This is a genomic window from Streptomyces sp. NPDC127129 (assembly GCF_042671585.1).
GTDB lineage: Bacteria > Actinomycetota > Actinomycetes > Streptomycetales > Streptomycetaceae > Streptomyces.
On record NZ_JBHXTV010000009.1, the window covers coordinates 1 to 109,995 of the forward strand.

At 71.5% G+C, this 109,995-nt stretch carries 109 protein-coding genes and 2 rRNA genes (1 of these 111 only partly in view); 67 read left to right on the forward strand and 44 right to left on the reverse strand.

Annotation, left to right across the window (positions count from 1 at the left end):
- From ACFVGW_RS18315 to ACFVGW_RS18360, 10 genes are all read left to right on the forward strand, one after another.
- Positions 1-94: ribosomal RNA gene (locus ACFVGW_RS18315) — 23S ribosomal RNA — on the forward strand; the annotation flags it as partial.
- An 84-nt stretch (positions 95-178) separates the two neighbouring features.
- Positions 179-295 (forward strand): 5S ribosomal RNA (gene rrf / locus ACFVGW_RS18320).
- Between the two features lie 72 nt (positions 296-367).
- The gene (locus ACFVGW_RS18325) at positions 368-1,015 is read left to right on the forward strand and encodes an HAD family hydrolase (RefSeq protein WP_385852704.1); all 648 of its coding nucleotides are present in this window, start codon (positions 368-370) and stop codon (positions 1,013-1,015) included.
- 43 nt (positions 1,016-1,058) lie between these two features.
- Positions 1,059-2,270, forward strand: coding sequence for an MFS transporter (locus ACFVGW_RS18330; protein WP_385852705.1), 1,212 nt, complete (start codon positions 1,059-1,061; stop codon positions 2,268-2,270).
- Positions 2,239-3,417: an acetoin utilization protein AcuC gene (locus tag ACFVGW_RS18335; RefSeq protein ID WP_385852706.1), complete on the forward strand. Its 1,179-nt coding sequence runs from the start codon at positions 2,239-2,241 to the stop codon at positions 3,415-3,417. The genes ACFVGW_RS18330 and ACFVGW_RS18335 overlap by 32 nt, the downstream gene beginning before the upstream one ends.
- Before the next feature lie 137 nt (positions 3,418-3,554).
- Positions 3,555-4,370: a phosphatase gene (locus tag ACFVGW_RS18340; RefSeq protein ID WP_383222604.1), complete on the forward strand. Its 816-nt coding sequence runs from the start codon at positions 3,555-3,557 to the stop codon at positions 4,368-4,370.
- Between the two features lie 128 nt (positions 4,371-4,498).
- Entirely contained in the window at positions 4,499-4,708 is a 210-nt protein-coding gene (locus ACFVGW_RS18345; protein WP_158988220.1) for a helix-turn-helix domain-containing protein, read from the forward strand.
- Between the two features lie 121 nt (positions 4,709-4,829).
- Positions 4,830-4,928, forward strand: coding sequence for a 30S ribosomal protein bS22 (locus ACFVGW_RS18350; RefSeq protein ID WP_003948845.1), 99 nt, complete (start codon positions 4,830-4,832; stop codon positions 4,926-4,928).
- A gap of 194 nt (positions 4,929-5,122) precedes the next feature.
- On the forward strand, positions 5,123-6,163 hold the full coding sequence (locus ACFVGW_RS18355) for an NAD-dependent epimerase/dehydratase family protein (protein ID WP_383222606.1): 1,041 nt from the start codon (positions 5,123-5,125) through the stop codon (positions 6,161-6,163).
- Between the two features lie 2 nt (positions 6,164-6,165).
- On the forward strand, positions 6,166-7,248 hold the full coding sequence (locus ACFVGW_RS18360; RefSeq protein WP_385852707.1) for a lysophospholipid acyltransferase family protein: 1,083 nt from the start codon (positions 6,166-6,168) through the stop codon (positions 7,246-7,248).
- 63 nt (positions 7,249-7,311) lie between these two features.
- Here the strand turns inward: ACFVGW_RS18360 and ACFVGW_RS18365 are convergent, their stop codons facing one another.
- The 3 genes from ACFVGW_RS18365 to ACFVGW_RS18375 all read right to left on the reverse strand — a co-directional run bounded on the left by ACFVGW_RS18365 (position 7,312) and on the right by ACFVGW_RS18375 (position 11,079).
- Positions 7,312-8,517 carry a DUF5667 domain-containing protein gene (locus tag ACFVGW_RS18365; RefSeq protein ID WP_352187031.1) on the reverse strand — a complete coding sequence of 402 codons (1,206 nt, stop codon included), beginning with the start codon at positions 8,515-8,517 and terminating at the stop codon, positions 7,312-7,314.
- A gap of 334 nt (positions 8,518-8,851) precedes the next feature.
- The gene (locus ACFVGW_RS18370) at positions 8,852-9,643 is read right to left on the reverse strand and encodes an ECF subfamily RNA polymerase sigma factor, BldN family (protein WP_137988687.1); all 792 of its coding nucleotides are present in this window, start codon (positions 9,641-9,643) and stop codon (positions 8,852-8,854) included.
- Positions 9,644-10,128: 485 nt separating this feature from the next.
- Positions 10,129-11,079, reverse strand: coding sequence for an HAD family hydrolase (locus ACFVGW_RS18375; RefSeq protein ID WP_385852708.1), 951 nt, complete (start codon positions 11,077-11,079; stop codon positions 10,129-10,131).
- Positions 11,080-11,214: 135 nt separating this feature from the next.
- Here ACFVGW_RS18375 and ACFVGW_RS18380 point away from each other — a divergent pair, with 135 nt between their 5' ends.
- The 6 genes from ACFVGW_RS18380 to hemB all read left to right on the forward strand — a co-directional run bounded on the left by ACFVGW_RS18380 (position 11,215) and on the right by hemB (position 17,734).
- Positions 11,215-11,505, forward strand: coding sequence for a glutaredoxin family protein (locus ACFVGW_RS18380; protein WP_383222614.1), 291 nt, complete (start codon positions 11,215-11,217; stop codon positions 11,503-11,505).
- 272 nt (positions 11,506-11,777) lie between these two features.
- On the forward strand, positions 11,778-12,569 hold the full coding sequence (locus ACFVGW_RS18385; protein WP_352187034.1) for a redox-sensing transcriptional repressor Rex: 792 nt from the start codon (positions 11,778-11,780) through the stop codon (positions 12,567-12,569).
- Positions 12,566-13,921, forward strand: coding sequence for a glutamyl-tRNA reductase (locus tag ACFVGW_RS18390; protein ID WP_352187035.1), 1,356 nt, complete (start codon positions 12,566-12,568; stop codon positions 13,919-13,921). Before ACFVGW_RS18385 ends, ACFVGW_RS18390 begins: the two co-directional genes overlap by 4 nt.
- Positions 13,918-14,904: a hydroxymethylbilane synthase gene (gene hemC / locus ACFVGW_RS18395; protein WP_385852709.1), complete on the forward strand. Its 987-nt coding sequence runs from the start codon at positions 13,918-13,920 to the stop codon at positions 14,902-14,904. The genes ACFVGW_RS18390 and hemC overlap by 4 nt, the downstream gene beginning before the upstream one ends.
- Positions 14,901-16,571 carry a uroporphyrinogen-III synthase gene (locus tag ACFVGW_RS18400; protein ID WP_352187037.1) on the forward strand — a complete coding sequence of 557 codons (1,671 nt, stop codon included), beginning with the start codon at positions 14,901-14,903 and terminating at the stop codon, positions 16,569-16,571. The genes hemC and ACFVGW_RS18400 overlap by 4 nt, the downstream gene beginning before the upstream one ends.
- 161 nt (positions 16,572-16,732) lie before the next feature.
- Positions 16,733-17,734 carry a porphobilinogen synthase gene (hemB, locus tag ACFVGW_RS18405; RefSeq protein ID WP_383222621.1) on the forward strand — a complete coding sequence of 334 codons (1,002 nt, stop codon included), beginning with the start codon at positions 16,733-16,735 and terminating at the stop codon, positions 17,732-17,734.
- Positions 17,735-17,806: 72 nt separating this feature from the next.
- Here the strand turns inward: hemB and ACFVGW_RS18410 are convergent, their stop codons facing one another.
- The gene (locus tag ACFVGW_RS18410; RefSeq protein ID WP_385852913.1) at positions 17,807-18,355 is read right to left on the reverse strand and encodes a hypothetical protein; all 549 of its coding nucleotides are present in this window, start codon (positions 18,353-18,355) and stop codon (positions 17,807-17,809) included.
- A gap of 40 nt (positions 18,356-18,395) precedes the next feature.
- A complete protein-coding gene (locus tag ACFVGW_RS18415) occupies positions 18,396-19,271 on the reverse strand; it encodes an NAD(P)-dependent oxidoreductase (RefSeq protein ID WP_385852710.1) in 876 nt (291 codons plus the stop codon).
- A 174-nt stretch (positions 19,272-19,445) separates the two neighbouring features.
- On the opposite strand from ACFVGW_RS18415, the gene ACFVGW_RS18420 reads away from it, so the two are divergent.
- Complete coding sequence (locus ACFVGW_RS18420; protein ID WP_352187198.1) at positions 19,446-19,715, forward strand: DUF1876 domain-containing protein; 270 nt, start codon at positions 19,446-19,448, stop codon at positions 19,713-19,715.
- Positions 19,716-19,724: 9 nt separating this feature from the next.
- Here the strand turns inward: ACFVGW_RS18420 and ACFVGW_RS18425 are convergent, their stop codons facing one another.
- A complete protein-coding gene (locus tag ACFVGW_RS18425) occupies positions 19,725-20,453 on the reverse strand; it encodes a DUF4232 domain-containing protein (RefSeq protein WP_385852711.1) in 729 nt (242 codons plus the stop codon).
- A gap of 272 nt (positions 20,454-20,725) precedes the next feature.
- On the opposite strand from ACFVGW_RS18425, the gene ACFVGW_RS18430 reads away from it, so the two are divergent.
- Positions 20,726-22,216: a helix-turn-helix domain-containing protein gene (locus ACFVGW_RS18430; protein WP_385852712.1), complete on the forward strand. Its 1,491-nt coding sequence runs from the start codon at positions 20,726-20,728 to the stop codon at positions 22,214-22,216.
- A 61-nt stretch (positions 22,217-22,277) separates the two neighbouring features.
- Here the strand turns inward: ACFVGW_RS18430 and argS are convergent, their stop codons facing one another.
- A complete protein-coding gene (gene argS, locus ACFVGW_RS18435; RefSeq protein ID WP_385852713.1) occupies positions 22,278-24,038 on the reverse strand; it encodes an arginine--tRNA ligase in 1,761 nt (586 codons plus the stop codon).
- A gap of 196 nt (positions 24,039-24,234) precedes the next feature.
- Here argS and lysS point away from each other — a divergent pair, with 196 nt between their 5' ends.
- The gene (gene lysS, locus ACFVGW_RS18440; RefSeq protein ID WP_385852714.1) at positions 24,235-25,959 is read left to right on the forward strand and encodes a lysine--tRNA ligase; all 1,725 of its coding nucleotides are present in this window, start codon (positions 24,235-24,237) and stop codon (positions 25,957-25,959) included.
- 150 nt (positions 25,960-26,109) lie between these two features.
- Positions 26,110-26,316, forward strand: a complete 207-nt coding sequence (locus ACFVGW_RS18445) for a hypothetical protein (RefSeq protein ID WP_383222629.1) — start codon at positions 26,110-26,112, stop codon at positions 26,314-26,316.
- Between the two features lie 76 nt (positions 26,317-26,392).
- Here ACFVGW_RS18445 and ACFVGW_RS18450 read toward each other — a convergent pair whose 3' ends face one another.
- The 3 genes from ACFVGW_RS18450 to ACFVGW_RS18460 all read right to left on the reverse strand — a co-directional run bounded on the left by ACFVGW_RS18450 (position 26,393) and on the right by ACFVGW_RS18460 (position 29,464).
- Positions 26,393-27,583, reverse strand: coding sequence for a DUF2637 domain-containing protein (locus ACFVGW_RS18450; RefSeq protein WP_385852715.1), 1,191 nt, complete (start codon positions 27,581-27,583; stop codon positions 26,393-26,395).
- 139 nt (positions 27,584-27,722) lie between these two features.
- Positions 27,723-28,448 (reverse strand): DUF3558 domain-containing protein, encoded by a 726-nt coding sequence (locus ACFVGW_RS18455; protein WP_385852716.1) that lies wholly within the window; start codon positions 28,446-28,448, stop codon positions 27,723-27,725.
- Between the two features lie 140 nt (positions 28,449-28,588).
- The gene (locus tag ACFVGW_RS18460; RefSeq protein WP_385852717.1) at positions 28,589-29,464 is read right to left on the reverse strand and encodes a DUF3558 domain-containing protein; all 876 of its coding nucleotides are present in this window, start codon (positions 29,462-29,464) and stop codon (positions 28,589-28,591) included.
- Between the two features lie 162 nt (positions 29,465-29,626).
- Between ACFVGW_RS18460 and ACFVGW_RS18465 the strand changes: the two genes are divergently transcribed.
- On the forward strand, positions 29,627-30,820 hold the full coding sequence (locus ACFVGW_RS18465; protein WP_385852718.1) for an RtcB family protein: 1,194 nt from the start codon (positions 29,627-29,629) through the stop codon (positions 30,818-30,820).
- 93 nt (positions 30,821-30,913) lie between these two features.
- On the opposite strand, the gene ACFVGW_RS18470 is transcribed toward ACFVGW_RS18465, so the two are convergent.
- Together ACFVGW_RS18470 and ACFVGW_RS18475 are read right to left on the reverse strand one after the other, a co-directional pair.
- Positions 30,914-31,678: an SDR family NAD(P)-dependent oxidoreductase gene (locus ACFVGW_RS18470; RefSeq protein ID WP_383223016.1), complete on the reverse strand. Its 765-nt coding sequence runs from the start codon at positions 31,676-31,678 to the stop codon at positions 30,914-30,916.
- Positions 31,679-31,740: 62 nt separating this feature from the next.
- On the reverse strand, positions 31,741-32,076 hold the full coding sequence (locus ACFVGW_RS18475; protein ID WP_352187049.1) for a YnfA family protein: 336 nt from the start codon (positions 32,074-32,076) through the stop codon (positions 31,741-31,743).
- A 75-nt stretch (positions 32,077-32,151) separates the two neighbouring features.
- Between ACFVGW_RS18475 and ACFVGW_RS18480 the strand changes: the two genes are divergently transcribed.
- A complete protein-coding gene (locus ACFVGW_RS18480; RefSeq protein ID WP_385852719.1) occupies positions 32,152-32,628 on the forward strand; it encodes a hypothetical protein in 477 nt (158 codons plus the stop codon).
- Between the two features lie 29 nt (positions 32,629-32,657).
- Here ACFVGW_RS18480 and ACFVGW_RS18485 read toward each other — a convergent pair whose 3' ends face one another.
- Entirely contained in the window at positions 32,658-34,037 is a 1,380-nt protein-coding gene (locus tag ACFVGW_RS18485) for an FAD-dependent monooxygenase (protein ID WP_385852720.1), read from the reverse strand.
- Positions 34,038-34,161: 124 nt separating this feature from the next.
- On the opposite strand from ACFVGW_RS18485, the gene ACFVGW_RS18490 reads away from it, so the two are divergent.
- Both ACFVGW_RS18490 and ACFVGW_RS18495 read left to right on the forward strand, forming a co-directional pair.
- Positions 34,162-34,722 carry a TetR family transcriptional regulator gene (locus ACFVGW_RS18490; protein WP_383222644.1) on the forward strand — a complete coding sequence of 187 codons (561 nt, stop codon included), beginning with the start codon at positions 34,162-34,164 and terminating at the stop codon, positions 34,720-34,722.
- A 24-nt stretch (positions 34,723-34,746) separates the two neighbouring features.
- On the forward strand, positions 34,747-35,232 hold the full coding sequence (locus ACFVGW_RS18495; protein ID WP_352187053.1) for a MarR family winged helix-turn-helix transcriptional regulator: 486 nt from the start codon (positions 34,747-34,749) through the stop codon (positions 35,230-35,232).
- Between the two features lie 47 nt (positions 35,233-35,279).
- Here ACFVGW_RS18495 and ACFVGW_RS18500 read toward each other — a convergent pair whose 3' ends face one another.
- A complete protein-coding gene (locus ACFVGW_RS18500) occupies positions 35,280-36,017 on the reverse strand; it encodes a Mut7-C RNAse domain-containing protein (RefSeq protein ID WP_352187054.1) in 738 nt (245 codons plus the stop codon).
- A gap of 83 nt (positions 36,018-36,100) precedes the next feature.
- Positions 36,101-36,952 (reverse strand): NAD(P)H-binding protein, encoded by an 852-nt coding sequence (locus ACFVGW_RS18505; protein ID WP_385852721.1) that lies wholly within the window; start codon positions 36,950-36,952, stop codon positions 36,101-36,103.
- A gap of 171 nt (positions 36,953-37,123) precedes the next feature.
- On the opposite strand from ACFVGW_RS18505, the gene ACFVGW_RS18510 reads away from it, so the two are divergent.
- Positions 37,124-37,573 carry a GNAT family N-acetyltransferase gene (locus ACFVGW_RS18510; protein ID WP_385852722.1) on the forward strand — a complete coding sequence of 150 codons (450 nt, stop codon included), beginning with the start codon at positions 37,124-37,126 and terminating at the stop codon, positions 37,571-37,573.
- Here ACFVGW_RS18510 and ACFVGW_RS18515 read toward each other — a convergent pair.
- Entirely contained in the window at positions 37,570-38,148 is a 579-nt protein-coding gene (locus tag ACFVGW_RS18515) for a GNAT family N-acetyltransferase (protein WP_385852723.1), read from the reverse strand. The genes ACFVGW_RS18510 and ACFVGW_RS18515 overlap by 4 nt on opposite strands.
- Before the next feature lie 14 nt (positions 38,149-38,162).
- Positions 38,163-39,071 (reverse strand): DUF6597 domain-containing transcriptional factor, encoded by a 909-nt coding sequence (locus tag ACFVGW_RS18520; protein WP_385852724.1) that lies wholly within the window; start codon positions 39,069-39,071, stop codon positions 38,163-38,165.
- Between the two features lie 77 nt (positions 39,072-39,148).
- Here ACFVGW_RS18520 and ACFVGW_RS18525 point away from each other — a divergent pair, with 77 nt between their 5' ends.
- Positions 39,149-39,733 carry a TIGR03086 family metal-binding protein gene (locus ACFVGW_RS18525; RefSeq protein ID WP_385852725.1) on the forward strand — a complete coding sequence of 195 codons (585 nt, stop codon included), beginning with the start codon at positions 39,149-39,151 and terminating at the stop codon, positions 39,731-39,733.
- Between the two features lie 11 nt (positions 39,734-39,744).
- On the opposite strand, the gene ACFVGW_RS18530 is transcribed toward ACFVGW_RS18525, so the two are convergent.
- A complete protein-coding gene (locus ACFVGW_RS18530; protein ID WP_352187060.1) occupies positions 39,745-39,990 on the reverse strand; it encodes a hypothetical protein in 246 nt (81 codons plus the stop codon).
- A gap of 236 nt (positions 39,991-40,226) precedes the next feature.
- On the opposite strand from ACFVGW_RS18530, the gene ACFVGW_RS18535 reads away from it, so the two are divergent.
- Positions 40,227-41,156, forward strand: coding sequence for an ABC transporter substrate-binding protein (locus tag ACFVGW_RS18535; RefSeq protein WP_385852726.1), 930 nt, complete (start codon positions 40,227-40,229; stop codon positions 41,154-41,156).
- 248 nt (positions 41,157-41,404) lie between these two features.
- Here the strand turns inward: ACFVGW_RS18535 and ACFVGW_RS18540 are convergent, their stop codons facing one another.
- Positions 41,405-41,794 carry a MerR family transcriptional regulator gene (locus ACFVGW_RS18540; RefSeq protein WP_385852903.1) on the reverse strand — a complete coding sequence of 130 codons (390 nt, stop codon included), beginning with the start codon at positions 41,792-41,794 and terminating at the stop codon, positions 41,405-41,407.
- A 94-nt stretch (positions 41,795-41,888) separates the two neighbouring features.
- Between ACFVGW_RS18540 and ACFVGW_RS18545 the strand changes: the two genes are divergently transcribed.
- The gene (locus ACFVGW_RS18545; RefSeq protein WP_385852727.1) at positions 41,889-43,853 is read left to right on the forward strand and encodes an APC family permease; all 1,965 of its coding nucleotides are present in this window, start codon (positions 41,889-41,891) and stop codon (positions 43,851-43,853) included.
- Between the two features lie 3 nt (positions 43,854-43,856).
- Here the strand turns inward: ACFVGW_RS18545 and ACFVGW_RS18550 are convergent, their stop codons facing one another.
- Positions 43,857-44,447: a hypothetical protein gene (locus ACFVGW_RS18550; protein WP_352187063.1), complete on the reverse strand. Its 591-nt coding sequence runs from the start codon at positions 44,445-44,447 to the stop codon at positions 43,857-43,859.
- Between the two features lie 257 nt (positions 44,448-44,704).
- Between ACFVGW_RS18550 and hemL the strand changes: the two genes are divergently transcribed.
- From hemL to ACFVGW_RS18590, 8 genes are all read left to right on the forward strand, one after another.
- The gene (gene hemL / locus ACFVGW_RS18555; protein WP_385852728.1) at positions 44,705-46,012 is read left to right on the forward strand and encodes a glutamate-1-semialdehyde 2,1-aminomutase; all 1,308 of its coding nucleotides are present in this window, start codon (positions 44,705-44,707) and stop codon (positions 46,010-46,012) included.
- On the forward strand, positions 46,009-46,689 hold the full coding sequence (locus tag ACFVGW_RS18560; protein WP_352187065.1) for a histidine phosphatase family protein: 681 nt from the start codon (positions 46,009-46,011) through the stop codon (positions 46,687-46,689). The genes hemL and ACFVGW_RS18560 overlap by 4 nt, the downstream gene beginning before the upstream one ends.
- 339 nt (positions 46,690-47,028) lie before the next feature.
- On the forward strand, positions 47,029-48,282 hold the full coding sequence (locus ACFVGW_RS18565; protein WP_385852729.1) for a hypothetical protein: 1,254 nt from the start codon (positions 47,029-47,031) through the stop codon (positions 48,280-48,282).
- A gap of 112 nt (positions 48,283-48,394) precedes the next feature.
- Positions 48,395-48,997 carry a TlpA family protein disulfide reductase gene (locus tag ACFVGW_RS18570; RefSeq protein WP_385852730.1) on the forward strand — a complete coding sequence of 201 codons (603 nt, stop codon included), beginning with the start codon at positions 48,395-48,397 and terminating at the stop codon, positions 48,995-48,997.
- A 4-nt stretch (positions 48,998-49,001) separates the two neighbouring features.
- The gene (locus tag ACFVGW_RS18575) at positions 49,002-49,739 is read left to right on the forward strand and encodes a cytochrome c biogenesis CcdA family protein (protein WP_385852731.1); all 738 of its coding nucleotides are present in this window, start codon (positions 49,002-49,004) and stop codon (positions 49,737-49,739) included.
- 3 nt (positions 49,740-49,742) lie between these two features.
- Positions 49,743-51,524, forward strand: a complete 1,782-nt coding sequence (locus ACFVGW_RS18580; protein ID WP_385852732.1) for a cytochrome c biogenesis protein ResB — start codon at positions 49,743-49,745, stop codon at positions 51,522-51,524.
- 11 nt (positions 51,525-51,535) lie between these two features.
- Complete coding sequence (ccsB, locus tag ACFVGW_RS18585) at positions 51,536-52,621, forward strand: c-type cytochrome biogenesis protein CcsB (protein ID WP_385852904.1); 1,086 nt, start codon at positions 51,536-51,538, stop codon at positions 52,619-52,621.
- Positions 52,622-52,658: 37 nt separating this feature from the next.
- A complete protein-coding gene (locus ACFVGW_RS18590) occupies positions 52,659-53,186 on the forward strand; it encodes an SRPBCC domain-containing protein (RefSeq protein WP_385852733.1) in 528 nt (175 codons plus the stop codon).
- 127 nt (positions 53,187-53,313) lie between these two features.
- Here the strand turns inward: ACFVGW_RS18590 and ACFVGW_RS18595 are convergent, their stop codons facing one another.
- Both ACFVGW_RS18595 and ACFVGW_RS18600 read right to left on the reverse strand, forming a co-directional pair.
- The gene (locus ACFVGW_RS18595) at positions 53,314-53,988 is read right to left on the reverse strand and encodes a response regulator (RefSeq protein WP_385852734.1); all 675 of its coding nucleotides are present in this window, start codon (positions 53,986-53,988) and stop codon (positions 53,314-53,316) included.
- Positions 53,985-55,127 (reverse strand): sensor histidine kinase, encoded by a 1,143-nt coding sequence (locus ACFVGW_RS18600; RefSeq protein WP_385852735.1) that lies wholly within the window; start codon positions 55,125-55,127, stop codon positions 53,985-53,987. The genes ACFVGW_RS18595 and ACFVGW_RS18600 overlap by 4 nt, the downstream gene beginning before the upstream one ends.
- A 123-nt stretch (positions 55,128-55,250) precedes the next feature.
- Between ACFVGW_RS18600 and ACFVGW_RS18605 the strand changes: the two genes are divergently transcribed.
- Entirely contained in the window at positions 55,251-55,829 is a 579-nt protein-coding gene (locus ACFVGW_RS18605) for an RICIN domain-containing protein (RefSeq protein WP_352187073.1), read from the forward strand.
- Positions 55,830-55,923: 94 nt separating this feature from the next.
- On the opposite strand, the gene ACFVGW_RS18610 is transcribed toward ACFVGW_RS18605, so the two are convergent.
- The 4 genes from ACFVGW_RS18610 to ACFVGW_RS18625 form a co-directional block, all read right to left on the reverse strand.
- Positions 55,924-57,462, reverse strand: coding sequence for a hypothetical protein (locus tag ACFVGW_RS18610; RefSeq protein ID WP_385852736.1), 1,539 nt, complete (start codon positions 57,460-57,462; stop codon positions 55,924-55,926).
- A gap of 4 nt (positions 57,463-57,466) precedes the next feature.
- On the reverse strand, positions 57,467-59,524 hold the full coding sequence (locus ACFVGW_RS18615; protein WP_385852737.1) for a hypothetical protein: 2,058 nt from the start codon (positions 59,522-59,524) through the stop codon (positions 57,467-57,469).
- Positions 59,525-59,625: 101 nt separating this feature from the next.
- Positions 59,626-60,534 (reverse strand): isopenicillin N synthase family dioxygenase, encoded by a 909-nt coding sequence (locus tag ACFVGW_RS18620; RefSeq protein ID WP_385852738.1) that lies wholly within the window; start codon positions 60,532-60,534, stop codon positions 59,626-59,628.
- Entirely contained in the window at positions 60,527-60,979 is a 453-nt protein-coding gene (locus ACFVGW_RS18625; RefSeq protein WP_385852739.1) for a nucleoside deaminase, read from the reverse strand. Before ACFVGW_RS18625 ends, ACFVGW_RS18620 begins: the two co-directional genes overlap by 8 nt.
- Before the next feature lie 98 nt (positions 60,980-61,077).
- Here ACFVGW_RS18625 and ACFVGW_RS18630 point away from each other — a divergent pair, with 98 nt between their 5' ends.
- Positions 61,078-61,965, forward strand: a complete 888-nt coding sequence (locus ACFVGW_RS18630) for a 2-dehydropantoate 2-reductase (protein ID WP_385852740.1) — start codon at positions 61,078-61,080, stop codon at positions 61,963-61,965.
- A gap of 116 nt (positions 61,966-62,081) precedes the next feature.
- Positions 62,082-63,011 carry a DMT family transporter gene (locus ACFVGW_RS18635; RefSeq protein ID WP_385852741.1) on the forward strand — a complete coding sequence of 310 codons (930 nt, stop codon included), beginning with the start codon at positions 62,082-62,084 and terminating at the stop codon, positions 63,009-63,011.
- On the opposite strand, the gene ACFVGW_RS18640 is transcribed toward ACFVGW_RS18635, so the two are convergent.
- On the reverse strand, positions 62,914-63,801 hold the full coding sequence (locus ACFVGW_RS18640) for a LysR family transcriptional regulator (RefSeq protein WP_385852742.1): 888 nt from the start codon (positions 63,799-63,801) through the stop codon (positions 62,914-62,916). The genes ACFVGW_RS18635 and ACFVGW_RS18640 overlap by 98 nt on opposite strands.
- Positions 63,801-64,196 (reverse strand): PLD nuclease N-terminal domain-containing protein, encoded by a 396-nt coding sequence (locus tag ACFVGW_RS18645; protein ID WP_383222695.1) that lies wholly within the window; start codon positions 64,194-64,196, stop codon positions 63,801-63,803. Before ACFVGW_RS18645 ends, ACFVGW_RS18640 begins: the two co-directional genes overlap by 1 nt.
- Positions 64,197-64,285: 89 nt before the next feature.
- Between ACFVGW_RS18645 and ACFVGW_RS18650 the strand changes: the two genes are divergently transcribed.
- Both ACFVGW_RS18650 and mqnP read left to right on the forward strand, forming a co-directional pair.
- The gene (locus ACFVGW_RS18650) at positions 64,286-65,737 is read left to right on the forward strand and encodes a menaquinone biosynthesis decarboxylase (RefSeq protein WP_383776470.1); all 1,452 of its coding nucleotides are present in this window, start codon (positions 64,286-64,288) and stop codon (positions 65,735-65,737) included.
- On the forward strand, positions 65,734-66,636 hold the full coding sequence (mqnP, locus tag ACFVGW_RS18655; RefSeq protein WP_385852743.1) for a menaquinone biosynthesis prenyltransferase MqnP: 903 nt from the start codon (positions 65,734-65,736) through the stop codon (positions 66,634-66,636). Before ACFVGW_RS18650 ends, mqnP begins: the two co-directional genes overlap by 4 nt.
- Positions 66,637-66,692: 56 nt before the next feature.
- Here the strand turns inward: mqnP and ACFVGW_RS18660 are convergent, their stop codons facing one another.
- Both ACFVGW_RS18660 and ACFVGW_RS18665 read right to left on the reverse strand, forming a co-directional pair.
- Entirely contained in the window at positions 66,693-67,616 is a 924-nt protein-coding gene (locus tag ACFVGW_RS18660) for a hypothetical protein (protein WP_385852744.1), read from the reverse strand.
- Between the two features lie 202 nt (positions 67,617-67,818).
- Entirely contained in the window at positions 67,819-68,430 is a 612-nt protein-coding gene (locus ACFVGW_RS18665; protein ID WP_385852745.1) for a rhomboid family intramembrane serine protease, read from the reverse strand.
- A 95-nt stretch (positions 68,431-68,525) separates the two neighbouring features.
- Here ACFVGW_RS18665 and ACFVGW_RS18670 point away from each other — a divergent pair, with 95 nt between their 5' ends.
- Positions 68,526-69,209, forward strand: a complete 684-nt coding sequence (locus tag ACFVGW_RS18670; RefSeq protein WP_352187093.1) for a UbiX family flavin prenyltransferase — start codon at positions 68,526-68,528, stop codon at positions 69,207-69,209.
- Here ACFVGW_RS18670 and ACFVGW_RS18675 read toward each other — a convergent pair.
- Positions 69,206-69,331, reverse strand: coding sequence for a hypothetical protein (locus ACFVGW_RS18675; protein WP_383288347.1), 126 nt, complete (start codon positions 69,329-69,331; stop codon positions 69,206-69,208). The two genes, ACFVGW_RS18670 and ACFVGW_RS18675, sit on opposite strands and share 4 nt — an antisense overlap.
- Positions 69,332-69,457: 126 nt before the next feature.
- On the opposite strand from ACFVGW_RS18675, the gene ACFVGW_RS18680 reads away from it, so the two are divergent.
- The 7 genes from ACFVGW_RS18680 (at position 69,458) to ACFVGW_RS18710 (ending at position 75,718) form a co-directional block, all read left to right on the forward strand.
- Complete coding sequence (locus tag ACFVGW_RS18680) at positions 69,458-69,913, forward strand: Lrp/AsnC family transcriptional regulator (RefSeq protein ID WP_318104107.1); 456 nt, start codon at positions 69,458-69,460, stop codon at positions 69,911-69,913.
- A 48-nt stretch (positions 69,914-69,961) separates the two neighbouring features.
- Entirely contained in the window at positions 69,962-71,125 is a 1,164-nt protein-coding gene (mqnE, locus tag ACFVGW_RS18685; RefSeq protein ID WP_352187094.1) for an aminofutalosine synthase MqnE, read from the forward strand.
- A 4-nt stretch (positions 71,126-71,129) separates the two neighbouring features.
- Positions 71,130-71,654: a GNAT family N-acetyltransferase gene (locus tag ACFVGW_RS18690; protein ID WP_385852746.1), complete on the forward strand. Its 525-nt coding sequence runs from the start codon at positions 71,130-71,132 to the stop codon at positions 71,652-71,654.
- 52 nt (positions 71,655-71,706) lie between these two features.
- Positions 71,707-71,997: a DUF4229 domain-containing protein gene (locus ACFVGW_RS18695; RefSeq protein ID WP_385852747.1), complete on the forward strand. Its 291-nt coding sequence runs from the start codon at positions 71,707-71,709 to the stop codon at positions 71,995-71,997.
- A gap of 373 nt (positions 71,998-72,370) precedes the next feature.
- Positions 72,371-73,687: a dicarboxylate/amino acid:cation symporter gene (locus ACFVGW_RS18700; protein ID WP_383288238.1), complete on the forward strand. Its 1,317-nt coding sequence runs from the start codon at positions 72,371-72,373 to the stop codon at positions 73,685-73,687.
- 501 nt (positions 73,688-74,188) lie between these two features.
- The gene (locus tag ACFVGW_RS18705) at positions 74,189-74,992 is read left to right on the forward strand and encodes a hypothetical protein (RefSeq protein ID WP_385852748.1); all 804 of its coding nucleotides are present in this window, start codon (positions 74,189-74,191) and stop codon (positions 74,990-74,992) included.
- Positions 74,993-75,049: 57 nt separating this feature from the next.
- On the forward strand, positions 75,050-75,718 hold the full coding sequence (locus ACFVGW_RS18710; protein ID WP_385852749.1) for a TetR/AcrR family transcriptional regulator: 669 nt from the start codon (positions 75,050-75,052) through the stop codon (positions 75,716-75,718).
- Here the strand turns inward: ACFVGW_RS18710 and ACFVGW_RS18715 are convergent.
- Positions 75,669-76,517 carry a MaoC/PaaZ C-terminal domain-containing protein gene (locus ACFVGW_RS18715; RefSeq protein WP_385852750.1) on the reverse strand — a complete coding sequence of 283 codons (849 nt, stop codon included), beginning with the start codon at positions 76,515-76,517 and terminating at the stop codon, positions 75,669-75,671. The two genes, ACFVGW_RS18710 and ACFVGW_RS18715, sit on opposite strands and share 50 nt — an antisense overlap.
- A 92-nt stretch (positions 76,518-76,609) precedes the next feature.
- On the opposite strand from ACFVGW_RS18715, the gene ACFVGW_RS18720 reads away from it, so the two are divergent.
- Positions 76,610-78,481: an AMP-dependent synthetase/ligase gene (locus ACFVGW_RS18720; protein WP_385852751.1), complete on the forward strand. Its 1,872-nt coding sequence runs from the start codon at positions 76,610-76,612 to the stop codon at positions 78,479-78,481.
- Here the strand turns inward: ACFVGW_RS18720 and ACFVGW_RS18725 are convergent.
- On the reverse strand, positions 78,471-78,719 hold the full coding sequence (locus ACFVGW_RS18725) for an SCO4226 family nickel-binding protein (RefSeq protein WP_383222725.1): 249 nt from the start codon (positions 78,717-78,719) through the stop codon (positions 78,471-78,473). The two genes, ACFVGW_RS18720 and ACFVGW_RS18725, sit on opposite strands and share 11 nt — an antisense overlap.
- Before the next feature lie 43 nt (positions 78,720-78,762).
- Positions 78,763-79,422, reverse strand: a complete 660-nt coding sequence (locus tag ACFVGW_RS18730) for a pyridoxal 5'-phosphate synthase (RefSeq protein ID WP_385852752.1) — start codon at positions 79,420-79,422, stop codon at positions 78,763-78,765.
- 21 nt (positions 79,423-79,443) lie between these two features.
- Between ACFVGW_RS18730 and ACFVGW_RS18735 the strand changes: the two genes are divergently transcribed.
- Complete coding sequence (locus ACFVGW_RS18735) at positions 79,444-80,214, forward strand: methyltransferase domain-containing protein (RefSeq protein WP_383222728.1); 771 nt, start codon at positions 79,444-79,446, stop codon at positions 80,212-80,214.
- Here the strand turns inward: ACFVGW_RS18735 and ACFVGW_RS18740 are convergent.
- Positions 80,192-81,454, reverse strand: a complete 1,263-nt coding sequence (locus tag ACFVGW_RS18740) for an FAD-dependent monooxygenase (protein ID WP_385852753.1) — start codon at positions 81,452-81,454, stop codon at positions 80,192-80,194. The two genes, ACFVGW_RS18735 and ACFVGW_RS18740, sit on opposite strands and share 23 nt — an antisense overlap.
- A gap of 121 nt (positions 81,455-81,575) precedes the next feature.
- Positions 81,576-82,745 (reverse strand): acetyl-CoA acetyltransferase, encoded by a 1,170-nt coding sequence (locus ACFVGW_RS18745; protein WP_385852754.1) that lies wholly within the window; start codon positions 82,743-82,745, stop codon positions 81,576-81,578.
- Between the two features lie 33 nt (positions 82,746-82,778).
- On the opposite strand from ACFVGW_RS18745, the gene ACFVGW_RS18750 reads away from it, so the two are divergent.
- From ACFVGW_RS18750 to ACFVGW_RS18760, 3 genes are all read left to right on the forward strand, one after another.
- Complete coding sequence (locus tag ACFVGW_RS18750; RefSeq protein WP_352187105.1) at positions 82,779-83,150, forward strand: DUF1801 domain-containing protein; 372 nt, start codon at positions 82,779-82,781, stop codon at positions 83,148-83,150.
- A 391-nt stretch (positions 83,151-83,541) separates the two neighbouring features.
- Positions 83,542-84,708, forward strand: a complete 1,167-nt coding sequence (locus ACFVGW_RS18755) for an acyl-CoA dehydrogenase family protein (RefSeq protein WP_385852755.1) — start codon at positions 83,542-83,544, stop codon at positions 84,706-84,708.
- Entirely contained in the window at positions 84,708-85,178 is a 471-nt protein-coding gene (locus tag ACFVGW_RS18760; protein ID WP_385852756.1) for a nitroreductase family deazaflavin-dependent oxidoreductase, read from the forward strand. The genes ACFVGW_RS18755 and ACFVGW_RS18760 overlap by 1 nt, the downstream gene beginning before the upstream one ends.
- A gap of 243 nt (positions 85,179-85,421) precedes the next feature.
- On the opposite strand, the gene ACFVGW_RS18765 is transcribed toward ACFVGW_RS18760, so the two are convergent.
- Positions 85,422-86,069, reverse strand: a complete 648-nt coding sequence (locus tag ACFVGW_RS18765; protein ID WP_352187108.1) for a TetR family transcriptional regulator — start codon at positions 86,067-86,069, stop codon at positions 85,422-85,424.
- A 248-nt stretch (positions 86,070-86,317) separates the two neighbouring features.
- Here ACFVGW_RS18765 and ACFVGW_RS18770 point away from each other — a divergent pair, with 248 nt between their 5' ends.
- Positions 86,318-87,247, forward strand: a complete 930-nt coding sequence (locus ACFVGW_RS18770; protein ID WP_385852757.1) for a VOC family protein — start codon at positions 86,318-86,320, stop codon at positions 87,245-87,247.
- 103 nt (positions 87,248-87,350) lie between these two features.
- Positions 87,351-89,747, forward strand: coding sequence for a serine/threonine-protein kinase (locus tag ACFVGW_RS18775; protein WP_385852758.1), 2,397 nt, complete (start codon positions 87,351-87,353; stop codon positions 89,745-89,747).
- Positions 89,748-90,144: 397 nt separating this feature from the next.
- Here the strand turns inward: ACFVGW_RS18775 and ACFVGW_RS18780 are convergent, their stop codons facing one another.
- Positions 90,145-90,783, reverse strand: a complete 639-nt coding sequence (locus ACFVGW_RS18780; protein ID WP_385852759.1) for a hypothetical protein — start codon at positions 90,781-90,783, stop codon at positions 90,145-90,147.
- A 127-nt stretch (positions 90,784-90,910) separates the two neighbouring features.
- Between ACFVGW_RS18780 and ACFVGW_RS18785 the strand changes: the two genes are divergently transcribed.
- Both ACFVGW_RS18785 and ACFVGW_RS18790 read left to right on the forward strand, forming a co-directional pair.
- Complete coding sequence (locus tag ACFVGW_RS18785) at positions 90,911-91,480, forward strand: hypothetical protein (protein WP_385852760.1); 570 nt, start codon at positions 90,911-90,913, stop codon at positions 91,478-91,480.
- Between the two features lie 70 nt (positions 91,481-91,550).
- Positions 91,551-92,048: a hypothetical protein gene (locus ACFVGW_RS18790; protein ID WP_385852761.1), complete on the forward strand. Its 498-nt coding sequence runs from the start codon at positions 91,551-91,553 to the stop codon at positions 92,046-92,048.
- Between the two features lie 12 nt (positions 92,049-92,060).
- Here the strand turns inward: ACFVGW_RS18790 and ACFVGW_RS18795 are convergent, their stop codons facing one another.
- Genes ACFVGW_RS18795 through ACFVGW_RS18805 form a run of 3 tightly spaced genes read right to left on the reverse strand, consistent with a single transcriptional unit; the run spans position 92,061 to position 94,412 of the window.
- Positions 92,061-92,831: an enoyl-CoA hydratase/isomerase family protein gene (locus tag ACFVGW_RS18795; RefSeq protein ID WP_385852762.1), complete on the reverse strand. Its 771-nt coding sequence runs from the start codon at positions 92,829-92,831 to the stop codon at positions 92,061-92,063.
- Positions 92,828-93,253, reverse strand: coding sequence for a Zn-ribbon domain-containing OB-fold protein (locus ACFVGW_RS18800; RefSeq protein ID WP_383222751.1), 426 nt, complete (start codon positions 93,251-93,253; stop codon positions 92,828-92,830). The genes ACFVGW_RS18795 and ACFVGW_RS18800 overlap by 4 nt, the downstream gene beginning before the upstream one ends.
- Before the next feature lie 16 nt (positions 93,254-93,269).
- Positions 93,270-94,412, reverse strand: coding sequence for a lipid-transfer protein (locus ACFVGW_RS18805; protein ID WP_383288200.1), 1,143 nt, complete (start codon positions 94,410-94,412; stop codon positions 93,270-93,272).
- A 92-nt stretch (positions 94,413-94,504) separates the two neighbouring features.
- Between ACFVGW_RS18805 and ACFVGW_RS18810 the strand changes: the two genes are divergently transcribed.
- Positions 94,505-96,055, forward strand: coding sequence for a FadD3 family acyl-CoA ligase (locus ACFVGW_RS18810; RefSeq protein WP_385852763.1), 1,551 nt, complete (start codon positions 94,505-94,507; stop codon positions 96,053-96,055).
- A gap of 90 nt (positions 96,056-96,145) precedes the next feature.
- The gene (locus ACFVGW_RS18815) at positions 96,146-96,799 is read left to right on the forward strand and encodes a hypothetical protein (RefSeq protein ID WP_385852764.1); all 654 of its coding nucleotides are present in this window, start codon (positions 96,146-96,148) and stop codon (positions 96,797-96,799) included.
- 86 nt (positions 96,800-96,885) lie between these two features.
- On the opposite strand, the gene ACFVGW_RS18820 is transcribed toward ACFVGW_RS18815, so the two are convergent.
- The 3 genes from ACFVGW_RS18820 to ACFVGW_RS18830 all read right to left on the reverse strand — a co-directional run bounded on the left by ACFVGW_RS18820 (position 96,886) and on the right by ACFVGW_RS18830 (position 100,791).
- Positions 96,886-97,104 (reverse strand): hypothetical protein, encoded by a 219-nt coding sequence (locus tag ACFVGW_RS18820; RefSeq protein ID WP_385852765.1) that lies wholly within the window; start codon positions 97,102-97,104, stop codon positions 96,886-96,888.
- A 347-nt stretch (positions 97,105-97,451) separates the two neighbouring features.
- Complete coding sequence (locus ACFVGW_RS18825) at positions 97,452-97,625, reverse strand: hypothetical protein (protein WP_383222766.1); 174 nt, start codon at positions 97,623-97,625, stop codon at positions 97,452-97,454.
- Between the two features lie 202 nt (positions 97,626-97,827).
- Positions 97,828-100,791 carry a BTAD domain-containing putative transcriptional regulator gene (locus ACFVGW_RS18830; RefSeq protein WP_385852766.1) on the reverse strand — a complete coding sequence of 988 codons (2,964 nt, stop codon included), beginning with the start codon at positions 100,789-100,791 and terminating at the stop codon, positions 97,828-97,830.
- 155 nt (positions 100,792-100,946) lie between these two features.
- Here ACFVGW_RS18830 and ACFVGW_RS18835 point away from each other — a divergent pair, with 155 nt between their 5' ends.
- The 7 genes from ACFVGW_RS18835 to ACFVGW_RS18865 all read left to right on the forward strand — a co-directional run.
- Positions 100,947-102,167 carry an amidohydrolase family protein gene (locus tag ACFVGW_RS18835; RefSeq protein WP_383222769.1) on the forward strand — a complete coding sequence of 407 codons (1,221 nt, stop codon included), beginning with the start codon at positions 100,947-100,949 and terminating at the stop codon, positions 102,165-102,167.
- 93 nt (positions 102,168-102,260) lie between these two features.
- The gene (locus ACFVGW_RS18840) at positions 102,261-103,181 is read left to right on the forward strand and encodes an LLM class F420-dependent oxidoreductase (RefSeq protein WP_385852767.1); all 921 of its coding nucleotides are present in this window, start codon (positions 102,261-102,263) and stop codon (positions 103,179-103,181) included.
- A gap of 13 nt (positions 103,182-103,194) precedes the next feature.
- A complete protein-coding gene (locus ACFVGW_RS18845) occupies positions 103,195-103,956 on the forward strand; it encodes an SDR family NAD(P)-dependent oxidoreductase (protein WP_385852768.1) in 762 nt (253 codons plus the stop codon).
- Positions 103,957-104,064: 108 nt separating this feature from the next.
- On the forward strand, positions 104,065-105,189 hold the full coding sequence (locus tag ACFVGW_RS18850) for an LLM class flavin-dependent oxidoreductase (protein WP_385852769.1): 1,125 nt from the start codon (positions 104,065-104,067) through the stop codon (positions 105,187-105,189).
- 163 nt (positions 105,190-105,352) lie between these two features.
- Positions 105,353-107,080, forward strand: a complete 1,728-nt coding sequence (locus ACFVGW_RS18855; protein WP_385852770.1) for an amidohydrolase family protein — start codon at positions 105,353-105,355, stop codon at positions 107,078-107,080.
- Positions 107,077-108,528: an aldehyde dehydrogenase family protein gene (locus tag ACFVGW_RS18860; RefSeq protein WP_385852771.1), complete on the forward strand. Its 1,452-nt coding sequence runs from the start codon at positions 107,077-107,079 to the stop codon at positions 108,526-108,528. The genes ACFVGW_RS18855 and ACFVGW_RS18860 overlap by 4 nt, the downstream gene beginning before the upstream one ends.
- A gap of 249 nt (positions 108,529-108,777) precedes the next feature.
- Positions 108,778-109,995 carry the 5' portion of an APC family permease gene (locus ACFVGW_RS18865; RefSeq protein ID WP_383222782.1) on the forward strand. It continues 354 nt past the right edge of the window, so 1,218 of the gene's 1,572 nt are visible here — the first part of the coding sequence; the start codon lies at positions 108,778-108,780; its stop codon lies beyond the right edge, outside the window.

Here is a 109,995-nt window from a genome sequence, read left to right on the forward strand (position 1 = left end):
AGGCTCCCAGTAGACGACTGGGTTGATAGGCCGGATGTGGAAGCCCAGTAATGGGTGGAGCTGACCGGTACTAATAGGCCGAGGGCTTGTCCTCAGTTGCTCGCGTCCACTGTGTTAGTTCTGAAGTAACGAACACGCCCCCCCCTATGGGTGGTGCGGCGGTTCAACTTCATAGTGTTTCGGTGGTCATAGCGTTAGGGAAACGCCCGGTTACATTCCGAACCCGGAAGCTAAGCCTTTCAGCGCCGATGGTACTGCAGGGGGGACCCTGTGGGAGAGTAGGACGCCGCCGAACAATCATTGTGGGAAAGCCCCGCACCTTATGGTGCGGGGCTTTTCTGCGTTCACCCCCGATTATCGTGTGGGCATGCGCTATGACCTGATCGTCTTCGACAACGACGGTGTCCTCGTCGACAGTGAGCCCCTCGCCAACACCATCCTGGCCGGCTACCTCACCGAGCTCGGGCACCCCACCTCGTACGAGGACTCCCTGCGGGACTACATGGGCTCCGCCGTGCATCGCGTCCACGATCTGATCGGGGAGCGGACCGGCCGACGGCTGCCCCTGGACTTCGACGAGACCTTGCACGCGCGTACGTTCGCCGCCTTCGAGAGGGAGTTGGAGGCCGTTGCCGGGATCACCGAGGTGCTGAAGCAGCTCGTCGACGGCGAGGTTCCGTACTGTCTGGCCTCCTCCGGATCCCATGAGCGGATTCGCGTCGGGCATCGCAAGACCGGGCTCGACGCCTGGTTCCGGGACGAGAACATCTTCAGCGCCGAGGACGTCGGCAGGGGCAAGCCGGAGCCCGACCTGTTCCTTCACGCCGCTGCTCGGATGGGGGTCGCGCCCGAGCTGTGTGTGGTCGTCGAGGACAGCCGGCTCGGGGTCCAGGCGGCGCTGGCCGCCGGGATGGACGTGTACGCGTTCGCTGCGATGACGCCCGAGGAGAAGCTCGCCGGAGCCACCGGGTTCTTCCGGAGCATGGACGAGCTGCCGGCGATTTTGGGTCTGTGATCCATCTACCCATGGGTAGGCCCGGGTCCTACGCTGTGCCGCCATGACGGATGCGCGGTTGCGGCGTGGGCGGGGATCCCTGGCGGTCAGTTTCTTCGTGCAGGGAGTGACGTTCGCGCTCCTTGTGACCCGAATACCGGCCATCCAGGACCGGTACGGCATCTCCGACGGGCTGCTGCCCGTCTTCCTGGCCGCTGTGCCCATCCTCGCCGGTGTGTCCAGTGTGGCCACGGAGAAGGTGGTGGCCCGGGTGGGGCCGGGGGCGGTGCTGCGGTGGGCGCAGCCGGTCGTCCTGCTGGCGCTGCTGGCCGTCGGCGCGGGTACGCGACTGTGGCAGGTCGCCGTCGCCCTCGGGGTCTTCGGGCTCGCGGTCGGTGCGCTGGACGCGTCCATGAACATGCTCGGGGTGAGCCTCCAGCGGGCGTACGGGCGGTCCATCATGCTCGGGTTCCACGCCGCGTACAGCCTCGGCGGGATCGCCGGGGCCTCGCTGGCCTGGGCCGGGGCGCACTGGCATCTGCCGCTGTTCGTGTCCTATCTGCCCGTCGTCGGTGTGCTGCTGCCGGCGGCTCTCGTGGCGAGCCGCTGGTACACGCCGGGGGTGAAGCCGTCCGAGGCCGAGGCCGGGGCCGAGGAGGTCCGGGCGGGTGGGGCCGGGGTCTCCTTCGCGCTCCTGCTGCCGCTCTGTCTCGTGATGACCTTCGCGTACATCGGGGACTCGACGGTCTCCAACTGGAGTGCCAAGTACCTCCAGGACGTGCTCGGCAGTTCGGAGGAGCTGGCGACCGTGCCGTACAACGCCTATATGGTCACCACGCTTCTGGGGCGTGCGGTGGGCGACTTCGGGGTGCGGCGGCTGGGTGCGGCCGCCGTCGTGCGGTGCGGTGCGGTCCTCGCCGCGCTCGGGTTCGCGCTGGTCGCGGTGGCGCCGGGGGCCTGGGCGGGGATGGCCGGGTTCACCGTCCTGGGGCTCGGGCTGAGCGTGGTCGTGCCGCAGACGTTCGCGGCCGCCGGGCGGCTCTTCCCTGGGGCGAGCGACGCGGCGGTCGCGCGGCTGAACGTCTTCAACTACGTCGGGTTCCTGATCGGGTCCCCGTTGGTGGGGGCCCTCGGGGACGCCTGGAGCTATCGGGGGGCGATGCTCGTGCCGATGGTGCTGGTCCTGGTGACGGTGGTGTACGCCACGTCGTTCGGTTCTCGAGCGGCCCGATACGGTGGCGGGCATGAGCGGCCGCGCACTGTTGATGTGGGATGAAGCTGTCACGCAGTACGACTTCGGGTCCGAGCATCCGATGGATCCGGTACGGCTCGCGCTGACCATGGGGTTGGTGCGGGCGTACGAGCTCGACCGTGCCGTGGACGTGGTGGCGGCGAGGCCGGCCGGTGACTCGACGCTGCGTCTGGTGCACCGCGAGGACTATGTGGCGGCCGTGCGGGCGGCTTCGGCCGATCCGCGTCACGCGGACCAGGCGTACGGTCTGGGGACGGTCGACGATCCGGCGTTCGCGGGGATGCATGAGGCGTCGGCGCTGATCGCCGGGCAGTCGGTCGGGGCGGCGGAGGCGGTGTGGCGTGGTGAGGCGGCGCACGCGGTGAACTTCGCGGGCGGGCTGCATCACGCGATGCCGGGTGCGGCGTCGGGGTTCTGCATCTACAACGACGCCTCGCTGGCGATCGCGCGCCTTCTGGAGCTGGGTGCGGAGCGGGTCGCGTACGTGGATGTGGACGTCCACCACGGTGACGGGGTGCAGGCGGCGTTCTGGGAGGATCCGCGGGTTCTGACGATCTCGCTGCACGAGCACCCGCGGACGCTGTTCCCGCAGACGGGGTGGCCGGAGGAGACGGGTGCGTCGGGTTCCGCCGAGGGGTCCGCGGTGAACGTGGCGCTGCCGGCGGGAACCGGGGACGCCGGGTGGCTGCGGGCGTTCCACGCGGTCGTGCCCGAGCTGATCGCGGACTTCCGGCCGCAGGTCCTGGTGACGCAGCACGGTGCCGATACGCATTTCGAGGATCCGCTGGCGCATCTGGCGGTGTCGCTGGACGCGCAGCGGGCCGTGCAGGTGGCCTGCCATGAGCTCGCGCACGCGCACGTGGACGGCGGGAAGTGGGTCGCGCTGGGTGGTGGCGGCTACGCGGTGGTGGATGTCGTGCCGCGGTCGTGGACACATCTGGTGGGGATCGCCGCGCACGCGGAGATCGAGCCCGAGTCGGTGATCCCTTCGTCGTGGCGTGACCTGGTCTACGCACGGACGCGGCAGCCGGGGCCGATCCGGATGACGGACGGGCGGTGGCCGGTGGAGTGGCGGGAGTGGGAGCAGGGGTACGACCCGGCGGACCGGCTCGATCAGGCGGTGCTCGCGACGCGGCGGTCGGCGTTCCCGCTCCGTGGGCTGCTCGCGTAGACGTACTCCCGCGGGCATCCGGAGAGAGCTGAAGGTGCGCTGAAGTTGCGTGGAGACGGGGCGGGTTGTTACGCCGACTGTGCGGTGTCGCCCGGGTTCTGGCCCCTCGTCACCTTCGCTCGGGCAGCATCGAGAGGGTGCTGAGTACCGGGGCGCTGCGGGCGCATCTGTTGGCGGCGGGGTTGGCTGGGACCGTGGCGACCTCGCGTGAGGAGAGTCTGCGGAGTTACCGGCTCTTCGCGGCGCGGGATCCGCGGGTGATGCTGGGCCTCGACCCCGAATGGGGCTGGGGCGAGGGAGACTTGCTGCGGCTGATGGCGGACAAGTGCGGGGTGTCGCGGGATCCGGCGCACCGCTCGGGTCCCGATGTCATCGACCCGGAACGGACGTTGGGCGCGCTGGACGCGTTCGCCCAGCGGCTCGGTGAGGCGGCCGGCCGACGGGCCCCCGTGCTGTTCGGGACCGGTCATCCGCATCGGCTGCTCGGCTTCTACGGAGCGCTCGCAGACGCTTTGTCGGCGGCGGGATGTCTTGTTCTCACACCCGCGCAGGGGCGATGTGTCGACATAACGACCCGGTTCGGTCTACGCACGTACGTCCTCGACTACGCGCGGGGTGTCGCGCTGGTGCGAGAACCGGGTCTGCCGGGAACCGGGCGTGAGACGGGGGCGCACACCCATTCGCCGCTACCGGTCAGGGCCGCTCTGGAGGGGGTCGTGGAGGAGGGCTGGCCACTTCCGGAACTTGTCGTGGGGGACCACGGATGGGTCTGCGGTGCAGGTCAGCTGGGTATCGAGGCCATAGGTCTGGCTGATACGGACGATCCCGCGCTGTTCGTCGGGGAGGCGGAGGGGCAGGTCTCCGTAGCAGTTCCGCTTGATGACGGGGTGCGGTCCGATTACTACCGCCCGCTTACTCGCTATGTACTCAATCGAGCGTGTCTGTCACGGTAAACGGCCGATGGCTGCTCCTCTTCCCCACTCGTACCACACGCCCCTAGTCTGGAGCGTGAGCGCACAGCGACGCAGGGTCACCGGAGGGGAAGCCGGTGGGCGTCGTGTGCGGAAGGTACAGGTGGGTCATGGCTGCTGGCGATCGGCCTCTGAACGAGGTCAAGTTTCTTACCGTGGCGGAAGTCGCCTCGGTGATGCGAGTGTCGAAGATGACCGTGTACCGCTTGGTGCACAGCGGTCATCTGCCGGCGATCCGGGTGGGCAGGTCCTTCCGGGTCCCGGAACAGGCGGTTCACGAGTACCTCAGGGAGTCCTTCGTGGGGGTGGAGACGGCCTAGTCGAGGGTCCCCGTACCCCTCGGATTACAACTGCGGCGCTCTGGCCGGTAGGCTAGGCCGACGTAGGTCGTGTGGGCCCAGACGCCCCGCACCGAGTGAGAAGAAGTGAGCGAGGGTAGTCGTGGGCTCTGTTATCAAGAAGCGGCGCAAGCGGATGGCCAAGAAGAAGCACCGCAAGCTGCTCAAGCGCACCCGCGTTCAGCGTCGCAACAAGAAGTAAGCGACGGCTGTAACGACGGCTGTTTGTGCGTCGAAGCGTGGCCCTTCACCGAAATCGGTGAGGGGCCACGTTTTTTTCGGCCGGTTCCACCCTGTTGCCCACGGCGGTCATCGCAGCGCAACAACGAGGCGCTACGGTGGCGCACAGGGCCCTGCGGGAGAACCCGGGGCCGAGAGCGACGGAAGGCGCTGATCTTGGGCAAGGTCGTGCTCGTCACCGGTGCGGCCCGGCATCTCGGAGGCCGATTCGTACGGCGTCTCCAGCGGGACCCCGAGGTGGACAGAGTGGTCGCCGTGGACGCCGTTCCACCGGCACACGACCTCGGCGGAGCCGATTTCGTACGGGCGGACATCCGCCAGCCCGCCATCGCCAAGGTGCTCGCCGAGCACGAGGTGGACACGGTCGTCCACATGGACGTCACCGGTATCGCGCTGGGCGCCGGCGGCCGTGCGTCCACCAAGGAGACCAACGTCATCGGCACCATGCAGCTGCTGGGTGCCTGCCAGAAGTCTCCGCGGATCCGACGACTCGTGATCAAGTCCAGTACGAGTGTCTACGGCTCCGCGCCCCGCGACCCGGCCGTCTTCACCGAGACGACGCCGCCGAAGTCGCTGCCGAGCGGTGGTTTCGCCAAGGACGCCGTCGAGGTCGAGGGGTACGTACGGGGCTTCGCGCGGCGCCGCCCGGACGTGGCCGTCTGTGTGCTGCGGTTCGCGAACATCCTCGGGCCGCGGGTGGACTCCCCGCTCGCCGAGTATCTGTCCCTGCCGGTCATGCCGACCGTCTTCGGCTACGACCCGAGGCTGCAGTTCGTCCATGAGGACGACGTCGTCGACGTCCTGGAGCTCGCCTCCGGCGAGCCGCGCCGGGCGACGCTGAACAGCGGCACGTTCAATGTGGCGGGTGACGGTGTGCTGCTGCTGTCGCAGTGCGCGCGGCGGCTGGGGCGTCCGACGGTGCCGGTGCTGCTGCCCGCGGTCACCTGGGTGGGCTCGGCGCTGCGCACGGTCGGGGTGACCGACTTCTCGCCCGAGCAGATCCGGCTCCTCACCCATGGCCGGGTGGTCTCCACGGTCCAGATGCGCGAGACCCTCGGCTTCACCCCTCGGTTCACGACGGCGGAGACCTTCGCGGACTTCGTCCGCAGCCGAGGGCCGGGGCTGTTGCCGCCGGAGACGCTCGCGGGGGCCGTGGACCGGGTCGCGGCCCGGCTGGATCAGAAGGAGCCCAGGTAACGATGGCGGACGCCAAGGTCATTCCGTTCGACGACGACCGTTCACGGTCGCGCCGGCGGCCCGGCAGGGCGGCCAGGGACGCCGCCGTACGGGCTCTGCCGACGCAGCAGGGGCCCGAGGAGGCTCCGTGGCCCGCCGTGCCGGTGGAGGCCGCGAAGAGCGCGGAGGCCGTGGAGGCCTCCGGTACCGGCCCGGACGGCGCCGCGGACCGGCCGGACGGCGCTTCGGGTGCCGAGGGGCCTCGGAGCGGGTGGGAGCGGCGGCTCGCGGGTGGGCTGTCGTTCCTACGGCGGCGCGTGACCGGTGAGTACGAGGTCGACGAGTTCGGTTACGACAAGGAGCTCACCGACCAGGTCCTGATGTCGCTGGTGCGGCCGCTCGCGGAGAAGTACTTCCGCGTGGATGTGAAGGGCGTGGAGAACATCCCCGCCGAGGGTGGTGCCCTGGTGGTGGCGAACCACTCGGGGACGCTGCCGCTGGACGGTCTGATGATGCAGGTCGCCGTGCACGACCACCATCCGGCGGGCCGTCATCTGCGGCTGCTCGCGGCGGACCTGGTCTTCATGCTGCCGGTGATAAACGAGCTCGCCCGTAAGGCCGGGCACACGCTGGCGTGTGCGGAGGACGCGGAGCGGCTGCTGCGGTCCGGCGAGATCGTGGGCGTGATGCCGGAGGGCTTCAAGGGCATCGGGAAGCCCTTCAGTGAGCGGTACAAGCTGCAGCGTTTCGGCCGGGGCGGGTTCGTCTCGACGGCGCTGCAGGCCGGGGTGCCGATCGTGCCGTGTTCGATCGTGGGGGCGGAGGAGATCTATCCGATGCTCGGCAACGCGAAGACGCTGGCGCGGGTGCTGGGCTTCCCGTACTTCCCGATCACGCCGACGTTCCCCTGGCTGGGGCCGCTCGGCGCGGTGCCGCTGCCGACGAAGTGGACGATCCAGTTCGGTGAGCCGATTCCGACGGACGGCTATCCGCCGGAGGCGGCGGAGGACCCGATGCTGATGTTCAACCTGACGGACCAGGTCCGCGAGCAGATCCAGCACACGCTGTACAAGCTGCTGGTGCAGCGCAGGTCCGTGTTCTTCTGATCTTCCGGCCGTACGTGTGTGGGGCGCCCCCTCCGGAGAGGGGGCGCCCCACACACGTACCGGCTAGGGGGCGTCCTCGCTGTCGATGCCGAGACCGGGGAGCAGGCCCGGCAGCAGCGGCGGCAGCGTGACATCCGGCATGTCGGGTGTCGTGTGGCTGCCGGACGGCGTGGGGAGCGTCCCGGTCGGCGGGTTGTCGAGCAGTCCGCCCGTGTTCCCGCCGAGCAGGCCGTCGTCCTGTGGGGAGCCCGTGCCCGAGCCGGAGCCCGAGGGCTGGGGCCGGGTGGAGCCTTCGCCGCCCGTGGAGGGGGCGGCCGGGGAGGACGGCGGGCGCTGGGTGTGCGTACGCGGGGTGTCCTGCGGGGTGCCGGCGCCGCCGCTCTCGACGGCTCCCTTCTCCGGGGTGCGGGGGAGCATGCTCTGGAGCGGCTCGACCTCTTCGTCTATGGCGACGAAGACGTCGTTCACCTCCTTGCCGACGTCGCTGAGCTGGACGGGCAGCCGGTCGCGCAGGCCGTTCCAGGTGGAGCGGTGGGCCTGGGCGAAGGAGTTCAGCCGGGCCATCGGCCCGATCTCGCCGTCCCGTTCGTACGCCTGGCGCAGCAGTCGGTGGCCCTCGGAGGCGTCGTGCTTCATGCCGCCGAGGACGCGCCGGATCTCGCTGAGGGACTCGTGGTCGAGGTCGCCCGCGCGTCCTCGCTCCATGAGCCTGCGCGCCTCGCTGAGCCGTGTCGACGCCTGGTCCAGGAAGATCCCGCCCCGCTCGGAGTCGTCGTCGGCCATGCCGCGCTTGATGTCCTCCATCCCGCGCTTCAGCCCGTAGAGCGAATCACCGGGGAGGGCGTCGGAGCTGGCAGCGGCCACACCGCTGAAAGCTCCCGCGGCCACACCGACCGTGAGGCCGCCTGCCGCGATGCCCTTCGACCAGCGGGAGCGGGGGCGCAATTTCCGGAGCGGGGAGGCCCGGTGGGCTCCCCGCCCGCTCGACGTCCGTTGCTCCGGCACGGTAGGGCCCGCGGCTGCGCTCCCCTCCGCGAGCATCGCTTCCATGGCGGCGACGAGCTGCGCTCGTTGCACCACCTTGACCTCGGGGTCCATCTCCGGCCTCGGCAGCTCGCCGAGACCGTTCGCCAGGGCCAACAGCCGCCCCTGTTCCGCCGGTTCGGCCGACGCCTCGGGCTGCTCGGCCGTCGCGTCGTCGGGCGTCCGGTCATCCAGGGCCTGGGCGAAGGCGTTCGCCCGCCGGTGCGCCGATACGTTCGCGATCACTGGCGGCACCTCCTCTCGTCATGACGGTCGACTCCCCGGGGTGTCCGGAAGGTTGCACGCCTTGAACACATCCACACGAAAGAGTGAGTGGCTGTGGGCATGGCGTGACCACAGGGAGCCTGCATTCCGCACAACGAGCGGCGCGGCACTTGGGTTACGCGCGAAAGATGATCGGACCAGTGCGTCATCGAGGCGTCACCGACTGTGAGTTGGACGGGGGTCGGGGGCATGGGGGGCGTGGAGGGCTCGAGGGTGGGGACGTGCGGGGACGGAGCCATGGGTGCGCGGGCGCAGGCGCGGTGGGTGGGGGGCTCGTGTGGGGGGCGTGCGGAGGTCAGCGGGCGTCGTCCGGGAGCAGGCGTGCGAGGGTGCGCACGGCCCGGTACTGGAGGGTCTTGATCGCGCCCTCGTTCTTGCCCATGACCCGGGCCGTCTCGGCGACCGAGAGGCCCTGCAGGAAGCGCAGGGTCACGCACTCCTGCTGCTGGGGGTTGAGCCTGCGGACGGCGTCGAGCAGCGCGGCGTTCGAGAGGGACTCCAGGACGGAGTCCTCGGGGCTGCGCTCGACCTCGTTGGCGTCGAGCATCTCGCCGGTGGTCACCTCCAGCCGGAAGCGGCTGGACTTGAAGTGGTCGGCGACCAGGTTGCGGGCGATGGTGACCAGCCAGGCGCCGAAGTCGCGGCCCTGCCAGGTGAAGGTGGAGATCCGGCGCAGGGCGCGCAGGAACGTCTCGCTGGTGAGGTCCTCCGCCGTCGCCTTCCCGCCGACGCGGTAGTAGATGTAGCGGTAGACGGTGTCGCTGTACTGGTCGTACAGGCGGCCGAAGGCTTCGGCCTCGCCGGCCTGGGCGCGCTCGACCAGGTCCATCATGCGGGCGCTGTCGCTGTCGGCGGTGGGGCGGCGGGCGGCGGTCGAGGTTCCGGTGCCGCCGCGGCTGCCCCGTCTGCCGACAGCGGCACCGCTCTCGGCGAGGGCATAGCAGGGACCGGCGGGTGCCGGTGCGGCGAAGGCAAAGGCGGGGACAGGGCCGGCGTACGCGGTGGGGACGAAGCCGCGCAAGTGGTCGAGGACCGTTGCGCGCAGCGTAGCCAGGCCCGAGGCGTCAACCCCGACGTGTGGGTACACGGGACTCCCAGAGGCAGAGCTTCCATCACGTGCAGTGCGGGACCGTTCACTCGTCGTGGCGACGTGTGGGTTCCGTTGTGCGTCTGAGGAGAATAACGCTTCGTACAGGCAGCGCTACACCCAGTTGCTCAAATCATCGATTCCGTCGCATCCGTTACTACTTGCGGACGGGATTCTTCGCACTTCGTGACCGGTTGTTGATCACATGGCTTCCGAGTGTGACTGCGTGCACGCTCTGTTGTGGTCGAGTGTCAGGGCCGTGAGTGATCTGGGCCGCTGCTGGGTAGGGAGCCGCGAATGCCTCTGAGTCGACCTGTGCGGCGGTGTTCGACCACGTAAGGGTGAGGGCGACGGTTCCCGCGTTGTCGCAGACGATCACAGCCGAAACGTATCGGCAGCGGGTGGTGCGCCCTCGGTGCGCCATGGCGCTGCGGTGTGTTCGGTGGCGCCCGGCGTGTCGTGCGCGGGGTGCGGGGTGTGCCGGGTCAGCGGCGGCGGCGGTGCAGGGCGACGGCGGCGGCCGTGCCGCCCGCGAGCGCCCCGACGCCGGCCGCGGCCGGGATGCCGACCTTGGCGGCCTTGCGGCCCGTCCGGTAGTCGCGCAGCCGCCAGTCACGGGCCTTCGCGTGCTTGCGCAGCTTGGTGTCCGGGTTGATGGCGTACGGATGGCCGACCAGCGAGAGCATCGGGATGTCGTTGTGCGAGTCGCTGTACGCCGCGCAGCGGTTCAGGTCCAGGCCCTCGGCCGCGGCCAGGGCGCGCACCGCCTCCGCCTTGGCGGGCCCGTGCAGGGGCTCGCCGACGAGCTTCCCGGTGTAGACGCCGTCGACGGACTCGGCGACCGTGCCGAGCGCGCCGGTCAGGCCGAGGCGCCGGGCGATGATCGTGGCCGTCTCGACGGGCGCGGCGGTCACGAGCCAGACCTTCTGTCCGGCGTCGAGGTGGGCCTGGGCGAGGGCGCGCGTGCCGGGCCAGATGCGGTCGGCCATGTACTCGTCGTAGATCTCCTCGCCGATGGACATCAGCTCGGAGACGCGGTGGCCCTTGACGATGGACAGCGCGCTGTCGCGGGCGTCCTGCATGTGCTCGGGGTCCTCGACGCCGGCGAGCCGGAACCAGGCCTGCTGCCAGGCGAAGCGGGCCAGTTCGCGGCGCTGGAAGAACTTCCGCTTGTACAGGCCGCGGCCGAAGTGGAAGATCGCGGCGCCCTGCATCACGGTGTTGTCGAGGTCGAAGAAGGCGGCGGCCTCGGCGTCGCCCACGACGGGGAACTCGGGCTCGGCCGGCTTCTCGGGCTCGGCGAGTGCAGCCGTCTCCCGTTCCAGTTCGAGCTGTTGCGAGGACTTGCGCGCCGCTTCGGCGGCGGCCTCGCCTGCCAGAACGCTGCGCGCGGTGGCGGAGCGCCTACGGGGGGTGAGCCATCCCATTGCGGCCATGTCGTGAGCATAGCCAGTCTGTTCGGTGGTTCCCGACGCGTCGGGCTGCGGCGGCGTGAACACTCCGCGACTCTCCTGTTACGCGGGCATCGGGGGCAAGCTGGAGACAGGGGGCACGGCGCGGCGCGGCGCAGAATGGACGGCATGTTTGGACGAGCGAAGAAGAACACCTCCGGCGCTCCCGCCGCCGCGCGGACGGTGACGCTGATCGGCAAGCCGGGCTGTCATCTCTGCGACGATGCCCGTGCCGTGGTCGAGGCGGTCTGCGCCGAGACCGGAGCGAGCTGGGAGGAGAAGGACATCACCCAGGACGAGGAGCTCCACCGGGCGTACTGGGAGCAGATTCCGGTGGTCCTGGTCGACGGCGAGCAGCACACGTTCTGGCGTGTGGACGCCGGGCGGCTCAGGCGTGAACTGGGTGGCTGACGCGAAGACGGTTACCATCGTGGACGTTTTGTTGGGCTTCGGGGGCATGATCGTGAGGAGAGTGTGCGGTTTTGCCCTCTTCGGGTTCCCAACGGCTTGAGGCGCTCCGCGGTTCCGTCCTGGCGCGAACCGGTTGCGTGACCCCGGTCACTTTGGCCGGACAAAACGGACACCATCTTTGTGCACGCGTTCACAAAGACATAGCCTGCATTCGACGGGGCGGTCTTGGGACACACGGCCGCCTGCAGCCCCGCTCATCCCGCAGGAGCACCGTGGCAACTGGCCGAACTCACCGACCGGCGACCCGTAGCCGAGGAATTCCCGAGGCCACCGTCGCCCGGCTTCCGCTGTATCTGCGTGCGCTCACCGCACTGTCGGAGCGCTCCGTACCCACGGTCTCCTCCGAGGAGCTCGCGGCCGCCGCGGGCGTCAACTCCGCGAAGCTGCGCAAGGACTTCAGCTACCTCGGTTCCTACGGCACGCGGGGTGTCGGCTACGACGTCGAGTACCTCGTCTACCAGATCTCCCGTGAGCTCGGCCTGACGCAGGACTGGCCCGTCGTCATCGTCGGTATCGGTAACCTCGGCGCCGCGCTCGCCGGCTACGGCGGCTTCGCCTCCCGTGGCTTCCGGGTCGCCGCGCTCATCGACGCCGACCCCGCCATGACCGGCAAGCCGGTCGCCGGGATCCCCGTCCAGCACAGCGACGACCTCGAGAAGATCATCGAGGAGGACGGCGTCTCGATCGGCGTCATCGCGACCCCCGCCGGCGTCGCCCAGCAGGTCTGCGACCGGCTCGTGGCAGCCGGCGTCACCTCGATCCTGAACTTCGCCCCGACCGTGCTCTCCGTGCCCGACGGCGTGGACGTGCGCAAGGTCGACCTCTCCATCGAGCTGCAGATCCTCGCCTTCCACGAGCAGCGCAAGGCCGGCGAGGAGGCCGAGACCGAGGCCGCCGCCGCACCGGCGCCGCCCGTGCCGCTCGGCTCGGCGGGCGAGACCCCGGCCAAGGGCACCGGCCGCAAGGGACCCGACGGGGACGTCCCCGCCGTGATGCCGGCATGAGTCTCCTCGTCGTCGGCCTCAGCCACCGCAGCGCTCCGGTCAGCGTCCTGGAGCGGGCCTCGCTCGCCTCGGACACCCAGGCCAAGCTGCTGCAGGACACCCTCGCCGCCGAACCGGCCGCCGAGGGCGCGGTCCTGGCCACCTGCAACCGGATCGAGCTCTACGCCGACGTGGACAAGTTCCACGCCGGTGTCGCCGAGCTGTCCACGCTCCTCGCCCAGCACAGCGGCGTCGGGCTGGAGGAGCTCACCCCCTATCTCTACGTGCACTACGAGGACCGGGCCGTCCACCACCTCTTCTCGGTGGCCTGCGGGCTCGACTCCATGGTCGTCGGCGAGGGCCAGATCCTCGGCCAGATCAAGGACGCCCTCGCGCTCGGCCAGGACCTGCACACCGCGGGCCGCCTCCTCAACGACCTGTTCCAGCAGGCGCTGCGGGTCGGCAAGCGCGCCCACAGCGAGACCGGGATCGACCGGGCCGGGCAGTCGCTCGTCACGTTCGGCCTGGAGCAGCTCGCGCAGGGTGCGGACGTCGACGCCTGGGCCGCGGGCAAGCGGGCCCTGGTGATCGGCGCCGGCTCGATGTCCTCGCTGGCCGCCGCCACCCTCGCGCGCTCCGGCGTCGCCGAGATCGTGATCGCCAACCGTACGGCCGCGCGTGCCGAGCGGCTGGTGCAGATCCTCACCGAGCCCGGCGGTACGGGCGTGGCCGCGCGCGCGGTCGAGATGGTTGCCGTCGGCGACGAACTGACACGTGCCGACATCGTCGTCTCCTGCACCGGAGCCACCGGACTCGTCCTGACCGGCGAGGCGGTCGAGACCGCGATGGCGGGCCGTACGGCCCCGCTCGCCCTGCTCGACCTCGCCATGCCGCGCGACATCGACGCCGCCGCCCACCGCACGCCGGGCGTCCGGCTCGTCGACATCGAGTCGCTCGCGGAGGCCTCCGCCGACGCCCCCATGGCCGCCGACGTCGACCAGGTGCGCTCCATCGTCTCCGACGAGGTGGCCGCCTTCGGCGCCGCCCAGCGCGCCGCGCACATCACCCCGACCGTCGTCGCCCTGCGCACCATGGCCGCCGATGTCGTCGCGGGCGAGGTGGCACGGCTGGAGGGCCGGCTCCCCGGCCTCGACGACAAGCAGCGCGCCGAGATCACCCAGACCGTACGCCGGGTGGTCGACAAGCTCCTGCACGCGCCCACCGTGCGGGTCAAGCAGCTGGCCAGCGAGCCCGGCGGCGCCGGGTACGCCGACGCGCTGCGGACACTCTTCGACCTCGACCCGGAGACGGTCGCCTCCGTCTCCCGGGCCGACCTGAATGACGCCGACGTCAAGAACCGAGGGCGAGTATGACCGAGAGGGCACTGAGGCTCGGGACCAGGCGCAGCAAGCTCGCCATGGCCCAGTCCGGGCATGTGGCCGACGCCGTCCGGCGGACGACAGGCCGGCCCGTCGAGCTCGTGGAGATCACGACGTACGGGGACGTCTCCCGTGAGCACCTCGCACAGATCGGCGGCACCGGCGTGTTCGTCGCCGCGCTGCGCGACGCGCTCCTGGCCGGCGAGGTGGACTTCGCCGTCCACTCCCTGAAGGACCTGCCGACCGCACAGCACCCCGACCTGGTGCTGGCCGCCATCCCGGAGCGCGAGGACCCGCGCGACGTGCTGGTCGCCCGCGAAGGGGTGACGCTGGACCGGCTGCCCGACGGCGCCCGGATCGGCACCGGGTCGCCGCGCCGCGCCGCGCAGCTCAACGCGTACGCGCGCAGCCACGGGCTGACCATCGAGACCGTGCCGATCCGCGGGAACATCGACACCCGCGTCGGATACGTACGTGGCGGAGAGCTGGACGCGGTGGTTCTCGCCGCGGCCGGCCTCAACCGCATCGGCGGGACGGCGGAGCTCACCGGCTCCCTGTCGCTCGACCACCTGTCGGTCGACTCCGTCCTGCCCGCCCCCGGCCAGGGGGCACTGGCGATCGAGTGCCTGGCGTCCGACGCCGACCTCGTCGCCGCGCTCGCCGTCCACGACGACCCGCACACCCGGGCCGCCGTGACCGCCGAGCGCTCCCTGCTCGCCGCCCTGGAGGCCGGCTGCTCCGCACCCGTGGGTGCGCTGGCCGACCTGCTGGCCGAGGATTCCGGCCGCGGGCAGATTGTCACCGAAATGCGCCTGCGCGGCGTCGTCGGCACCACCGACGGCTCGACGCTGGTGCAGCTGTCCACCACCGGTCCCGTACCCGCGTCGCACGACGAGGCGATGGCGCTCGGACGCGAACTCGCGGACGAGATGCTCGCCAAGGGTGCGGCCGGTCTTATGGGGGAGCGAGCACTTTGAGCCCCACCAGCCCGACCACCAGCCCCGCGCCCACGGCCTTCTTCGGCCACGGGAGCGTCACCTTCCTCGGCGCCGGACCCGGCGACCCCGGACTGCTGACACTCCGGGCCGTCGAAGCCCTCGCCGGCGCGGACGTACTGATCGCCGAGCCGGAGGTGCTCGAAGTCGTCCGGTGCCATGCGCGCGCGGGCGTGAGCACGCCTGAGCTGACGATTGTTGACGAGGCGTCAACAACCGCCGGTGTCCCCGTGTTGAGGGATGCCACCAATCTTGTCATGGAGGCCGCACGGGGCGGCAAGCGGGTCGTCCGTGCGGTGACCGGCGACCCCGGCCTCGACGGAAACGCAGGTCAGGAGATGCTCGCCTGCGCTGCCGAGGGCATCCCCTTCGAGGTCGTGCCCGGTGTCGCCACGGCGGTGGGCGTACCCGCGTACGCCGGTGTCCCGCTGCGTGACGCGCAGGGCACCGATGTGCGCTTCGTCGACGCCCGGACCGCCGACGACCGCTGCTGGACCGAGGTCGGAGCCTCGGACGGCACCGTGGTCGTGTCCACCTCGCTGGACGCGGTGGCGGCTGCGGCCGGTGAGCTGGTGGCGGCAGGCCGTAAGCCGGACACCCCGCTCACCGTGACCATCGGCGGCACGACGACCCGGCAGCGGACCTGGACCGCGACGCTCGGCACGATCGCGCAGGTCTTCAAGCAGGGGAAGATCCTCCCCTCGCCCGAGGGCCACCGGCCGGTCATAGCCGTGGTCGGCGAGCGCAGCGCCCCGGCGCAGCGGGACCAGCTGGCCTGGTTCGAGTCCAAGCCGCTCTTCGGCTGGCGGGTACTCGTGCCGCGCACCAAGGAGCAGGCCGCGTCGCTCTCCGACCAGCTGCGTTCGTACGGCGCGGTGCCGCACGAGGTGCCGACCATCGCCGTCGAGCCGCCGCGGACCCCGCAGCAGATGGAGCGGGCCGTCAAGGGCCTGGTGACCGGACGCTACGAGTGGATCGCCTTCACGTCGGTCAACGCGGTGAAGGCGGTGCGGGAGAAGTTCGAGGAGTACGGGCTCGACGCGCGTGCCTTCGCCGGGATCAAGGTCGCGGCGGTGGGCGAGCAGACCGCCGCGGCGCTCGTCGACTTCGGTGTGAAGCCGGACCTGGTGCCGAGCGGTGAGCAGAGCGCCGCGGGGCTCCTGGAGGACTGGCCGCCGTACGACCCGGTCTTCGACCCGATCGACCGCGTCTTCCTGCCGCGGGCGGACATCGCGACGGAGACGCTGGTCGCGGGCCTCATCGAGCTCGGGTGGGAGGTCGACGACGTCACCGCCTACCGGACGGTGCGGGCGTCGCCGCCGCCGGCGGACACGCGTGAGGCGATCAAGGGCGGCGGCTTCGATGCCGTGCTGTTCACCTCGTCCTCGACCGTGCGGAACCTGGTGGGGATCGCCGGGAAGCCGCACAACGTGACGGTCATCGCCTGTATCGGTCCGGCGACCGCGAAGACCGCGGAGGAGCACGGGCTGCGGGTGGACGTGCTCTCGCCCGAGCCGTCGGTGCACAAGCTCGCGGAGGCGCTGGCGGACTTCGGTCTGCGACGGCGGGCGGCGGCGCTGGAGGCCGGGGACCCGGTGACGCGGCCTTCGGAGCGGCGTCCGGGCGCGCGGAGGCGTCGGACCACGTGAGGTTCGCCGGGGTGCGGGGTCCTGTGAAGGCCCCGCACCTCCTGCGTTGTGGGGTGGGTGCGACGCCGTCGTCGGCGTCGGCCTCGCCCGGTCCGCGCCGGCGAACGTATGCCCACAACTCGTCGGCAAAGCCAGGGCCCCCACCGGCGTAGCCTCGTCGTATGAACTCGTACGGAACCTTTCCCGGGGCGCGGCCGCGGCGGCTGCGGACGACTCCTGCCATGCGGCGGATGGTGGCCGAGACGCGGCTGAGCCCGGCCGATCTGATCCTTCCCGCGTTCGTGCGCGAGGGGATCACCGAGCCGCGGCCGATCGCCGCGATGCCCGGCGTGGTGCAGCACTCGCGGGACACCCTGCGGAAGGCCGCCGTGGAGGCGCTGGAGGCCGGGGTCTCCGGGATCATGCTCTTCGGTGTGCCGGAGGACGAGAAGAAGGACGGCGCCGGGACCGCGGGCACGGACCCGGACGGGATTCTGCAGGTCGCGATCCGGGACGTGAAGGCCGAGGTCGGCGACGACCTCGTCATCATGTCGGACCTGTGCCTGGACGAGTACACCGACCACGGGCACTGCGGTGTCCTGGACGAGCACGGGCGGGTCGACAACGACGCGACGCTGGAGCGGTACGCCGAGATGGCCCAGGTCCAGGCCGACGCCGGCGTCCATGTCGTCGGGCCGTCCGGGATGATGGACGGTCAGGTCGGGGTGGTCCGTGACGCGCTGGACACCATCGGCAAGGAGGACGTGTCCATCCTCGCGTACACCGCGAAGTACTCCTCCGCCTTCTACGGCCCCTTCCGTGAGGCCGTCGGTTCGTCCCTGCAGGGCGACCGCAAGACCTACCAGCAGGATCCGGCCAACCTCCGTGAGTCGCTGCGGGAGTTGGCGCTCGACCTGGAGGAGGGGGCCGACATGGTGATGGTGAAGCCGGCGGGTCCCTATCTGGACGTGCTGGCGAAGGTCGCCGACGCCGTGGACGTGCCCGTCGCCGCGTACCAGATCAGTGGTGAGTACGCGATGGTCGAGGCCGCGGCCGAGAAGGGCTGGATCGACCGCGACAGGGCCATCTTCGAGACGCTGACCGGGATCAGGCGCGCGGGCGCGCAGATGATCCTGACCTACTGGGCGACCGAGGTCGCCCAGAAGCTGGGCCGCGGCGTCTGACGCCGGCCGGACGGGCTTCGCGGCCGGCTCAGGGCCGGCTCCGGGCCGGTCGGCGTGCGGCTCGTGGCCGGTCTACCGTGCGGCTCCTCGTACGACGCCTCGATAGGGACGGAACCGCAGGGCGGTTCCGTCCCCTTCGTCTTCGTGGGCGGTGAGGACATGGCCGCTCCTGCCGTCGGCGGCCCGGTGGACGTACTGGGCGACGCCGTCCTCGGAGGCGCCGGTGCTGAGGCTGCGTATCGGAGCGTCCCGCAGCCGCACCACGCGGTCGTGGGTGTAGCGGCCGGGCGGGCCGACCGTGATGAGGGGCCGGATGCGGTCGGCGATGGCCAGCTGGTTGGCGGGGTCCGCGGAGAAGGCCAGGTGGGCGGCGGAGTCGGCCCACTGGGCGTAGTTGAGGATCGTGCGGCCGTCGGAGCCGGCCAGGCAGTGGCGGGCGAGGAAGGTGTCCGGCAGCTCGGCCTGCGCCCAGACGTCCACGACGGCGTCCATGACGAACCGCTGCCGCTCGGCGTCCTCCGTGAACCACTCGGAGATCAGGACGAGGCCCGCGTCCGGGCGGCCGAAGAGGGGAAGGCCGGTGGATTCCACGAGCTTCGCACCCGCTAAATCGTTAGTCATGACTAACAGTTTCCAGGGTGCGTTTCCCGTGCGCAACCGGTTATTTGCGCAGCATCTCCACCAGCCGCGACATGCCGTCCGCGCCGTGCCCCTCCTCGACCGCGCGGTCGAGGAGGACCTGGAGGGGCTCGAAGAGCTCGGTGCTGACGCCCTGAGCCTGGAACGTCGCGATGAAGTTGGGGAAGGCGGCCTGGTTCACGGCGAGGCTGGAGACGTCCGTGAGGTGCGTCCCGGAATCGACGTCCCGGGCGATCTGCGGGACGCCGGCGGCCATCGCCGTGATCCACGGGACCAGAAGCTCGGAGAACTCCTCCGCCCCGATGTTCTCCGTGCGGACCAGCGCCATGGCCTGCATGACGCCGCTGAACATCCCGTACATGCCGGTCAGCAGTCCCAGGTCGTACAGCGCCGCCAGGCCCGGGTCGCCGCCCGTCCACCGGGCGCCGCCGAGGGCGGCCAGGGTCGGACGGTGGGTCTCGTACGCCACCTCGTCACCGCTGTAGAGGACGTACGCCGCCGGGGTCGCGATCATCTGCGGCACGGCCATGATGCCGCCGTCGATGTACCGGGCGCCCAGCTCCCCGGCGCGCACGGAGAGCGCGCGGGCCTGCTCCGGTGTCCCGTTCGTGAGGTTGACCAGGGTCCTTCCGGCCACCGAGTCGCCCAAGGCGGTGAGGAGTTCGTCGACGTTGTCGTTCGTCAGCAGACACAGGACCACGAGCGGGCTCGCCGCCACGGCGTCCCCGGCCGTGGCGGCAGGGAGCGCGCCCTGCGCGACCAGGGGCCCGGTCTTGGCCGGGGAACGGTTCCAGACGGTCACCGGGTGACCGGCCTTCAGGAAGGCGGAGGCGAGGGCGGTGCCCATCATGCCCAGGCCGAGGACGGAGACGGGGGCGAGGGAGGCCGTTGCGGACATGGGTGTGCTCCAGGGCTGGGAATCGGAGGTTCGAGCCGCTGTCCGGCTCGCTTCTCGATCCTTCTCCGGGGCTGTTCGTCCCACAAGTACCGACTTATTGGTCTGGTACGCACCGGTTGGTAAGGATGCGCCGCGCGGCGCACCCTGGAAGTACCTCAGGAGGTGGTCCTCATGATGCACACGCTCGTCGGATGGCACATCGAGATGGAGTTCCAGGAGGACGGCGACCGGACGAGGGCGGCCGCCATGGTGCGCCTCAGTGACGGCACCGAGTTCCGCGCCCAGGGCAACGCCCACAGGCACCCGTCCGACCCGGAGCAGCTGCGGGTGGGCGAGGAGATCGCGGGCGCCCGCGCACTCATGGATCTCGCCTCGCAGCTGCTCCAGAAGGCACACACCGAGATCGACGAGGCGTCCGGGAGGACCTCCCGCCCGATCCGCTGACCGGCGGGCTCAGAAGGTCAGAGCCTGGTCCATCTCGCGCTGCCAGTACGTGACGGTGGCGTCGTCGTCGGCGTACGTACCGCTCGGCGCCGCCACCGTCCTGCCGCTGCCCACGGATCCGCCGGAGCCGTCGCCCGGGGCGAAATGGACAGACACCTTCCGCACGGTGCGGCCGTGGGCGTCGGGGTCGCCGCCCCGCTCGCCCGAGAGGGTGACCGAGGCGTACGCCGAGTCGCCGGGGGCGAGGGTGACGACGGCCTGCGGGCGTGACTCCTCGAGGACGCGGACGGGGGCCTGGGCGTCGTCGAAGCCGACGAACGGTGCACCGTAGGCGTTGCAGGCGCGGCTGCCGGTGTTGGTGACGGTCAGCAGCAGGTGGTTGACGGGGCGGGACACCTTGCTCACGACGACCTTGGCCGTGGCGCCGGTGCAGGCGGTGGTGACCGGGCCGTCGTCCTTCGCTCCGGTCGCGGGCCGCGTCCCCTGCCGCGACGACGGCTGGTTCTGCTTCTGCGGCTGCCGCGAGGGCGAGGCCGAGGCCGGGGCGGCCGACGGCGATGCCTCGCTCGGCAGGGTGGACGGCTTCGACACCGGCTCCTGTCCGGTCGACGACGCCCCCGCCGACGGCTTCGAGGAGGCGGCGGCGGACTCCGCGCCGTCCCCCTGGCAGGCGGTGAGCGACAGCGCGGCGATCAGGGCGGTCGCGGTGGTCGCGGCGACGCGAACGGTGATGCGCATGGGTCTTCCCCCGTGAAGTGTGATGAATGGCTTGATCAGTGACGGTTGATCAGCACGATGGCGATGGCGGTGCAGACGATCAGCACCGCAAGGGCCACGGCGTCCGTGGCTCGGCTCTCCGGCATGGCTCATACCCTGCGGGCCGATGCGTTCCGTCTGCAATCGGCACGGGACAATGGGGGAAGCTGGAACGCACGCACCGACCTGACCTGGGGAAACAAGACTTCCCTGGAACGCGTTCCTGGGACGGCGAGACGAGGGGGACGGGGCGGGTGGCAACGGAGACGGGCGATTTCGCGGAGCTCGTACGCGGACTGAAGGAGCGATCCGGGCTCAGCTACGGGGCGTTGGCCAAGAAGCTGCACGTGAGCACGTCGACGCTGCACCGGTACTGCAACGGGGACGCGGTGCCGACGGAATTCGCCCCCGTGGAGCGGCTCGGGCGGCTGTGCGGGGCCACGCGCGAGGAGTTGATCGCGCTCCACCGCAGCTGGATCGTGGCCGACGACGCCAGAAGGCGGCGGGCCCTGCCGGAGCCGGTGGCTCCGGCCGCCTCGCCGGCCGAGGGGACGGACGACGGGGCGGCCGCTGCTGCAACGGCTGCAACGGGTGTCACGGCCGCCGCGGCTGCCATGGATGCCGCGGTGGCGCGCGCCGATGCCGCCGGATCCGTTGCGCCGGTGGAGCGCGTTGAGCCCGTCGAGTCGGCTGAGCCCGGTGAGTCCGCCGAGCCGGTCGAGCCGGTCGAGCCGGTCGAGTCCGGCGGGACCGCGCCGGAGGCCGTCGAGCCCGGGAAGGACCCGGCCGAGACCCTCGTCACCGTGAGAGCGCCCTCCACGACCGCCCCCCGGTCCCGCAAGCGGCTGCGGATCGCGCTCGCCGCGGCCGCCGTCGTGGCGCTCGCGGTGCCCGTCGCGTACGGCATCGGACGGTCGGATTCCGCACAGCCCACCGGCGACGCGGGCAAGGGCGGGCGCGCCGCCGCAGGCCCCTCCAAGGCGCCCGGCGTGAGCGTCTCCCCGAGCGGCTCGCCGTCCACCGCGTCCCCGTCGGCCTCCACACCCTCCGCCTCCGCCGAGCCCTCGGGCGCGTCCGCGACTCCGAGCCGCACGAAGGGCACCTCGGCGCCCGGCGGCAAGGTGACCGGAACGCCCGTGCGCGCCGGCATCAGCTCGTACAACTGGACGGGTCCCTGCGGGCAGCACTACCTGCTCGACCGCCGGCCCGACCAGGTCCCGCCGCCGCCGAATCCGGAGCAGTCCCGCCGCTGGGCGGCGTCGTTCGACGGGGTCGACGCCGGGCACATGTACCTGGAGCTCACCGCCACCGGCCGTACCGACGCCGCCGTGGTCATCACCGGCCTCCACGTACGGGTGGTGGAGCGCGGCGAGCCCCTCGACCGGACGGCCTACTCCATGGGCGAGGGCTGTGGCGGCGGCGTCACGCCCCAGAGCTTCGACATCGACCTCGACGCGGCGCATCCGGCCGCCAGGCCCATCGCCGGCCAGGACGGCGACCGGACGGTCCCCGCCAAGGACTTCCCGTTCAAGGTGTCCACGAGCGACCCGCAGGTCTTCAACCTCGACGTGCACACCGAGGGGCATGTCGTGACGTGGTATCTGGAGCTGGAGTGGAGCGACGGCGAGCGGCACGGCAAGGTCGTCGTCGACGACGGGGGCAAGCCCTTCAGGACCAGCGCGATGGAGGGCGAGAAGCGCTACGGCTACCAGTACGACACGGACGAGTGGGCCCTGCTGGAGTGAGCGAAGGCCCCGGCACCGTACGGATACGGTGCCGGGGCCTTCGTCGTGCGGCGGAGCGTCGTCAGAGGCGCTCGGGCGTCCGGATGCCCAGCAGGGCCATGCCCTGGTGCAGCGTCCGGGCCGTCAGGTCGCAGATGAACAGCCGGTTCTCCGCGACCTCCTGCGGCGGCTCGGGCTTGATGACCGGGCACTGGTCGTAGAACGTCGTGTACAGCGATGCCAGCTGGTACAGGTACGCGGCGAGCTTGTGCGGGGCGTACTCGGCAGCCGCCTCGGCCACCGTCTCGCCGAACTGGTCCAGGTGCAGGCCGAGCGCGCGCTCCGCCGGGGCCAGCTCCAGCTCGGGGTGGGCGAGCGGAGTGCGCTCGCCGGCCTTGCCGAAGATCGACTTGATACGCGCGTACGCGTACTGGAGGTACACCGACGTGTCGCCGTTCAGCGACACCATCTGGTCCAGGTCGAACTTGTAGTCCCGCGCCGCCGAGGTCGACAGGTCCGCGTACTTCACCGCGCCGATGCCCACCTGGGCACCTCGCTCGGCGATCTCGTCCTCGGTCAGGTCGCGCGCCTTCTCGCGGACCACGGACGCGGCCCGGTCGATCGCCTCGTCCAGCAGGTCCACCAGCCGGACCGTCTCGCCCTCACGGGTCTTGAACGGCTTCCCGTCCTTGCCGAGCACCGTGCCGAAGGCGAGCTGGACGGCCTTCACGTCCTCGTTCAGCCAGCCGGCCCGGCGGGCGGTCTCGAAGACCATCTTGAAGTGCAGGGACTGACGGGCGTCGACCACGTACAGCAGGCTCGTCGCCTTCAGGTTCTGCACCCGGTCCCGGATCGCCGACAGGTCCGTCGCCGCGTAGCCGAAGCCGCCGTCGGACTTCTGGACGATCAGCGGGGTCGGGTTGCCGTCCGGGCCCTTGACGTCGTCGAAGAAGACACAGAGCGCGCCGTTGGAACGGACCGCGACACCGGACTCCTCCAGGATGCGGCAGGTCTCGGTCAGCATGTCGTTGTACCCGGACTCGCCGACGATGTCGGGGTCGCGGATGTCCATGTCCAGCTTCTCGAAGACGGAGAAGAAGTAGATCTTCGACTCGTCGACGAACTTCTGCCACATGGCGAGCGTCTGCGGGTCCCCGGCCTGGAGGTCGACCACCCGGCGACGCGCCCGCGTCTTGAACTCCTCGTCGGAGTCGAAGAACTTGCGCGCGGCCTTGTAAAGCCGGTCGAGGTTCGACATCGCCTCTTCGCCGGACACCTGGGCGTCCTTGTGGTCCAGCTCGTGCGGGTGCTCCTCCAGGTACTGGATGAGCATGCCGAACTGGGTGCCCCAGTCGCCGATGTGGTGGCGGCGGACGACCTTCTCGCCCGTGAACTCCAGGATCTCGACCATCGCGGCGCCGATCACGGCGGAGCGGAGGTGGCCGACGTGCATCTCCTTGGCCACGTTCGGCTGGGCGTAGTCGATCACCGTCGTGCCCGCGTCCGCCGCGAACGGCACGCCGAGGCGGTCGTCGGCGGCGCGCGCGGCGAGGGTCCTGACGATCGCCTCGTCGGTGACCGTGATGTTCAGGAAGCCGGGGCCCGAGACCTCGATCTCCTTCAGCACGTCGTTCGCCGGGATGCCGTCGACCACCTTCGTCGCCAGCTCACGCGGATTGCCCTTGAGCTGCTTGGCGAGGGCCAGGATGCCGTTGGCCTGGAAGTCGGCCCGGTCGCTTCGTCGCAGCAGCGGGTCGGCGGAACCGGCCTCCGGCAGGGCTGCCGAGAGACCTTCCGCGAGACGCTGCTGCACGGTCGAAGCGAGGGAAGGGACCGAGGCCATGAGCTTCCGTTCCTGTCGGTGGTTCGGTGGTGGGCTTTATCGCTTGTCAAGTGTCCCATGGGCGGGCAACGTGTTTTCTCCCTGTGGACAACTCCAGCGCTGTGGACAACCTCGGAGCGGACTGTTCCGTCTGGGAGAATGACTGATGTAAGGCTGCAAGGCTTTCGAGGGACCAAGGAAGAAGGACGTACCGACCGTGGCTCAGAGCAGCACCGAGACCGACTGGGTCTCCCGTTTCGCGGACGAGGTCATCGCCGAGTCGGAGCGACGTGCGCCTGGCAAACCGGTCGTCGTCGCCTCCGGACTCTCCCCCTCCGGCCCGATCCACCTGGGCAACCTCCGCGAGGTCATGACCCCGCACCTGGTCGCGGACGAGATCCGCCGCCGTGGGCACGAGGTCCGCCACCTCATCTCCTGGGACGACTACGACCGCTACCGCAAGGTGCCGAACGGCGTCGCGGGCGTCGACGAGTCCTGGGCCGAGCACATCGGCAAGCCGCTGACCTCCGTCCCGGCCCCGGCCGGCTCGCCGTACGCGAACTGGGCGGAGCACTTCAAGGCCGCCATGGTCGAGTCGCTCGCCGAGCTGGGTGTCGAGTACGACCCGATCAGCCAGACGGAGCAGTACACGGCGGGCACCTACCGCGAGCAGATCCTGCACGCGATGAAGCACCGCGGTGACATCGACGCCATCCTCGACCAGTACCGGACGAAGAAGGCGCCGAAGAAGCAGTCGCAGAAGCCGGTCGACGACGCGGAGCTGGAGGCCGAGGAGGGCTCGGGCGCGGCCGCAGAGGACGACGGCTCCGGCGGCGCCGGCGGCTACTTCCCGTACAAGCCGTACTGCGGGCAGTGCGAGAAGGACCTGACGACCGTCACCTCGTACGACGACGCGACCACCGAGCTGGCCTACACCTGCACGGCGTGCGGCTTCTCCGAGACCGTCGCGCTGAGCGAGTTCAACCGCGGCAAGCTGGTCTGGAAGGTCGACTGGCCGATGCGCTGGGCATACGAAGGCGTGATCTTCGAGCCCTCCGGCGTGGACCACTCCTCGCCCGGCTCGTCGTTCGTCGTCGGCGGCCAGATCGTGCGCCAGATCTTCGACGGAGCCCAGCCGATCGGCCCCATGTACGCCTTCGTCGGCATCAGCGGCATGGCCAAGATGTCCTCCTCGCGCGGCGGCGTGCCCACCCCGGCGGACGCGCTGAAGATCATGGAGGCGCCGCTGCTGCGCTGGCTGTACGCGCGCCGCAAGCCCAACCAGTCCTTCAAGATCGCCTTCGACCAGGAGATCCAGCGGCTCTACGACGAGTGGGACAAGCTGGAGGCCAAGGTCGCCGACGGCTCCGTGCTGCCGGCGGACGCGGCCGCGCACGCGCGCGCCGCGCGCACGGCCGCCGGTGAGCTGCCGCGCACGCCGCGCCCGCTGCCGTACCGCACGCTGGCCTCGGTCATGGACATCACCGCCGGCCACGACGAGCAGACGCTGCGGATCCTGACCGAGCTGGACCCGGAGACGCCGGTCACCAGCCTGGACGAGGTCCGTCCGCGCCTTGACCGCGCCGAGAACTGGATCACCACCCAGGTCCCGGCCGACCAGCGCACGATCGTCCGCGACGAGCCGGACACCGAGCTCCTCGGCTCCCTCGACGACCAGGGCCGCGAGTCCCTGCGCCTCCTCCTGGAGGGCCTGGACACGCACTGGTCCCTGGACGGACTGACCACGCTCGTCTACGGCGTCCCGAAGGTCATGGCCGGTCTCGACCCCGAGGCCAAGCCGACCCCGGAGCTGAAGGTCGCCCAGCGTGCCTTCTTCGCCCTGCTCTACCAGCTGCTCGTCAGCCGCGAGACCGGGCCGCGCCTGCCGACGCTGCTGCTCGCGGTCGGCGCCGACCGGGTGCGCAAGCTGCTCGGGGCGTAACCGTACGGAGCGCACGAAGGGCCGCCACCGGTTACGGTGGCGGCCCTTCGCCGTGGTCGGTCCCGTCGGCGGACCCTCCACACTTCGGACTACGCGGGATTCCGACGTGAGCACGACGAAATCGGGTGCCGTGCAGGAGAGCGTGGAGGCATGAAGAACGACGTCATCGCAGTCATCGGATGGATCACCCTCGTACAGGGCGCACTCGGCGCGGGCGGGCAGATCTTCGGCGACAAGCCCTGGGGCCTGCTCCAGAAATGGTGGGACATCCCCACCGCCGGCTACCTCGCCCTCGCCGTCGTCGGCGTCGCGCTCGCCCTGTGGGGCGAGACCGCGAAGAAGCGGGCCAAGGCCTGAGATCCGGCTCGGACCGAGGCTGCCTGAGACCCGGCTCGGGCCAAGGCCTGAGACCCGGGCCCCGGCCCGCCGCAGGTCACGGGATGTGGTTCTCCGCGACCTCCTGCTGGATGCGCTGCCGCAGGCCCGGGGTGATCTGCCGGAGAAGCGACGTGCTGCGAGGGTGCCGCGTGCCGTACCGGTCGCTCAGCAGTATGTCGAGTTCCTCGTTGCTCGGGAACTGCTGGTTCTCCTGGACGTAGTCCCACATCGCCTTGTACGCGACCTCCGCGAACTCGGCCGTGGACGGCTCGGGATCGACGTACTCCTCGTACTCCTCGAACTGCTGCTCCGGGCGGGGGCCCGGGTCCGGCAGGTCCTCGGGGCCCTGCGGAACCGCCACCGGGGTCGGCTCCAGACCCTCCACGTACTGGGGGTCGTAGGCCGTCTCAAGGGCCTCCGGCGGGAGCGTCTGCGCCTGGAACCACGGACTGTCGTGGTTCGCGGGCAGCTGCTGCTGCGGAGCCAGCTGGACGGGCGGCTGCGCGGCCTCGACCGGTACCGCCTCCGCCAGTACGGGCTGGGGAGGGAGCAGGACCGGTTCCACGCCCGCTGCCGCGAGGCCCGCCGGGGCCGTTTCGGCGAGGGGCACGCCGTACTTCGCCAGCCGCAGCGGCATCAGCGCCTCCACCGGCGCCTTCCGCCGCCACGCGCGACCGAACCGCGCCTGCAGCCGCGCCTGGTAGATCAGCCGGTCCTGCTCCAGCTTGATCACCTGCTCGTACGAGCGCAGCTCCCACAGCTTCATCCGCCGCCACAGCCGGAACGTCGGTATCGGAGACAGCAGCCACCGTGTGAGGCGCACGCCCTCCATGTGCTTGTCGGCGGTGATGTCGGCTATTCGGCCCACCGCGTGCCGCGCCGCCTCCACCGCGACCACGAACAGCACCGGGATCACGGCGTGCATGCCGACGCCCAGCGGGTCCGGCCACGCGGCCGCGCCGTTGAACGCGATCGTCGCGGCCGTCAGCACCCACGCCGTCTGGCGCAGCAGCGGGAACGGGATCCGGATCCAGGTCAGCAGCAGGTCCAGTGCCAGGAGCACACAGATACCGGCGTCGATACCGATCGGGAAGAAGTACGAGAAGGTGCCGAAGCCCTTCTCCACGGCGAGCTCACGCACAGCGGCGTACGAACCCGCGAAACCGATACCGGCGATGACCACCGCACCGGCGATCACCACACCGATCAGTATCTTGTGCGTGCGTGTCAGCTGCACCGCGGCCACCCGCGATCCCCTCCCGTCAATCCACATCTCGCGGGCACAGCGTGGCACACGCGGGAGGAGCCCGACCCCCGGGGGAGGGACAGGCTCCTCGGAAACGTGCGCAAATACGGGTGTACGCGACGCCCGTGGCCCGCGTGGGCTACTTGTTCGCCGCCGCGACCGCCGCGACGGCCTCCTTCGAGGCCTTCACCGCGCCGGTCAGGATCGTCTTGTCCGAGGGGGTGTCGGCACCGGCGTACCCGGCACCGTTGTACGTGAGCAGCACGAGCACGTTGCCGGTCCGCGCCACGACCGAGGCGTACGTGAAGTCCTCGCCCGTCTTGCGCACTTCGTACGTGACGGCCTTCGCCTCGTCGCCGAGACCGGCCGAGTCCGAGGTCTTCAGCTTCTTCGCGCCCTCGGTCGCCTGGATCTTGGCGAGCTCCTTGGCGAAGTTCTCCTGGGCGCGCTTCTCGCCGCTGCCCAGGGAGGCGTCCGACTCGTAGCGGTAGAAGGAGACGTCGAGCCAGCGGTACTGCGAGCCCTTCACACCCTTGTCGTCGAGACCGTTCCACGAGCAGCCGCCGCGGCTCGCGGTGTCGCTCGACGCGGCCGCCGTACCGTTCTTCGCCTTCGCCTTCGGCACCAGGCTCTCGGTGGTCTTCGCGGAGATCGACTTGCAGACCTCGGGCAGCTCCGCGAACTTCGCGGGCTCGGGCGCCTTCGTCGTCTGCTTGCCGCTCGGGGCCGAGGAAGCGGGACCCTTGCCCTTGTCGGGCGTACCCGAACCACTGTCGGAGTCCGAGGAGCAGCCGGCGACGACGAGCATCACCGGAACGGCTGCGCAGGCGAGTATGCGGGTGAGTCGCGGGGCTGATCGGTGCATGGTTCCTTCAGTCGCTTGTCGTACGGTCCGGTCACGGTCCGGCCGGCGGCCACGGTACGCCGACACGTTACGTGGTCCCGGCGCGGTCGCGGAGTGCTCGCCGGACGGTCCCGGGGCGGCCCCCGGGCGGGGCGGGACCGCTACTCCTCCAGGCGCTCGGAGAGCAGACGGGCCAGGTTCAGGGCCTTTTCCTGCAGTTCCTGGCTGTCCGGCGCCTCCGCGGAGCCGGTCGTCTGCTCCACGTACTCGACCGTCACGACCACGTTGGATGTGCGGAACACCACGCTCACGGTGCGATGCCGGCCGTTCGCCCCGCCGGCGCTGAGTGCGTCGTCGAGGAAGGCGACCTGGCCGAGGCCCTGCAGGACGCGCGGTTCCAGACCGGTGGTCGGGGCGCCCGTGGGGGTCTGCTGCGGGGTCTGGGTGCCCGAGGGGGTGGGCGGCTGCGCGCCGCCGCCCGGCGCGGCGGTCGTGCCAGGGCTGCCGCCGGTGTTGCCGGAGGGGCTCGCGGGGCTCTGCGTCGGCTGCGTGGCCTCCGTGGGCTGAGCCGGCGGGGGTGGCTGCGTCGGCTGGGGGAGGTCCGCCGCGAGCTGCTTGCGCGAGAACACCTCCTGCGCGCGGTCGTCGTCGCTCACGGCGGGGTCGTACGAGACGACGCGCTCGATGTCGAGCCGCAGCCGGTGCATGGCGTCCGGTGTGTCGGCCTTCCAGCTGCAGCCGACGCGGCGGTCGGTGTCGTACGTGACGGCGGCGGCGCCGCGGTACACGGCGATCCGCTCCTCGTCGGGGAGCTGGGCGGCGCCGGGGAGCAGGTCGCGGAGCGTGTTCTGCGGGACGGCGCCGCAGGGCTCGAAGAGCGTGCGGTAGCGGCCGGGGGGCGCGGCGGGGGCGGCGGGGCCGGCCTTGGAGTCGACGGCGCCGGTTCCGGATCCGCCTCCGGAGGAACATCCGGTGAGTCCGAGGACGAGCGCTGCGGCGAGCGCTGCCAGACCGGGTACGTACGCCTGTCGCTGCACGCTCCCAGGCTCCCTTCTCCCGAAAACTGTTTGCCGCCGGATACCGGCCGGTGGACACAATGTCTATCGCACGCACGGCTGTTGATGCCGGTCCGTTGTCACCTGTACGGGCCTTGGCTCCGGTTTTTGCGTTATCAGGCTTTTTGGGGGAATCGAGGAAGTATGTCGTATGTAGAGGTACCGGGCGCGAAGGTGCCCATCCGGATGTGGACCGATCCTTCCACGGTCGAGGGCGGCGCGATGCAGCAGCTCCAGAACGTGGCCACGCTGCCGTGGATCAAGGGCCTGGCCGTGATGCCGGACGTGCATTACGGCAAGGGCGCGACCGTCGGCTCGGTCATCGCGATGCACGGAGCGGTCTGTCCGGCGGCGGTGGGTGTGGACATCGGCTGCGGGATGTCGGCGGTCAGGACGTCGCTGACGGCGAACGACCTGCCGGGGGACCTGTCGCGACTGCGGTCCAAGATCGAGCAGGCGATTCCGGTGGGGCGCGGGATGCACCGCGACGAGGTGGACCCCTCGCGGCTCTTCCAGTTCCCGACGGCGGGCTGGGACGACTTCTGGTCGCGGTTCGACGGGATCGCGGAGTCGGTCAAATTCCGTCACGAGCGCGCGCAGAAGCAGATGGGGACGCTAGGCAGCGGAAATCACTTTGTCGAATTTTGCCTTGATTCGACCGGTTCTGTGTGGTTGATGCTGCACTCCGGGTCGCGGAACATCGGCAAGGAGCTCGCCGAGTACCACATCGGCGAGGCGCAGAAGCTGCCCCACAACCAGGGGCTCGTCGACCGTGACCTGGCGGTCTTCGTGTCGGACACCCCGCAGATGGCGGCCTATCGGAACGACCTGTTCTGGGCGCAGGAGTACGCGAAGTACAACCGCGCGATCATGATGGCCCTCTTCCAGGAGGTCGTGCGCCGGGAGTTCCGCAAGGCGAAGGTGACCTTCGACCCGGTGATCTCCTGCCACCACAACTACGTGGCGGAGGAGCGGTACGAGGGGATGGACCTGCTCGTCACCCGTAAGGGGGCGATCCGGGCCGGCTCCGGCGACTTCGGGATCATCCCGGGCTCCATGGGCACCGGCTCGTACATCGTGAAGGGGCTCGGCAACGAGGCCTCCTTCAACTCGGCCTCGCACGGCGCAGGCCGGAAGATGAGCCGGACCGCGGCGAAGCGGCGCTTCTCGACGCGGGACCTGGAGGAGCAGACGCGCGGCGTGGAGTGCCGTAAGGACTCCGGCGTCGTGGACGAGATCCCGGGCGCGTACAAGCCGATCGAGAAGGTCATCGACCAGCAGCGGGACCTGGTCGAGGTGGTCGCGAAGCTGAAGCAGGTCATCTGCGTGAAGGGCTGATGTCCGTGGGGCGGAGGCCGAAGCGCGGAGGGAAGGGGCCGGTGCTGAGCACCGGCCCCTTCCGTGTCCGCCGATCCGGTCGCCGCCGGGCGCTCAGAGTTCGCGGTGGACCTTGGTGTTGGAGGCCTGGGCGCGGGGGCGGACCACCAGGAGGTCGATGTTGACGTGGGAGGGGCGGGTGCAGGCCCAGGTGATGGTGTCGGCGACGTCGTCGGCGGTGAGGGGTTCCGCCACGCCCGCGTAGACCTTGGAGGCCTTCTCGGTGTCGCCGCGGAAGCGGGTCGTGGCGAACTCGTCCGTCTTGACCATGCCGGGGGCGATCTCGATGACGCGGACCGGGGTGCCGACGATCTCCAGGCGGAGGGTCTCGGCGAGGACGCGGGCGCCGTTCTTGGCGGCGACGTAGCCGGCGCCGCCCTCGTAGGTGGCGTGTCCCGCGGTGGAGGAGAGGACGACGACCGTGCCGTCGCCGCTCTCGGTGAGCGCGGGGAGCAGGGCCTGGGTGACGTTGAGGGTGCCGATGACGTTGACCTCGTACATCTCACGCCAGTCGTCGGGGTTGCCGCTGGAGACGGGGTCGGCGCCGAGGGCGCCGCCGGCGTTGTTGACGAGGACGGCGATGGTGCGGAAGGCGGTCGCGAAGGTCTGGACGGCGTCGCGGTCGGTGACGTCGAGGGCGTAGGCGGTGGCCTGGTGGCCGGCCTCGACGATCTCGGCGGCCAGTGCCTCGATCCGGTCCTTGCGGCGGGCGGTGAGGACCACGCGGTATCCGGCGGCGGCGAGCTGCCTGGCGGTGGCCGCGCCGATTCCGCTGCTCGCTCCGGTGACGACGGCGATGGGGGTACCGGCGGCAGTCATGACGTGCTCCTCGCGCATGTGGTCGATTGTGTCGATCGCGTGGTCAGGATAGGTCCGAGGCCTCAGCGGCCGCGGGGGGCGTACATGATCACGGCCATGCCGGCCAGGCAGATGAGGGCTCCGGTGATGTCCCAGCGGTCGGGGCGGTAGCCGTCGGCGACCATGCCCCAGGCGAGGGATCCGGCGACGAACACTCCGCCGTAGGCGGCGAGGATGCGGCCGAACTCGGCGTCGGGCTGGAGGGTGGCGACGAATCCGTAGATGCCGAGGGCGGCGATGCCGGCTCCGATCCAGATCCAGCCGCGGTGTTCGCGTACGCCTTGCCAGACGAGCCAGGCCCCGCCGATCTCGAAGAGGGCGGCGACGGCGAAGAGGGCGGCGGACCGGGCGACGAGCATGGGGCCAGGGTGCCATGGGACACGCTGACTGACAGGTAGTCAGAACATATGCGGTGTTGTCGGTATCTTCTGGGCATGAGTGCGATGCGCAGGGCCCTGCTCGGTGTGGTGCTGTCGGCCGCGGTGGTGGTCGGTACGGGCGAGGGAGCCCGCGCTGTCGAGGCCGAGGCCGAGGCCGATCTCGCCCACCACGGCCATCTGTCCCTGTGGGAGGGGCGGATGGGCGTCCGGCTGGTGAGCGAGAACCACGGCCCGTCGGACGTGCCGCAGGCGACGGTGCGGCTGGCCTTCTCCGAGCCGATGGCGGGTGGGCAGGTGCTTCCTCCGTCCTGTCTGTGGGCGAGCGAGCGGGTCGTGGTCTGTCGTACGGGCGAGCTGCGCGCCGCCGGGGCGGTCGAGGAGCTGGTGCTCGATCTGCGGACGGCCGGTTCGCCGGACGAGGTGATGGTCGACATCGCGACGATCTGGTCCGACGGGGTCGCCGACGGCAACGCTCTGAACGACCGCCATCACGTCCTGGTCCTGGCCACCGGTGACCCGTACGTCTTCTGATCCGTCCTCCGCCGCCCGCGGCCGCATCGTCAGAAGGTGTAGCCGTCGGGGCGGACGAGGAGCGTCGTGCGGCGGGCGGGGTCGGTCCAGGTCGCCCGTACGACCCGGGCCGGTGTCGTGGGGGAGGCGGGCAGGACGGGTGTGGCGCCCTCGGGGGCGATCAGAACGAACTCGCCCTCGCGCAGCAGCTCGTAGAGCCTGCCCTCGCGCAGCTTCAGGTCGGGGACGCGCCGGGTGTTCCGGCCGTAGGAGATCCCGATCCCGCTGATCATGCCCATCGCCTTGGCGGAGGCGGCCGGGACGCTGTTCAGGAGGTGTGCGGCGAGAGCGCGCAGGGCGCGCCGGACGGGGCCGCGGGCCATGGCGAGCCGGATGATGGCGCCGCTGCTGCGGAGCACCGAGGTGCCGACGGGGTGGCGCTCGGACTGGTAGCTGTCGAGGAGGGCCTCGGGGTCGGGGGCGTCGCCGCGCAGGACCGCCGCGAGCTTCCACGAGAGGTTGGCGGCGTCCTGGAGGCCGGTGTTCATGCCCTGGCCACCGGCGGGGGAGTGGACGTGGGCGGCGTCTCCGGCGAGGAAGACGCGCCCCGCGCGGTAGGCCGGGGCCTGGCGTTCGTCGCTGTGGAAGCGGGAGAGCCAGCGGGCGTCGTGCATGCCGTAGTCGGTGCCGAGCGCGCGGCGGGCGATGTCGCGGACCTCGTCGAGGCCGAGGGGCTCGCCGTCGGGGACCTCGCGGTCGCGGGTCCAGCCCATGACGCGGTACCAGCCGTCGCCGAAGGGGGCGATGAAGGCGAAGGCGTCCCCGACTCCGTTGACCATCAGCGTCTCCTCGGGCTTCTCGGCGAGCCGGACGTCGGCGAGGACGATGGAGCGGATCACCGACTCGCCGGGGAAGGGCAGGCCGAGGGTGTTTCGCACGGTGCTGCGCACGCCGTCGGCGCCGACGAGATAGCGGGCGCGGACGGTGGTGGCGGTGCCGTCGGGACCGGTGACCTCGGCGGTGACGTGGTCGGCGTCCTGGGTCAGTCCGCGCAGTTCCGTCCCGTACCGGAACTCCACACCCTCGGACAGCGCGCGCCGCTCGAGGAGCCGCTCGACCTGGTACTGGGGGGTGATGAGCAGGTACGGGAAGCGGGAGCGGAGCCGGGCGAGGTCGAGGGAGAGGCGGCGGAAGAGCTTCAGCTCGGTGATCGGGAAGCCGGTGGTGATCAGCTCGTCTGCGAGGCCGCGGGCGTCGAGGTGCTCCAGGGTGCGGGCGTGCACTCCGAAGGCGCGGGTCATGTTGCTGATGCCGTGCGGGCGGCGCTCGATCACCGTGACGCGGAGGCCCGCGGCGGCGAGGTCGCCGGCGAGCAGCATTCCGGTGGGGCCGGAGCCGGCGACGAGAACGTCCGTGTCCAGGTGGTTCATGGCTCACTCCTGACTGACAGTGGTGCCCACGACCGTTGGCCAACTAGTGTTGGTCAACGCTTGTTGGTAAATGTAGGACCGGCCGCGATGGACTGTCAACACCCGTTGGCCTACAGTTGTTGGCATGATGACCGCACGTCGCTCCGACGCCACTCGCGCCGCGATCCTCGAAGCCGCCCGCGAGCGTTTCGCCTCCGACGGATACGACCGCGCCACCATCCGGGCCATCGCCCGCGACGCGGGGATCGACCCCTCGATGGTGATGCGCTACTACGGCAGCAAGGAGGGGCTGTTCGCCGCGGCGTCCGAGTTCGAACTGGACCTCCCCCAGCTCGGCGCCCTTCCGTCCCAGCACATCGGCGCGGTCCTGGTCAGGCACTTCCTCGAACGCTGGGAGCGCGACGACGTGCTGACCGGGCTGCTGAGGGTCGGCGTGACGAATCCCGCGGGCGCCGAGCGGATGCAGGCGATCTTCGCCGGGCAGCTCGGCCCCGTCACCGTCGGTGTCTGCCCCGACCCCGCCGAGGCGCCGCGCCGCGCCGCGCTCGTCGCCTCGCAGATTCTCGGAATGGCGCTCGCCCGCTTCGTGCTACGGCTGCCGCCCGCGGTCGAGATGTCCCAGGACGAGATCGTCGCCTGGCTCGGACCGACCGTGCAGAGGTATCTGACGGCCCCCGAGCCGTAGGCCCCTGCTTCGTACACTTTCTGCATGCCGCAGAAGAATTCCGCCCGGCGCGACGGCCTCATGACCGAGCTGTACGACGAGGCCCGCCGCTACATGGCCGCGTACGCGCTGTTCAACCAGGCGGTCGCCGACCAGCTGCGGCTGCACCCCACGGACGTGCAGTGTCTGAACCTGCTCTCCCTGGAGCCCGGCCCGGTGACCACCGGCCGGGTCGCCGAGCTGACGGGGCTCACCACCGGCTCCGCGACCCGCCTCGTCGACCGTCTGGAGCGCGCCGGCTACGTCACGCGCGAGCGGGACGCCGAGGACCGGCGGCGCGTCCTCGTCACCGCCGTGCCGGAGCGGATGGCGGAGCTGGGCGCGTTCTGGCGCAGGCTCAACGCGACCTGGGGCACCATGTTCGACGCGTACAGCGACGCCGAAGTCGCCCTGCTCATCGCCCATATGCGACGGACCGTCGAGCTCAGCGCCGTCCAGGTCGAGCGGCTGCGCAAGGGCGAACTCGACTGACCGTCCCGCCTCGAACGCCGGCCGCCGGCCCCCGGTACGGCCCTCGGTCAGCGCGCGGCCGCGCCGCCGAACTCCCGCAGCGCGTCGGTGACGATCGCCTCCAGGCGGGCGTGGTGCGCGCCGCGCCAGTACACCCGCTCGCACTCCGTGCACCGCGCGAACACGTCGTACGTCTTCTCCGTGCCCTGCTCCAGGCGCTCGCGCACCGAGTCCTTGTCGGCGTCGGTCAGCGGTCCGTTGCAGGCGGTGCAGCGGGTCCACGGCCTCAGGGGCGGTGCGAACCGCTCCAGTACGTCACGGAGCTGGTCGTCGGGCTGGTCGCTGTACACATACGCGCCGGCCCACAGCTCCCGGCGGCGCAGCAGCCCACGGTCCCGGGAGAGCATCACGCGCCGCTCCTTCGCGGAGAGCGCCGCGAGCGCCGGGTCGCCGATGTCCTCGCTCTCGTACGCCGCGTCGACCCCGAGGAGGCGCAACCGTCGGGCGAGCGTGCCCAGATGCACGTCGAGGAGGAACCGCAGCGGGGCACCGGGCACCTGTTGGGGCCGCTCGACGCCCTCGACCTCGATCGTCTCGCCCGCGGCGGGAATGTGGGACACCTCCACCGGACGCCCGTCCACCAGCAGCCGGCCGGTCTCGGTCAGCGGCACGCCGAGAGACTCCACGACATGTCCGAGCGTCGAGGCGCCGTCGGTGGCCACGGCCGTGCGCCCCGAGCGCCGTTCGGCCGAGACGAAGAGGCGCAGTCCGGGGGCGAAACTGATCTGGATCTCCGGTCCGTTCACGGGGACAGGATGTCACCGCGGCCTGCGGGCGGCCAGGGAATTCGGCCCGGTGACGGCCCTGCCGGGCGGCCGCACCCCCGCGCCTACGGGCGGAAGGCCTCCGCGTGCTCGGCGGCCCACAGGGCGAAGGTCCGCGCCGGGTGTCCGGTCAGCTCCTCGACGGTCCGCGTCACGGGGACCGGCCGGCCGTCGTGCGAGGCCCAGTAGGAGAGCAGGGCGTCGGCGAAGGACTCGGGGATGTGGGCGGAGACGGACCTCTTCCACTCCTCGGGGGTGACCGCGGCGGAGAGCGCGGGGCGGCCCGTCGCCTCGGCGAGTATCGCCAGCTGCTCGGTGAAGTCGAGCGACTCCGGTCCGGTCAGCAGATGGGAGGAGCCGCGCAGTCCGGGATCGGTCAGGACGGCGAAGGCGGCCTCGGCGATGTCCTGCTCGTGGATCGGATCGCCGTGCGACCCGGGGTACGGGAGCTCCACCGCGTGCCCGGACCTGATCGCCCACGACCACTGCAGGGCGTTCGTCGCGAACGCGCCCGGCTGGAGGTGGGTCGCCTCGAAGGCGCCGTCGGCGGCCGCGGCCGCCAGGGCGCGCTCGACGGCCAGGTGCGAGGCGGCGATCGCGTTCTTTGCGGCGTCGGGGGCGAGGACGGAGCTGGAGGAGAGCAGGGCGATGTGCTGGACGCCGGCCGTCCGGGCCCGGGCGACGAAGGCGTCGACGTGCGAGGGCTCGGCGTACAGGAAGACGGAGTCGACACCGTCGAGCGCGGCCTCGAAGTCCGCCGGATCGGAGAGGTCGCAGCGGACGGTCTCGACTCCGTCGGGTGGTGAGAGGTCCGCGGGGTTCTTGGAGGCGGCCCTGGCCTTGATGCCGGCGCCGTGGAGGAGGTCCAGCAGGGCCGAGCCCACGCGGCCGCGGCTTCCGGTGACGAGAACGGTCATGGCAGAGGTCCTTTCGTCGGGCTTCCCCGCGGCGACTGTGCGATCGCTTGCGCAGAGAAGAATCTGTGTCACGCAGATAAATATCCGCGAGTGCGCCCGGCCCGTCAACCCTGATAAACCCCGGACACCCGCCCCGGCAGGGGCCGCCGGCTCCTGGGATACGGTCCCGGCATGAAGATCATCGACCTTGAGCCGGGCGACCCGCGCCTGGAGACCGACCTGCTCCCCGTCCTGCGCGAACTCCGCCCGCACCTCACGCCGGAGCTCTTCCACGACGTCCACCGCAACGGCCACCCGCAGGGGCTGCGCTTCAGCGCCGCCTACTCCGAGGACGGTGTCTGCGTGGGCGCCGCCGGCTGGCGGATCATCGACAACACCAGCTCGATCCGCAAGCTCTACGTCGACGACCTGGTCACCGCCGCCGACGCGCGCTCCACCGGCGTCGGCCACGCGCTCCTGGCCCACCTGGAGCAGCACGCGCGCGAGGCCGGCTGCCACGAGCTCAACCTCGACTCCGGCACCCACCGCACCGGAGCCCACCGCTTCTACCTGCGCGAGCGCCTCGACATCGTCGCCTTCCACTTCACCAAGGCTCTGAACACGGACGGCCCGGAGAGCTAGGGCCTGTACGGGCCCTGGAGCGCCTCCAGGTCCAGGCGCCAGTCGTTGCAGCGCATCGGGCGGCCGGGCGGGTACTCCAGGTCACGCGCGCCGAGCAGCTCGAAGCCCGCCTTGCGGCAGACCGCGTTCGACGGTCCGTTCTCCGTCGAGGGGAAGGCGTGCAGGAAGCGGTGCGTGTGCTCGGCGCGCGCCAGCTCGGCGACCAGGCGCGTGGCCGCCGTCGCGACGCCCCGGCCCTGGTGCCCCGGGAGAACCGTCCAGCCCGTCTCGTAGACCGGCTCCCCGTCCTCCGCCTGCTCCCAGAACCCGATACCGCCGACCGCGATCTCCTCGGGGAGCAGCACGATCCGGAACATCCGGCCCGCACTCGTCCGCGCGGTGCTCAGGTCCACATAGCGCCGATGCCGTTTGGCGAGTGCCTCGTCGGTCTCCGGGCCGCCGAGATGCTCCATCAGCTCGGGCGCGTTCATGGCGGTCAGCAGCTCGAAGTCGCCCTCGGACCAGGGTTCGAGACGTACGGGCGAGGCGGCAGGGGAGGGCGAGGCGGACGAGGGGAGCGGGGCGTCGGCTTCCATGCCCGCACTGTAGGTCAGGGGTCCGACACCTGGCGGGCGTACGCCGTGGGCGGCACCCCGACCGTCGCCGTGAAGTCCCGTACGAGATGGGCCTGGTCGCTGTACCCGAGCTCGGCCGCCAGGGCGGCCCAGTCGGGGGAGATCCCGCCCTCCGTCGCCTCGGCGCGCTCCAGGGCCTCGTGGATGCGGTACCGCAGGATGACCCATTTCGGCCCGACGCCCACGTAGTTGGCGAAGAGCCGCTGGAGCGACCGGCTCGACATCCCTGCCACACCGGCCAGTTCGGACGCACGGCGGATCGTCCGGTCCGTACGCACCCGATCCACCAGTGCCATGGCGTGCGAGGCCTGCGGATCGGGCGCGGGGCCCCGGGCGAGCAGGAAGGCGTCGAGCGCCGCCACGCGCGCGTGCTCGGCCTCCGGGGCGAGGACGGCCGCCACGGCGGCGGCGCCGGCTTCCGCGAACACCTCGCCGAGCGGGACGCGACGGCCCGTCCACTCCGACACCGGCCACGCGGGGGCGAACGGCCGGAAGCCGCCCGGCCGGAACTGCACACCGCAGACCCGGCCGACACCTGTGAGCTTCTTCGTGAAGAGTCCGAGCCCGATCCCGGCGACCTCGGCGAACGACGCGCCGCCGTCGCTCGCATCCCCGCCCGCATCCCCGCCCGCGCCCCCGCCCTCGATCCCGCCCCTGTCCCCGTCCCCGTCGTCGTAGCGCTGGAAGACGACGTTGACGGACGGATGCGGGACGACATGGCTCGCGTACGGCTCGGTCAGGTCCCAGTCGATGAACCAGTAGTGCTCCAGGTACGGGCGCAGCTCCGGCGCCGGCTCGTGGCGGCGGAAGCGGACGCGGGTGAGGAGCTCGGCCGCGTCGACGATTCCGCGGGTGTCACGGCGCGGGCCGCCGGAGGACGTCATACCAGTCAGCCTAGGGCCGCCCTCCGCTGTCGTGTTTCTTCAAGACTCCGACGGGAAGGATCACTTAGCGTCACTGCATGACGAACCGTACGCAACCTCTCAGCGAGCTGCTCGGTACCGCCGCCGCCCACGCCGCCCCCGTGGTGCGCGGTGTCGCCGACGACAGCCTCAGCGCGCCCACGCCGTGTTCCGCATACGACGTACGGGCCCTGCTCAACCACCTCTTCCACGTCGTCGTGAACTTCCAGGCGCTGGCCGCCAAGCAGCCCGCCGACTTCTCCACGACCCCGGACCGCCTGAGCGACGCCGACTGGCGCGCCCGCTTCGAGTCCGAGACCGCGAAGCTCGTCGAGGCCTGGGCCGCGCCCGGCGCGGAGGAGGGGACCTCGGGGGCGATGGGGCTGCCGGCTAGGACCGTCGGTTCGATGGCCCTGCTCGATCTGACCGTCCACCTCTGGGACCTCGCCCAGGCCACCGGGCAGAGCTTCGAGCCGGACCCGGCCGTCGTGGAGAGCCTGACGGGAACGGTGGAGGAGCTGGCTCCGACGGCCCGGAAGATGGACGTCTTCGCCGCGGCCGTGGCGGTTCCGGAGAACGCCTCCGCCTTTGAGCGGCTCCTCGCGGCGACCGGCCGGAACCCGCGCGACCGGGCGGCGGCCTGAGGCCTCCGCGTCTATCGCAGGCGGCCTGCGGAGCCCACCGACAGGCGCGAGACGACCTGCCCGAAGGCCTGCTCCTCGGCGTGGGTGAGCTGCACGGTCTCCTGGGGGTGCCAGACCCGCTCCAGCGGGGCTTCGGCCCGCGCGCGGCGCGCACGGGAGCGCAGGCTCAGCGCCACCCAGACCGCGGTGGAGACGGCGAGGAGTCCGACGAGGGTGATCACACGGGGGTCCGAGAACTGGCCGGGCAAGGACGACATGGCTGACTCCGGGGAGCGAGGGCCGGTACGGGGGCGTGCCCCGGCAGGGGGCGCGTGCGCACGGCGCTGACGATTCCTACTGCTTCCTCCCGACCTGTTCAGTTAACACCACCGTGGGGGTCTTTCGGCAGGGGGGACCGGGACCAAAGTCCCGCCCGGAGGCCCTCTTGTGCGGCTCGGTGAACCGCTTCAGTGTGGCGGGGCAGGCAGGTTTCGGCCGGGGAGGGAGCAGCCGCATGTCGGACATGAAGGTGTGGGGGTTCACCGACGACAGGGGCACGGCGCTGGGTGCCGTGCGCGGGCCGGAGAGGGTGGTGGCCTATGTACGTGCGGGGGCGGCCCTGCTCGATCTGGGGGTGACGCCCGTCGCGGTGTACGGATCGGGCCATGACGGCGAGGGCCTCGATCCGGTCAAGGCGGGGGAGCTGGAGGCGGCCGGGGTGCCGTACCTGGGGCCGGGGCGGACCCTGGACGAGGCGCGGCTGCGGAGCCTCGGCCCCGAGCTGATCGTCGACGTCACGTACGACGGGAAGAGCGCGTACGCGCTGGACGAGGGTGTCGCCGAACGGCTCGGGGTGCCGCTGGCCGCGCTCTCCGTGGGCAACGAGCTGTCGCTTGCGGCGATCATCGGGCGCTTCCGCGAGCTGGCGGCGGCCCTCGGCGCCGCTCCCCTCGGCGTGGCTTCGGCAGGCGCGGCTTCCCTCGGCGGGGCTCCCGACGGCGCGGCTTCGGCAGGCGCGGCTTCCCTCGGCGCGCCTGCGGACGTGGCCCCCGCCGGCCCCGTGGCCCCCGCCGAGGCGGCACTCCGCGACGCCGCCTCCCGGGCGGACGTCACCGTGCTCGCGCTCTCCGGCGCCGGCCCCGACCAGGTCCACCTGGCCCGGCCGCAGGCCTGGCCCGAGCTCGCCCGCCTCCGGGAGCTGGGCGTGCAGGTGGTCGATCCCGGACCCGGACCCGGCGCCAACTGGCTCACGGCCGACTGGGAGCACGCCGCGGCACTCCGCCCGGACCTCGTGCTCTTCGACAGCCGCGCCAACGCCGTGGGCCCCGAGGCGTTCCCGCCCGTGGGCCACGCGCGCGTGGCGCCGTGGAATCCGGAGACTCCGCCGAGCCCGGCGGCCTACGCCCGCTTCTTCGAGGGCATCGCGCAGGCCCTTCTGCGCTAGGGCCTCTCGTTTGGATCTTGCCGGGCTCGCGCGCCCTGGTGCCGCGCCTCGCCGCGTTGTCGTCGGTCGGCATGGCTCCGCCATGCCTCCCTCCTCCGCCTTGCGATCCACGGCACCAGACCCCGCTCACTGATCCGGCCTGATCCAAACGAAAGACCCTAGGGCCTGCCGTACGGCCTCCTAGAGCCCGACGCCCCCGCCACTCCCGACGCTCCCACCGCTCATGCCACCCCCGCCACTCCCACCGCTCACGCCACCCCCGACGCTTCGCCCAGCTTCGCGCGCAGGGAGGCCGCGAACTCCTCCACGCGCGACAGCTGGGAGCGGAGCTCCGCGACGCGCGCGGCGGCCGCCTGCTCGTAGCGGCGTACGCGGGCGGCCAGGGCGGGCCGTTCGGCGGGGGAGAGCCGGGGGTCGGCGAGGCGGTCCACGGCCGAGAGGAGGTCGCGGGTCTCGTCGATCGTGAAGCCCAGCGGTTTCATCCGGCGGATCACCATCAGCCGGTCGACGTCGGCGTCCGTGTAGAGCGGGAAGCCGCCCTGGGACGAGGCGGAGGGGATGACGAGACCGCTGTCCTCGTACTGGCGGATGGTCCGCAGGGACAGCTCCGTCCGGGCGGCGACCTCGCCGATCTGCATGGGTTCGCCGGCGATGCGCACTCTGCTCACGGTGTCCGTCCTTCCCGCGCGGCTTCCGCGCACTACATGGGCATTTGTCCTAACTTCAGCACTTATGAGAGCTGGAAGTGCGGCGAAACGCCTGCTGGTGGGGCGGCCTTTGGACAGCGGCCGGCTCGGCGAGACCCTGCTGCCCAAGCGGCTCGCGCTGCCGATCTTCTGCAGCGACCCGCTCTCCTCCGTCGCGTACGCCACCGAGGAGATCCTGCTCATCCTCGCGCTCGGCGGCCTCGCCGTGCTCCATCTGGCCTGGTACGCGGCGATCGCGATCGTCATCCTGCTGGTGGTCGTCGTCGCCTCCTACCGGCAGACCTGCCACGCCTATCCGGGCGGTGGCGGGGCCTACGTCGTCTCCGCCGAGAACCTGGGCCAGACCGCCGCGCTCACCGCCGCCAGCGCGCTGCTCATCGACTACGTGATGACCGTCGCCGTCTCGGTCGTCTCGGGCGTCGCGGCGCTCACCTCGGCCGCCCCCGCGCTCGACCCGTACGCGGTGGGCCTCTCGGTCACGTGCGTGGTCGTCCTGGCCTGGCTCAATCTGCGCGGGGTCCGTGAGTCGGGGCGCTGGTTCGCCATCCCGACGTACGCCTTCATCGCCACCATCTACCTGATGTTCGCCGTCGCGGCCGTCCGGATGGCGACCGGGTCGACGATCCGCGCCGAGTCGGCCGACCTGCCCATCCACGCCGTCTCGACCTACACGGGCCTCGCGCTCGTCCTGCTCACCATGCGCGCCTTCGCCTCCGGCTGCACGGCGCTGACCGGTGTCGAGGCCATCAGCAACGGCGTGCCCGCCTTCGAGAAGCCCAAGAGCCGCAACGCCGCCACGACCCTCGCGATCATGGGCGCCCTCGCGGTGACCATGTTCTTCGGGATCACCACCCTGGCCATGGTCTACGAGGTGCACGTCGCCGAGGACCCGACCGAACTCGGGCTCGCCCCCGGCACCGCCATGCCGACCGCGCTCGCCCAGATCGGCCGTGCCACCTTCGGCAGCTGGCACTTCCTCTTCTACCTGCTCCAGGCCGTCACAGCGGCCGTCCTGATCATGGCCGCCAACACCGCCTTCAACGGCTTTCCCATGCTCGCGTCCGTCCTCGGCCGCGACCGCTACGCGCCCCGCCAGCTCTTCCACCGCGGCGACCGGCTCGTCTACTCCAACGGCATCGTCCTGCTCTCCCTGGCCGCCATCGCTCTGATCGTCGCCTTCGACGCCAACCTCACCCGCCTCATCCAGCTCTACATCCTGGGTGTCTTCGTCTCCTTCACCCTGTCCCAGGCCGGCATGGTCAAGCACTGGCGGCGAGAACTCGCCACCCCGGCGGGCTCCGGCGAGCGCGGCTCCATCCTGCGCCGTATGGCCATCAACGCCTTCGGTGCCTGCCTGACGGCCGTGGTCCTCGTCATCGTCCTGATCACCAAGTTCACGCACGGCGCCTGGATCGTCGTCATCGCCATGCCCGTCCTGTTCGCCGGCATGAAGGGCGTGCGCCGCCACTACGAGACCGTGGCCGCCGAGGTCGCCGTCGAACCGGGCGCCCGCCCCCGCACGCTCACCGAGAACCACGTCATGGTCCTCGTGGCCTCGGTCAACGCGCCGAGCCTGCGGGCCCTGTCGTACGCGCGGACGCTGCGCCCCGCCTCGCTGACCGCCGTCACCGTCGCCGAGGACCCGGCGGAGGCGGAGGTGCTGCGGGCCACCTGGGAGGCCCACGGCATCGACGTACCCCTGCGGGTGCTCAGCTCTCCGTACCGCTCCGTCGTCCAGCCGGTCCTGCGGCACATCAGGGACGCGCCCGAGCGGACCGAGGACTCGGTGGTGTCGGTCGTCATCCCCGAGTACGTGGTGGGGCACTGGTGGGAGCAGCCGCTGCACAACCAGAGCGCGCTGCGGCTCAAGACGCGGCTGCTGTTCATGAAGAACGTCGTCGTCATCGACGTCCCGTACCGGCTCGCCTCCGCCCGTGAGCTGGCCGCGGAGCGGGCGAAGGCCGCCGAGGCCCGCGAGCGGGAGGGCTGACCCCTACGGCCAGACCAGGCAGTACGGCTGGTGTCCCGCCTCGTGCAGACGGTGCGAGAAGTCCTGCCACTCGTGGAGCAGCTGGTAGACGTTGAACGCGTCGCGCGGGCCGCCGCGGTCCGGGACCGTGGACCAGATGAAGGCCGCCGCGCCGACGGACTCCTCGCCGATGCCGCGCAGCGGGTCGACCACGGTCATGGGCAGCTTCACCACGGCGTAGTCGGGGTGGAGGACCACCAGTTCCAGCGGGGGCACCTTGTGCAGGGGCATGCCCTGGATGCCCGTGAGGACCATCGCGGCTATCGTCTCGGGCTTGATCTTGCTGAACATGCCGCCCATGCCGAGCTCGTCGCCGCCCAGCTCCTCCGGGCGCATCGAGATCGGGACGCGTGCCGCCGTCGCGCCGTCCGGCGCGCCGAAGTACTTGTAGGTCACCCCCAACCGGCCGCCGCCCCCCGTCGTGGGATCCGAGGACCCCGTGGGTCCTGTTGATTGCGTGGGCTCTTCCGTACGCCGTCGCCGGTGCCTCCCCCGCCGGGCAGGCTCGGGACCCAGGTCGTCGGTCCCCTCGCCCAGTCCGCCACCGCGATGCATATCTCCACCCGACTGCTTTTTAGGCAACACGACCCCCGCCGCGCAACCCGATCATCGTGACAGTGACCTCCCCCACGCTCTCGCGGTGAAACACCTGTCCGCAAGAACGTCCGGCCCTCTGACACCATGGATTCCGTGAGCCATCCCTATGACGCCCCAGTTTCGCAGACGCCGGGGATCGACGCCCCGGCGTGATGCGCGGGGTGCTCACGCCCGTACCGTAGTACTCGCAGCCGTACTCGCAGGTCAGGACCACAGTGCCGTATTCATACGAAGCCCCAGTCTCACAGACGCTTTTCGACCGCGCGTCCCTCGTGACGCCAGGCGGCGTGAACTCACCGGTGCGCGCCTTCCGGGCCGTGGGCGGAACGCCCCGGTTCATGGTGTCCGGTACCGGCCCGTACCTCACCGACGCGGACGGCCGGGAGTACGTCGACCTCGTCTGCTCGTGGGGGCCGATGATTCTCGGCCATGCCCACCCCGAGGTCATCGCGGCGGTGCAGGCCGCCGTCGCCCACGGCACCTCTTTCGGCACGCCCGGGGAGGGTGAGGTCGCCCTCGCCGAGGAGATCGTCGCCCGGATCGAGCCCGTCGAGCAGGTTCGGCTGGTTTCCTCCGGTACGGAAGCCACGATGTCCGCGATCCGGCTCGCCCGGGGCTTCACCGGCCGGGCGAAGGTCGTGAAGTTCGCCGGCTGCTACCACGGGCACGTGGACGCGTTGCTGGCCGCCGCCGGCTCCGGTGTGGCCACCTTCGGCCTGCCCGACACGCCCGGCGTGACCGGCGCGCAGGCGGGGGACACCATCGTCCTGCCGTACAACGACCTGGAGGCGGTCCGGGCCGCGTTCGCCGCGCACCCCGGTGAGATCGCCTGCGTGATCACCGAGGCGTCGCCCGGCAACATGGGCGTCGTCCCGCCGCTGGACGGCTTCAACGCCGGCCTCAAGCAGCTCTGCTCCGAGAACGGCGCCCTGTACATCTCCGACGAGGTCATGACCGGCTTCCGGACCTCCCGCGCCGGCTGGTACGGCGTCGACGGGGTGAAGCCCGACCTGATGACGTTCGGCAAGGTCATGGGCGGCGGCTTCCCCGCCGCGGCCTTCGGCGGCCGCGCCGACGTCATGGGGCACCTCGCGCCGGCCGGCCCGGTGTACCAGGCGGGCACCCTCTCCGGTAACCCGATCGCGACCGCCGCGGGCCTCGCGCAGCTGCGCCTGCTCGACGCCGCCGCGTACGCCCGGGTCGACGCCGTCTCGAAGGAGATCCAGGAGCTCGTCACCGGCGCGCTCACCAAGGAGGGTGTGGCGCACCGGCTGCAGACCGCCTCCAACATGTTCTCCGTCTTCTTCACGGCCGACGAGGTGCGGAACTACGACGACGCGAAGACGCAGGAGGCGTTCCGCTTCAACGCGTTCTTCCACTCGATGCTCGCCGACGGCGTCTACCTGCCGCCGTCCGCCTTCGAGTCGTGGTTCGTCTCCACGGCCCACGACGAGCGTGCGATCGAGCGGATCGCCGCCGCGCTGCCCGCCGCCGCGCGCGCCGCCGCGGAGGCCACCGCATGAGCGCCTCCGACATCACGGTCGTCCACCTGGTCCGCCACGGTGAGGTGCACAACCCCGACGGAGTCCTCTACGGCCGCCGCTCCGGCTACCACCTCTCCGAGCTGGGCCGGCAGATGGCCGACCGGGTCGCCGAGCACCTGGCCGACCGGGACGTCACGTACGTCGTGGCGTCCCCGTTGGAGCGTGCGCAGGAGACGGCGCAGCCCGTCGCCAAGGGCCACGGCCTTGACCTGGCCACGGACGAGCGGCTCATCGAGGCGGGCAACGTCTTCGAGGGCAAGACCTTCGGTGTCGGCGACGGCGCGCTGCGCAAGCCGGGCAACTGGAAGCACCTCACCAACCCGTTCAAGCCGTCCTGGGGCGAGCCGTACGTCGAGCAGGTCGTACGGATGATGGGCGCGCTGGACGCGGCGAAGGACGCGGCGCGGGGGCACGAGGCGGTCTGTGTCAGCCATCAGCTGCCGATCTGGATCGTGCGGAGCTTCGTGGAGAAGCGGCGACTGTGGCACGACCCGCGGCGGCGGCAGTGCACGCTGGCCTCCCTGACCTCGTTCACGTACCAGGGCGACAAGATCGTCTCGGTCGGGTACAGCGAGCCGGCGCGGGACCTGGTGCCCGCGCATCTGCTCGCGGGCGCGAAGCCGGTGAAGGGGAAATCGAAGGCGTTCGGCGCGTGAGCGCTCCGCGGGGAGAGCGGTAACCGGGCTGCGGGGTGGTCTGCTGCGGGCCGGTGGGGGCTGGTCGCGCAGTTTCCCGCGCCTCTTCGGGGCCCTTCAGCGCAGTTCCCCGCGCCCCTTCGGGGCTCTTCGCGCAGTTCCCCGCGCTCCTTCGGGGGCGGCCCGCGTTCGGGTGGGTGCTTCATGGGTACACCCTCAGGGCGATCGGATGACGTGCAGTCATCTGGTCGCCCTGAAATTTTTGTGCTAATTCCCGGAACCTCCCCGTTCCTCCCGGCATCTCACTCATTGTCGGTTTGGATGACCGGCCGGTCGTACGTACACGCGAATGGGGACGTCATGCGCGGGATCACTCGAAGGGGACTTCTCGGGGCGGGTGTTGGTGCCGCCGCCGCGATCGGGATCGCGGGATGCAGCGACAACGGGTCCGGCAAATCTGGCAATTCGGGCGCCGGTAAGGGTGGTGACGCCTCGGGAACCCCGGGCAACCCGACGCCCACCAAGGAAGAGGCCCGGCTCATAGGCGACGGTTCCACGTCCGACACCGGGAAGCAGCCGAACCAGCCCGACGCCCCCGTCCCGCTCGAACCGGGCCAGACCCCGCCGCAGTTCGTGATCTTCTCCTGGGACGGTGCCGGCGAGGTCGGCAACGGCCTCTTCCCGCGCTTCCTCGAACTCGCCAGGAACCACGACGCCGCGATGACCTTCTTCCTCTCCGGGATCTACCTCCTGCCGGAGTCGAAGAAGAGCCTCTACCGCCCGCCGAACAACCGCGTCGGAGCCTCCGACATCGGCTACCTCACCGACGACCACATCAAGGACACGCTCAAGAACGTCCGCCAGGCCTGGCTCGACGGACACGAGATCGGCACCCACTTCAACGGCCACTTCTGCGCCGGCTCCGGCTCGGTCGGCAACTGGACCCCGGCCCAGTGGCAGAGCGAGGTCGACCAGGCCGTGAAGTTCGTCACCGAGTGGAAGACCAACAGCGGCTGGACCGACCTCGACCCGCTGCCCTTCGACTACCGCAAGGAGCTGATCGGCGGCCGCACCCCCTGCCTCCTCGGCCAGGACAACCTGCTGCCCACCGCGAAGCGCCTGGGCTGGCGCTACGACGCCAGCTCGCCCGGCGGCCGGCAGATGTGGCCCGTCAAGCGCCAGGGCATCTGGGACCTCCCGCTGCAGGCCGTGCCGTTCCCCGGCCACTCCTTCGAGGTCCTCTCGATGGACTACAACATCCTCGCCAACCAGTCGAAGAACACCACCAAGGGCGTGCCCTCGCGCTACCCGGGCTGGCGCAAGCAGGCCACCAAGGCGTACCTCAACGGGTTCGAGCGCGCGTACGAGTCCAACCGGGCACCGTTCTTCATAGGCAACCACTTCGAGCAGTGGAACGGCGGCATCTACATGGACGCCGTCGAGGAGTCCCTCAAGGCCATGGCGGGCAAGAAGGACGTCCGGCTGGTCTCGTTCCGCCAGTTCGTGGACTGGCTGGACGTGCAGGACCCGGCGATCCTCGCCAAGCTCCGTACGCTCGAGGTCGGACAGTCCCCGGCCGGCGGATGGAACACCTTCCTCAAGGCCACCGCGTAGCGATCGGGGGCGCTTGGCCCTCGTACGTCCCTTAAGCCCCCTTGACAAGGGGCTTTACGGGCAGCCAGGGGGGCGCCCAAGATCCCCCAAACGCCCATGCGAAACTTTTCACATGAGCCTTAGCCGCGCCCCTCGACGCACCCTGCTCGCCGTCGGAACCCTGTCGGCGGCCCTCGCTCTGTCGGCCTGCAGCTCGGACTCCAACGGCAAGTCGGGCGGCGGCGGAACCAACTTCGTGACCAACACGGGCGGTATCTCCACCGTCGCCAAGGGCGAGCGCGAGGCGCCCAACGCGATCGCGGGCGAGACGCTGGAGGGCGGGAAGCTCGACCTCGCCGACCTCAAGGGCAAGGTCGTCGTGTTGAACGTCTGGGGCTCCTGGTGCCCGCCCTGCCGCGCCGAGGCCCCGAACTTCACCAAGGTCGCGAACGACCTCAAGGCCAAGGGTGCGGAGTTCGTCGGGATCAACACCCGCGACTTCAACAAGCAGCCCGCGCTCGCCTTCGAAGAGGACTACGAGGTCCCGTACCCGAGCCTCTACGACCCGCACGGCAAGCTGATCCTCAACGGCTTCCCCAAGGGCACGCTCAACCCGCAGGCCATTCCCTCCACCGTCGTCCTCGACAAGGAGGGGAAGATCGCCGCCCGCTCCCTCATGGCCCTCGACGAGAAGAAGCTCCGCTCGATGATCGAGCCGCTTCTCGCGGAGAAGTGATCCGGTGAACGAGACGGTCCTCAGCGGGGCGCTCCTCCTTGCCCTGCCCATCGCCGTCCTCGGCGGCCTGGTCTCCTTCTTCTCCCCGTGCGTCCTGCCGCTCGTCCCCGGCTACCTGAGTTACGTGACCGGCGTCACCGGCACCGACCTGGCCGAGGCCAAGCGCGGCCGGATGGCGGGCGGGGCCGCGCTCTTCGTCCTCGGCTTCACCGCCGTGTTCGTCTCGGGAGGCGCCCTCTTCGGCGGCTTCGGCAGCGCCCTGCAGAGCCACCGCGAGATCATCTCCAAGGTGCTCGGAGCCCTGACGATCGTGCTCGGCGCCTTCTTCATGGGTGCGATGCCCTGGCTCACCCGACGCGAGTTCCGCTTCCACAAGCGGCCCGTGACCGGACTGCTCGGCGCCCCCATGCTGGGCGTGCTGTTCGGCCTCGGCTGGGTTCCCTGCATCGGCCCGACCCTCGCCGCCGTCCTCGCGCTCGCCTCCAACGAGGCCAGCGCCGGCCGCGGCGCCGTACTCACCGTCGCCTACTGTCTGGGCCTCGGCCTGCCCTTCATCCTCACCGCGATCGCCTTCCGACGGGCGCTCGGCGCCTTCGGCTGGGTGAAGCGGCATTATGTCTGGGTCATGCGCATCGGCGGCATCATGCTGATCGCAACCGGCCTGCTGCTCGTCACCGGAGCCTGGGATCGCATCGTGTCCGAGATGCAGGTCTGGACTGCCGGCTTCACCCCGGGGATCTGACCCATGACCCACACCAGCCCGAGCGACACGAACGCGAGCGAGACGAACGCGAGCGAGACGAACGCGAGCGAGGCCGAGGAGCGCGCGGATCTCGGCGCCGCGGGCTCGCAGCTCTCCACCGCGCCCCGCGAGGAGAGCGCCATCGGCGGCCCCACCCTCGGGGTCGTCGGCTGGATCCGCTGGTTCTGGCGCCAGCTCACCTCCATGCGGGTGGCGCTGATCCTGCTCTTCCTGCTCTCCCTCGGGGCGATCCCCGGCTCGCTCATCCCGCAGACCAGCGCGGACGAGCTGAAGGTGCAGACCTTCCAGAAGGCCCACCCCACGCTCACGCCGATCTACGAGAAGCTCCAGCTCTTCGACGTCTACAGCTCGGTGTGGTTCTCCGCGATCTACATACTGCTGTTCGTCTCCCTCATCGGCTGCATCGTGCCCCGCAGCTGGCAGTTCGTCGGCCAGCTCCGCGGCCTGCCGCCCGCCGCCCCCGGCCGTCTGACCCGGCTGCCCGCGTACACGACCTGGCGTACGGAGGCCGAGCCCGAGCAGGTCCGCGCGGCCGCGCTCGCCCTGCTCAAGGGCCGACGGTTCCGCGCGCACACCGTCAAGGACGCCGTCTCCGCCGAGAAGGGCTACCTCCGCGAGGCGGGGAACCTGGCCTTCCACATCGCGCTGATCGTGATGCTGGTGGCCTTCGCCTGGGGACAGCTCTTCAAGTCCGAGGGCGGCAAGCTGATCGTCGAGGGCGACGGCTTCTCCAACACGCTCACGCAGTACGACGACTTCAAGTCGGGCTCCCTCTACAGCACCGACGACCTCGCCCCGTTCGGCTTCCAGCTGGACAGCTTCACCGGTACGTACGAGAAGAGCGGCCCGCAGCGCGGCACCCCGCGCACCTTCGAGGCCGCCGTCACGTACGCCGAGGCGGGCGGCAAGGACAAGAAGGCGGTCATCCGGGTCAACGAGCCGCTGAAGGTCGGCGGCTCCAAGGTCTATCTGATCGCCCACGGGTACGCGCCCGTCGTCACCGTCAAGGACGGCCGCGGCAAGGTCGTCTTCCACGGCGCGGTCCCGCTGCTGCCGTTCGACAACAACATCACCTCCACCGGCGCGATCAAGGTGATGGACGGCTACCGCGACAAGAACGGCAAGAAGGAGCAGTTGGGCTTCCAGGCCTTCTTCGTGCCGACCTTCGCGGGCGCCGGCAAGGGGAGCATGTTCTCGCAGTTCCCCGCGCTCGACTTCCCCGTCATGGCGCTCACCGGCTACCACGGCGACCTGCGCGTCGACTCCGGTCTGCCGCAGAACGTGTACCAGCTCGACACCTCCAAGATGAAGCAGTTCAAGGTCGCGGGCGGGACCGGCGTCGCGCAGCGGATGCTGCCCGGCGAGACCATGACCCTGCCCGACGGTGCCGGCTCGATCACCTTCGAGAAGGACATCAAGGAGTGGGCGAGCTTCCAGGTCTCCCAGCAGCCGGGCAACGGCCTCGCCCTCGCGGGCGCGATCGCGGCGATCGCGGGCCTCACCGGCTCGCTCTTCATCCAGCGCCGCCGGGTCTGGGTGCGGGCCGTACGGGGGAAGGACGGCGTCACCGTCGTCGAGATGGCGGGTCTTGGCCGGAGCGAGTCCGCCAAGCTCCCCGAGGAACTGGCCGGACTCGCGGCCACGCTCCACGCACAGGCGCCGACCGCGCCGGAAGCCGAACGGGCGGACGCCGAACCGGCGGAACCCGCAGAACCCGCAGAACCTGCCGAAGCCGAAGCAGAAGCCGAAGGGGCTGAGAAGTGAATCTCGCCGCCGTGAGTCTCGCCGCCGAGACCAACGAGAGCCTGGCGCGGATGAGCGACATGCTCATCTACTCGTCGATGGCCGTCTACACCCTGGCCTTCTTCGCGCACATCGCCGAGTGGGTGCTGGGCAGCCGGAGCAAGGTCGGCCGTACGGCCGCAGCGCTGACCGCCCAGGCGAAGACGACCGCTTCCGCCCCCGCCGTCCAGGTCAGGACGGCCGGCGGAGGCACCGCCGTACTCGACAAGCCCACCGTCGTCACCCGGTCGGGCGCGGGCGCCCGCGACGTCCCCGACGGCCCCGGCGCGGCCGGCGGCACGGTCAAGGGCGATCTGTACGGCCGTATCGCCGTCTCGCTGACCGCGCTCGCGTTCCTCGTCGAGGCGTCGGGCGTGATCGCCCGGGCGCTCGCCGTGCAGCGGGCGCCCTGGGGCAACATGTACGAGTTCTCCACCACGTTCTCCACCGTGGCGGTCGGCGCGTACCTCGGCTTCCTCGTCGCCCGGAAGAACGTCCGCTGGATCGGTCTGCCGCTGGTCACGACGGTCCTGCTCGACCTGGGTCTGGCCACGACCTGGCTGAAGACCCCCAGCGACCAGCTGGTCCCCGCGCTCGACTCGTACTGGCTGTGGATCCACGTCTCCACCGCGATCTTCTGCGGCGCGGTCTTCTACCTCGGCGCGGTCGCCACCCTGCTGTACCTCTTCCGCGACTCGTACGAGAACAAGCTCGCGACCGGCGGCAACCCGGGTTCCTTCGCCCGTTCCGTCCTGGAGCGGCTGCCGTCGGCGGCCTCGCTCGACAAGTTCTCCTACCGGGTGAACGCGGCGATCTTCCCGCTGTGGACCTTCACGATCATCGCCGGCGCGATCTGGGCCGGCGACGCGTGGGGCCGCTACTGGGGCTGGGACGCCAAGGAGGTCTGGTCGTTCATCACGTGGGTCGGTTACGCGGCGTACCTGCACGCGCGGGCGACGGCGGGCTGGAAGGGCCGCAAGGCCGCGTACATCGCGCTCATCGCCTTCGGTTGCTTCCTCTTCAACTACTACGGCGTCAACATCTTCGTGACCAGCAAGCACTCGTACGCGGGCGTCTGAGCTGGCACGGCGCCCGCCCCGGCGTGACGCTTGAGGTATGAGCGAGATACCCCGGGGCAGGTGCGAGACCCATGACGGCAACCTGCATCACCTGCGGTACGTGATCGACCTGCCCCATCCGGTGGTGCGGGTCTGGGCGGCCGTCGCGACACCTGAGGGGCTGCCGCAGTGGCTCTGCGCGGCGGATCCGCTGGAGCCGAGGCTCGGCGGAGCGGTGACGCTGCGCTGGCTGAACGGTGACACGGAGGTCTCCGGGCAGGTGACGGCCTGGGACCCGGAGTACGTGGCGGAGTACACGGTCGGCCCGTCGCACGGCCGGATCCGGTTCCATCTGGAACCGGCCGGTGGCGGCGGGACGACCGTTCTGCGTTTCACCAACGAGTTCCGGGCGACGCACGAAGAGAAGCTGGACGTCATGGCGGGGTGGCACGACCACTTCGAGCGGCTGTCGGACGCGCTGGAGGGCAGGCCCACGGACTGGCGGGACTGGTCGCCCGACCGCTGGCAGCACCTGCGCGAGCTGTACGTACGGGACGACGCGCCGTGGCCCAAGTGGGAGCCGTGAGCGGCCCGGCGTGACCCGGCCCGGCGTGACCCGGCCCGGCGTGACCCGGCCCGGCGGGGGACCCGGCCCGGCGTGACCCGGCCCGGCTGTGACCCGGCCCGGCGTGACCGTGCTCGGCCCCCGCCGGTCACGGCAGGGCGTCGAGGCCGTCCTCCCGGACCCGGACCGCCAGGTCGATCTTGGTGTGGGCGGGGCGGCCCGCGCGCTGGTACTTCTCCTTGACCTGATCGAGGTAGTACTTGGCGGTGTTCGGGCTGATCCGGGCCCGGCGGGCCGTCGCCTTGAGCGTCAGCCCGGAGGCGTAGTCGAGAAGGACCTGCAGCTCGCGCGGGGCGAGCCGGGGGCGCTCGGGGCGCGTGTCGTGCGCCAGCGCGAAGGCCAGCTCGGGGGAGTGGACGCGGCCTTCGGAGGCGACCTCGCCGATCGCGGTCACGAGGGAGTCCAGGGCGTGGTCCTTGGTCAGATAGCCGTCCGCCCCGGCGGAGAACGCGACGACGACGCGGGACCGGTCGGCGACCGTGCTGATGACGAGGACGCGCGGCCCCGCCGCCCGCAGCCTGCGGACGTTCTCCTCGGCCACGGAGCCGTCCCGCAGGACCAGGTCGAGCAGGACCACGTCCGCGTGCCGGCCGGGGCCGGCGAGCAGCTCGTCCACGGTGGCCGCGCAACCGAGCATGCGGAGCTGCGGCACCGCGTCCAGCCAGGAGCACAGCCCGTCGAGCAGCATCCGGTCGTCGTCGACCGCCGCCACGCGGGTGACGGCCCCGGCCGCCCCGGCCGCCCGGTTCTCCGTGTCGTTCACGCCGGCCATCGCAGTTCCACCCGGGTGCCCTCGTCCGGGGCGCTGTCCACCTCGGCCGTGCCGCCTATCTCCCGCATCCGGGCGCGCACCGACCGCCGCAGCCCCGTCCCCGTCCCCGTCCCGCGCCCGCCCACCAGCGCCGCGTCGACGTCGAAGCCCCGCCCGCGGTCCACGACGGTGACCGTGATGCCGTTGCCCCGCCCGGTCGCCGTGAGGTATGCGGCCTGGGTCCCGGCGTGGTGCCGTACGTTGTTCAGCGCCTCCGTCGCCGCGGCGGACAGCGCGGCCGCCACCGGCCCCGGAAGCGCGGGCAGTTCGTGGTACTGGGCGGTGACCGTGAGGCCGAGGCACTCCGCGGCGGCCACCACGTCCTCCAGAGCCTCGCCCGTCGGCACCTCGGCACCCCGCTTCTCGTCGCCCGCCCCCGCCCCCGCCTCCGTCTCCGCCTCGTCCGAACGCTGGACCAGCCGGCGGAGATAGGCGGCCTCCCGGGCGCACCGCTCCCGCACCCCCGACGTGTTGGCGTCCACGCGGCCGGAGGCGATCGTGGTCAGCGTGGCCAGGACCGTGTCGTGCAGGGCTCGGTGGTGGGCCATCCGCTCGGCCTGCCGGGCCCGTTCGGCCTCGGCCCGTACGGCCTGCTCGCGCGCCTCGTCGAGCAGGGTGCCCTGGCGGTGCAGGTACCACCAGAAGACGCGGGCCATCACGGCGGAGGAGACCACCGACATGAGGTGCCCGGTCAACGGCCGTGCCGTGTCCGACTGCAGCTGGGCGGTCAGGTGGGAGACGAGGATCAGGGCCACCGCGCAGGCCCCCTGGCGTGCGCTCAGCCCGGCGGCCGCCGCCGCGGCGGCCGACCCGCCCAGCAGCAGTGGCCAGAACCCCGGCTCCGGCACGTGCCCGCCGCTCGCCCACAGCATCGCGTGCGGCAGCAGACAGCCCGTCAGCAGCACGTCGGTCCAGACGAGACGCGGGCCGAACCCGCCCTGGGCGTATCCCTTCCCGTACAGCAACAGGCTGGTGCCCAGGGCCACCCCGAGGAGCGCCCGGACGACACCCCCGGCGGCGGGGGCGTGCACGAGGGCGGTGATGCCGGCCGTCAGATGACTCGCCCGGTACAGACCGGTGGCGAGAAGCATGAACCGCTGCGCCCGTTGCAGCCCTGACCCCACCCAAACCCCCCTGAAAAGACGGGTACCGGGGGGTCAGTTGATCTCGCTAGCTTCCTTGGCGTCAAGGCAATCCCCAGCCAGGAGGAAAACGTGGCTCGAAGAACGTTCCGACGGCTCGGCAGGCATGGATTCGTGGCCTCGCTGGTCGCGCTCTTCACCCTGCTGATCCCGACGGCGGCACACGCCGACTACAACCCGAACGTGCGCTACACGAGTACGCCGTACAACGCGGCCATCCACGAGATCCGGGCGTCCTACAGCTGGCAGTGCCTGGACATCCGCGGGGAGTCGACCAGCGTCGGCGCGGTGATCCAGAGGTACGACTGCAAGGGCCAGCACCACCAGCGCTTCGTCTTCTACCCGATGGGCGGGGAGAACTTCGCCGTCGGCACCTACGGCGGCGCCATGTGCCTGGGCACCCCGAACGCGAGCAAGGCCCCGGGGACCGGCGTCATCCAGGCCACGGGCGGCAACTGCCTGACCCTGCGCTGGCAGGACCGCGGCTCCAACCACTGGGAGATGGTCGAGGTGGGCACCGGCCAGTGTCTGCTCGACACCGGACGGCGCAGCCAGGTGGTGCTCGGTGCCTGTGGCGGCGTCGGCGAGCCCTGGCCGTCGCTGTGGACCCCGAGGTTCGACCGCTACTTCAACTACCCGGGCGGCTTCTAGCCCGGGGGCGGCCGCCGGGTACCGGTCCGTACCCGGCGGCCCCCGCCTCCGGCGATCCCCCGCCTCCGACATCCGCCGGCGGTCGACGTCCGGCCTAGCCCCTCCTCGGCGGGAGGCAGTTCCCGGCCGGGGGGCGGCCCTCCGGCCAGGCGATCTGGACGAATCTCTGCGAGCCGTCCTGGGCCAGCTCCACGATCGGGACCGCCTTGTTGAACGGGTTGCCGAAGTTGTCCAGGCAGATCCAGCCGCTCGCGCCGTCGACCCGGAGCGAGCCCTTCACCTGCGGCCACTGGGTGACCACGTCCGCCGCCTCCGGGTACTGGGCGCCCCGCGGGGTCGCCTGGCGGATCGCGTGGACCGCCGTCGCCATCGCGTCGTACGCCACGATCGCCTGGCCGTCCGCGAGCGGGACCGGCTTCGTCGTGGCCTTCGTGACGTCCGCGAGGAACGTGTCGTACGCGGCGGTCGAACCGCCCGTGCTCGGGACCGGGCGTCCGGGTGCCGGCTTCCAGGCGTCGGGGTGCGCGAGCGAGGCGTAGCGGACGGTCAGCTTCGCCTTCAGCGCGGCCCGGTTGAGCTTGCTGTCGCCGCCGAGGTACGAGCCCTCGTCACCGGTCAGGATCGTGAACTGGCGCTCCGCGCAGCCCCGCGCGCCGAGGGCGTTGATGAACTGCCGCAGCTGTGTGTGGCGGCCGGCGAAGAAGACCGTCTCCGCCCTCGTGTCGCAGATCAGATGCGTGATCTGGCGGAAGGTGTTCGCCGTGGTGCCCTCCTCCGTCGGGTCCGCGGGCGAGGTGAAGAGCTGCGGCTCGTACGGGGCGCCCTTGAGGGAGGTCGTGAAGGCCGCCTTCAGCGTGTCCGTGTAGTGGTCGCCGGTCCGGGTGTCCTGGACGAGCAGCGCCTTCGCCCCCTCGACCTTCCCGAAGTGGGCCAGCGCCTTGGCCTCGTCGCCGTTGGTGGGGGAGACGCGGGCCAGGCCGGGGTAGCGGTTCTTGCCGGCGCCGGGGCCGTTGGCGATGTCGTCGGCGGTGATCGTGGTGCCGACGACGGCGACGCCCGCGTCCGTCAGGGCCGTCACCGCCTCCCGTATCTCGGTCGAGGAGGTGGCGACGCCGCTGACCGCCCGCAGCCGGTCGGGACCGTCCTTCATCGCCGTCAGCCGGTCGACCGTCGTCCGCCAGTGGGCGTTCCCCTTGCCGGTGTTGGCGAGGACGAGCCTGATCTTCGGAGTCTCGTTGTTGGACTCGTGGTTGGCCCGGTACTGGCGGGCGTAGGCGCCGACGACCTCGTGCAGCACCTTCACCCGTAAGCCGCTGTCCGTCGAGGTGAGCGGCAGCAGCAGGGCGACCGTCGCGTACTCGTCGGCCTTCAGGGCGCGGTTCTCGTCGCGGATCCGCCCGGCGATCTCGGTCAGCGCCGGGACGCCGAAGTCGAAGCCGTCGCCGTTGACACCTATGCACTCGGCGCTGCCGGCGGGCCGCTCCACCCCGGCGGCGCAGGAACGGTCCTGCGGGGTGGTGGCGCGGTCGATCGCGTACCCGGCCAGTGAGCCGACGACGGCGAGGGCGATCGCGGACGTGAGGATCTTCTGACGGGTGGTGTGCCAGAGCCGGTAGCGCAGCGGGCTGACCATGGCCTCAGACTCCGTTCTCCGCACCGGGCGGGAGCGAGAGCCCCCGCCAGGCGCGGATGTCCCTCGGCCAGTGGGTGGCCGCGTCCCAGAGCGGACTGTTTCCCGTCCGATGGCGGCCGGAGAGCTGGCGCAGCTCGTGCGTCAGCCTGTCGGTCACGTCCTCGTCGGGCAGCGCGAGCGGATCGGTGAGCAGCCATACGGCGTGCAGCAACCGTCGCAGGCTCAGATGGAGTTCGACGGTGTCGTCGTCGTACGCGGTGGGCAGGGACTCGCCGGACTCCTGGCCGAGGGCGATCGCCCGCCGCGCGTCGGGACCGGTGCGGCCCCTGTCGCGCGGGTACGGCGCCGAGGCGATGAACCGCAGCCTGCCGAGCCAGCCGAGGACGTCCGCGTCGGGGAAGGTGACCCGCAGATGGGTCACGGCGTCGTCGGTGCGCCCGAGCGCCAGCTCCTGGTGCAGCAGGTACGGGACGGGGCCGGTGGCGTAGTGCCGGTGCAGGGTCTCGTGGACGGCCCGCCAGGTCGCGTACTCCTCCCCGTCCTCGAAGCGGAGCCGGTGCAGGAGCAGGGCGCGCAGCAGCGGGTCGGCGACGAAGTGCTCGGGGCCCTCCGGCCAGTCCTCGGCGCGCAGCAGGTCCCGGACGCGCAGGGCGGTGTCGCCTTCGAGGGACTCGCCGCGCAGCCGCGTCCGGGCGAGCAGCCGGGCCGACTCCTCGTCGTGGGCGGCGGCGAGCACGGCGAAGGGGCCGTGCCGCAGGCCCGGCAGGAGCTCTTCGAGGAGGGTGGGGGCGACCGGCACCGGGGCGCTGTCCTCGCGCAGCTCCACCGTGAGGTCGAGCAGGGCACCGGGGGTCAGCGAGGGTTTCCGGGCGGCGGGCACCTCGCCCGCGGCCCGGCCGAGCAGAACCACTCCGAGCGGACGTCCGCCGGTCAGCCGGTGGACGGCACGGGCCAGTTCGGCCGGTGTCCGGCCCGCCGGGTCGAAGCGGTCGAAGGCGCTCTGCGCCTGGGCGGGCGACAGCGGGGGCAGCTCGACGGCGAGGATGCCGGAGGTGACGTCCGCGCCCCGGGGGCAGGGCGCGCGGTGCGCGGTCTCGGGCAGGCGCAGCCGGGCCGCGTGCCGGATGCCGTCGTGGTCGCGGACCCGGGAGGCGGCGATGACGACGACCCGGTCGCGACGCCCGTCGGCGCGGGCCCGCAGAATCGGTTCGACCAGCCGTCGGCCGAGCGGCTCGTGGGCGTTGTCGAGCAGCAGGACGGGTCGGCCGCGGCGGGCGCCGCGGTTGGCGAGGCCGGTGAAGGCGCGGACCAGGTCCTCGACGAGCGCGCCGACGAGGAAGTCCTCGGCCTCGCGGCGGCGCCGGCCGCCCTGCTCGAAGTCCATCGCGAGCTGCTGGAGCCCGGCCTTGCCGCGGCCGCCGGCGTTGCGGTAACTCCCGTACCAGCTCTCCGCCTTCTGCTGGAAGCGGCCGAACACCTCCTCGAGGACGGTCTCGACGGTCGCCTCGGCGAGCAGCCCGGCCATCGGTGCGGTGGCCTCGGCGAAGTTGGCGGCGAGCTTGGTGAGGACCTTGGTGACCCAGTTCGCGGCGGCGCCCTTGGCCGCGTCGACGGTCGCGAGGACCGGTCCGAGGCGCTGGAGATCGCGCCGGGCCCGCTCGTCGTCCTCCTGCGACCAGCTGATGGACGCGACGGCGACCAGCCCGAGCGAGAGGCGCGGGAACTGGACGGGCCGCGCCGCGAGCACCCGGGGTGCCAGCTGTACGGCGAGTTCGGCGAGCGCCCCGGTGAGAGGGTTCCAGCCGGGGCCGTGGTCGGCGGGCGGTTCGATGTGCGTGCAGTCGATCAGGGCGAGCGGGGTGGCCTCCTTGTAGGCGTTGCGGATCTGCTTGAGCAGCGCGGTCTTGCCCATGCCCCGGCCGCCGGTGAAGACGGTGACGGGCGGGTCGTCGCCGTGTTCGTACGCGGTGCGGGCGTAGCGGTGCGGGGACAGTCCGACGAGCCGCGCGGCGAGTCCGGAATCCTGGAAGACCGCCTCGCGGCCGTACAGCTCTCTGTCCACGTGTCGTTACCCCCGTCACGCCACTTGTCTCAGCCAACTCAAGGATATCGACGGCGTGTTGGGAAAGCGGCAGGCTTTCCGACTCTGTTGCGCAGGTGTTGTCACTCTGTGGCGATCGCGTCGAGCTGGGCCCGGAGGTAGGCGTGGGACTCGATCCCGTGGATGGTGGTCCCGGGGTCGCACTCGTAGAAGTACACGAGCGACATCAGCTCCTCGGCGGGCACGTCGGCGGGTGGCGGAAGCACCCGGTGCCGGCCGGAACGCCAGCGGCCCCCGGTCCAGCCGGCCATCACGTCGCCGATGTTGACCGTGAACGCGGCCGGATCGAAGGGCGCGTCCTGCCAGCCGTGGGCGTCGGTGTGGACCTGGAGTCCGCCACGGCCGGCCTGCCGGTCGAGGAGGGTCACCGTGCCGAAGTCGGTGTGCGGCCCGATCCGGAACTGGCCGGGCTCCGGCTCGCCCGTCCGCTCCCGCCCCGGGTACCAGTTGATGTTGAAGCCGAAGGTGGGGTGGCCGGTGTGCCGGGTGAAGAAGTCCCGCTCCTCGCCCAGGGCGACGCCGAGGAGATCGAGGACGCGGTCCGAGAGCGCCCGCATCTCCCTGAGGTACGTCCGGACGAGCGGCTTCAGCTCCGGCACCTCGGCGGGCCAGGTGTTCGGCAGGAACCACTCGGCGTCCACGGCCGGATCGCCGGTGGGCTCGTCCGCCGCGAAGGAGAGCGACTCCTTCAGGTCGGGCGGGGTGACTGTGCCCTCGGCGTACCCGTTCGCCTCCGCGCCCGGCCCGAGCCATCCCCGGCCGCCGACCCGCACGGCGTACGGCTCCTTCACGGCGGCCGGGAGGTGGAAGAACCGCCGGGAGACGTCCCGGATCGCCGCCCGCAGGCCGGGGTCCACCCCGTGCCCGGTGACCAGCAGGAACCCGGCCTCGCGCAGGGCGCGGTCGACGGCGGGGAGCTGCGGGGCGGGATCACGGGCGAGATCGACGGTGGGGAGACTGGCTTCACTCATGGCCGATGTCCTCGTTCCACAGGGCGGGATGCTCCGCGGTGAACTCCCGCATGAGCGCGATGCATGAGGGATCGTCGAGCACCAGGACCTCGACGCCGTGCTCGGCCAGCCAGTCGTGCCCGCCGTGGAAGGTCTCCGCCTCTCCGACGACGACCCGGGAGATCCCGAACTGCCGTACGAGGCCGGAGCAGTACCAGCAGGGGGAGAGGGTCGTCACCATGGTCGTCCCCCGGTACGACCGCTGCCGGCCGGCCGCCCGGAACGCGGCGGTCTCCGCGTGCGCCGACGGGTCCCCGTCCTGCACCCGCCGATTGCGCCCCCGCCCGAGCAGCGCCCCGTCGGCCGCGTAGAGGGCGGCCCCGATCGGCACGCCGCCCTCGCCCCGCCCGCCCCGCGCCTCCTCGAGGGCGGTGCCGAGCCACCGCCGTGCCTGATCCTTGTCCATGCCGGGACTCTTCCCCGGCGGGTGGCCCGCATCACGCGTGGAACGGCTGCAGCGTCGCCCTTACCCGGCGGACACCCACGTGAGTAGGCTCGGCGATCATGACGCGTGTTGCGGTGGTCGGTGTGGGAGCGGTGGGCGGCGTGGTGGCCGCGGGCCTGGCCTCGACGGGGCGGCTGGAGGTGACCGCGTGCGTACGGTCGCCGCTGGACGGCCTGCGGATCGACTGGCCCGACGGGGTGGCCCGGCAGGCATCCGTACGGGAGGTTCTCGACCCTGCGCTGGTGTCGCCGGTCGAGTGGGTCGTGCTGGCGACCAAGGCCCACCAGACGGCCGGAGCGGCTCCGTGGCTGGATCGGCTCTGCGGTGCCGGCACTCGTGTCGCCGTGCTGCAGAACGGCATCGAGCACGTCGAGCGCGTCGCGCCGCTGACGGGCGGCGCCGGCATCCTTCCCGCTGTGGTGGAGATCTCGGCGGAGTCGCTGCGGCGGGGCCACATCAGGCTCTTCGGCCGGCCGCGGATCGTGGTGCCCGAGGGCGACGACGGCGCGGACTTCGCCGCTCTCTGCCAGGGCAGCGGGATCACCGTGGCGACGACGGATGATTTCGTGACTGCGGCCTGGGCGAAGCTGTGCCAGAACGTGGCCAATGGTGCCGTCACCGCCCTGACGATGCGCCGCATGCCGGTCTTCGCCAATCCGCGCATCGCTCAGCTGGGCCGCGCGTTGGTGGAGGAGGCGCGGCAGGTCGCGGCCGCGTCGGGCGCGCACCTTCCCGAGGACGTGGCCGACCGGGTCATCGCCGCGCTGCGAGCGATGCCACCCGAGTCCGGGAGCAGCATGCTGTGGGACCGCCTGGCGGGGCGTGAGCTGGAGTACGACGCCCGCAACGGTGCGGTGGTGCGCGCGGGAGCCCGCCTGGGCATTCCCACCCCGCGCAACGAGAGTCTCACCGCACTGCTGGAAGCCGTCAGCGAACCGGAGAAGTGACGTGGCGTCCGCTGTCGTACGGGGCGATGCGTCATCGGCCCGGCCGATGGCCCCATCAGCAGGACGCCCCACTGGCTCGTGGACCGCCCACCGACTCCGTTCGTAGCGTCGGGGGCATGAGAAACGAGACCAGGGGAACCCTCGAACTGACCCTCGCCATGGTGCTCTCCGGCACCCTCGGCATCTTCGTCGTCGAGTCCGGGGCCGCCCCCTTCGACGTGGTGTTCTTCCGGTGCCTCTTCGGGGCCGTCGCGCTCGGGGCGTACAGCCTCGCCCGGGGGTACTTCACCGGGCACGGGTTCACCCCGGGGAAGCTCGGCCTCGCCGCGCTCGGCGGGGTGTTCATCGTCTTCAACTGGGTGTTCCTCTTCGAGGCGTACGAGGCGACCTCGATCTCCTTCGCCACCGTCGTCTACCACACCCAGCCGTTCTTCCTCGTGCTCCTCGGCGCCGTCCTCTTCCGGGAGCGGATCACCGCCGCCAAGTTCGGCTGGCTCGGGGTGGCCTTCGTCGGCCTCGTGCTCGTCTCCGGCGTACGGCCCGGCGACACCGCCTCGCTCAAGGGGCTCGGGCTCGCGCTCGCCGCCGCCGTGCTCTACGCGCTGTCGACGGTCGTCACCAAGCGGATCACCGGCGTCCGGCCGCATCTGATCGCCCTGGTGCAGGTCCTCGTCGGGCTTCCGCTGCTGCTGCCCTTCGTGGACCTGGCGGGCACGGGCGGCATCGGCGCCGGGTGGGGGTGGCTCGTCGGGCTCGGCTTCGTCCACACCGGACTGATGTACGTCCTCATGTACGCCGCCTACCAGAAGCTGCCCACCGCGAAGATCGCCGTGCTCGCCTTCACCTATCCCGCCGTCGCGATGTTCGCCGACTGGGCGGTGTACGGGCACCACATCGGCCTCGTCCAGGCGCTCGGCGTCCCGCTGATCGTCCTGGCCGGCCTGAAGGTCACCCTTGCTGCTCGGACACCAGCCGCCGCGCCTGCTCCACGAACAGCCGGACATGCGCCGGAAGCCGCTTCCCCCGTCGCCACGCGATCTGCGTGAAGAGCCTGAACGGCGGAGTCCAGTCCAGCTCCACCAGTGCCCCGGACGCCAGCTCCTCGGAGACGGTGACCCGGGGCACCAGGGCGATGCCCAGGCCGCCCGCCACACCCCGCTTGGTCGCCTCCAGCGTGCCGAACTCCATGAACGGCGGCGACCACTCCCGCAGCTCCCGCTCGAACAGGTCGCGGTACGGGCAGCCCGGCTCGGTCCCCACCAGCTGCCCCGCCGCGAGGTCCACCGACGCCAGATCCGTACGCCCCGCCAGCGGATGACGCGGGGAGGCCACCAGAGTCAGGGGCTCCTCCGCCAGGACCTCCGCCTCCAGGCCCGCGTGCTCGGTCTCCGGCTCCATCAGGAAGCCGATGTCGTACGTCCCCTGGCGCAGTGCCTGCCGGGTCTCGTCGCCGAGGGTGGGGCGCAGCGACAGCCGCACCTTCGGATAGCGGTGGTGGAACAGCTCCAGGAGCGGCGGCAGCCGGTAGGACGTCAGCGACTCCATCGTGCCCACCGCGATCGTCCCGGCGGGCTCCTCCCCGGTCTCCACGACCGCGGCCCGCGCCTCCTCCGACAGCTCGATCATCCGGCGGGCGTACGGCAGGAGCCGCCCGCCGGCCTCGGTGAGCCGGATGCGGCTGCCGAGCCGTTCGAAGAGCTCCACGCCGAGCGAGGACTCCAGCGCCCGGATCTGGCCGGTGACGCTGGACTGGGCGTACCGGAGTTCGGTCGCGGCCCGGGTGAAGGAGAGGACGGTGGCGACCTTCTCGAAGGTGACCAGGAGCCGGAGCTCCATCAGCCGTCGCTGTCCCTGGCCTCGCCGCCCTGCTCCCGCTTCCTCAGCTCCTCCTCGCGGCGGCGCAGGTCCGCCTCCCAGTCCTTGAGGACGGCCTCGTCCTTCTTGTTCTCGTCCTTGAGGGACTTCAGGAAGTCGGGGTTGTCGTCGGGGGCGACCCACTCCTGGCGGTGGTTGCGGTGCCACTCGGAGGGAGTGCGGCCGCCCGCGGGGGTCTTGCGCATCTTGCCGGCGGCGAACCAGACGACCGGGCCGACGATCCAGAAGAGCAGGATGATGATGACCCAGACGACCTTGGGCAGATGCTTCGCCTCGTCCTCGGGGGTGTTGAGACAGTCGATGAACGCGTAGATCGTCAACGCCAGCGGCAGGATGAACATCAGCGCCCTGAGCATGTGGGACAGCCCCCTGGATCCAGTGGCGGGGTTCGTTTCGTCGGCCCCGGTGACAGGTCAAGCGTAGCCGGTGGCCGATACTGGGCCCCATGGCTTACGACGATCTCCGCTCGCTGCTCAGGGCGCTGGAGCGCGAGGGCGACCTCAAGCGCATCAAGGCCGAAGTCGATCCGTACCTGGAGGTCGGGGAGATCGTCGACCGGGTGAACAAGGCGGGAGGCCCGGCGCTCCTCTTCGAGAACGTCAAGGGCTCCGCCATGCCGCTCGCGATGAACGTCTTCGGCACGGACCGCCGGCTGCTCAAGGCCCTCGGTCTGAAGTCGTACGGCGAGATCAGCGAGAAGATCGGCGGGCTGCTCAAGCCCGAGCTCCCGCAGGGCTTCGTCGGCGTGCGCGAGGCGTTCGGCAAGCTCGGCTCGATGGTCCACGTGCCGCCGAAGAAGGTGAAGGACGCTCCCGTCCAGGAGGTCGTCCTCACCGGGGACGACGTCGACCTCGACAAGCTCCCGGCGCTCTTCACCTGGCCCAAGGACGGCGGGTCCTTCTTCAACCTGGGGCTCACCCACACCAAGCACCCGGAGACCGGGGTCCGCAACCTCGGGCTCTACCGCCTGCAGCGCCACGACAAGCGCACCATCGGCATGCACTGGCAGATCCACAAGGACAGCCGGAACCACTACGCGGTGGCGGCGGAGCGGGGCGAGCGGCTGCCGGTCGCGATCGCCTTCGGCTGCCCGCCCGCCGTGACGTACGCGTCGACGGCCCCGCTGCCCGGTGACATCGACGAGTACCTGTTCGCGGGGTTCGTGCAGGGCAAGCGGATCGAGATGGTCGACTGCAAGACGGTGCCGCTCCAGGTGCCGGCGCAGGCCGAGGTCGTCATCGAGGGCTGGCTGGAGCCGGGCGAGATGCTGCCGGAGGGTCCCTTCGGCGACCACACCGGTTTCTACACGCCGCAGGAGCCGTTCCCGGCGCTGAAGATCGACTGCGTGACGATGCGGAAGCGTCCGCTGCTCCAGTCGATCGTGGTGGGCCGGCCGCCGACGGAGGACGGTCCGCTGGGGCGGGCGACGGAGCGTTTCTTCCTGCCGCTCCTCAAGATCATCGTGCCGGACATCGTGGACTACCACCTGCCCGAGTCGGGCGGCTTCCACAACTGCGCCATCGTCTCGATCGACAAGAAGTACCCGAAGCACGCGCAGAAGGTCATGCACGCCATCTGGGGCGCGCACATGATGTCGCTGACCAAGCTGATCATCGTGGTGGACAAGGACTGCGACGTGCACGATCTGCACGAGGTGTCCTGGCGGGCGCTTGGGAACACCGACTACTCCCGTGACCTGACGGTCGTCGAGGGGCCGGTGGACCACCTGGACCACGCCTCGTACCAGCAGTTCTGGGGCGGCAAGGCCGGCATCGACGCCACGAAGAAGCTTCCCGAGGAGGGCTACACCCGGGACGGCGGCTGGCCGGACATGGTGGAGTCGGACCCGGCGACGGCCGCCCTGGTGGACCGCCGCTGGAAGGAGTACGGCCTGTGACCACCGCGGCCGTACCCGGCGCCGAGCCGGGCCGTACCAAGGCCTTCCTGCGGCTGGTGATGATCGAGCACTCGGTCTTCGCCCTGCCCTTCGCCTACATCGCCTCGCTGACCGCGATGTTCCAGCTCGACCGGAACATCCACTGGGGGAAGCTGCTCCTCGTCACCGTCTGCATGGTGGGGCTGCGGACCTTCGCGATGGCCTGCAACCGGATCATCGACCGCGAGATCGACGCCCGTAATCCGCGCACGGCCGGCCGTGAGCTGGTGACCGGGGCCGTGTCGGTGCGGTCGGCGTGGACGGGGGCGGGCATCGCCGTCGTCGTCTTCCTGGGCGCCGCGGCGCTGCTCAACCCGCTCTGCCTGGCCCTCGCGCCGCTCGCCGTGGTGCCGATGGTGGTCTATCCGTACGGCAAGCGGTTCACCAACTTCCCGCACGCGATCCTCGGCATCGCCCAGGCCATAGGGCCGATCGGCGCCTGGCTCGCGGTGACCGGCGAGTGGTCCTGGGACGCGGTGATCCTCGGCTTCGCGGTCGGGATCTGGATCGGCGGCTTCGACCTGATCTTCGCCTGCCAGGACGTCCAGGCCGACCGCGCCCAGGGCGTCATGTCGGTGCCCGCCCGCTTCGGCGTACCGGCGGCGCTCTGGGGCGCCCGGGCCTCGGCGGTCGTGACGACGGGTCTGCTGGTCTGGTACGCGCTGGCCACCGACGCCGGAGTGTTCTTCTGGATCGGGCTCGTGATCGTGGTCGCGGCGTTCTGCTACGAGCACACGATCGTGAAGCCGCACGACCTGTCCAAGCTGAACCGCGCGTTCTTCACGACGAACGGCTTCATCGGCATCTCGCTGTTCCTGTGCGCCCTGATCGACCTGGTGGTGCGCGGCCTGACGGTCTGACGGCGCCGGCCGTCTGACGGCGTCGGCCGTCCCGGCGGCCGGGCCGCCTGCCGGCCTCAGTCGATCTCGAAGCGCGGCCGGACCGGTCCGGCCGGCCGCGCGGGCGGCGGCGGGGCCGGAGCCGCGGCCTCGGGCTCGCCCATCTGCCGGAAGCCGCCCAGCGGGTTGCTCCAGCTGTCGGTGCTGCTGTCCGAGTCGTAGTCCGAGTTCGACCCCACGTCCGCGGCGATGTTCTCGCCCTTGCGCGGGGCGCCGCTCCTGTCGTTCCGCCGCTTGATCGAGTCCTGCAGGGTGTTCGGGTTCTCCAGGAGCGGGAGACCGAGGCCGGGCGCGGGCTCGCCCGTCGCGGCCTGGAAGACCGAGCGGGCGAACGTGGTGCAGTTGAACGTGGCCAGGTTGTAGGCGTGGCCCTCGTTCGCCCGGATGTACTCCCGCGCGGTGTTGTACTGCTCCTCCGTCAGCTCGGCGGTGAGCCGGGACGTCGCGTCGTCCGGGCTGTCGTGGTTCCTCTTGACCTGCCCCTTCACCGACCGGAACGGCTTGTCGCGGGCGACCTCCTCGGCGGGGAAGAAGCCGTACGACTTCCAGGTCCCCTGCCCGCCCTCCTCCTTGTAGAGGGCGACCCAGGCGTGTCCGAAGGCGAGGTTGCCCCAGTACTCGAGGTGGTGACTGCGGCTGTTCTTCGCCGTCTGGATCTGGATCCGGTACCGCGCCCGGCTGCCCTGGGCCTGGCCGTCCTGCGTCCCGCCGCCCTGGTCGCCCCCGTTCTCCATCCGCTGGATCCGGTGCTGCCGGCCGAGCGCGCGGACCGCCGCCGCGTTCCCGACGGTGCGCTGCAGCGCGTGCACGTGGGCGGGTGTGAGGTGCTGGGGCTGCGGCCGCCCGGGGCGGTGGAGGTGCTCCCGGGCTTCGGGCACCTGCTGGTCGCGCCCCTGGCCGGGCACGGAGCCGGCCGCTCCGCGGTCTCGTCGAGTGAACATGGCCGCTCCGGAAGGCGTGACGTCATGACGTGCGCGTCCGCAGTCTCCCGGCCGCCCGTTCGGCCGGTCCAGGTCTCCGAGGGCAGAGCCGGGGGCACCGCGGGGGCAGCCCAGGGCGGCCCCGGGCGCCCCCGGGCAGCCCTGGGCAGTCCTGGGAGTTCAGGCAGTTCCGGGCAGCCCCGTGCAGTCCCGGGAATCCGACTCAGGAGGGCAGAGCGGTCCCCGCGGCCGCGGCGCGGCGGCGGAGGAGGAAGGCCGCCGCCACGCCCGCCACGAGGCCGACGAGGTGGGCCTGCCAGCTCACGGCCGTGTTGGTGGGGGAGATGCCGGACAGGATCGCGCCGCCCCAGACCGCTCCGACCGCCAGAGCGACGCCGACGTCCAGCGGCCTGCGGTCGGCGAAGCCCCGCGCCACCAGGTAGCCGAAGAGACCGAAGACGAGGCCCGAGGCCCCCGCCGTGTTGCTGTACGTCGGGGAGATCAGCCAGACGCCGAGGCCGTCGGCCACGATGATCAGGGCGGCGACGGCGAGGAAGCGGCGGATGCCGCCGAGCGCGGCGAGGAAGCCGAGGACGAGCAGCGGGACGCTGTTCGAGGCGACGTGGTCGAAGCCGAAGTGCAGGAACGAGGCGGGCACGATGTGCGCCAGCTCCGCCGGATCGCGCGGGGTGATGCCGTACGCGTCGAGCGCGTGACCCGTGGCGAGGTCGACGACTTCGAGGATCCAGAGCAGGGCCACCCAGCCCACCATGAGCCGTATCGCGGTCTTCGCCCGGTCGGACGTACGCCACCGTGGCGTTTCGAGCTCTGTCATGACCATCCCCCTGCGGTCTTCCGCCGTGTGTAGGGGAGAACGTACGGGACCCCGTGCGGAGTTCTCGTCCCGGGCCGCCGGATAGGCTCGGCGGCGTGGAGCCGGTAGAGGAAGAGCAGCGTCGTCCCTGGGTGGTCGGGGTGTCCGGGGCGTCGGGTACCCCGTACGCCGCCGCCGTTCTGCGGGGGTTGCTGGCAGCGGGGGAGAGTGTCGACCTGGTCGTCTCGCGGGCGTCGCGGCTGACGCTGCTCGACGAGACGGGGATCGCCTTCCGGGACGCGCACTGGCGCGAGGACCTGGCGGCGTGGCTGGCGCGGGGCGCCGACGGGAAGCCGGGGACGTTCGCGCCCGGCATCGACGACGTGCGGTACTGGGCGGCCGGGGATCTGGCCGCCGGGCCGAGCAGCGGCTCGTACCCCGTGAAGGGAATGCTGATCGTGCCGGCATCGACCGCCTCGGTGGCGGGCGTGGCGCTGGGGCTTTCGAAGGACCTGCTGCAGCGGGCGGCGAGCGTGACGCTCAAGGAGCGGCGGCCCCTGGTGGTCGCGGTGCGGGAGACCCCGCTGAACGGACAGACGCTGAAGCACCTGGTGGCGCTGGACGAGGCGGGCGCCGTGGTGCTGCCCGCCTCTCCGGCGTTCTACGCGGGGGCGACGCACATCCAGGATCTGGTGGACTTCGTCGCCGGGCGGGTGCTCGACGCGGCAGGGGTGCCGCACCGGCTGTACCGCCGTTGGGAGGGAGAGCTCGGTGGTGGTGCGAGCCCTCGTGCGGACTAGCGCTTCTTCGCGGCGCGCTTCTTCTCGGCGCGGCGGGAGGCGGACGGCCGGTGGGCACGCGAGCGGTTGGCCATCTCCTGCAGCTCGCGCATACGGGCATGGGCCATCTCGATCGTGTACACGGTGAACACCACTCCTGAAAGATCGTCTTTGTTTAATTGAGAGATTCACAGGGCGTCGACCCCTGTGTACCTTAGATTCTATACCTAAACTCGCGGTATCGCTGGACAATGGAAGGCTTCATACCTATGGACGCCGTGGACAGGCAGCTCATCCAGGCTCTGCGCGAGAACGGCAGAGCTTCGTACGCCGAACTCGGCCGGCTCGTCGGGCTCTCCGGCCCCTCCGTCACCGACCGCATCAACCGTCTGGAGGCGGCCGGGGTCATCACCGGCTACCGCGCGACGGTCGACGCCGCCTCGCTCGGCCTCGGCGTGACCGCCCTCATCGGCATCTCCCTCTCCGACGCCGCCGACCACGAGGACGTGGCGCGCCGCCTGAAGGACCTCGCCGAGATCGAGGACTGCTGGTTCATCGCCGGCGACGACTCGTACATGCTCAAGGTGCGGGTGGACGACGTCGACGGACTGGAGAAGACCATCCGCCGTCTCTCCGGCACCAAGGGCGTCTCCCGCACCCGTACGACGATCGTGCTCTCCACCAAGTGGGAGAACCGGGTCGGGGATCTGCCCGAGGAGGGCTGAGAGTACGGTGGGTGGAGCCTGAAATCGTCAGACATGGGAGGCGGCCGCATGGACGCGGGACTCAAGCGCGAGCTGGAGCAGAAGGTCCGTTCCGGAGAGCGGCTGAGCCGCGAGGACGGCATCGCTCTGTACGAGTCCGACGACCTGGCCTGGCTCGGCGGCCTGGCCCACGAGGTCCGGACCCGCAAGAACGGTGACGTCGTCCACTTCAACGTCAACCGCCACCTCAACATGACGAACGTGTGCACCGCGTCCTGCGCGTACTGCTCGTTCCAGCGCAAGCCGGGCGAGAAGGACGCGTACACGATGCGCATCGAGGAGGCCGTCCGCCTCGCCAAGGCGATGGAGAACGAGAACCTCACCGAGCTGCACATCGTCAACGGGCTCCACCCCAACCTGCCCTGGCGCTACTACCCGCGCTCGCTCTCCGAGCTGAAGAAGGCGCTCCCCAACGTCTCGCTCAAGGCGTTCACCGCCACCGAGATCCACCACTTCGAGACCATCTCGGGCATGTCGGCCTCCGACATCCTCGACGAGCTGATCGAGGCCGGTCTGGAGTCCCTCACCGGCGGCGGCGCGGAGATCTTCGACTGGGAGGTCCGCCAGCACATCGTGGACCACCGCACCCACTGGGAGGACTGGTCCCGGATCCACCGCCTGGCCCACTCCAAGGGTCTGAAGACCCCGAGCACGATGCTCTACGGGCACATCGAGGAGCCCCGGCACCGCGTCGACCACGTGCTGCGGCTGCGTGAACTCCAGGACGAGACCGGCGGCTTCCAGGTCTTCATCCCGCTGCGCTACCAGCACGACTTCGTCGACATGCAGGACGGCAAGGTCCGCAACAAGCTCCAGGCGCGCACGACGATGGCGACGGGCGCGGAGGCGCTGAAGACCTTCGCGGTCTCCCGTCTCCTCTTCGACAACGTGCCGCACGTCAAGGTCTTCTGGGTCATGCACGGTGTGCAGACCGCCCAGCTCGCGCTCCAGCACGGCGCCGACGACATGGACGGCTCGGTCGTCGAGTACAAGATCACGCACGACGCCGACAACTACGGCACGCCGAACAAGCTGGGCCGCGAGGACCTGCTGGAGCTGATCCGCGACGCCGGCTTCCGCCCGGTGGAGCGCAACACGCGGTACGAGATCATCCGCGAGTACCCGGGACCGGACGCGGACCGCCGCGAGTCCCCCCAGCCGATGCGGGTCTGACACCGTGAGCCTCACGTTCGAACTGGACCCCGAGGTCACCCCCGCGCTGCGCGACGGCATCCTGCGCCTCTGGGCCGACGTCTCCAACGCGGGCGGTGCCGTCGGCTTCGTCCCGCCGGTCACCCGGGACGAGGTCAGGCCCGAGCTGCTCAAGCACCTCGTCGCGATGACCGAGGGCCGGATGCGGCTCGTCGTCGGGTACGAGGAGGACGGCACCGTCGCCGCCACCACCTTCGTCGCGTACAACACGCACCGGCTGATGACGCACTGGGTCTGGCTCTACACGGTCATGGTCCACCCCTCCCACCAGGGCAAGGGGTACGGCCGTGACCTGATGGCCGCCGTCGAGGACGCGGTCCGCGGCTTCGAAGGGATCGAGGCGATTCGCCTCACCTGTCGCGGCGGCACCGGCGTCGACCGCTTCTACGGCTCCTGCGGCTACAAGGAGGTCGGGCGGGTGCCCGGCGCCATCCGGGTGGCCGAGGGCGACGACCGGGACGACATTTTCATGCTCCTCCCCCTGAACTGATCCAATTCGGACCGTGCTTCACTGGACGGGCAATCGAGAGAAAGGGGCCGTCGTGGCCGCGAACGGGACGGGCGCTGCGACCCTCCGCTACACCCTCATGCGACTCGGCGTCTTCGCCGGCTGCTTCTTCGCCCTCTGGGGGCTCGTCTACGTCGGCGTGCTGCCGCGCGGCCTCGGCGACTCCAACCTGCTCTGGGTGCTCCTCCTCGCCATCGTGATCTCCGCGCCGCTCAGCTTCGTGCTGCTGCGCGGGCAGCGGGACGCGATGTCCGCGCAGATCGTGGCCAAGGTGGACCGGGCCAAGGACCGCCTGGCGGAGAACCGGTCGCGCGAGGACGCGTAAGCCGCAGGCCCGGGACGTGTAAGTCCTGGGTAAGTTTCATCACAGTACAAACACCCCGGTCAGGAGCTTCGAAGGCTCCTGGCCGGGGTGTTCTGCGTTTCGGAGGCGGGGAGGGCTCTCGGCATCTCAAAGAAGGGCTTTGAGGTTCTCAAAGTTCAAGTGTTAACGTACCTGCCGTGACGACAGCACTGCGCCTCCTCGATGCCGCGAGCACCCCGCTCGTGGCGCGCCTGCATGTCGATCTGTGCCGCTGTATGTCCGCGGTCTGTTGCCGCGAGCTCTGACCCCGGCATCATGCGGCGGTACCGCTAGAACGCGTGTGTACCGCACCCCCGTCCCCGTATTACCCGATACGCACCGCTGGAGTGTGTCTGTGTCCGCGTCCGCGTCCACGCCCGAGACGAAGTCCCCGGCTTCCTCCCGAATACCCAAGATCCCCTTCTGGGCCCAGATCGTCGCCGGTCTCGCGCTCGGCGTCCTGCTCGGCTGGCTCGCCCGCAGCCAGGACGTCAGCTGGCTGAAGGAGACCCTTGGCCAGGTCGGCGACATCTTCGTCCAGCTCCTGAAGCTGGCCGTCGCCCCGCTCGTCTTCTTCGCGATCCTGGTGTCGATCACCAACCTCCGCAAGGTCAACAACGCCGCCCGGCTGGCCGCCCAGACCCTGGTCTGGTTCATGATCACCTCGCTGATCGCCGTCGGCATCGGCCTCGCGATCGGCCTGCTCACCAACCCGGGCGCCGGCACCGGCCTCACCCCGCAGGACGGCGAGCTGCCGAAGCGCGAGGGCACCTGGATCGACTTCCTGACCGGGATCATCCCGTCCGACGTCATCACGCCGTTCACCGAGCTGAACGTCCTTCAGATCGTCTTCATGGCCGCCGTCGCCGGCGTCGCCGCGCTGAAGCTCGGTGACCGCGCCAAGCCGATCCTCACCCTCTCCGAGTCGGTCCTGGAACTCCTCCAGAAGGCCCTGTGGTGGGTCATCCGCCTCGCCCCCATCGGCACCGTCGGCCTCATCGGCTTCGCCATCGCCGACTACGGCTGGGAGCTGATCGGCAAGTACGCGACCTTCACCGCGGACGTCTACATCGGTTCGGCCCTGGTGATGTTCGGCGTCTACCCGCTGCTGCTCGCGACGGTCGCCAAGGTCAACCCGGTCCAGTTCTTCAAGGGCGCCTGGCCCGCCATCCAGCTGGCCTTCGTCTCCCGCTCCTCGGTCGGCACCATGCCGGTCACCCAGAAGGTCACCGAGCGCCTCGGCGTCCCGAAGGAGTACGCCTCCTTCGCCGTCCCGTTCGGCGCCACGACCAAGATGGACGGCTGCGCCGCGATCTACCCGGCGCTCGCCGCGATCTTCATCGCGCAGATCTTCGACGTGCAGCTGGGCATCCAGGACTACCTGCTGATCGCCTTCGTCTCGGTCGTCGGCTCCGCGGCCACCGCGGGCCTCACCGGCGCGACGGTCATGCTGACGCTGACCCTCTCCACGCTGGGCCTCCCGCTGGAGGGCGTGGGCCTGCTGATGGCGATCGACCCGATCCTGGACATGATGAGGACGGCCACGAACGTCGCCGGGCAGGCTCTGATCCCGGTCGTCGTCGCGGCCCGCGAGAAGATCCTGGACGTCGACGCGTACAACGCGGCCTCGTCCTCCCCGGTCGACGACCGCGAGCCGGCCCTCGCCGCGTAACGCTCGGGCGGACAGCCGCCGTCGATGCCCATGCCCCTGATGACGGGGGTGTGGGCATCACGCGTTCAGGGCCTGCCCGGGGCGGGCGTGACGTTGTCGGCTGCGGCCGCGCCCGATCGAGGCAACGCTGATGACGAAGGCGGCGCATCGCTACAGGATGCGGTACAGGTCGTCCGTGGAGTAGAACCCTCGGAGGTTCAGCCGCTTCCTGCCTCCCGCCGGGGCGCGTCGTAGTGCGCTCCGGTCGGGCGCGGTTCCCCAGGAAAGGAACGGGAGAGAACCCTCCCAACCACCCCTCTGTCCCCCCAACTGCCAACGTCACACGTACGGGTGACGTGGTGTCGGAAGCGTGGATGGGTGCGGTACGGTCTGCCGCAACAACGGCATATGCAACTCGGCCCCCGGCAGGACGGCAATCCTGACCGAGGGCCTACCGATCAGGAAGTCGACACCTTCCCAATGGCTGATCCGCAGTCTAACGCGGCCACGTCCGCTCATCCCGTGGCCCACGTGATTCCCGAGGGCGCGCCCCGCTCCGGCGTGATCCACATCAGGCACCGCCACACCGAACGCTTCACGGTCATCGGCAACCACCTCGCCCAGCACAAGGAGCTCTCCGCCGTCGCGATCGGGCTCGCCGTGTACATCCAGTCGCTGCCGGACGGGGTCTCGGTGACCGCCAAGGCGCTCGCACTCCGCTTCCGGGAGGGCGAGAAGACCGTCCGACGGGCGCTCAACGAACTGGAGCGCGCCGGGTACCTCGCCCGTCCCCGACTCCCCGTCGGTGGTGGCAAGTTCGCCACCCGAACCCTGGCGTACGACAAGCCTCGCGGCGCATCCGAGGCCGGCCACGCGCCCGAGCCGCACCCTGCCCCCGGCCCCTCGCCGGACACCCTTCCGTTGCCGCCGAAGGCGCCCCCGGCGCCCCGGGCCGCCCGGCCTTCTCCCACCGGCCCCGCCGCCGAAGTCCTCGTCCGGCTCCGGCTCGCGGATTCCCGGCCTCTGCTCTCCGCCAGGGATGTCGAGCGGCTCGCTCCTGCCGTCGAGGCCTGGCTGGACCGCTCCGCGACCCCCGCCCAGATCGCCCGTACCCTCACCGCGAACCTGCCGCCCGAGCCCGTGCCCATCCATCACCCGGCACGTTTCCTGGAGTACCGCCTCACGACCCTGCTGCCGCCGCCGCTCCCTGCCGCGCCCGCGCCTCCGCCTGCGCCACTGCCCCTGATCAGCTGCGACGGCTGTGAGCGCGCCTTCCGCAGTCACGATCCCGAGGGGCGGTGCATCGACTGCAGGGGCGCGGCCTGAGGCAACCGCACGTAGGCTCTCCCCGGACAGGTGAGCAGGGGTGGGAAGGCGGGCGGCGTGGGCGCCACGAAGGTCAAGCGGATGCCGCGGGAAGTGCGGGAGCGGCAGATGATGGACGCCGCCGTGCAGACCTTCGGGCAGCGGGGGTATCAGGCCGCGTCCATGGACGAGATCGCCGAGCTCGCCGGAGTCTCGAAGCCGCTGGTCTATCTGTATCTGAACTCCAAGGAAGAGCTCTTCACCGCCTGTATCCGGCGGGAGGCGCAGGCGCTGCTCGCCGCCGTCGCGGCCGGGGTCGACTCGCGGTTGCCGGCGGAGGAGCAGTTGTGGGCCGGGCTGCTGGCCTTCTTCACGCACACCGCCGAGCACCCCGACGGCTGGGCCGTGCTCAGCCGGCAGGCGCGGACGCAGGGGGAGCCCTTCGCGAGCGAGGCGGGGCGGATGCGGGGCGAGATCGTGGCGTACGTGGGGACGCTGATCGGGGCCGCCGCGGAGGCGACCCACCGGGAGACGCACCGGGATCCCGAGCTTGCCGAGCGGGATGTCGCCGGGCTCTCCCAGGCGCTGGTCGGGGCCGCGGAGTCGGTGGCCACGTGGGCCAACGAGACGCCCGGGATGACGGCCTGGGAGTCGGCGGCGACGCTGATGAACTTCTCCTGGGCCGGGCTCGGCAACCTCATGAAGAGCGAGCGCTGGTCTCCTCGGGCCGGTTCGGATCCACGATGAGGTGCAGGCGCTCGCCCGTCCTCAGCTGGATGCGGCCGCTGTCGTCGGTCGCGTGGGCCACCGTCGAGGGCAGGAGCAGTGGGGATCTGAACTCGGCTCTCACGTAGGGGAGTTCGGTCAAACAGTCCTGTTCTGCCAGGCAGCGTGCGAGCGTCCACATGCCGTGCGCGACCGTCCTCGGGAAGCCGAACGCCCGGGCGGTCAGCGGGTGGAGGTGGATCGGGTTGCGGTCGCCCGACACGGCCGCGTAGCGGCGGCCCAGGTTCCGGGGGAGGTGCCACTGCGCTGTCGGGGGCGGGAGTGGGTGTGCGTCGCGCGGCGGCGCCTCCGCGGTGCTCGCGTGGCGGGCCAGGTAGCCGCTCGCCGACTCCCAGACCAGCCGGCCGGCCAGCCGTGCCTCCGTCACCACCGTGACCTCGGTGCCCCGGTGGTGCGGTCTCGACTCCCTTGCGTACACCGTGAGTTCCGGACGGTCCGCCGCCGTGAGCGGGGCGTGCCGGGTGATCGTGATCCAGGTGTGGACGAGCCCGAGCAGGGGGAGCGGGAAGTCCCGGCGGCTCATCAGCCGCAGTGCCTGCGGAAAGCCGAGGACGTGGGGGTAGGTCAGGGGGAGCGGGCCGCCCGCGCCGTACCGGAAGCCGCAGAGGCGGGCGTACGCGGCGAGCCGGTCCTCGTCGACGCGCAGCGGTCCGCGGGTGATCCGGGTCCGGGGCGGCGGGACGTCGGGGCGGGCCCGGGTGAACGGGGTGCGGGTCACGGCGCCGGCCAGGGCCAGGAGGTCCGTCAGTGTGTCAGGCATCGTCGTGGTCCCAACTCCTCGCCCGGTCTTGGATTTACCGAAAAGTAAGGTTACTCATAGGGCAGTAGTCCGCAGCGACCGAGGAGCCGCACGTGCCCGACAACGAGCCGCAGCCGTACGTCACCGTCGTGGCCGGGAGGGTCCGCGAGGCCTCCGTGCCCCCGCTCGCGCCCCCGGTCCGGCGCGGCTCGCTCGCCGACATCCCCTACGACAACGCCCGCGCGGAGCCGGGCGCCGTCGCCTTCTCCCGCAAGCGCGCCGACGGGACCTGGGAGGACGTCACGGCCTCCGCCTTCGCCGCCGAAGTCCACTCCGTGGCCAAGGGGTTGATCGCCGCGGGCCTGCAGCCGGGAGACCGGCTCGCCCTGATGGCCCGTACCACCTACGCGTGGACCCTGCTCGACTTCGCCGCCTGGGCCGCCGGGCTGATCACCGTCCCCGTCTACCCCACCTCCTCCGCCTTCCAGACCCGCTGGATCCTCCAGGACTCCGGCGCGGCGGCCTGTGTCGTCGAGGACACCACCCAAGGCCGGCTGGTCTCCACCGAGCGCCGCGGACTGCCCGGCCTCGCCCACCTCTGGGTCCTCGACTCCGGCGCCGTCGACCAGCTGCGCAAGGCCGGGGCGCATGTCCCCGACGAGGCCGTGACCGCCCGCCGCGGACTGCTCACCCCGGAGACCTTCGCCACCCTCGTCTACACCTCGGGCACCACCGGCCGCCCCAAGGGCTGCGCCCTCACCCACGCCAACTTCTTCGCCGAGGTGGACAACGCCATCGCGTTCCTCCACCCCGTCTTCCGCGAGGTGAGCAAGGAGGTCCCGTCGACGCTGCTCTTCCTGCCGCTCGCGCACGTCTTCGGCCGGATGGTCGCGATCGGCTGCGTACGGGCCCGGGTGCGGCTCGGGCACGCCCCGTCCATCGAGAACGGCGACCTGCTCGCCGACCTGGCCGGCTTCCGGCCCACGTTCCTCCTCGCCATCCCGTACGTCCTGGAGAAGGTGTACAACTCCGCCCGGGCGACGGCGGAGCGGAGCGGCCGGGCCGGTTCCTTCGACCGCGCGGCCCGGGTCGCCCGGCGGTACGGACACGAGGACGAGCCCTCGCTGGGACTGCGCGCGGCACGGGCGCTGTACGACCCGCTGGTCTACCGGCGGATCCGGGACGCGCTCGGCGGCCGGGTCCGGCACGTGATCTGCGGTGGATCGCCGCTGGGGATCCGGCTCTCTGAGTTCTACTCGGGCGCGGGCATCGAGGTCTACGAGGGGTACGGCCTGACGGAGACCTGCGCCGCCGCGACGGTCACCCCGCCGCGCCGCCCCCGCATCGGGACCGTCGGCAGGCCGCTGCCCGGCACGGCGGTACGGATCGCCGACGACGGTGAGATCTGGCTCAAGGGCGGCCATGTCTTCGCCGGCTACTGGGACTCCCAGCGCGGGGTCGCGGTGCCCTACACCGACGACGGATGGTTCCCGACCGGTGACCTGGGGGCGCTGGACGAGGACGGCTATCTGCGGATCACCGGCCGGAAGAAGGACATCCTGATCACCTCTGCGGGCAAGAACGTCGCCCCGGCCCCGCTGGAGGACTGGATCCGCGCCCATCCGCTGGTCGGCCAGTGCATGGTGCTCGGCGACGACCGCCCGTACGTCACCGCGCTGATCACCCTCGACCACGACGGTCTCGTGCACTGGCGGCGGATGCGGAAGAAGGACCACATCGCGCTGTGGGAGTTCGCCCGCGAGGAGGAGCTCCTCGCGGTGCTCCAGCGCGCCGTGGACGACGCCAACCGGCTGGTGTCCCGGGCCGAGGCGATCCGCGCGTTCCGCGTCCTGACCACCGAGTGGTCCGAGACCAGCGGCCACCTGACGCCCTCGCTCAAGCTGAGGCGGGGCGCGGTGCTGCGCGACTTCGCCCGCGAGATCGAGGAGATGTACGGGGGCGAGGACGCGGCCGTCACACCATGAGGCTCACTTCGTGGATCTCGTCCGCGGCGTGGCCCGTGCGGGCGTGGATGCGCTGGACGGCGTCGGCCGACGGCCCGTGCGACAGGCAGTAGACCGTGCCGGACTCCGGGTCGGCCCAGGCCTTCTCGAAGTGGACGCCCTCGTCCTTCTCGATCGCGAGGTCGGCGGCGTGCGCTTCCCTCAGCTCGTCGGCGGTGATCCCCACCATGTTCCGGTGGACATCCATGTACGTACCCATGGTTCTCGCACCTCCTCCTCTCATGGTGCGCCCCGGCCGGCGGTCAGGGCCAGAGCAGCTCGGTGACCCAGCCGCCGGCCTCCCGGCGGTAGCGCAGCCGGACGTGCCGCCGCCGCTCGTCGCCCTGGAAGAACTCGACCTCGTCCGCCTCCAGGACGTACAGCGTCCAGCTCTCGGCGTGGGCGCCCGGCTCGGCCTCCGCCCGCTCCCAGGCCGCCTCGCTCACCCGGCGCAGCTCCTCCGGCGACTCCAGCACCTCGCTCTGCCGGCCCACCAGGGCCGAGGCCAGCGCCCCGGTGGTGCGGGCGTGCAGATCGGCGTACGCCTCGTCCCGCGGGGACGTGGAGACCCGGCCGCGGACCCGGATCTGGCGGCCCTGGCGCGGCCAGTAGAAGCCGAGCGCGGCCTCGGGGCGGGCGGCGAGCTGGCGGCCCTTCGCGCTCGTGGCGTGCGAGGCGAAGTGCCAGCCGCGTTCGTCGGCGCCGTGCAGCATCACCGTACGGACGTCGGGCCGGCCGCCCTCGTCCACGGTCGCCAGGGACATGGTGTGCGGCTCGACCTGCCCGGCATCGGCCGCGGACACGAACCAGTCGCGGAAGAGGGGGAGGGGCTCGGCGGGCGCCGACCCGGGGTCGAAGCCGGGCAGCTCGGTGTCCCAGACCCGCAGCGAGCGGAGGGCGTGGTCGAAGCGAGAGTCGTTCATGGTGTCCATCATGATGGGGTCATGGCACGTTCCTTCGACGATCTGATCGCTGAGGCCGAGGCGGCGCCCGTCGCGGGCTGGGACTTCTCCTGGCTCGACGGCCGCGCCACCGAGGAGCGCCCGTCCTGGGGCTACCAGCGGCTCCTGGGCGACCGCGTCGCCGGAGCCTCGGCCGCTCTGGACATCCAGACCGGCGGCGGGGAGGTGCTGGCCGGTGCCCTGCGGACCGGTGCGGGGAAGCCCGCGGTGCTGGCCGCCACGGAGTCCTGGCCGCCGAACGTCGTGAAGGCCACCCGGCTGCTGCACCCGCTCGGCGTCGTGGTCGTAGCCGATCCGGACGAGCCGCCGCTGCCGTTCGCGGACGCGGCCTTCGACCTGGTCACGAGCCGTCATCCGGCGACCGTGTGGTGGACCGAGATCGCCCGGGTGCTGCGTCCCGGCGGGACGTATCTGGCCCAGCACGTCGGCCCCGCCTCGGTCTTCGAACTGGTCGAGTTCTTCCTCGGGCCGCAGCCCGAGGAGGTCCGGCGCGGCCGTCACCCCGACGACGAGAGTGCGCAGGCACGCGCCGCCGGCCTCGATGTGGTCGATCTCCGTCCGCAGACGCTGCGGACGGAGTTCTTCGACATCGGCGCGGTCGTGTACTTCCTGCGCAAGGTGATCTGGATGGTGCCCGGCTTCACGGTGGAGGCGTACCGGGACCGGCTGCGGGAGCTGCACGAACGGATCGAGCGGGAGGGCCCGTTCGTCGCGCACGCGTCCCGCTTCCTCATCGAGGCCCGCAAGCGGTAGCCGGCCGGACCGGCGCGGCCGGGTACTCCTTCAGGGGGACCGCGTGGGCCGCGCGCTGGATGTCGTCGCGGATCTTCTTCGCGATCAGGTTCTTCCACGGAGTGCGGGGGAGCGTGCGGACCATCAGCATGCGCAGGGCGATCTTCCAGCGGGAGGAGACCGTCATCTCCTTCGCGAAGCCGGCCGCGAACCGCTGGTTCAGCTCCACGCCCGGCCGCATGACGCGCTCGTACTCCGCGAAGGCCGTGCTGTGGTCGCCGTGGGCCGCGGCGAGTTCGCCCGCGAGGACGTACGCGCCGGTGAGGGCGAGGCCGGTGCCCTGGCCCGAGGCGGGGGAGGCGCAGTGGGCGGCGTCGCCGAGGAGGACGACGCGGCCGCTCGACCAGCGGTCCATCTCGATGAGGGCGATGGCGTCGAAGTAGAAGTCGTCGGCTCCGGACGCGTCGGCGATCAGCCGCGGGATCTCCCAGTCGTCGCCCGCGAAGGCGTCGGCGAGCAGCCGCTTCTGGGCGTCCGGGTCCCGGTGGTCGTAGGAGAGCTCCTCGGGTGCGGCGAAGACGAAGCAGTTCTTGGCGGTGTGCGCCTGCTCGCCGGCCGTGCTGTAGACGGAGACCAGCTTGTCCGGGCGGGCGTGGTAGGTCTCCCAGCGGGTGAGGCCCAGCCGGTTGGGGCCGCTGAAGATCGAGATGTACGCGCCCAGGTACCGCCGGAAGCGCCGCTCGTCGCCGAAGACGAGGCGCCGGGTGTTCGAGTGCATGCCGTCCGCGCCGACCACCAGGTCGAAGCGGCGGCGCGCTCCGCTCTCGAAGGTGACGTCGACGCCGTCGCCGTCGTCGTCGAGGGCGGCGATCGAGTCGCCGAAGAGGTACTCGACGTCCTCGCGGGTCCGCTCGTACAGGATCCGGGCGAGGTCGCCGCGCATGATCTCGTCGTCCTGCTCGACCCGGCCGCCGAAGATCTCCGCGGGCATCTGCCCGACCGTGCGGCCCTTGGCGTCGACGTACGAACCGCCCGCCATGTCCGTGGACCCTGCGCGGATCTCGTCGAGGATCCCCAGCCGCCGGCAGACCTCGACGGCGGTGCCGCGGATGTCGACCTTGTAGCCGCCGGTGCGGAGTTCGGGGGCGCGCTCGACGACGGTCGGGGTGAAGCCGTGGCGGTGGAGCTGGAGGGCGAGGGCCGGTCCGGCGACCGAGGCGCCGGAGATGAGGACCGTCTTGCTCGCGGGCGTGTGCGTCATGGCGGGACTCCTCGTCGTGTGGGTGCGGCACCGTGGCGGCCCCGCACCCATGACTATACGGATGTCCTACACGCTTGTCTATGACGGATGTATAGATCCGCGGGGCGGCCCCGGTCCGGCCTCAGCCCCGGCCGAGCACCACCGTTCCCGACGAGCAGAACCAGCCCCCCGTCCCCGACGCCACCGCCAGCTCGGGCAGGCTCCCGTCCGCCCGGCGCACCTGGAGCCCCGGCGCCTCCCCGCGCAGCTGCCGCACCGCCTCCACCAGCAGGAACAGGCCCCGCATCCCCGGATGGCAGGCCGAGAGGCCGCCGCCGTCCGTGTTCACCGGCAGGTGGTCCTTCTCCCCGACGAAAGGGCCGCCCTCGCCCTTCGCGCAGAAGCCCAGGTCCTCCAGCGTCACCAGCGTCATGTACGTGAAGGCGTCGTAGATCTCCGCGAGATCGATGTCCTCCGGCCGCACCCCCGCCCGCTCGAAGGCGAGCCGGCCGCTCACCGCGGCCGGGGAGACCGTGAAGTCCTCCCACTCCGACATCGTGGTGTGCGAGACGTGCTCGCCCGTGCCGAGGACCCACACCGGCGCCTTGGCCGTGTCCGGTACGTACTCCTCGGCGGCGAGCAGCACCGCGCAGCCGCCGTCGCTGCGGATGCAGCAGTGGAGCTTGGTGAACGGGTCGGCGATCATCGGGCCGTCCAGCACCTCGTCGACCGTGACGGGCTCGCGGAACATCGCCTCCGGGTTGAGCGCGGCGTTCGCCCGTGCCTGCACGGCGACCTCGGCGAGCTGCTCCAGGGTCGTCCCGTACTCGTGCATATGGCGACGGGCCGCCATCGCGTACTTGGCGATCAGGGTGTGACCGTAGGGGGCCTCGAACTGCAGCGGGCCGCGCGCTCCGAAGGAGAGGTTCGACGTGCGCCGCCGGGCCTTGATGTCGGCGCGGGCGGTCGAACCGTAGACGAGCAGGACGGCGTTGGCGTGGCCCGCGGCGATGGCGTCGGCGGCGTGGGCGGCCATGACCTCCCAGGTGGCGCCGCCGACGGCGGTCGAGTCCACCCATCGGGGGCGCAGGCCGAGGTACTCGGCGACCTCGACCGGCGCGAGGGTGCCGAGTCCCGCCGAGGCGAGACCGTCGATCACCGAGCGGTCGAGTCCGCTGTCCGCGAGGGCGCGGCGGGCCGCCTGGGCGTGCAGAGTGTAGGGAGTGGCCTCGTCGACCCGGCCGCAGTCGGAGAGGGATATGCCGACGACGGCGACGCGGCGCCCGGCGCGGTTCCGTGAAGTGGTGGGCATGAATCTGACGGTACATCAGATAAGGAGAATCCGATGCCGAGGAGTACGGCCGAAGACGTCGACACCTACCTGGCCGAGATCGTGGAGCCGGACCGTCTGACGGCCCTCGTGCGGCTGCGCGAGCTCTGCCGCACCGAACTCCACGGCTTCGAGGAGGCCATGGCCTACGGCATGCCCACCTACCGGCGGCCGGGCGGGGAGCCGGAGATCGCCTTCGCCTCGCAGAAGCAGTACATCTCCTTCTATCTGATGCGCCCGGACGTGCGGGAGGGCTTCGAGGAGCGGCTCGCGGACCAGGACATGGGCAAGGGGTGTCTGCGCTTCCGACGCCCGGAACGCGTCGACTTCACCCTCGTACGGGACCTGCTGCGCGCGACGGCGAAGGCGCCGGGCGACGTCTGCTGAAGCGGGGGCGGCGGTGGTGGGCGGCGGTGGTGGTGGGCGGTGACGGCGGTGGGCGGCGACGGCGGTGGGCGGGCGGTCCGGCGGGGCCGGGCGGCGCGCGGGGCGCGGGGCGCCGGGGCGCCGTGAGTCCGTCGGGCGTCGTCCGGCGCCCGGCCCTGGCGGGGTCGCCCGTCCGGCATTTGGCCCCGGCGGGGTCGCCCCGTGCGCGACCTCCGGGCGGCGTCCGGCGCCCGGTCCTCTTCGCCGTCCCCGTGCGGGGACGCGGCGGCCGCCCTGTTCCCGGCCCGGCGGCCGTCCCGGGCGTCCCGTCGACATCCCCTCCCTCCAGACTCTGGGTTTCTTCCTCCGACCGCCCTAGCATGACGGGCCGTCAGATACGGAGGGGAGCTCCATGGACGCCGCCTTCACCGCGGAGCAGGACGAGATCCGCCGCACCTTGCGCGAACTGCTCGCCAAGCGCTCCGGACCCGCCGAGGTCCGCGCCGCCGTCGCGACCCCCGAGGGGTACGACACCGACCTGTGGAGCCGGATGTCCGGCGCCCTCGGTCTGCCCGGGCTCGCCCTGCCCGAGGAGTACGGAGGCGTCGGCTGCGGCCCTGCCGAACTCGTCCTCGCCTGCGAGGAGACCGGGCGGGCACTCGCCCCCTCGCCGCTCCTCGCCACCGCCCTCCTCGCCGCCCCGGCGATCCGCGCCCTCGGCGCCGAGCGGCAGCGCGCCGACCTGCTGCCCCGCATCGCCGACGGCTCCCTGACCTGCGCACTCGCCGTCCCCGGCGCCTCGCTGGCGCTCGCCCTCGGTCTCACGGGCGACAACCGCTCCTGGGTCGCGGGCGGCGGCCGGGCCGGCGGCGTCCAGGCGCGGGCCACGGACGGCGGATGGCAGCTGTACGGGGAGGTGACACAGGTCCTCGACGGGCACAGCGCCGGGCTGCTCGTGGTCGCCGCCCACGCCGGCGGCTTCGCCCGGAGCCGGACCCTGCTCTTCCTCGTCCGCGGGGACGCGACCGGAATCGTCCGGACCCGGCAGCCGACCCTGGACGCGACCCGATCCCAGGCGTCGATCCAACTCCGCGATGTCGAGGCGGAGTTGCTCGGCGAGGAGCCGGTCGACGTGCTCGGGACGCTCGCCGCGACCGGACGGACGGCCGCCGCGGCGCTCGCGGCCGAGGCGATCGGCGCGGCCCAGGCCGCACTGGACCGCACCGTCGAGTACGTCGGTTCCCGCGAGCAGTTCGGCCGGCCCGTCGGCTCCTTCCAGGCGGTCAAGCACCGGATCGCCGACCTGTACGTCCAGGTCGAGGCGGCGCGCTCGCTGACCTACGGCGCCGCCCGTGAACCGGCGACCGGCGCGCTCGCCCTCGCGGCGGCCCTGGAGGCGCTGCGGACGGTCGCCGGCGAGACGATCCAGCTCCACGGCGGCATCGGCTTCACCTGGGAGCACGAGGCGCATCTGTACATCAAGCGGGCCACGGCCGACGAGCTGCTCTTCGGGCCCGCGCGCCGGCTGCGCGAGCGGGCGGCCCAGGCGACGGGTCTCTTCGGAGAGGTGGCGGCCTGATGCCCGTGGGGTTGCGTCTGATGCAGAAGGTCTCGTCCACGAGGGCGTTCGCGAAGGTCGCTCCGCACTTCGTCCCGGCCATGGACCGGGCCGTGCACCGGCTGACGCGCGGAAAGGTGCTGCTGAGCGCCCAGATGCTGCCCGGGGTCGTCCTGACGGCGAAGGGTGCCAGGTCGGGGCAGCCGCGGGTGACGCCCCTCGCGTGCATGCCGGAGCCCGCCGGCACCTGGCTCCTGATCGGGTCGAACTTCGGGCGCGACGGGCATCCGGCCTGGACGGCGAACCTGCTGAAACACCCCGACGCCGAGGTGAGTTGGCGCGGCGAGACGATCCCGGTACGGGCGGAGCTGCTGGCGGGGGAGGAGCGGGCGGAGGCGTGGCGTGCGGCGCTCGCCTTCTGGCCGCCGTACGCGACGTACCAGCAGCGGGTGGAGCGCGAGATCAGGCTCTTCCGCCTGACGAGGCGCTGAGGTCCCGCCCGCCGCCGGACAGGGAAAACGCCGGCGGCGGTCTCACGAAGGGGACCGCCGCCGGCGCGACAGGACGGACGAGGAACGGGGCGGGCGGGGATCAGGCCGCGATCCGAGGGCGTGCCCGCAGGGTGCGCGAGGGCCGGTGCGCGAGGGCCGGTGCGCAGGGTGCGCACGGCTGCGTACGGGCGGGTGCGGGCGGGTAAGGGCGCGTACGGGTGCGCGTGACCGGCGGGCCCGAAGCTACTTCGTCGGCTTCTTGCCCGTGATGCCCAGGTGCACCAACAGCGCCAGATTCGGCTTCAGTTCGGCCTGCTTCACGCCCCAGGTCTGGAAGCCCTTCTGGTGGCCGGCCACCGAGGCCAGCATCGCCACCAGGGAGCCCGCCATCGCCGCGGGGCTGACGTCCTTGTCGACCTTGCCCTTCGACTGGAGCTCCTTCACGCTGTCCGTGAGGGAGTTGGTGACGGAGTTCAGGATCTTCATGCGGATCTTGTAGAACCGCTTGTCGCCCTCCGCGGCACCGAGGTCCACGACCCGCAGGATCGCGTCGTGCTTGCGCCAGAAGTCCAGGAATCCCTCGACCAGTTCCTCGGAGGTCTGCCAGCCGGCCTTGCCGACCCAGGAGCGGCCGGAGACCAGCTCGGTCAACGCGGCGCCCTCCTTGGCCATTTCCTCCGCGATCTCGAGGACGGCGCCCTCGACGTCGGGGAAGTACTGGTAGAACGTCGCGGGTGAAGTGCCCGCCTTCCGGGCCACGTCGATGACCTTGACGTCCCGGTACGGCGAGGAGCTGAGCATCTCGCTGAGGCAGTCGAGCAGCTTCTGCCGCGTCGCCTGGCCGCGTCGTCCGGCCACGCGGCCGTCGACGGTACGTACTTGTCCTGTCATGCCGTCAGCTTACCGAGGGGTGATCGGCGCGCGATTCGGCCGACTGCAAATGGGGTGCACCCCCGTCCACCCCTCCCCGGCGGGGCCGGACGCGGCGGAACGATCAGCTCCATTCGAAAAGGCTTATTAACAGCCTGTGGACAACTTCGGTGGACAACTCGTGAGGCGCCGGATCGCCGCCTCCCTATATGGCGGTATGTTCGATTATGGGGCGTGCGGGGCGAGTGCCCCCGGCCTAGCGTGGAGCCATGGCCGTATTCACAGAGGGCACCCCGTGCTGGGTGGAGGCGCAGCTCCCCGATCTCGAGGCGGGCAAGCGGTTCTACGGCGAGCTCTTCGGCTGGACCTTCGACCCCGACCGCGACGAGGCCCTCAGCGACGGCAGGCGCGTCGCCGGACTCGTACCGAAGCGGGACGGCAGGATGCCCACCACCTGGACCGTCTTCCTCGCCACCGAGAACGCGGGCACGCTCGCGGCCCGGATCAAGCAGGCCGGCGGGCAGATGATCATGGAGCCGTACCCGGTGGGGCCCTTCGGGGTGCTGGCGCTCGCCGCCGACCCCGGCGGCGCCGTCTTCGGGCTCCGGCAGGCCGGGGACGACGAAGGCTTCGAGAAGACGATGCTCCCCGGCTCCTTCTGCTGGATGGAGGTCTATACGAGGGAGCGGGACGCGGTCGACACCTTCTACGCCTCCGTCTTCGGCTACCTCGGCCGCCAGGTGGACGCGGACGAGGAGGGCAGGGAGGGCGGCTTCGACTACCGCGTCTGGTCCCCGCCCGGCTCCCGCCCCGGGGACGACACCGCCTTCGGCGGCCGGGCCGTCCTCAACGAGGCGTTCCCGGCCGAGATGCCGGGGCACGTGCTCCTCTACTTCGCCGTCGCGGACTGCGACGCGGCCTGCGCGACCGCCGTCGAGCTCGGCGGCCGGGTCACCAACCCGCCCTTCGACACTCCGCACGGCCGCATCGCCGTCCTCCGCGACAACCAGGGCGCCCGCTTCGCGGTCCTCTCGGAGCCGTCGGACGATCCGGCGGCCGAACCCCGGGCCGTGACCTCGGCCGAAGCGCGGGCCGGCACCGGGCCCGAACCCGTGGCCGGGGCGCCGACTCGTTCGGGGGACGACGAATCCGCCGAATCGGCTGAAAGGGCCACCTCCGCGTCCGACGATATGCACTGAGACACCCCGATCCGCCCCCGGGTTCGCAACCGTCGCCCCGGACAGGAAGAATCAGGGCCACGGGGCCGTATTCTCATGGCCCGTACGGGGAGGTGGCAGGCAAGTGGAGCAGCTGACGCAGCACGACCCGAGACGGATCGGGCCCTTCGAGGTGCTGGGACGGCTCGGTGCCGGCGGCATGGGTCTCGTCTATCTCGCGCGCTCGGCGTCGGGGCGGCGCGTGGCGATCAAGACCGTGCGGACCGAGCTCGCCGAGGACCAGCTGTTCCGTGTCCGTTTCACCCGTGAGGTCGAGGCCGCGCGGGCCGTCTCCGGCTTCTACACGGCCGCCGTCGTCGACGCCGACCCGCGGGCCGCCGTGCCGTGGCTCGCCACCGCCTACGTCCCCGCTCCCTCCCTCGAAGAGATAGTGAACGAGTGCGGGCCGCTGCCGGCCCAGGCCGTGCGCTGGCTGGCCGCCGGGGTCGCCGAGGCCCTGCAGTCCATCCACGGCGCGGGCCTGGTCCACCGCGACCTGAAGCCGTCGAACGTCCTCGTCGTCGAGGACGGCCCCCGGGTGATCGACTTCGGTATCGCCTCCGGGGTCTCCAACACCCGGCTGACCATGACCAACGTCGCCGTCGGCACGCCCGCGTACATGTCGCCCGAGCAGGCCCGCGACTCGCGCAGCGTCACCGGCGCCAGCGACGTCTTCTCGCTGGGCTCGATGCTGGTCTTCGCCGCCACCGGCCACGCCCCCTTCCACGGCGCCAACCCCGTCGAGACGGTGTTCATGCTGCTCAGGGAGGGGCCGGACCTGGAGGGGCTGCCCGACGAGCTGCGTCCGCTGATCGACTCCTGTATGCAGATGGACGTCTCGCGCCGTCCCTCCCCGGCCGATCTGCAGGCCCAGCTCGCGCCCCATCTCTTCGGACCGGGCAGTGACGACAGCGGGACGGCGTCGGCGTGGCTGCCGCAGTCGGCGACCGCCATGATCGAGACGCGCCGCGGCGGCCGTCCGAGCGCCCCGCCGCCCCCGGCCGCCCCGCCCGCCCCGCCGCGTCCGCCCCGCCAGGCACCGGAGTGGGGCGCCGACCCGCGCCCCGGCCACGGCGCCGACCCGCGTCCCGGGGGCGGGCGGCACGCCGCCCCGGCCGAGTCCTCCGGTCCCGTACGGCTGGCCGGAGCCGCCGTCCCGATCGGACCCGGCCCCCGGGTCGCCGACACGCGCGCCGCGATCGGTCAGGTCTCGGACACCGCCACCGGCTGGATCCGCCCGCCCGGCGGCGGTGCGAACGGCGCAGAGCCCGGCCCGCCGCCGGGCGCCCGCCCGCTCCCCGTACCCGCACCGGCGCCGGAGGCGGCGCCCGAGCCCGCGCACTGGCGGCCCTGGCGCTTCCGGATGTCGAACGACGTCTGGGGCACCCCGGTCGTCGCCGGCGACCTGCTCTACGTGACCTCCTTCGAGGTGCACGCCCTGGACGTGGCCAGCGGCCGCCGCCAGTTCAAGACGCGGGACGTCGCCTGGTCGATGGCGGTGGCCCAGGGCCGTATCCACGCCTCCGACGGGCCGACGCTCTACGCGCTCGACGCGACCGACGGCGGCGAGCGCTGGCGGCTCCAGACGGACGCCTGGGTGTACTCGCTCAAGGTCGACCGGGGCACGGTCGTCACCGGTACCCGGGGCGGCGGCGTCCAGGGCTGGGAGGCCTCCAACGGCGCCAAGCTGTGGGAGATCACCGGCGCGCAGACGGAGTTCGAGACCCCGGAGGCGGGGCCCGCCGTGCACGGCGACACGGTGTACGTGTGGCGCGAGGCCAGGCTCCAGGCGCTGGACGCCCGTACGGGTGTCGAGCGCTGGTCGTACCCGGTCGGCGACGCCGCCTCGTGCGGCAACGTGCCGGTGCGGGTGACTCCGGCGGAGGACGGCTGCGTGTACGTCGCGGCCGGGACGCGGGTCCTCTCGATCGACATCGCGGGCGGGCACGTCCGCTGGCACTTCGAGGCGCCCGCCGTCTTCCTCTCGCCGCCGGCCTTCGCGCCCGGTCCCGCCGTCACCGGCGGCGGGGTCTACCTCGCCGACTACCTCGGGACGGTGTACGCGCTCGACGCGACCACCGGACAGGACCGCTGGCGGATCGCGACCGAGTCGCGCCAGTCGATCGAGCCGGTCCTGGTCGTCGACGGCAACGTCCACGTGGGCAGCGGGAGCGCGCTGTACACGCTCGACGCCGTCACCGGCACGCCGAAGTGGCGGTTCGCGGCGGGCGGCGAGCTGACCGGTGCGCCGGTCGTCGCCGACGGCCGGGTGCACTTCGGCTCCGCGGACCACGTCCTGTACACGCTGGACGCGACGGGCGGCCAGCTGCGCTGGAAGCTCGCGACCGGCGGCGAGATCACCGGCTCGCCGGTGGCGCGGGGCGGGGTCGTGTACGCGTGCAGCAAGGACCGGTGCGTGTACGCGCTGGACGCGGTGAAGGGCACGGCGACCGGCCGCGGGGCGGCGGCACCCAGGGCCTGAGCCCGCGAGCCGTGTCGTCGCGCCGGTCGGGGACGCCGCGAGCCGTGTCGTCGCCGCCGGTCGCGGAACCCCAGAGCCGTGTCGTCGCCGCCGGTCGCGGAACCCCAGAGCCGTGTCGTCGTGCCGGTCCGCGGGCCGGGCGTCGCGCCGGTGGGGGACGCCGCGAGCCGGGTCGTCGCCGCCGGTCGGGGAACTCCAGAGCCGTGTCGTCGTGCCGGTCCGCGGGCGGGTCGTCGCGCCCGTCGGGGACGCCGCGAGCCGGGTCGTTGCCGCCGGTCGGGGAACTCCAGAGCCGTGTCGTCGCGCCGGTCCGCGGGCCGGGCGTCGCGCCGGTCGGGGAACTCCAGAGCCGGGCCGTCGCCGCCGGTCGGGGAGGCCGCGTCGGGCCGGGGAGCGGTCAGGCGCGGTGGCTGGGCGGCGGCTGCTGTCCCGGGTCCTGGTCCCAGGGCGGGACGTCCATGGTCCGCGTGGGCGCGCCGTAGGGGTCGTCCGGCATCGGGTGGCCGGGCTGCGTCGGGCTGTCGGGGCCTACGGGCCCGCCGGGCGGCGTGTGATCCGCCGGAGGCCAGGGCTCCGTGCGGCGGCCGGACTCCGGCCCGCCGAGGGGCAGGGTGCGCCTGGGTGCCCGGCGGCCGGACATGACGAGGGACGCCAGGAGGAGCAGGACCCCGCCGCCGAGGGCGTTCGCGACGCCGTCGCCGAGCCCCGTACCGTCGCCGGTGATCGTCAGACCGCCCTCGGCCTGGCCGACGCGGACCATCCACAGGACGGTGAAGCCCAGCACGGTCAGCCCGGCGAAGGCCACGAGCAGGCGGGAGCGGAAGACCACGCCGGCGAGGGTGATCACGGCCGCGAAGGCGAACGGCAGCAGAATCGAACCGATCACGTCCGCCTTGACGTCGGTGATGCCCCCGAACAGGTCCTGGATGCGGTATTCGCTGCCGTGACGGCCGTCGTACCAGGCACGGAAGGGGCTCCAGACGGCGGCCGTCGCTCCGGCGAGGGCCAGAACCGAGCCGATGACGTTGCGGACCATCGATCGGCCTCCTTACGGTCCGGCTCTCGCTGTCGACGCTACGCCGGGTGCGGGGGCCCCGCCACGCGGCGCTAGGGTGGCGCGCGCAAGGCAGGGACACGACAGAAATGCGGAAGGGCGGGGCGCGGTGAAGGCAGGACGACGGCTGCGGTTCTCGGCGGTGCTCGTGGTGGTCGTGCTGGCGCTGACCGGCTTCCAGACGGGCAAGAGCAGCGGCGGCAGCGGCGGCAAGAGCCGTGGTGGTTCGAGCGGCGGCGGCTGCTCCAGCTCCAAGAAGAAGAACAACGACCACGACTACGACGACGACCTGAGCGGCGGTGACAGCGGAGGCTCCTCCGGCGGCTCCGAGCCCTACCCGACCGGCTCCGCGCCCTCCCCGACGGTCACCGCGTCCTCCGTTCCGGCGGAGGTGACGGTGGTGGATTGTGTGAAGTTCGCGCAGAAGAAGCGCAAAGGCCGGCCGGCCCGGAAGGCGGACACCACCGCCAGTGTCCGGATCACCTCGCGGGCCACGGTGACGGAGACGTTCCGCGTTGAGCTGGAGTTCCAGGACGCGGGCGGCATGAGGCGGGACGAGGCCTCCGAGGACGTCATCGTGGGGCCTGGAGAGACCAAGGTCTTCGACGTGGCGATGGAGTCGCCGAGCGCGGTCGACCGGGTCCGGACGTGTGAAATCGCGGGCGTCTCCGTCCAGTAGGGTGACGTGCGCCCGTCAAGGCGGGCGCATCCGCTCATTCGTACACCGCACATTCAACGGGGGTTGAAGCGTGAAGCTTCGTCATGTCCGTGCCATCGCCGTCTTCGGTATCGCTCTGGTCGCGCTCACCGGCGCCCGCGGCTCCCACGGCGGCAGCTGCTCCGGCGGCGGCTCCAGCAGCTCCGGCAGCAACAGCAGCTCCAGCGGCGGCTCCGACAGCAGCAGCTCCAGCAGCGGTGGCGTGACCACCGGCGGCGTCGGCGGCTCGTCGAGGGACAAGGCCCAGCGCGACGTCCGCATCGACGAGTGCAAGCTCAGCGACGACCGGAAGAACCTGGTCGCCAAGGTGACGATCACCAACAGCGACTCCGCCGCGTACCTCTACGACGTCTCCCTGCAGTTCAAGGGCGACCCGAGCGCCAACATCGCGATGGCCAAGGTGGACGACGTCCGCGTCGAGGGCGGCGCCTCGACGCCGGCCGAGGCGACGACCCCGTACACCGGCACCGGCGACGGCTCCGAGTACACCCAGTGCGTCGTCGTCGACGCCGACCGCACCATCGGCTGACGAGACGCCTCGCTACCGCGTCCGGAAGCCCGCCGTCCGCCTCGTGAACAGCTCCGCCTGCCGCTCCGGCGGCAGGTTCCCCAGCGTCACGAGGTGCGGCGCGTGGGCGAGGGCCTGGGCGCGGGCGGCCTCCTTGGCCGACCACAGGGCGCGGACGGTGCCCTGGACCGCCTCGGTCGGGTACGCCGCGATGACGGCGGCGGCCCGGCGGGCGGCGTCCAGCGCCCCGCCGGGTTCCGTCAGCTCGGAGACGAGCCCCGTCTCGTACGCCCGGCGGGCCGAGATCCGCTCGGCCGTGCCCATCAGTGCCATGCGCGCGACCTCCCCGAACGGCATCCTCTGCGCCATGTGGATGGTCTCGAAGGCGCTGACCATCCCGTAGGCGGTGTGCGGGTCGAAGAAGGTCGCGTCCTCCCCGGCGACGAGGAACTCCGCCTCCCCGAGCAGGTAGAACGCCCCGCCGCAGGCCATCCCCTCCACGGCGGCCACCACCGGCTTCCACAGGTCGTTCGCCTTGGGTCCGACGGCGACGAGCGGATCGTCGATCGTGTACGGGGAGGACGGCTGGGGGACCTCGGCCGAGCGGTCGATGCCGGTGCAGAAGGCCCGGGTGCCCGCGCCGGTGACGACGACCGCCCGCACCTCGTCCTCGTACCTGAACTCACGCCAGGTGTCGGCCAGCCGGCGCGCCATGTCCAGGGTGATGGCGTTGTGCTTCTCGGCCCGGTCGAGGGTGACGACCGCGACGCCGGTCTCCTTGTCGCGTACGACGGTGAGGGTCATCCGCGCTCCAGGAGCCAGCGGGGCACGGCCATGCCGTCGATCTCGGTGAACGCGACCCGCACGCCCGCCCCGATCCGCAGCCGCTCCGGGTCGACCGAGTCGAGCGCCGCGCCGGGGGTGGCGACGACGTTTCCGACGAGCCGGATGCGGGGGGCGTCGACGAGCTCGACGACCACGGCGTTGTACGGGGCCTGGGCGGCGTAGTCCGGCAGGAGCGGCGGGTGGGGCAGGACGTACGACCAGATCCGGCCGCGTCCCGACATCAGGCGCCACTCGGCGGCGAAGGACTGGCAGTGCGGGCAGCAGGGCCGGGGCGGGAAGCGCAGCTCGCCGCAGTCGGCGCAGCCCTGGATCCTCAGTTCGCCCCGGGCGGCGTACTCCCAGAAGGGGGCGCCGTCCTCGTCCACGACAGGCGTCAGCATGGTGGGACTCAACTCCTCAGGCTCGAAGCAGGATGGCCGATGTGGGGACGCCCTCGCCCGCGGTGACCAGGCAGGTCGCGGCGTCCGGGACCTGGGCGGTGGAGGTGCCGCGGAGCTGCTTCACGCCCTCGTTGATGAGGTTGAAGCCGTGGACGTACGCCTCGCTGAGTCCGCCGCCGCCGGTGTTGATGGGCAGCCGGCCGCCGATCTCCAGCGCGCCGCCCTCGGTGAACGCGGCGCCCTCGCCGCGGTCGCAGAAGCCGTACCCCTCCAGGGAGAGCGGGATGAGCGGGGTGAACGCGTCGTAGATCTGGGCGACGTCGACGTCCTGGGGCCCGAAGTCGGCCTGCTTCCAGAGGTGCCGGGCGGCGGTCCAGGCGGGTCCGGTGAGCGGGTCGTCGTTCCAGTAGTTGACCATCCCGTGGTGCTGGGAGGGCAGGCCCTGGGCGGCGGAGTGGACGTACACGGGCTTCTGCCGGCAGTCGCGGGCCCGCTCGGCGCCGACGATCACGCACGCCAGCGCGCCGTCGGTCTCCAGGCAGTTGTCGAAGAGGCAGAGCGGTTCGCTGATCCAGCGCGCGGTCATGTACATCTCGCGGGTCAGCGGGCGCTCGTACATGATCGCGGCCGGGTTCTGGTTGGCGCGGTTGCGGCAGGCGAGAGCGACGTTGAAGAGGTGGTCGCGGGTGGCGCCGTACTCGTGCATGTAGCGGCGGGCGAGCATGCCGATCTCGTCGGAGGGCCGCAGGAGCCCGAAGGGCCGGGTCCACTGGCCGGGGGTGGGCAGCTGCACGGCGGTGTTCTTCCACGGCCGGGGGCCGCTGCCGCGCTTGCGTGACCGCCAGGCCACCCCGACGCTCGCCTGCCCGGTGGCGACGGCGGCGGCGAGATGGCCGACGGTGGCGCACGAGCCCCCGCCGCCGAAGCCGACCTTGGAGAAGAAGGTGACGTCGCCGGCGCCGATGGCCTTGGCGACCTCGACCTCGTCGGTCTCCTCCATCGTGTACGAGGCGAAGGCGTCGACCTCGGAGGGCGCGATGCCGGCGTCGTCGAGTGCCGCGAGGATCGCCCGGCAGGCGAGCGTCTTCTCGGACTCGGGGAGCTGTTTCGCGAATGGTGTCTGTCCGATCCCGACGATGGCCGTGGCGTCCTTGAGCACTGCAACCTCCCCGATCGCGAGCTGCTGACAGCGCGTCAGGGTACAGCTAATCTGACGGATAGTCAGCTACGGGTGCGGCGGAAGGGACTGCGATGCGCGGCGACCTGGAATGGGGCTCGATAGCGGGGCTCGTACGCTCGGCGGCCGAACGGTACGGGGCGGCGGAGGCGGTGGTCGACGGCCGTACCCGCGTCTCGTACGAGGAGCTGGGCGAGCGCGTCGAACGCGCCGCCGCGGCCTGTCTCGCGTCAGGCGTGGAGCGCGGCGACCGGGTCGCGATCTGGGCGCCGAACACCCTGGACTGGATCGTCTCGGCGCTCGGGGCGGTGACGGCGGGGGCGGTCCTCGTACCGCTGAACACCCGCTTCAAGGGCACGGAGGCGGCGTACGTCATCTCCCGCTCCCGGGCGAAGCTGCTCTTCGTCACCGGGACCTTCCTGGGCACCTCGTACGTGGCCTCCCTGCGCCGCGCCGGGGTCGAACTCCCGCACCTGGAAAGGGTGGTGGTGCTCGCGGACGCGGCACCCGAGGAGTACACGACCTGGAAGGACTTCCTGGCGGAGGGAGAGGCGGTCTCCTCGGCGGAAGTCCGCGCCAGGGCCGCCGCGATCGACTCCGCCGACCCCTCGGACATCATCTACACCTCGGGAACCACGGGCGCGCCGAAGGGCGCGGTGATCACGCACGCGCAGACGCTGCGCTGCTACGGCATCTGGTCGGAGCTCGCGGGCCTGCGGGAGGGCGACCGCTATCTGATCGTGAACCCGTTCTTCCACACCTTCGGCTACAAGGCAGGGATCATCGCCTGTCTGATGCGTGGCGCGGTGATGGTCCCGCAGCCCGTCTTCAACGTCGACACCGCCCTCGCGAACATCGCCGCCGAGCGCATCTCGGTCCTGCCCGGTCCGCCCACCCTGCACCAGTCGCTCCTGGACCACCCGGCCCGCTCCTCGTACGACCTCTCCGCCCTGCGGCTCGTGGTCACGGGCGCGGCCGTCGTGCCGCTGCGGCTCGTGGAGCGCCTGCGCGGTGAGCTGGGCGTCGGCACGGTCCTCACGGCGTACGGACTCTCCGAGGCGAGCGGCATCGTCACGATGTGCCGCAGGGGCGACCCGGCGGACGTCATCGCGACCACGTCCGGCCGTCCGATCCCCGGCACCGAGGTCAGGCTCTCGGAGGCGGGGGAGGTGCTGGTCCGCGGCCACCACGTGATGAGCGGCTACTTCGAGGACCCGGAGGAGACGGCGCGGGCCGTCGACGCGGACGGCTGGCTCCACACGGGTGACGTCGGGGTCATGGACGAGGCGGGCAACCTGCGGATCACGGACCGCATCAAGGACATGTTCATCGTCGGCGGCTTCAACGCCTACCCGGCGGAGATCGAGCAACTCCTCGGCCTGCACCCGGACATCGCCGACGTCGCGGTCATCGGCGTTCCCGACCCGCGGCTCGGGGAGGTCGGGAAGGCGTTCGCGGTGCGGCGGCCGACGGCCAGGGTCACGGCGGACGACCTGATCGCGTGGGCACGGCGGGAGATGGCGAACTACAAGGTGCCGAGGGAGGTGGAGTTCGTGGCGGAGCTGCCGAGGAACGCGAGCGGCAAGGTGGTCAAGGGGGTGCTCAGGTCACAACATCGTCGCTGACCGGCGGAACGCCGCCTTCAGGGCGGGCGGGCCGGGAACAATCCGCACCGCACGGCGTCCCCTTCCCCTCGCCTCCCCTTGGAGCAGCCGGTGTCGTCTCCCGAACTCCCGATAACCCTGACCCCGCAGCAGGCGGCCACGGGGGTGACCCTCACCCTCACGCTGCCGACCGGTCCCGCGCACATCCGGATCCCGCCGTGCCGCCACGGCGACCTGATCCCGGCGCAGGTCGGCGCCGGCACGGTGCTCCTGCGCATCCAGGTCGCCGGCCCGGCCCAGGCCCCGCGCAAGGCCAGTCCGTGGGGCTGCCTGGTGACGCTGGGCGTGATCGGCGCGGTGATCGCGGCGCTCGTCCTCACGAACGACGGTGACGACGAGACGCCGACGGCGGGCTCGCCGCCGGCCGCCACCACGGCGACCCCGTCCCCGTTCCCGACGACCGACCCGGTCCCCACGGCGACGACGGAGGCCCCGCCGGACCCGTACACGAAGGGCACCTGCCTCAACGGCACGCTCCCGGACTCGACGACGGCGCAGAGCGTGAGCGACATCGACGAGGTGGACTGCTCGGCCTCGGACGCGCACTACCGGGTGATCCAGACGTTCCCGCTGACCTCGGACCTGAACCGCTGCAATGCCAACCCGAAGACGCAGTACGCCTTCTCGCACCGCTACACGATCAACGGGGCGACGGTGAACGAGTACGTGTACTGCCTGGTGGGGCTGGGGACGTACGCGCGCTGAGCCCGCAGCCGCGGGGTTCGGGGCCGTTCGGCGGACGAGCAGGGGGCTGAACCGACGTACGGTCCAGGCCCCTTGTGGCGTGCGGGTCAGGTCGCGTGGAAGTCCTGGGGCCCGGCGCCCGTCGCGTGGAAGTCCTGGGGCCCCGTGCTCGTGGCGTGGAAGTCCTGGGGCCCCGTGCTCGTGGCGTGGAAGTCCTGGGGACCGGTCCCTGTGGCGTGGAAGTCCGCCAGGGCCGGGGTCGCCGTGCCGGCGGTGAACATCGCGGCGATGAAGGCTCCGGCCAGGAAGCGTGCGGTGCGGGACATGGCGACTCCTTGTGCGGGCAGGGGCGTGCGTGCCGTTCCAGCCTGTGCGATCGAGAACGTCAGTTCGACGGTTGCGTGACATTCCGGCCACGTGAGGGCGAGGGATTGGCCGGGATCCCGTAGCCGACGCGAGAGGGGCCGGGCGGATGCCCGGCCCCTCCTCACCGTCCGGTCGCCCGACGCGACAGGCTCTGCCCGACCGGTCCCCCCGGCCGTCGGACGTCCCCCGAGCCTTTGCCTTCGGCATTCCGGACGGTCACGGCTTCGGCGGCTCCCCCGATGGCGCCGCCGGGGCCGTCCCCCGTCGCGAGCCGGCCCCTCGTTCCCCCGTGGGCCGGCCCGGGTCGCTACTTGATGGGCTCACCGGTCGCGTGGGCGTCCAGCGGCTTGACGGGCTTGACCGGCTCGCTCGTCGCGTGGGCGTCCAGCGGCTTGATCGGCTCGCTCGTCGCGTGCGCGTCCAGCGTGGTGATCTCCTCGCCCGTGGCGTGGGCGTCAGTGGGCTTGAGGTTGTCGGCCATGAAGGTCATCTCCTGTAGCTGATGGACGTGGCGAGAGCGACGCCCGCCCGGCGATTCCCCCGTGGATCGCCGGGTGGGACGTCCAGGGCCGATCACCCTAACGGTGGGGCCTCATCGCGATCCGTCTGCCCCCCGACGCGGCGGATCGACATGCATGAGAGTGCCGTGCGGCGATAAACGATTGATGAACGACCTGGTGCGGTCACGCAACCGCGGCCGGGTGCAGCAGCGTGCGGACGTCCCCGGCCTCGGGGGAGGCGAGCTCCTCGAAGACCGTCAGAGCCTCCCGCCAGCACACACGTGCCCGGTCGATCTGCCCCAGCGCCGACAGACCGCGCCCCAGCACCGTCAGGACGTTGGCCCGCCGCCACTCGCCGCCGATCCCGTGCAGGACGGCGAGGGCCTGCTCCGCGTGGGACGCCGCCGACGCGGCCTTGCGCTCGGCGAGGTTGACCTCGGCGAGCCGGAACAGCGTCATGCCGTGCCACAGCTTCTGCCGGCTCTCCTGGAAGACGTTCAGCGCCTCGGTGAGGACGGCGCGCGCCTGCCCGGTCTCGCCGGCCTCGGTGAGTGCGAGGCCCAGCGCGTACTTGCCGTTGGCGAGGCGAAGCGGCAGACCGTCGTCCGCCTCCTCGTAGATCGCGATCCCCTGGCGGGCCAGCTCGACCGCGCTGGCGGTCCGGCCCATGGCGAGGTGCACCCGGGACAGGTTGCACAGGGCGCTGGCCTCCCCGGGCTTGTTCTGGTCCGCCCTGAACGCGGCGAGCGCCTGCGAGAGATGGGTCTCCGCGTCCGTGTGACGGCTCTCGTAGAGGGCGATGATGCCCAGCTGGTTGGGCGCCTGGGCGGACGAGACGGGGTCGCCGGCCGCGAGGCCGGCTTCCAGGGCGCGGCGGGCCTCGTCGGCGGCCTCGCCGAACCGTCCCGAGGTGCTGTGCACATGGGTGAGCATCGTCCGGGACCGGGCCTCCGCCCGCATCTCACCGGCCTTCGCCGCGGCTTCGCTGACGGTCGTGGCCGCCTGGGCGAACTGGTGGGTGTTCGCCCCCGACTCGGCGAGGTCGACGGCGGCCATCAGCAGGTCCGCGGCGCGGCGGAGAAGTCCGTTGCCTGCGGACTGGCGGGCACAGGCGAGGAGCCCGTTGGCCTCGGTGAACAGCCAGTCCAGGGCGGCTTCCTGCGTGGCGAAGACGAGACCGGGGTACTGGGTGCGCTCGAAGTGGTCCAGGACCCGCTCGCCCGGCCGTTCGATCGCGTACACCCGGGCCGCCGTCGACAGGTAGAAGTCCAGCAGCCGCGACAGCGCCAGCTCCCTTTCCACCGGCGGCTGTTCGTCCCGCTCCGCGCACGCACGCGCGTAGAGCCGCACCAGGTCGTGGTACCGGTAGCGGCCCGGGGCCGCCGACTCCAGGAGGGAGGTGTCGACCAGGGCCTCCAGGAGGTCCTCCGTGTCGTGGAGTTCCAGGTCGAGGACGGCCGCCGCCGCCGCGAGGGAGATGTCCGGGCCGTCGGCCAGGCCGAGGAGGCGGAAGGCGCGGGCCTGGGCCGGTTCCAGCTGGCCGTAGCCGAGTTCGAAGGTGGCCTTGACCGCGAGGTCGCCCGCCTGGAGTTCGTCCAGGCGGCGCCGCTCGTCGGCGAGCTTGGCCGCCAGGACCGCCACCGTCCAGGTGCGGCGGGCCGCCAGCCGGGAGGCCGCGATACGGATCGCCAGCGGGAGGAAGCCGCACGCGGCGACCACGTCGAGGGCCGCTTCCCGTTCCGCCGAGACGCGCTCCTCGCCGACGATCCGGGTGAAGAGCTGGAGCGCCTCCTCCGGCGACATGACGTCCAGGTCCACCAGGTGCGCCCCGGCCAGGTCCACCATCCGGATGCGGCTGGTCACCAGCGCCGCGCAGCCCGCGGTGCCGGGCAGGAGGGGACGGATCTGGGCCGCGTCCCGCGCGTTGTCGAGCAGTACCAGGACCCGCCGGCCGTCCAGCGTCGAGCGGTAGAGCGCCGCCCGCTCGTCCAGCGAGTCGGGGATCGCGGAGTCGGGTGTGCCGAGGGCCCGCAGGAACGCGCCGAGGACCGTCTCGGGGGCCGCCGCGCGGGCGCCCGCGCCCTGGAGGTCGACGTAGAGCTGTCCGTCGGGGAAGTGCGGCCGTGCCTCGTGCGCCACGTGCACGGCGAGCGTCGTCTTGCCGACGCCGCCGATGCCCGCCAGCGCCGACACGGCCATCACGGAGCCCTCCGCCGTGGCCAGTCGGCTGCCCAGCTCCCGTACGAAGGAGTTGCGGCCGGTGAAGTCCGGGACCGTGGCCGGGAGCTGCGCGGGCCGGGAGACGACCGGCGCCGGAGCCGATTCCTCCACCGGCCGGGCCAGTTCGGTGTCGGCCTGGAGGATCCGCTGCTGGAGGCGGGAGAGCTCCGGGTTCGGGTCGACGCCCAGCTCGTCTGCGAGGAGCCGGCGCGTGTCGGCGTAGACGGCCAGCGCCTCGGCCTGCCGGCCGCTGCGGTAGAGGGCCAGCATCAGCAGTTCGCGCAGGCGCTCGCGCAGCGGGTGGGCGGCGGTCAGCGCGGTCAGCTCGGAGACGGCCTCCGCGTGCGCCCCGGCCTCCAGGTCCATGTCGAGCCGGGTCTCCAGGAGCTGCAGCCGCCACTCCTCCAGGCGTACCCGCTGCGTCTCGGCGTACGGACCCGGTACGGAGGCCAGCGCCTCGCCGTCCCACAGTCCGAGGGCCTTGTTCAGCCGGGACCTGGCCGCCGCGCGGTCGCCCGCGCCCCGCAGCTTGTCGGCCTCGGCGGCCAGCTCCTGGGCGACGTTCAGGTCCAGCGCGCCCGCGTCGGCGGTGCGGATGGCGTAGCCGCCCGACTCGCTGACCAGCACTCCGGCGTCGAGGACCTTGCGCAGCCGGGAGGCGTACGTCCGTACCGCCGCCAGCGCCTGCGAGGGGGACTCCTCGCCCCAGATGGCGTCGATCAACTCGCCGGCCGTGGCCGTGCGCCCGTCGCGCAGGAGCAGCGCGGCGAGCAGGGCCCGTTGCTGGGGTGAGCCGGAGGGGAGGGCGGTGCCGTCCCGCCAGGCGCGTACCGGGCCGAGCACACTGAAGCGCAGGTCGTCCGTGCGGACGCGACCTGTCAGCGGAGCTCGCTGCTCCGGAACGTGCGGGCCGTTCTCACGGTCCATAGCTCCCCCTGCCGTACCGCTGGTTTCGCCCCTGACAGTCTGCCTTGCCCGGAGGGGATGCGTCAGCATCGGGTCACTGTCTGCACAAGTCCTGCCACATGATTCGGCCGACCAAGGAGCTGACGGGTCGTCAGATCGGCGCTACCGTGAAACGCATGGAGACCTTCCCGAAGATCATCTCGGTGGACGACCACACCGTGGAGCCGCCTCACGTCTGGCGGGACCGGCTCCCGTCCAGGTACCGCGACACCGGACCCCGGATCGTCCGCGCGCCCTTGAAGGAAATGACCTTCCTCGGCGGAAAGTTCGCACCCGTCATGGGTGCCAAGGGCGACGACGGACCCATCGGCGACTGGTGGGTGTACGAGGACCTGCACCGGCCGCTCACCCGTCTCGACACCGCCGTCGGCTACGACCGGGACGAGATCAGGCTCGAGGTCATCACCTACGAGCAGATGCGCCCCGGCTCGTACAGCGTCCCCGACCGGCTGGCCGACATGGACGTCAACCACGTCCAGTCCGCGCTCTGCTTCCCCACCTTCCCGCGCTTCTGCGGGCAGACCTTCACCGAGGCGGGCGACCGTGAGCTCGGTCTCCTCGGCGTCCGCGCGTACAACGACTGGATGGTGGAGGAGTGGTGCGGGCCCGAGGCCCGCGGGCGGCTGATCCCGCTCACCCTCATACCCCTGTGGGACGCCGAGCTGGCCGCCGAGGAGGTGCGGCGCAACGCCGCCCGCGGGGTGCGTGCCGTCGCCTTCTCCGAGATCCCGCCGCACCTCGGGCTCCCGTCGGTCCACACCGACTACTGGGACCCGTTCCTTCGCGCCTGCGACGAGACCGGAACCGTCGTCGCCATGCACATCGGCTCCTCCAGCCGGATGCCGTCCACCTCCGCCGACGCCCCGCCCGCCGTCGGCTCCACCATCACCTTCGCCAACTGCTGCTTCTCGATGGTGGACTGGCTGATGAGCGGGAAGTTCGAGCGCTTCCCCAATCTGAGGATCATGTACGCCGAGGGCCAGATCGGCTGGATCCCGTACATCCTGGAGCGCGCCGACGTCGTCTGGGAGGAGAACCGCGGCTGGGGCGGTGTCGCCGACAAGGTGCTGCGCCCGCCGTCGGAGCTCTTCGCCGAGCACGTCTACGGCTGTTTCTTCGACGACGCCTTCGGCCTGAAGAACCTCGACGCGATCGGTGTCGGGAACGTCCTCTACGAGACGGACTACCCGCACTCCGACTCCACCTGGCCGAAGTCGCGCGAGGTCGGCGAGGCACAGATGGGGCACCTGGCGCCGGACGTGGTGGAGCGGATCGTGCGCGGCAACGCGATCGAGCTGCTCGGGCTGACCCCGGACGGGCTCTGGCCCGGAGCCTGACCCCCGCACGCCCCTTGTCTGATGAACCGTCAGGTACGAGCATTGGCCCCGTCCGCTCGTACCTGATGGATCGTCAGATTGAAGGGGCCCGCCATGGTCGTCTACGGGATGCAGCTCCCGGTCCAGTCGCAGAGCACCCTCTACGCCGAGCCCTGGGAGGCCGCCGCGGGCCCCGCCGACCTGGTGGAGGTCGCCCGCGTCGCCGACCGGTCCGGCTTCGACTACATCGCGAGCTGCGACCACGTCGCCATCCCGCGCCGCCTCGCCGGGCCCATGAGCACCGTCTGGTACGACCCCGTCGCCACGCTCTCCTTCCTGGCCGCCGCGACCGAACGCGTCCGGCTGCTCTCGCACGTCGCCGTCGTCGGTCTGCGTCACCCCCTGGTGACCGCCAAGGCGTACGCGACCCTCGACCACCTCTCCGGCGGCCGCCTGGTCCTCGGGGTCGGGGCCGGGCACGTCCAGGAGGAGTTCGAGGCCGTCGGGGCGGACTTCGCCGGGCGCGGGGGCGTGCTCGACGAGACGATCGACGCGCTCCGGGCGGCGCTCGGTCCGGAGGAGTACCCGGAGCACACCGGCGAGCGGTTCGTCTTCAAGGACCTCGGGCAGCTGCCCCGGCCCGCCCAGGAGCGGGTGCCCGTCTGGGTGGGCGGCTCCTCGCCGGCCGCCGTGCGCCGCGCCGCCCTCAAGGGGGACGGCTGGCTGCCGCAGGGCGACCCGAGGGACAGGCTCCCGGCCCAGATCGCCCGGCTCGGGAGCCTGCGCGAGGAGGCCGGCATCGAGGACCCGATCACCGTCGGGGCGATCGTCGAGGCCCTGTACGTCGGCGAGGCCGGCTGGGACGTCGGCCGGCGCACGCTCTCCGGCAAGCCGGAGGCCCTCGCCGAGTCGCTGAACGCGTACGGAGAGATGGGCGTGCATCAGATCCAGGTCCGGTTCCGCTCCCGGAGCCGTACCGAACTCACCGATCAGATGGCGGCGTTCGCCGCCGAGGTCGCCCCCCACCTGAGCTGAGGAGTGGACGGACATGGGCAAGCTGGACGGGCGGGTCGTCGTCGTCACCGGCGCGGCGCGCGGTCAGGGCGAGCAGGAGGCGCGGCTCTTCGCCGCCGAGGGGGCGCGGGTCGTCCTCGCCGACGTGCTCGACGCTCCCGGCGAGGCGCTGGCGAAGGAGCTGGGGGAGGAGCGCGCGGTCTACGTCCACCTCGACGTCACGCGCGAGGAGGACTGGACGACGGCGGTCGCCGTCGCCAAGGAGCGCTTCGGGCGGATCGACGGCCTGGTGAACAACGCGGGCATCCTGCGCTTCAACGAGCTGGTCTCCACGCCCCTGGAGGAGTTCCAGGCGATCGTCTCGGTCAACCAGGTCGGCTGCTTCCTGGGGATCCGGACGGTCGCGCCCGAGATCGAGGCGGCCGGCGGCGGCACGATCGTCAACACCGCCTCGTACACGGGTCTGACGGGCATGGTGGGCGTCGGCGCGTACGCGGCGACCAAGCACGCCGTGCTCGGCCTCACCCGCGTCGCCGCGCTGGAGCTGGCGGCGAAGGGCATCCGGGTCAACGCGGTCTGCCCGGGGGCGATCGACACCCCGATGAGCAACCCGGAGGGCGTCGACCCGGAGGCGACGGCCGGGCTGTACCGGCAGCTGGTGCCGATGGGCCGGATCGGGAAGCCCGAGGAGGTGGCGGCGCTCGCGCTCTTCCTGACCGCCGGGGACTCGTCCTACATCACGGGGCAGCCGTTCGTCATCGACGGCGGCTGGCTTGCCGGCGTCAAGCTCTTCTGAATGGTTCTGACGTTCCATCAGGTATTGACGCACCTGCCGCACGGTGCGAAAGTCGGGCACATCGAGAATCTGACGGTACGTCAGAAACAACGAGGACGGTGAACCCCCTTGGAATTCGGGATCTTCGTACAGGGATACGTCGGCAAGCGCGCCGAGACCGATCCCGAGGCCGAGCACAAGGCGCTGATGGAGGAGACCGAGTACGTCATCCAGGCCGACAGGTCCGGGTTCAAGTACGCCTGGGCCTCCGAGCACCACTTCCTGGAGGAGTACTCGCACCTCTCGGCGAACGACGTCTACCTCGGCTACCTCGCCCACGCCACCGACCGGATCCACCTCGGCTCCGGCATCTTCAACCCGCTGGCGCCGGTGAACCACCCGGTCAAGGTCGCCGAGAAGGTCGCCATGCTCGACCATCTCTCCCAGGGCCGCTTCGAGTTCGGCTCGGGCCGCGGGGCGGGCTCCCACGAGATCCTCGGGTTCATGCCGGGCATCACCGACATGAACCACACGAAGGAGATCTGGGAGGAGACGATCGCCGAGTTCCCCAAGATGTGGCTCCAGGACGAGTACGTCGGCTTCCAGGGCAAGCACTGGTCGCTGCCGCCGCGCAAGGTCCTGCCCAAGCCGTACGGGAAGTCCCACCCGGCCATGTGGTACGCGGCCGGCTCGCCCTCCTCGTACGCGATGGCCGGCCGGAAGGGGCTCGGCGTCCTCGGATTCAGCGTGCAGAAGGTCTCCGACATGGAGTGGGTCGTCGAGTCGTACAAGACGGCCATCAAGGAGGCCAAGGCGGTCGGCGACTTCGTCAACGACAACGTGATGGTCACCTCGACCGCGATCTGCGCCGAGACGCACGACAAGGCGGTCGAGATCGCCGTCGGCGGCGGCCTCAACTACCTGCAGTCGCTGCTCTTCCGCTACCACGACACCTTCCCCCGGCCCGAGGGCATCCCCGAGTGGCCGGAGCTGCTGCCCGAGTACTCGGCCGAGATCATCGAACTCCTCATCCAGGAAGAGCTGATGATCTGCGGCGACCCGTCGGAGGTCCTCACCCAGTGCAAGCGCTGGGAGCAGGCGGGCGCCGACCAGCTGTCCTTCGGCCTGCCGATCGGGATCAGCTACGAGGACACGATGAACACGGTCAAGCTGATCGGTGAGCACGTGATCCCCGAGATCGACACGGACCCGGTCCACCGCACGACCCGCTTCCGCCAGGCCGCGACGTCCTGACGGGGGCCCGCCCTCCGGGCCGGGGAGCTCCCCGACCGTCACGAGCGCGGGGCGGTGTCTTCCCGGACCACCGTTCCGTACCGGCCCCGGCCGGGGACGTCGTAGCCGCGGCCGGCTACCGCGTCCCCGGCCGGGGCGTGTTCATGTGCAGAAAGGGACCGTCATGCTCGACCACCTGATCAAGGGCGCCACCGTCGTGGACGGCACCGGCGCCCCCGCCTTCGTCGCCGACATCGGCATACGCGACGGAAGGATCGTCTTCGCCGGAGCGGACGCCACCGCCCGCACCACCGAGGACGCCACCGGCCTCGTCCTCGCCCCCGGCTTCGTCGATCCCCACACCCACTACGACGCACAGCTCTTCTGGGACCCCTTCGCCACCCCCTCCATGAACCACGGCGTCACCACCGTCGCCGGCGGCAACTGCGGCTTCACCCTCGCGCCCCTCCACCCGGACCGGCCCGAGGACGCCGACTACACACGCCGCATGATGTCCAAGGTCGAGGGCATGGCCCTCAAGGCCCTGGAGGAGGGCGTCGACTGGAGCTGGTCCTCCTTCGGCCAGTACCTCGACGCCCTCGAAGGACGGATCGCCGTCAACGCGGGCTTCATGGTCGGGCACTGCGCCCTGCGCCGGTACGTGATGGGCGCGGAGGCCGTCGGCGGGCAGCCCACGCCCGAGCAGCTCGACCGGATGACGGCGCTGCTCCACGAGGCGATGGAGTCCGGTGCCTGGGGCCTGTCCACCACCCAGTCCTCCACGCACTCCGACGGCGACGGCTCCCCGGTCGCCTCCCGGCACGCCACGCCCGCCGAGCTGATCGCGCTCTCCGCGGCGGTCGGCGAGCACGAGGGCACCCAGCTCGAAGCGATCCTCGCCGGCTGCCTCGACCAGTTCTCCGACGAGGAGATCGACCTCTTCGTCGACATGACGGCCGCCGCCGGCCGCCCCCTGAACTGGAACGTCCTCACCATCGACGCCGCCGTCCCCGAACGGGTCCCGCGCCAGCTCGTCGCCTCCGAACGCGCCCGCAAGTCCGGCGGCCGGATCGTCGCGCTCACCATGCCGATCCTCACCCCCATGAACATGTCGCTCGGCACGTTCTGCGCCCTCAACCTCATCCCGGGCTGGGGCGAGATCCTGGCGCTTCCCGTGCCCGAGCGGATCGCCAGGCTCCGTGACCCGGAGGTCCGGGCCGAGATGCTGCGCCGCGCCGACTCCAAGGAGGCCGGTGTCTTCCGCCGCCTCGCGCACTTCGGCCGGTACGTCATCGGCGACACCTACAGCCGCGAGAACGAGGGCCTCAGCGGGCGGGTCGTGGGCGACATCGCCGCCGAGCGCGGCCAGGACCCGTTCCAGTGCCTCGTCGAGATCTGCGCCAACGACGAGCTGAAGACCGTGCTGTGGCCGATGCCCAGCGACAACGACCCGGCCTCCTGGGCGCTGCGCCGCGAGACCTGGGAGCACGAGGACGTGATGCTCGGCGGCTCGGACGCGGGCGCGCACCTGGACCGCATGTGCGGCGCCCCCTACACCACCCGCTTCCTCGGCGACTGTCTGCGCGGCCGGAAGCTGCTCCCGCTGGAGCAGGCGGTGAAGATGCTCAGCGACGACCCGGCCCGGCTCTTCGGGCTGCGCGAGCGCGGGCGGATCGCCGAGGGGTTCCATGCCGACCTGGTCCTCTTCGACCCCGAGCGGATCGACGCGGGCCCGGCGACCCTGGTGCACGACCTGCCGGGCGGCAGTCCCCGGCTCGATTCGCGGGCGGTCGGCATCGTCTCCGTCCGCGTCAACGGCGTGGAGACCATCCGCGACGACGAGGTGACCGGCGCGATCCCCGGCAGGGTGCTGCGCTCGGGCCGTGACACGAGGACGGTGTCCACACGGTGACGCAGCGACTGTTCATCGGCGGCGAGTGGGTCGAGCCCGACGGCGGGCACTACGAGGTGGTCAACCCGGCCACCGAGGAGGTCGTCGGGCTCGCGCCCGAGGCCTCCCGCGACCAGGTGTACGAGGCGGCCGAGGCCGCCCGGGAGGCCTTCGCGACCTGGTCCCGCACGAAACCGGAGGAACGCGCCGCGATCCTCGACCGGGCCGCCGACCTGATGGCCCGCGACGCCGACGCGCACACCGTCCTCGCGCAGGCCGAGACCGGGGCCACCACCGGGACCGCGCGGGGCATGCAGGTCGCCGTCGGCTCCTCCCGCTTCCGCCGGTACGCGCGCGGCGCCCTGGAACCGGTCGAGCAGGCCCTGCCCCCGCAGATCAACGAGGCGGGCCCCATGGGGAAGGCCGGGGTCTTCGGCGCGGTCGCGGTGCGCCGCCCGGTCGGGGTGGTCAGCTGCATCACCTCGTACAACAACCCCTGGGCCAACCCGGCCGGCAAGATCGCCCCGGCCCTCGCCATGGGCAACACGGTCGTGGTGAAGCCCGCCCCGCAGGACCCGCTCTCCGTGTTCGCGATGGCCCGGGCGCTGGAGGAGGCGGGGGTCCCCGCCGGCGTGGTCAACGTCGTCACGGGGACGAGTACGGCCGTCGGCGAGGCGGCCGTCGACTCCCCGGCCGTCGACATGGTCTCCTTCACCGGATCCACGGCGGTCGGGCAGCGCATCGGCGAGGTCTGCGGCCGGGCGCTGAAGCGGCAGCTGATGGAGCTGGGCGGGAAGGGCGCGGCGCTGGTCTTCGACGACGCCGACCTCGACTCCGCGGTGATGGGGATCGGCACCACCTTCTCCTTCTACAGCGGACAGATCTGTACGGCCCCGACCCGGGTCCTCGCCCAGCGCGGGATCCACGAGCAGCTGATCGAGAAGCTGACCGGCTATCTCGCGTACATGAAGGTCGGCGACCCGACGGTCCCGGGCACGGTCGTCGGCCCGGTGATCTCGGCGGCCCACCGCGACCGGGTGGAGGCGTACGTCGAGCTGGGGCGGAAGGAGGGCGCGCGGGTGGTCGCGGGCGGCGAGCGCCCGGCCGTGGAGCGCGGCTTCTACGTGGCTCCGACGCTGCTCGCGGAGTGCACGAACGACATGCGGGTGGTCCGGGAGGAGATCTTCGGCCCGGTCGTCGTGGTCGTCCCCTTCGACGACGAGGAGGAGGGGATCGCGCTGGCGAACGACAGCGACTACGGGCTGCTCGACTACGTGTGGTCGGGCGACGTGGCCCGCGCGTTCCGCGTCGCGGCCCGGCTGAGGGCGGGCGGTGTCGGGGTGAACACCATCGGACGGAACATGGAGGCGCCGTTCGGCGGGTTCAAGAAGAGCGGTGTCGGACGGGACGTGGGGTCGTACGCCCTGCACGCGTACAGCGAGACGCAGGCGGTGGTCTGGCCGGGCTGACGCCCTCCCCGCACGGCCCGGAAAATTCTTCGGGAAAATTTGGAAACGGACATTAAGGACAGTGCTGCGGTTCCCGCATATCGGACAGCTCCTGAGACGCCTACCAATCGGTCGGTTCGGATCCGTCGTCGATCTTTCAATCAATGACGAGATGGCGTTGCCACCCTCGCAATGCAAGGTGAAGATCGCTCAAATGTCTCGGACTCGCGTCCTCCGGATGTGGAAACCGCAGCACTTAACGTCCTGTTCATGACTCAGGTGGATGCACGGCCCCAGGCCGGAGACACGGTAAGGGGCGTCACCCCCTCGGGTGAGAGCCAGGGCGTACGCACCAAGGGGCTCGGCGGAAACTCCGTCGGGCTCATGGGAAGCGCCGTCATCGGCATCTCGACGGTCGCCCCCGTCTACTGCCTGACCTCCACGCTCGGCTCCACGGCCGGCGAGGTCGGGCTCCAGATGCCCGCGATCTTCCTCGCGGGCTTCCTCCCGATGCTCCTCGTCGCCTTCGCGTACCGGGAGCTCAACCGGGTGATGCCGGACTGCGGCACCTCCTTCACCTGGACGGTCAAGGCCTTCGGCCCCCGGATCGGCTGGATGTGCGGCTGGGGCCTCGTCATCGCGACGATCATCGTCCTGTCCAACCTGGCCGGCGTCGCGACCTCGTACTTCTGGCTCCTCGCCGGCGAGATCACCGGCAGCGACTCCGTCGCCGCCCTGGACGACAACAAGGCCGTCCACATCCTCACCTGCCTCGTGCTCATCGCCGTCGCGACCGCGATCAGCTACCGCGGCATGACCGCCACCAAGGGCGTGCAGTACGCCCTCGTCGGTCTCCAGCTCGTCGTCCTCGCGCTCTTCGTCGCGATGGCCTTCCAGAAGGCCGGCAGCGGCGCCTTCGACACCGGGCTCTCCTTCTCCTGGGAGTGGATGAACCCGTTCGCCGTCCAGTCCTTCGCCGCCTTCACGGCCGGTCTCTCCCTCTCGATCTTCATGTACTGGGGCTGGGATGCCTGCATGGCGACCAACGAGGAGACCACGGGCAGCGCCAAGACCCCCGGCCGCGCCGCCCTCATCGCGATGGTCGTCCTGGTCGGCTCCTACCTCGCCACCGGCGTCGCCGCGCAGATGGCCGTCGGCTCCGGCGACAGCGGCCTCGGCCTCGCCAACCCGGAGACCTCCGACAACGTCTTCGCCGCCCTCGCCGGCCCGGTCATGGGCCCGGCCCTCGGCATCCTGCTCTTCGTCGCCGTCCTCGCCTCCGCGGCGGCCAGCCTCCAGACGACGTTCATCCCGGTGGCCCGCACAGTGCTGGCGATGTCGACGTACGAGGCGCTCCCGGCGTCCTTCGCCAAGGTCGACCCGCGCTTCAAGGTCCCGGGCAAGGCCACGGTCATCGCGGGCGTCGCCACCGGCGTCTTCTACACGGTGATGACCCTCGTCAGCGAGAACGTCCTGGTCGACACGATC

Excerpts from the sequence above, each read along its gene's own strand:
- ACFVGW_RS18325 (WP_385852704.1), top strand. The coding sequence starts at position 368 with ATGCGCTATGACCTGATCGTCTTCGACAACGACGGTGTCCTCGTCGAC.
- ACFVGW_RS18330 (WP_385852705.1), top strand. The coding sequence starts at position 1,059 with ATGACGGATGCGCGGTTGCGGCGTGGGCGGGGATCCCTGGCGGTCAGT.
- ACFVGW_RS18335 (WP_385852706.1), top strand. The coding sequence starts at position 2,239 with ATGAGCGGCCGCGCACTGTTGATGTGGGATGAAGCTGTCACGCAGTAC.
- ACFVGW_RS18345 (WP_158988220.1), top strand. The coding sequence starts at position 4,499 with ATGGCTGCTGGCGATCGGCCTCTGAACGAGGTCAAGTTTCTTACCGTG.
- ACFVGW_RS18360 (WP_385852707.1), top strand. The coding sequence starts at position 6,166 with ATGGCGGACGCCAAGGTCATTCCGTTCGACGACGACCGTTCACGGTCG.
- ACFVGW_RS18375 (WP_385852708.1), bottom strand. The coding sequence starts at position 11,079 with ATGGCCGCAATGGGATGGCTCACCCCCCGTAGGCGCTCCGCCACCGCG.
- ACFVGW_RS18380 (WP_383222614.1), top strand. The coding sequence starts at position 11,215 with ATGGACGGCATGTTTGGACGAGCGAAGAAGAACACCTCCGGCGCTCCC.
- ACFVGW_RS18390 (WP_352187035.1), top strand. The coding sequence starts at position 12,566 with ATGAGTCTCCTCGTCGTCGGCCTCAGCCACCGCAGCGCTCCGGTCAGC.
- hemC (WP_385852709.1), top strand. The coding sequence starts at position 13,918 with ATGACCGAGAGGGCACTGAGGCTCGGGACCAGGCGCAGCAAGCTCGCC.
- hemB (WP_383222621.1), top strand. The coding sequence starts at position 16,733 with ATGAACTCGTACGGAACCTTTCCCGGGGCGCGGCCGCGGCGGCTGCGG.
- ACFVGW_RS18410 (WP_385852913.1), bottom strand. The coding sequence starts at position 18,355 with ATGACTAACGATTTAGCGGGTGCGAAGCTCGTGGAATCCACCGGCCTT.
- ACFVGW_RS18415 (WP_385852710.1), bottom strand. The coding sequence starts at position 19,271 with ATGTCCGCAACGGCCTCCCTCGCCCCCGTCTCCGTCCTCGGCCTGGGC.
- ACFVGW_RS18420 (WP_352187198.1), top strand. The coding sequence starts at position 19,446 with ATGCACACGCTCGTCGGATGGCACATCGAGATGGAGTTCCAGGAGGAC.
- ACFVGW_RS18425 (WP_385852711.1), bottom strand. The coding sequence starts at position 20,453 with ATGCGCATCACCGTTCGCGTCGCCGCGACCACCGCGACCGCCCTGATC.
- argS (WP_385852713.1), bottom strand. The coding sequence starts at position 24,038 with ATGGCCTCGGTCCCTTCCCTCGCTTCGACCGTGCAGCAGCGTCTCGCG.
- ACFVGW_RS18445 (WP_383222629.1), top strand. The coding sequence starts at position 26,110 with ATGAAGAACGACGTCATCGCAGTCATCGGATGGATCACCCTCGTACAG.
- ACFVGW_RS18455 (WP_385852716.1), bottom strand. The coding sequence starts at position 28,448 with ATGCACCGATCAGCCCCGCGACTCACCCGCATACTCGCCTGCGCAGCC.
- ACFVGW_RS18465 (WP_385852718.1), top strand. The coding sequence starts at position 29,627 with ATGTCGTATGTAGAGGTACCGGGCGCGAAGGTGCCCATCCGGATGTGG.
- ACFVGW_RS18470 (WP_383223016.1), bottom strand. The coding sequence starts at position 31,678 with ATGACTGCCGCCGGTACCCCCATCGCCGTCGTCACCGGAGCGAGCAGC.
- ACFVGW_RS18475 (WP_352187049.1), bottom strand. The coding sequence starts at position 32,076 with ATGCTCGTCGCCCGGTCCGCCGCCCTCTTCGCCGTCGCCGCCCTCTTC.
- ACFVGW_RS18480 (WP_385852719.1), top strand. The coding sequence starts at position 32,152 with ATGAGTGCGATGCGCAGGGCCCTGCTCGGTGTGGTGCTGTCGGCCGCG.
- ACFVGW_RS18485 (WP_385852720.1), bottom strand. The coding sequence starts at position 34,037 with ATGAACCACCTGGACACGGACGTTCTCGTCGCCGGCTCCGGCCCCACC.
- ACFVGW_RS18490 (WP_383222644.1), top strand. The coding sequence starts at position 34,162 with ATGATGACCGCACGTCGCTCCGACGCCACTCGCGCCGCGATCCTCGAA.
- ACFVGW_RS18495 (WP_352187053.1), top strand. The coding sequence starts at position 34,747 with ATGCCGCAGAAGAATTCCGCCCGGCGCGACGGCCTCATGACCGAGCTG.
- ACFVGW_RS18505 (WP_385852721.1), bottom strand. The coding sequence starts at position 36,952 with ATGACCGTTCTCGTCACCGGAAGCCGCGGCCGCGTGGGCTCGGCCCTG.
- ACFVGW_RS18510 (WP_385852722.1), top strand. The coding sequence starts at position 37,124 with ATGAAGATCATCGACCTTGAGCCGGGCGACCCGCGCCTGGAGACCGAC.
- ACFVGW_RS18515 (WP_385852723.1), bottom strand. The coding sequence starts at position 38,148 with ATGGAAGCCGACGCCCCGCTCCCCTCGTCCGCCTCGCCCTCCCCTGCC.
- ACFVGW_RS18520 (WP_385852724.1), bottom strand. The coding sequence starts at position 39,071 with ATGACGTCCTCCGGCGGCCCGCGCCGTGACACCCGCGGAATCGTCGAC.
- ACFVGW_RS18525 (WP_385852725.1), top strand. The coding sequence starts at position 39,149 with ATGACGAACCGTACGCAACCTCTCAGCGAGCTGCTCGGTACCGCCGCC.
- ACFVGW_RS18530 (WP_352187060.1), bottom strand. The coding sequence starts at position 39,990 with ATGTCGTCCTTGCCCGGCCAGTTCTCGGACCCCCGTGTGATCACCCTC.
- ACFVGW_RS18535 (WP_385852726.1), top strand. The coding sequence starts at position 40,227 with ATGTCGGACATGAAGGTGTGGGGGTTCACCGACGACAGGGGCACGGCG.
- ACFVGW_RS18540 (WP_385852903.1), bottom strand. The coding sequence starts at position 41,794 with ATGCAGATCGGCGAGGTCGCCGCCCGGACGGAGCTGTCCCTGCGGACC.
- ACFVGW_RS18545 (WP_385852727.1), top strand. The coding sequence starts at position 41,889 with ATGAGAGCTGGAAGTGCGGCGAAACGCCTGCTGGTGGGGCGGCCTTTG.
- ACFVGW_RS18550 (WP_352187063.1), bottom strand. The coding sequence starts at position 44,447 with ATGCATCGCGGTGGCGGACTGGGCGAGGGGACCGACGACCTGGGTCCC.
- ACFVGW_RS18560 (WP_352187065.1), top strand. The coding sequence starts at position 46,009 with ATGAGCGCCTCCGACATCACGGTCGTCCACCTGGTCCGCCACGGTGAG.
- ACFVGW_RS18565 (WP_385852729.1), top strand. The coding sequence starts at position 47,029 with ATGCGCGGGATCACTCGAAGGGGACTTCTCGGGGCGGGTGTTGGTGCC.
- ACFVGW_RS18570 (WP_385852730.1), top strand. The coding sequence starts at position 48,395 with ATGAGCCTTAGCCGCGCCCCTCGACGCACCCTGCTCGCCGTCGGAACC.
- ACFVGW_RS18580 (WP_385852732.1), top strand. The coding sequence starts at position 49,743 with ATGACCCACACCAGCCCGAGCGACACGAACGCGAGCGAGACGAACGCG.
- ACFVGW_RS18590 (WP_385852733.1), top strand. The coding sequence starts at position 52,659 with ATGAGCGAGATACCCCGGGGCAGGTGCGAGACCCATGACGGCAACCTG.
- ACFVGW_RS18600 (WP_385852735.1), bottom strand. The coding sequence starts at position 55,127 with ATGCTTCTCGCCACCGGTCTGTACCGGGCGAGTCATCTGACGGCCGGC.
- ACFVGW_RS18610 (WP_385852736.1), bottom strand. The coding sequence starts at position 57,462 with ATGGTCAGCCCGCTGCGCTACCGGCTCTGGCACACCACCCGTCAGAAG.
- ACFVGW_RS18620 (WP_385852738.1), bottom strand. The coding sequence starts at position 60,534 with ATGAGTGAAGCCAGTCTCCCCACCGTCGATCTCGCCCGTGATCCCGCC.
- ACFVGW_RS18625 (WP_385852739.1), bottom strand. The coding sequence starts at position 60,979 with ATGGACAAGGATCAGGCACGGCGGTGGCTCGGCACCGCCCTCGAGGAG.
- ACFVGW_RS18630 (WP_385852740.1), top strand. The coding sequence starts at position 61,078 with ATGACGCGTGTTGCGGTGGTCGGTGTGGGAGCGGTGGGCGGCGTGGTG.
- ACFVGW_RS18635 (WP_385852741.1), top strand. The coding sequence starts at position 62,082 with ATGAGAAACGAGACCAGGGGAACCCTCGAACTGACCCTCGCCATGGTG.
- ACFVGW_RS18640 (WP_385852742.1), bottom strand. The coding sequence starts at position 63,801 with ATGGAGCTCCGGCTCCTGGTCACCTTCGAGAAGGTCGCCACCGTCCTC.
- ACFVGW_RS18645 (WP_383222695.1), bottom strand. The coding sequence starts at position 64,196 with ATGCTCAGGGCGCTGATGTTCATCCTGCCGCTGGCGTTGACGATCTAC.
- ACFVGW_RS18650 (WP_383776470.1), top strand. The coding sequence starts at position 64,286 with ATGGCTTACGACGATCTCCGCTCGCTGCTCAGGGCGCTGGAGCGCGAG.
- ACFVGW_RS18660 (WP_385852744.1), bottom strand. The coding sequence starts at position 67,616 with ATGTTCACTCGACGAGACCGCGGAGCGGCCGGCTCCGTGCCCGGCCAG.
- ACFVGW_RS18665 (WP_385852745.1), bottom strand. The coding sequence starts at position 68,430 with ATGACAGAGCTCGAAACGCCACGGTGGCGTACGTCCGACCGGGCGAAG.
- ACFVGW_RS18680 (WP_318104107.1), top strand. The coding sequence starts at position 69,458 with ATGGACGCCGTGGACAGGCAGCTCATCCAGGCTCTGCGCGAGAACGGC.
- mqnE (WP_352187094.1), top strand. The coding sequence starts at position 69,962 with ATGGACGCGGGACTCAAGCGCGAGCTGGAGCAGAAGGTCCGTTCCGGA.
- ACFVGW_RS18715 (WP_385852750.1), bottom strand. The coding sequence starts at position 76,517 with ATGCCTGACACACTGACGGACCTCCTGGCCCTGGCCGGCGCCGTGACC.
- ACFVGW_RS18725 (WP_383222725.1), bottom strand. The coding sequence starts at position 78,719 with ATGGGTACGTACATGGATGTCCACCGGAACATGGTGGGGATCACCGCC.
- ACFVGW_RS18730 (WP_385852752.1), bottom strand. The coding sequence starts at position 79,422 with ATGAACGACTCTCGCTTCGACCACGCCCTCCGCTCGCTGCGGGTCTGG.
- ACFVGW_RS18735 (WP_383222728.1), top strand. The coding sequence starts at position 79,444 with ATGGCACGTTCCTTCGACGATCTGATCGCTGAGGCCGAGGCGGCGCCC.
- ACFVGW_RS18740 (WP_385852753.1), bottom strand. The coding sequence starts at position 81,454 with ATGACGCACACGCCCGCGAGCAAGACGGTCCTCATCTCCGGCGCCTCG.
- ACFVGW_RS18745 (WP_385852754.1), bottom strand. The coding sequence starts at position 82,745 with ATGCCCACCACTTCACGGAACCGCGCCGGGCGCCGCGTCGCCGTCGTC.
- ACFVGW_RS18750 (WP_352187105.1), top strand. The coding sequence starts at position 82,779 with ATGCCGAGGAGTACGGCCGAAGACGTCGACACCTACCTGGCCGAGATC.
- ACFVGW_RS18755 (WP_385852755.1), top strand. The coding sequence starts at position 83,542 with ATGGACGCCGCCTTCACCGCGGAGCAGGACGAGATCCGCCGCACCTTG.
- ACFVGW_RS18760 (WP_385852756.1), top strand. The coding sequence starts at position 84,708 with ATGCCCGTGGGGTTGCGTCTGATGCAGAAGGTCTCGTCCACGAGGGCG.
- ACFVGW_RS18765 (WP_352187108.1), bottom strand. The coding sequence starts at position 86,069 with ATGACAGGACAAGTACGTACCGTCGACGGCCGCGTGGCCGGACGACGC.
- ACFVGW_RS18770 (WP_385852757.1), top strand. The coding sequence starts at position 86,318 with ATGGCCGTATTCACAGAGGGCACCCCGTGCTGGGTGGAGGCGCAGCTC.
- ACFVGW_RS18780 (WP_385852759.1), bottom strand. The coding sequence starts at position 90,783 with ATGGTCCGCAACGTCATCGGCTCGGTTCTGGCCCTCGCCGGAGCGACG.
- ACFVGW_RS18795 (WP_385852762.1), bottom strand. The coding sequence starts at position 92,831 with ATGACCCTCACCGTCGTACGCGACAAGGAGACCGGCGTCGCGGTCGTC.
- ACFVGW_RS18800 (WP_383222751.1), bottom strand. The coding sequence starts at position 93,253 with ATGCTGACGCCTGTCGTGGACGAGGACGGCGCCCCCTTCTGGGAGTAC.
- ACFVGW_RS18810 (WP_385852763.1), top strand. The coding sequence starts at position 94,505 with ATGCGCGGCGACCTGGAATGGGGCTCGATAGCGGGGCTCGTACGCTCG.
- ACFVGW_RS18820 (WP_385852765.1), bottom strand. The coding sequence starts at position 97,104 with ATGTCCCGCACCGCACGCTTCCTGGCCGGAGCCTTCATCGCCGCGATG.
- ACFVGW_RS18825 (WP_383222766.1), bottom strand. The coding sequence starts at position 97,625 with ATGGCCGACAACCTCAAGCCCACTGACGCCCACGCCACGGGCGAGGAG.
- ACFVGW_RS18830 (WP_385852766.1), bottom strand. The coding sequence starts at position 100,791 with ATGGACCGTGAGAACGGCCCGCACGTTCCGGAGCAGCGAGCTCCGCTG.
- ACFVGW_RS18835 (WP_383222769.1), top strand. The coding sequence starts at position 100,947 with ATGGAGACCTTCCCGAAGATCATCTCGGTGGACGACCACACCGTGGAG.
- ACFVGW_RS18840 (WP_385852767.1), top strand. The coding sequence starts at position 102,261 with ATGGTCGTCTACGGGATGCAGCTCCCGGTCCAGTCGCAGAGCACCCTC.
- ACFVGW_RS18845 (WP_385852768.1), top strand. The coding sequence starts at position 103,195 with ATGGGCAAGCTGGACGGGCGGGTCGTCGTCGTCACCGGCGCGGCGCGC.
- ACFVGW_RS18855 (WP_385852770.1), top strand. The coding sequence starts at position 105,353 with ATGCTCGACCACCTGATCAAGGGCGCCACCGTCGTGGACGGCACCGGC.